Consider the following 112,928-nt stretch of genomic DNA (forward strand, 5'->3'; position numbering starts at 1 on the left):
GGCGTTGAGCCGGTCGGGCCGGTCCAGGGTGAGCAGCCGCACGCCGGGCGCGGGCTCCGCCGACCGGACGGTCCGGCCTTCGGCGGGGGTGTCACGCAGGTAAGCGTCGCCATTGATGAGCATGGTGTTCCTTCCTCTTTCAGCGCGCCACGAGGCCGCCGTCGACGTGCAGCACCTGCCCGGTCATGAAACTCGCCGCGTCCGAGGCCAGGAAGAGCGCGGGGCCGACCATCTCGTCGGGGTCGGCCATCCGCTTCTGGAGCGCTGCCTGCTCCATCGCCTTCTGGAACTCGGGCGGGTTGTTGCGGACCATGTCGGTGTCCACGGTGCCGGGCGCGAGGGCGTTCACGCGGATGCCGCGCGGAGCGAACTCCGCGGCCATCGCCCGCGTGTAGGACACCATCGCGGCCTTGGCGGCGGCGTACATCGAGACGTAAGGGGAGAAAAGGAAGGCGCCCGCGGAGACCACGTTCACGACCGAGGCGTGCGGGCTCTCGGTGAGCGCCTCCAGCGCGCGCTGGACGAGGAACACGGGGCCGCGCACGTTGACGTCCTGGGACTTGGCGAACGCCTCGGGGGTGAGGGCACCGAGCGGCAGGGCCAGCGGGTTCGCGGCGTTGTTCACCAGGATGTCAAGGCCGCCGAAGGCGTCGACGGTGCGAGTGACGAGCGTGTCCAGCTCGTCGAGGTCGCCGAGGTGCGCGGGGACGCCCAGCGCCTCCGCTCCCTGGGCCTTCAGGCGGGCCTCCGCGGCGGCGCAGGCCTCGGGCTTGCGGCTGGCGACGACGACGCGCGCACCGGCGGCGGCGAATCCCTCGGCGATGGCGAGGCCGATGCCCCGGGTGCCCCCGGTGACGAGCGCGGTCCGCCCGTTGAGGTCGAAGAGCGACCGCAGCTTCTCGGCGTCCATGGTGGGCCTCCTCCGCGCGGTCCGGCGACGGGGGGTGGGCCCGGTGCCGCGCCTGGGAAACTCTTCCGGAAATGGCATCTTCTGTCAATATATATAATATTCAACTTTGCCCGCGTCGTCAGCGCAGGACGCCGCCCTCGGCGAGCCGGGCGATCTCGGCGTCGTCGTAACCGAGGCCGCGCAGCACCTCCGCGGTGTCGGCGCCGCGCGGGCGGGGCGCACGCGGCGCCCGGGTGCGGGACCTGCCGAACGACACCGGCACGCCCACCCCCCGGTAGTCCTCGTTCTCGACGTAGAGCCCGCGGTGGCGCACCTGCGGATCGGTGAGGGCGGTCCCGACGTCGTTCACCGGCCCTGCCGGGACTCCCGCCGCGATGAGGCGCCGGGTCAGCTCCGCGCCGTCCCAGGCGTCGATGAGCCCGCCGAGCAACTCGGCGAGCTCCTCGATGTGGGTGATGCGGCCCGGGTTGTCGGCGAACCTCGGATCGTCGGCGAGCTCAGGCCTGCCGAGCACGCCGACGAGCGCGGCGAACTGGCGGTCGTTGGCGGCGCTGACGAAGAAGTCGCCCGAACGGGTCGAGAAGACCTGGTAGGGCGCGAGAACGGGGTGCGCTCCCCCCGTGCGGCGCGGGATGCGGCCGTCGGCGGTCCAGCTCGCCGCGTGCGGGTGCAGCAGCGACACGACGGCGTCGAGAAGCGCCGCGTCCACGAGTTGGCCCCGGCCGCTCGCCACCCGCTCGTGCAGGGCGAGGAGGATGCCGCTGAACGCCAGGTGCGCGGTCATCACGTCGACGACGGGGACGCCGACCCGCAGCGGCTCCCGGTCGGGATAGCCGTTGACGCTCATGAGGCCGCCGTAGGCCTGCAGGACGGCGTCGTAGCCGGGCAGGCCGCCCATCGGGCCGTCGGAGCCGAAGCCGCTGATCCGGCAGTAGACGAGCCGGGGATGCCGGTCGGCCAGGACGTCCTCGTAGCCGAGTCCCCACCTCGCCATCGTGCCGGACTTGAAGTTCTCCACGACCACGTCGGCCTCCCCGACGAGCCGGGTGAGGACCTCCCTCCCGGCGGGAGAGGCGAGGTCGAGGGCGATGTTGCGCTTGTTGCGGTTGAGTCCGTAGAAGTAGGCGCTGGTGCCGTCGTCGTGGAAGGGCGGGCCCCAGGTGCGGGTCTCGTCTCCGGCCGGTCCCTCGACCTTCAGGACCGACGCGCCGTGGTCGCTCAGCATCTGGGCGCAGTACGGGCCGGCCAGGACCCGGCTCAGGTCGAGCACCCGAAGCCCGGACAGGATGCCGCCCGGCTCTTCGGCGGCGCCCCAGATGTCGCCTGCGGCCTCGGCCATCGCCCGCCTCCCTACCGCGTCTGCGCGGAACGTGCCAAACGGCAGGAACCTATCAGGGCGGTCCTCGGCTCCTCCCCTGCAGGCCGTGTCTAGGCGAGGGCCTTACCTGGTCGCACCCGGAGCCCGTACGCCGCGGGGTAGCTCTCCCTCCAAGGGGTGCGGCTCGGGGCCGGCCGGAGGTGAGGGGCAGACATGGAGTACACCCGCCTGGGGGCGTCGGGGCTGCGCGTGAGCAGGATCGCGCTCGGCTGCATGAGCTTCGGCACCCCGTCGGAGCGGACGCCGTGGACGCTCGACGACGCGGCGGCCGGCGACCTGTTCAGGCAGGCGCTCGACCTCGGCATCACCTTCTGGGACACCGCCAACATCTACGGCGCGGGCACCTCGGAGGAGATCGTCGGACGCGCACTGCGGCGCTACACGCGACGCGAGGACATCGTGCTGGCCACCAAGGTGTTCTTCCCGATGGGCGAAGGACCGGGCGGGGCCGGGCTCTCCCGGCGGGCGATCATGGAGCAGGTCGACGCGTCCCTGCGGCGGCTCGACACCGACTACATCGACCTGTACCAGATCCACCGGTTCGACCCCGGTGTCCCGGTCGAGGAGACGATGGAGGCGCTGCACGACGTCGTCAAGGCGGGCAAGGCGCGCTACCTCGGGGCGTCCTCGATGTGGGCGTGGCGGTTCGCCAAGATGCAGGAGGCGGCCGACGCGCACGGCTGGACGCGCTTCGTCTCGATGCAGGACCAGTACAGCCTGATCATGCGCGAGGAGGAGCGGGAGATGTTCGGGCTGCTCGCCGACCAGGGCGTCGGAAGCCTGCCGTGGAGTCCGCTCGCGGCCGGGCTCGTCGCACGGCCGTGGGGCGAGCGGTCGACCAGTCGGGGGGCGAGCAACCCGACGCACGACCCGGCGGGACGGCCGCTGTTCCTGGAGTCCGACAGGGCGACCGTGGACGCCGTCGAGCGGATCGCCGCCGCGCACGGGGTCTCGATGGCGCAGGTGGCGATGGCCTGGGTGCTGCGCAATCCTGTGGTCACGGCCCCGATCGTCGGCGCGACCAAGCCGCACCACCTCACGGACGCCGTCTCGGCGCTCGAACTGCGCCTCACCCGGGAGGAGATCGCGGCGTTGGAGGAGCCGTACACGCCGCGGGAGCCGACCTACTTCTGAGCCCTTCGAGCTGCTGAGCCCTTCGAGCTGCTGAGCCCTTCGAGCTGCTGAGCCCTTCGAGCTGCTGAGCGCTTCGAGCTGCTGAGCGCTTCGAGCGCGCTTGTCTCCGGCCGCTTTCCGTGCCCGTCCGGGTGCGGAGGGCGGCCGTTCCGCTCACTGTCCTGGACCGGTCCCAGGAGGGCGGGGAACGGGTGCCGCGGTGCGCGGTTTGGGACCGGTCCCAGCCGGACGAGGCGTCGGCTGGGAGTCGTCACCGTGTGCGACCCCACGCTTTGTCCGTACCGTCCGACGTGCGAAGATCTCCGCGAGCCCAGCCGGGGCCAAGGGACGCCCACCCGGGGCGCCGCCCCTGCCGGGCCTCCCGGCGCGGCACGGCGCCGCCGCGACGCGCGTCCGGCGGCGGCGGACGCCCGGGGGTCGGCCGGAGCACGGACGGTCGACGCCGATCATCTTCGAGGGGAAGTGCTCTCATGCGGGCAACCTTGCTTTACGGTGCTGGCGACATCCGCGTGGAGGAGGTGCCCGACGCCGCGATCCGGCAGCCGACCGACGCGGTCGTGCGGGTGCTGCGCTCGTGCATCTGCGGCAGCGACCTGTGGCCTTACGGCTCGCAGCCCGCGGGAGAGCGGGGCCGGCGGATCGGGCACGAGTTCCTCGGCGTCATCGAGGACCTCGGCGCCGACGTCGGCGGCCTGGCCCGCGGCGACCTCGTGGTGGCGCCGTTCATGTTCTCCGACAACTCGTGCGAGTTCTGCCGCGAAGGACTCCAGACGTCCTGCCGACACGGCGGCATGTGGGGCGTCGGTGACGTCGACGGCGGCCAGGGCGAGGCGGTCCGGGTCCCGCAGGCGCAGGGCACGCTGGTGAAGCTGCCTGTCGCCGCGGACTCGGCCCTGCTGCCCTCGCTGCTCACGCTCTCCGACGTCTTCCCCACCGGCCACCACTGCGCGGTGAAGGCCGGGGTCGGGCCCCGCACGACCGTCACCGTCATCGGCGACGGCGCGGTGGGCCTGTCGGCGGTGCTGGCCGCCCAGCGGCTCGGCGCGGAGCGGATCATCCTCATGGGCCGCCACAAGGACCGCACCGACCTGGGCGTCGAGTTCGGCGCGACGGACGTCGTCGCCGAGCGCGGCGAGGAGGGCGTGGCGAAGGTCCGCGAGCTGACGGCGGGCCGCGGCACGCACGCCGTCCTGGAATGCGTGGGGCTGGAAGAGGCGGTGAACACGGCACTGCGCGTGGTCCGCGCGGGCGGCGTCGTGAGCCGGGTGGGCGCCCCCCAGTACGGCCGCGTCGCGCTGGGCACCGCGTCCTTCCTCAAGAACATCACCTTCACCGGCGGCGTGGCCCCCGCCCGCGCCTACATCGAGGAGCTCCTGCCCGACGTCCTCGAAGGCCGCGTCCAGCCAGGTCGCGTCTTCGACCGCACCGTGTCCCTCGCCGACACCGCCGCGGGCTACGCCGCCATGGCCGACCGCACCGCCCTGAAGGTCCTCATCGAGCCCTGACGCCTCGGGGGCGCCGGTCCGGCTCAGGACGGGCGCTCCGGGCCGTCGCAGCCCATGACGACGCGCGGGGCCTCGGCGCCGGCCGGAACACCGCGGCGGTCGACGACCTCGACCCGGCCGGGCCCGACCGCCTCTGTGCACTCGGGAGGCTCCGCCTTGAGCCCGCCGAGGTCGGCGGGCAGCGCGGCGTCGGGCGCGTGGCGCCGCCCGTCGAGCGAGAAGACGACACGGGTGCCGCTGACCGCCTACGCCGTGCGGCGCTCGATCCCGGTGCCGGCGGGGGCGGGCCGAGTGGGGCCGGGTCAGGTTCTGGCGGGGTGGGCGGCGTGGTGGAGGCGGGTGGCGGCGGCGCGGCGGGCGCGGATGAGGGGGGTCGCCGAACCGTGGAGGGCCGCGTCGCCCACGGCCTGCCAGATGAAGGCGCTGAGTTCGAAGGCGAGCTGGTCGGGGTCGGACTCGTCGGGGAGTTCGCCGTTGCGGATCGCGGCGCGGAGCGTGTCGGCGAGGTGGGCACGCCAGTCGGACATGTCCTTGGCGATGGCGTCATGGACGCGGCCGGGGCGCGAGTCGAACTCGGCGGCGACGGAGTAGACGATGCATCCGCCGGGGAACACGCCTTCGGCGACGTAGTCGAGCCAGTTGTCGATCAGGGCCTCGGTGCGGGCGAGACCGTCGGGCGCCTGCTGGGCGGGCAGGATGACCCGTGCGGTGAAGACCCGGCGGGCCGCGCGCACCGTGGCGAGCTGCAGCTCCTCCTTGGATCCGAAGTGCGCGAACAGCCCGCTCTTCGACAGCGAGAGATCCGCCGCGAGCCGCCCGATCGAGAGCCCCTCCAGCCCCTCGCTCGACGCGATCGCCATGGCCCGTTCCAGAATCAGCCCCCGCGTGTGCTCCCCCCGCACCACCCTCCCATCGCCCCGCCTGCCCCCGCGCCCCACGCCGCCGTGCGTGCCGTCCGCCGATTCGTTCATAGGAAAACAATACGACCATTCGTTCTACTAGTCGCTTGACAGCGCGGCCGGTTCAGGAAATCGTACGATCGTTCGGTCTTCATAGCACGACCGTTCGTTCTTTTTCGCACACTCGGCGGGTTCGCCGGGCCCTTACGGCACGACCGTTCGGCCTCTCGGCACGGACGTTCGTTCTTCCTCAGGAGACGCGTTTGTCCTCACGCAGCCTCGCTCTCGCGGCGGGCGCCGCCTTTCTGGCAATGCTCGACACGAGCATCGCCAACCTCGCGTTCCCCGATCTCGGGCGCGACTTCGGCACCTCAGTCAACGGGCTCACCTGGATCGTCACCCTCTACACCGTCCTGTTCGCGGCGGCGCTCGCGCCGTCGGGCAGGCTCGCCGACATCGCCGGGCCGCGCCGCGTGTACCTGGCGGGCACCGGGCTCTTCGCGGTCGCGTCGCTCGCCTGCGCGTCGGCTCCGGACCTGCCTTCGCTGCTCGCCGCCCGGGCCGTCCAGGGGGCGGGCGCGGGCGCGATGATCCCCGCCTCCCTCGCGGTGCTGCTGCACGGCACCCCCGCGGAGGGCCGGGCGCGCGCGATCGGGCTGTGGAGCGCGGCGGGCGCGCTCGCCGCCGCCGTCGGACCGTCGGTCGGCGGGCTGCTCGTCGACGCGCTCGGCTGGCGCTCCCTGTTCCTCATCAACGTCCCCGTGGCGCTCGCGCTGGTGCTGGGCGCGCGGCGGCTCGCGTCCGGCGGCAGCCGCGGCAGCCTGCCCGACCTCCTCGGCACGGTCCTGCTCGCGGTCGGCCTCGGCCTGCTGGCGCTGGGCATCGCCCAGGGCTCGGCGTGGGGCTGGACCGACCCGCGCACGCTCGGCGTCCTCGCCTCCGGAGCGCTCGCGACCGCCGGGACACTGGTCCGCTCGGCCCGGCACCCGGTGCCCGCGCTCGACGTGTCGCTGTGGCGGGTCCCCGCGTTCGGCACCGCGAGCGCCGTGTCGTTCCTCTACGGCGCCGCCTTCTACCCGTGGATGCTCGTCGGCGTGCTCGTCCTGACCCGGCTGTGGGGCTACGACGCGCTCACCGCGGGCCTCGCCATGACACCCGGTGCGATCACCGCGGCGGCCGGCGCGATCGTGCTCAGCAGGCTGGCGACCCCGCGCACCGCGATCGTGCTCGGCGCGGCGCTGATGACGGCTTGCGCGGCGTGGCTCCGGCTCGGGCTCACCTCCGCACCCGACTTCGCGATGTTCTGGCTGCCGTGCGGCCTGCTGGTCGGTCTCGGCATGGGTGCCCTCGCGACGGGCATCGCGGGCGCCTCGACCCTGTCGGCCGGTCCCGCGCGCTTCGCCGCCGCGACCGGACTCACCACGACCGCGCGCCAGTTCGGCGGGGCGCTGGGCGTCGCCGTGCTCGCCGCGCTGCTGGCGGACGCCGATCCCGGCCTTGAGGCGTTCCTGTCGGTCTACCTGTTCTGCGGCGTCACCGCGGTCCTCGCGGGCGCCGTGGGCCTGGCGCTGCCCGCCCGGCCCCAGCCCGTCCTCCCCACCAGTGAAGGAGCCCCCGCATGAGCACCCCCCGCACGAGCCCCTGGCAGCGCATGGCCGTCATCGGCGACAGCATCGCCTCCGGCGTCCGCGAGCCGGCCGACGGCTTCGACGACCTCTCCTGGATCGACCGGATGACCCGCGCCCTCGGCGCCGAGACGCTCAACCTCGGCGAGCGGGATCTGAAGGCGCGGGAGGTGCGCGACCGTCAGCTCGCGCCCGCGCTGGCGTTCCGGCCCGACCTCGCGGTCGTCGTCTGCGGCGGCAACGACGCGCTCGGCCGCGCGTTCGACCCCACGGCCCTGGAGGCCGACCTCGCGCACCTGGTCGGCGCGTTCCGCGCGACCGGAGCGGACGTCCTCACTCTGGGCCTGTTCGACATCGTCTCCTCCGGCCTGATCACCGACCCCCGCTTCCTCGCCGAGTTCCAGCCCCGCCTGGCCCGCCTGCACGACATCACCGCCGACGTGTCCCGCGCCCACGGCGCCCTGTTCGCCGACTTCCGCGCCCACCCGGCGGGCACCGACCCCTCCATCTACAGCACCGACCTCATCCACCTCAACGCCCGAGGCCACGCCATCGTCGCCGACGAGGTCCTCACCCTCCTGGCCCGCCGAGCCGCCGCCGTGTGACCCGGCCGGGGAGGGGCGCGTCGCCCCTCCCCGCCATCGCCTCGATCGCCCGTTTACATTATGGACACCCGAAAGGAGTAGTTTCTGGAGGTCTCGGGTCCGTGTGCCCGGGGAAGGGTGAGGTCTTGCGGCACATGCTGGTGAAGTTCCTGATCAACGGACGGGCGGTCGAACTCGACCTCGACCCGCGCGAGTCCCTGCTCGACGTCCTGCGCGAACGGCTGGGGCTGACAGGAACGAAGAAGGGGTGCGACCACGGGCAGTGCGGAGCGTGCACCGTCCATCTCGACGGGCGACGGGTCGTCTCGTGCCTCACGCCCGCGGTCCAGACGGACGGCCGCGAGGTCGTGACGATCGAGGGGATCGCCGCCGAGGACGGCACACTCCACCCGATGCAGCGCGCCTTCATCGACCACGACGCGCTCCAGTGCGGTTACTGCACCCCCGGCCAGATCATGTCGGCGATCGCGTGCGTCGCCGAAGGCCACGCCGACGGAGACGCGAGCATCCGCGAGTACATGAGCGGGAACCTGTGCCGCTGCGGGGCCTACCCGGGCATCGTCGCCGCGGTCCGCGAGGTCGCCCGCGACCGGGGGCGGCGCGCGTGAGGCCCTTCGACTACACCCCCGCCCGGTCCGTGGCCGAGGCCGTCGCCGCGGCCTCCCGGCCGGGCGCCCGCTACCTCGCGGGCGGTACCACCCTCTACGACCTCATGAAGCTCGACGTCGAGGCGCCCGCCTCGGTCGTGGACGTCAGCCGCGTCCCGGAACTCGCGCGGATCGACACCTCGGACCCCGCCCAACTGGTGTTCGGCTCGGCCGCGCGGATGGCCGACGCGGCCGAGGACGCGGTCGTGCTGCGCGACTACCCGGCGCTCTCCCAGTCGCTGGCCAAGGCCGCGTCCCAGCAGCTGCGCACGATGGCGACGCTCGGCGGCAACCTGCTCCAGCGCACGCGCTGCCCGGGCTTCCGCTCCACCGCGCTCCCCTGCGACAAGCGGGTGCCCGGCTCGGGCTGCGCGATCCGGGGCGGGCTCGACCGGGGCCAGGCCGTCCTGGGCCTCGGCGACACCTGCGGGGCGGTCTACCCCGGCGACTGGGCGATCGCGCTGCTGGCGTTCGACGCCGTCGTCGACGTGCTCGGCCCGCAAGGCGCGCGGAGCATCGCGGTCGCCGACCTGCACCGCTCCCCCGGGGCCACGCCCCACCTGGAACACACCCTCGCACCCGGCGAGCTGATCACCGCGATCCGGGTGCCCGCAACGCGCGCCGGCCGCGCGTCGGCGTACCTGAAGATCCGCGACCGCGAGTCGTACGCGTTCGCGCTCAGCTCCGCCGCCGCCGCGCTCGCGTTCGACGGAACGGACGTCGCCGAGGCGCGGCTTGCCGTCGGCGGGGTGGCGACCAGACCGTGGCGCTCCCGCGAGGCCGAGGCGCTGCTGGTCGGCCGACCCCTCACCGCCGAGACCGCACGGGCGGCGGGCGAGGCGCTCTTCGCCGGGGCCGTCCCGGGCCTGCACAACGGATTCAAGATCGAGCTCGGGGTGCGGACCGTCGTCGACGCGCTGCTCCTCGCCGCCCGGACGGGGGAGGCCCGATGAGCACGCCGCTGCACCGCGTCGACGCGTGGGAGAAGGTCACCGGAAAGGTGCGCTTCGGAGCCGACCGGGTGCCCGCGAACCTCGCGCACGGCGTCCTCGTGCCCGCCGCGATCGGCCGCGGAAGGGTCATATCGGTGGAGACCGCCGAGGCCGAGGCGGTTCCGGGCGTCCTGCTCGTCCTCACCCGGCTCGCCGAAGGCGAACTCGCCCCGCCGACGTTCCTCATGGCCGGCGGCGACGCGTTCGAGAGCATCCAGCCGCTGGCCACCGACCGGATCGCGCACCGCGGCCAGCCCGTCGCCCTCGTCGTCGCCGAGACGCCGCACGCCGCCGCCGAAGCTGCCGCGCTCATCCGGACGGCGTATGCCGAGGAGCCCTTCAGCGTCGACCTGGACGACGCGGGCGCCGAAGTCCAGGACCAGGCCGACGTGCTCGGCTACTACACCGACCGCGTCATCGGCGACGCCGACGCCGTGTACGCCGCCTCCGCCCACCAGGTGGACGCCGTCTTCGACCTGCCGACGCAGCATCCGCTCCCGATGGAACTCACCTCGACCGTCGCGTCCTGGGACGGAGACCTTCTCACCGTCCACGAGGGCACCCAGAACGCGTCGTCGGTCCGCCGCGGGCTCGCCCGGCAGCTCGGGCTCGCACCGGAGCAGGTGCGGATCGTCTCGCCCTACTTGGGAGGCGGCTTCGGCAACCGGAACGCGCTGCAGATGCAGACGGGGCTCGCCGCCGTGGCCGCGCGCCGCCTCGGCCGCCCGGTGAAGCTCGTGGTGCCGCGCGAGCTGATGTTCCACAACTCGGGCTTCCGCCCGGCCGGCCGCCACCGCGTCAGGCTCGGCGCGCAGGCCGACGGCAGGCTCACCGCCCTGCTGCACGCGGTGGACCAGCAGACCTCACGGCATGACGTCTTCCCGGCCGCCTACACCGACACCAGCGCGCGCATGTACGGGATCTCCGCCTTCCGGGCCCATCAGCGGATCGTGCGCACCGACTCGCAGACGCCCGGCTACATGCGCGCGCCCTACGAGCACCCCGCGGTGTTCGCCCTGGAGTCGGCGATGGACGAACTGGCCGTCCGGACCCGCCTCGATCCCGTGGAACTGCGGCTGCGCAACGACACCGCGGTCGATCCCGTGAGCGGTCTGCCCTTCTCCTCGCGGCATCTCGCGGAGTGCCTGCGTCGCGGCGCCCTGCGGTTCGGCTGGTCCGCCCGGTCGGCCGAGCCCCGCTCCATGCGTGCCTCCGACGGGTCTTATCTCGGCTGGGGCGTCGCTTCGGCCGCCTACAAGGCCTCCGCGGCGGCGACGGTGACGCGGGCGCGCCTCGACGCCGCGGGCCGCCTCACCGTGTGGGCGGGCGCGCACGAGATGGGGCAGGGCATCCGGACCGCCATCGTGGGAACCGTCGTGCGGCTCACCGGTCTGCCCGCCGACCGCGTCACCGTCGAGGCCGGCGACACCGCCGGAGTCCCGCACCAGCTCACCGCGGGCTCGTGGGGCACCGCGACGGTCCTGCCCGGTGTGCAGGCCGCGCTGTCCGCGCTCCGCGAGCGCCTCGGCGCTCCCTCGTCCGGGCCGCTGCCCGACGTCTCCGAAGCCGTGGAGGTCGAGGTGGGCACGCTCGCCCCGGGCCAGCCGCCCGAGGCGCTGGACCGGGTGCGGGACGGGGGCATGGCCCCGGCGGGCCCGGTCTACCCGGGCTTCGCCGCCTACAGCTTCGGCGCCCACTTCGTCGAGGTGCGGGTGGAGCCGACGACGCGGCGGGTCAGGGTCGCCCGGACGGTCAGCGTCATCGACTGCGGCACCGTCGCCAGCCCGGTGACGGCCGCGAGCCAGGTGCGCGGCGGGGTCGTGTGGGGCATCGGCGCCGCGCTGCGCGAGCACGCCGAACCGGACCCGCGCTTCGGCGGCTTCGCCAACGCCGACCTGGAGGGCTACGCGATCGCCGTCAACGCCGACATCCCCGACCTGCACGTCGAGTTCGTCGACCGCCCCGACCCGCTCCTCAACGACCTCGGCGTGAAGGGCCTCGGCGAGGTCTCCATGGTCGGTGTGGCCGCCGCCGTCGCCAACGCCGTCCACCACGCCACAGGCCACCGCGCCACCCGCCTGCCCATCCGCCTGGAGCACCTCCTGTGACCCGCCCCCGCCATCGACGCCGAAGGCGCAAGGATCACGGGGTTCGCTACCCTGCGGAGGACCCGGCCCCCCGTCCGACCGAAGCGAGCCGATGCACGTCCACTGCTGCGAGATGATGACCTATAACGCGAACCACCGCTGCGACGCGCATCCCGACCCCTACGACTGCCCGGACACCCTGGTCGCCTTCACCGCCGAGCACGAGTACGGGCTGATCATCCACGACGGCGGCTCGTCGTACATCGAGATCGCCTTCTGCCCCTGGTGCGGTCGGCGGCTGCGAGAGTCGTGAGCGGGCACGGCCGGCTCTCGGTGCCGCGGATCCGCTTCGGGACCCGGGAGCTGCGGGCGTGGGAGCACACCAGGATGCCGAGGTGCTGCGGGAGGCCGCCGCGGCCGTCGAGGCGCTGACGGCGTGGGCCTGGGAGCGCCTGGGCGCCGCCCGCGTCGAGCTGTACATCGAGCCGTGGAACTCCGCGTCAGTGCGGACCGCGGAGAAGGCGGGCTTCACCCGCGAGGGGCTGCTGCGGTCGTGGGGCGAGGTCGGGGCCGAGCGCCGGGACATGCTGATGTTCGCCCGGATCGCGCCGTCCTGACCCCGCCCCCGAGTCGCGTCAGTGCAGGGCGACGCCCTCGGCCGGCGCGTTGGCGGCGCGCTTGACGAGGAAGGACAGGCCCACCGCGAGCAGGCCCAGGAGCGCGCCGCACAGGAAGGCGTCCTGGATGCCCGTGGACTGGGCGTCGAGCGGTGCCGCGCCCGCCTCGGCGGACGAAGTGGACCGCAGCGTCATGATGGTGACGAAAAGCGCGGTCCCGGCGGCTCCGGCGAACTGCTGGAGCGTGTTCATGATGGCGCTGCCGTGCGAGTACAGGGCGGTGTCGAGCGAGCCGAGCGCGGACGCCATCAGCGGAGCCATCGAGGAGCCCAGGGCGAGGCTCGTCAGGACGTGGGCGGCGATCACGAAGCCGACCGGGGTGCCGGCGTCGAGGAAGCTCATCATCGCCAGGGACGCCGCCAGGGCGACGGTGCCGGGAATGACGAGCGGGCGCGGGCCGAAGCGGTCGGCGAGGCGCCCCACGAACGGCGAGACGAGGCCCATCGCGAGGCCGCCCGGCAGGAGCAGCAGGCCGGTCTCCAGGGTGGTGAGGCCGCGAATCGTCTGGAGGTAGATCGGCAGCAGGATCAGCGCGCCGAACAGTCCGGCCATCGAGACCAGGAGCAGCAGGACGCCGACGACGAACGAGCGGTCGCGCAGCGGGCGCAGGTCGAGCAGCGCCGCGTCGCCCCGCTGGAGGGTCAGCTGCCGCCGGACGAAGACGGCGAGCGCGACCGCCCCGACGGCGAGCGGGATCGCCGGGGACACCGCGGCGTGGCCGCCCGCGGACTCGCCGATGGCGCTGAGCCCGTAGATCAGGCCGCCGAACGCGACCGCCGACAGCAGCGCGGACGGCAGGTCGAACCGGACGGACCGGGTCGTCCCGGTGTTCTCCACGAGGACGACGCCGACGACCACCACCGCGACCGCGATGGGCACGACCGCGAGGAACAGCCAGCGCCAGCTGAGCGAGGCGAGGATCAGCCCGGAGAACGTCGGCCCGACGGCCGGCGCGACCGCGATGACGACCGACACCAGCCCCATCGTGCGGCCGCGGCGCGAGGCGGGCACCAGCGTCATGATGCTGGTCATGAGCAGCGGCAGGACCAGGGCGGTTCCGCTCGCCTGCACGACGCGGGCGGCGAGCAGCACGCCGAAGTGCGGCGCGAGTCCGGCGAGCAGCGTGCCGAACGCGAACAGGGACGTCGCGGCGAGGAACACCGCGCGGGTCGGGAACCGCTGCAGGATCAGCCCGGTGGTGGGGATGACGACGGCCATCGTCAGCAGGTAGCCGGTGGTGAGCCACTGCGCGGCCGTCGCGCTGACGGCGAACTCCGTCATCAGCTTCGGGATGGCCACGCCCATGACGGTCTCGTTGAGGATCATCACGAAGGCGGCGAGGATCGGCACCCCGATCGCGATCTTGACGTGCCTGGGCAGGCCCTCCGCGTCGGCGTCGGGTGCTTTCTCTCCGGGGTCGGCGAGGGTCTCGGATCGTCGCTGCACAGTCGTACGTGGCCTTTCTCGTCGCGCGCGGCTGTCGGGAGGCGGGAGCCCGCCGGGGGCGGGCCAGAGCACGGCCCGCGGGGAAGGACGACCAGAACCGTCCTGCAGAGGCGAACGCCCAGGTCACCGGAAAACTTCCGGGCAGGCTCGGATCCCCCGTCGAACCTGCGGCCCATGACCCTACGCAGCCCGCGCCAGGCCGCTCAACAGGTTTTCCGCGACCTGTCTCCGGGGCCCGATCGCCTGCGCTCAAGCGCCCGGCACCGGGCCCGCCGTCCTGCGGGGCCGATCAGGGCTGAGGGAGGTAGACGACCAGGTGGAGGTCGGGGTGGTCCGCGGGGGCGAGGCGGTGGTGCTCGAAGCGCAGGAGGCCGCGCTCGGGGTGGCGGAACAGCCTTTCGCGGGACGCGAAGCCCGCGATCCTGTGGTCCCGCCAGGCCCGCCGGAACGGCTCGCTGACGGCGAGGAGGCGTTCGATCGCCGGGGAGCGGGCGAGGTCGCCGAGGCGGGGCCCGGCCTCGGCGCGGAACTCGGCGAGGAAGCGCCGGCTCGTGGTCTCCCAGTCGGGCAGGAGGTCGCGGACGTACTGGTCGGTGAAGACGAGCCACAGGAGGTTCCGCTCGGAGGCGGGGACTTTGGCGACGTTCGGATAGAGGTCGAGGTACGCGGCGTTCCAGCCGCAGATCGTCCAGTCGGGCGCGACGGCGTAGGCGGGGTCCGTGAGCGCGTCGAGAAGGCGCTGGACGTGCTCGGGCGCCTCCTCGACCGGCACGTCTGCCGGCTCGCTCTGGGGCGTGTACCCGGCGAGGCCGAGGATGTAGCCGGCCTCGGTCGGGGTGAGCCGCAGGGCGCGGGCGAGCGCGTCGAGGACCTGGCGGGACGGCTGGATGTCGCGGCCCTGCTCCAGCCAGGTGTACCAGGTGACGCTGACGCCGGAGAGCGTCGCGACCTCCTCGCGGCGGAGGCCGCCGCGGCGGCGCGGGCCGCCCGGCGGCAGCCCGACTTCCGTCGGATCCAGGCCGGACCGCCGGGTCCGCAGGAATCCGCCCAGCTCAGCGCGCCGATCCTCGCCCGTCCCCATGGCCGCCACCCTAATACTGGTAGTGGGAGTACTGGTATTCGAGCCGTCTTCCCGTCACGCGAGGCCCCCGCCAGCATGGGCGCATGCCACAGCTGCGATCACACACCGTCACCCATGGCCGCAACCAGGCGGGCGCCCGCGCGCTCATGCGGGCCTCCGGGGTGCCCGCCGCCGACATCGGGCGCAAACCCGTCATCGCGGTGGCCAACAGCTTCACCGAGTTCGTCCCCGGCCACACGCACCTCCAGCCCGTCGGCCGGGCCGTCGGCGCGGCGATCCGCGAGGCCGGCGGCATCCCCCGCGAGTTCCACACGATCGCGATCGACGACGGCATCGCGATGGGCCACGACGGGATGCTGTACTCGCTGCCGTCGCGCGAGCTGATCGCCGACTCCGTCGAGTACATGGTGCAGGGGCACCGGGCCGACGCGCTCGTGTGCGTCTCCAACTGCGACAAGATCACGCCCGGGATGCTCATGGCCGCGCTGCGCCTGAACATCCCGACGGTGTTCGTCTCCGGCGGGCCGATGGAAGGCGGACGCGCGGTCCTCGCGAACGGCACGGTGCGGACCCGGCTCGAGCTGATCACCACCATGGCCGACGCCGCAGACACGTCAGTCTCCGACGCCGACCTCGCCGCGATCGAAGAGGCGGCCTGCCCGACCTGCGGCTCGTGCGCGGGCATGTTCACCGCGAACTCGATGAACTGCCTCGTGGAGGCGCTCGGCCTTGCCATGGGCGGATCGACCAACACGGTGCTGCACCTGCTGGCCGCCGCGCGCGAGGCCGAACTCGACTACACCCTGGCCGACATCGAGGCGCTCTCCCCCGTCGTCCCGTTCCTGTGCAGGGTCGCGCCGAACGGGTCGTACCTCATGGAGGACGTGCACAGGGCGGGCGGCGTCCCCGCGCTGCTGGGCGAGCTGCACCGGGCGGGACTGCTGCACGAGGACGTCCGGGCGGTGCACTCGGGGTCGTTGAAGGAGTGGCTCGGGAAGTGGGACGTGCGGGGGCCGTCGCCTTCGGCGGAGGCCGTGGAGCTGTTCCATGCCGCGCCCGGGAGCGTCCGCTCCTCGGAGGCGTCCTCGCAGTCGGCCCGGTGGGAGTCCCTCGACGTGGACGCCTCCGGCGGCTGCATCCGGGACGCCGCCCACGCCTACTCCGCCTCGGGCGGCCTGGCCGTCCTGCGCGGCGGGCTGGCCCCTGACGGCGCCGTCGTCAAGTCCGCGGGGGTGCCCGCCGGCATGGAGGTCTTCACCGGGACGGCGATCGTCACCGAGTCCCAGGAGCAGGCCGTCGAGGCGATCCTCTCCGGCCGCGTCGTCCCCGGGACCGTTCTCGTCATCCGCTACGAGGGACCGCGCGGCGGACCTGGCATGCAGGAGATGCTCCACCCGACCGCCTACCTGAAGGGCCGGGGACTCGCCTCCTCCTGCGCCGTCCTCACCGACGGCCGCTTCTCCGGCGGCAGCTCCGGCCTCTCCGTCGGCCACGTCTCCCCCGAAGCCGCCGCCGGAGGCCCGCTTTCCCTCGTCGCCGACGGAGACCGGATCACCATCGACGTCCCCGGCCGAACCCTCACCCTCCACGTCCCCGACCTGGCCGCCCGCCGCAGAACCCTCGAATCCACCACCGGCTACCGCCCGGCCGCACGCCACCGCCCCGTCCCGAAGTCCCTCCGCGCCTACGCCGCCTTCGCCCAGTCCGCCTCCGCAGGCGCCGTCCGCGAACTGCCCGACGACTAGCCGGCCGTCTTGGTGCGCGCCTCTCTGCGGCCGACCGCAGGGAGGCGCCGGCTGTTCAGGAAAGGGGCGTGGTCAGGGTGGTGGTGATGGTGGTGCGGGTGGCGGCGGTGAGGCCGGGGGCGTCGGCGGGCGTGAGGTGCTTGGTGGGGAGGGGGGTCCCTATGGTGACGTGGACGCGGGCGGGGCGGATGCGGAGGCGGCGGGCGGGCCAGACGGTGTCCACGCCGCGCAGGGTGACGGGCACAACGGGGACGCCGTGGGTGATGGCGATCATGAACGCGCCTGGCTTGAAGGGGCGCAGGCCCGTCTCGTAGGAGAAGGTGCCCTCGGGGTAGACGAGCAGCGAGCTGCCCGCGGCGAAGGCCGCGGCGACGCCTCGGTTGATCGAGCCCCGGTCGGCGTTGCGGCGGTCGACCTCGACGAGGCCCGCCGCGCGCATGCCCTGGCCGAGCAGCGGGACCCGGAAGAGCTCGCGCTTGGCGAGGATGCGCAGGCGGCCGCCGAAGATGGCGAGGTGGATCATCGGGTCGAGGTTCGAGGTGTGGTTGGACACGACGACGTAGGTCGCGCCGGGCTCCAGCTTCTCCAGGCCGTCGACGGTGATCCGCGCGCCCGCGGCCAGGCACCAGGCGCGCGCCCACGTCCGCAGGATCGCGTCCACCGCCACCCGGCGGCGCGGTCCGCGCAGGGGCAGGAGCAGGACGGCGAACGCCCCGACGATGGTGGCGAGCACCCCTGCGGTGAGGGCGGGGACGGTGCGCCACGCGGGGCTCGGGTCGCCGCCCGTCATACCGCGCCCGCCACGGAGTCGGAGGCCACCGCCCCGGCGGTCCGCCGAAGCGAGGGCACGTCGAGGCTCTTCACCGAGCGCGCCGCATCTTTCACGCATCCGAGTAAACCAGAAACTTACCGATACTTATCCCACGAAACCGGAACTTTCGGGCTGTGGAAACCGTCCCGGGGCGAGGTCGCGCGCGGTGAGATCATCGGACCATGAGCGAGCGATGGGTGACGGCCGAGCAGGTCCACGCCAAGCGGGCCGAGTTCGAGGCGGCGCTGGAAGGCTACCGGCGTCCCGCCGCGCACGGGATCGTGCACGAGACCGACGGCCGCCTGGAGGTCGTCAAGGTGAATCTCGAAGGCCAGGGCCCGCTGCCTGCCGCCGTCCTGGCGACCGTCACGGGCTACCGGTCCGGCAGTGCGGCCCTGCCGCTGAGCGCCGCCGAGCTGGACCGCGCGATCGAGCTGGCGGCCCCCGCCGAGGCCTGCACCGCCCTCCCCCACCCGAACCTGTGGGCGTGGCGGCTGCTCCGCGAGACCCAGGGCACCGGCGGCCGCGCGGTCGCGGTCTTCACCGACCGCATCGACGACCCGGCCCCCGTCGACCCGTACGTGCGCGCGTTCCTCAACGAGGTCCACCGGGGCCGCCAGGAGGACCCGGACGGCGGCACCACCTTGTGGCGTCCCGTCGGCCCCGCCGAACTCGAGCTGCTGCGCGCGTCCGGCATGCGGGAGTGGCCGCCGCGCCTGCCCGACCAGCCGATCTTCTACCCGGTGCTCCGCGAGGAGTACGCGGCCGAGATCGCCCGCGACTGGAACGTGGACGCCGCCGGCTCGGGCCACGTCACCCGGTTCCGCGTGGCCACGGCCTTCGCCCGCCGCTACCCGACCCGCCAGGCGGGCGGATCGGCCCACCTGGAGCTGTGGATCCCCGCCGAGGACGTCCCCGCCCTCAACGCACACCTTCTGGCCCCGATCGAGATCACCGCGTCCTTCGGCCCATGACCCCCCACGACGGGGATCGCCCGGGCCGCGCCTCGCGAAGAGGCCGCGCGCCCCGGGCGCACCGCTGAGCGGTCGGGTCGCCCGGCCTCGGGGCGGTGGTCAGGGCAGGAGGTGGGAGAGACCGGCCGTGGTGAAGGCGCGGGTGAGGATGGTGTGGTCTTCGGTGAAGTGGGACCAGCCGGTCAGGTGGACGGGGACCACGCGGCGGGCGGCGAGGATGCGGGCGGCCTCGGCGGCGGAGGCGCTGTCGAGGGTGACGGGGCGGCCGTCGAAGAAGGGGGTGCGGGCGGCTCCGGCGAAGAGGACCGCGGTGTCCACGGGGCCGACCCGCCGGGCGATCTGCCGGACCAGGTCGAGGGAGGCGTTGTCGCCGCTGACGTAGACGACGGGCAGGCCCTCACCGGTGAGGACGAAGCCGGTGACCTCGCCGGAGATCTCCAGCGCGCCGGCGCCTTCGGGGCCGTGCAGGGCCGGCACCGCCGTGACGGTGACGCTGCCGCCTTCCGGCCGGTCCAGCACGACCTCCTCCCACGGCACGAGGCCGCGGACGTCGCCGCCGAGCCGGGCCGCGCCCGTCGGCGTGGTCAGCACGAGCGGGACGCGGTCGAGGAACCTGCGTCCGGCGTGGTCGAGGTTGTCGGGGTGCTGGTCGTGGGAGAGCAGCACGGCGTCGACGCGGCCGAGGGCGTCGGGCCCCGCCGTGGGCGGCTCCAGCTTGGTCAGGACGAGTCCCGGGCCGAGCGGGTAGTCGCCGGGCTCGTCGAACGTCGGGTCGGTGACGAGACGCAGCCCGCCGTACTCGATCAGTGCCGTCGGCCCGCCGAAGACCTGCACGGGTACTGTCTCTGCGCTCATCGCCCCACCTCGCGGTCGCCGTTGATCTTCCGCACGGTAGCCGCCCGGTCCGCCCGCCGCGGGGCCCGGCGCGCCGGAACCGGGGCCTGACCTCGACCGGCCACGAACGGCTGCGGAGCGCCGCGAGTTGTGGCCGTTGTCACGCCGTTCGCATTTGTCCGGCTCCGTCGCCCGATGAGACCTCTGCCGCTACGCCCCCACCAGGACTTCGACCGAACAATCCCGGCGAAGATGACAGAACGTGATAAACACCATGGAGTCATCACCCAAACCACGAAAACTGCATTTCACACGTTAATTGTGTGCATCACTACAACTCAGGTATCCGAGGATTAACGCGAGATCACATCTTTCGATGGGATTCTCGTGGCGGGTGGTCCACGGGATTCGTCTGGCGTAGTTTGGGGTCTCGGTTCCCGCGCAGCGGGGTGGCGGATGACGATTTCGGCCGACACCGCCATTGACCATGCCTGACCGATGTGCCCGATCAGGCGCAGCGCCCGGGGTCCCGGCGGCCGAGGCCCGGACGCGGCGCCCCCGGACCAGAAGCGGATCATGGAAGAAGCTGCGCGTCCCTCCCTCCTCTGGCCCGTCATGGGCGCCGCGGCGATCGCGGCATCCGTCGCGGGCGCGGTCCTCACGACCGCCGACCGCCCCCAGACCGCCGCGCTCATCGCGGGCGCCCTGTGCGCCGCGGCGGTCCTGGTGCTCGGCGAGGCGCTGCGCCGTGCCCGCATCAGCGCGCGCGGCCTGGCACGCGACCTGCGCGACGCCCGCGGCGCGGCCGAGCGGCAGCACACGGAGTTCGGGGAGCTGCTGCGCACGCTCGCCTGGGACGTCTCGGTGGCCGCCCGGCGCCCCGACGTCCCGGCGTCGACGCCCTGGGCGGAGCAGGCCGCCGCGGTCTACGACGCGGCGTTCTCCCGCACCGAGACGGCCCGGGCCGAGGCCGCGCGGGCCCTGGAGGGCATGGTCGTGTCGGTGGCCCAGCGCACCCAGGCCGGGGCGCTGCGCGTCCGCGAGTCGGTCGACCGCCTGGCCGGGCGGGTCGGCGACCGGCCCGACCTCCTGGAGGAGTGCACCCGGATCGCCGGGCAGGCCGCCCAGCTGACCCGGCTCGCGCAGAGCCTCGTGGTGCTGAGCGGCGGACGCGCCGGACGGAACTGGCCGCGGCCGCTCCCCCTGGCCGACGTGCTCGCGGCCGCCGCCGGACGGGTCGTGGCCGGCGGCCGTCTGGAGCTGGTCGGCGGCCAGGAGGTGGCGGCCCGCCCCCGCGTCGTCGAACCGCTGGTCCACACGTTCGCCGAGCTGCTCGCCAACGCCGCCGAGGCCTCGCCGGGCACCGTGCGGGCGACGGTCGGGCGCGCGGGCGGCGGCTTCGTCGTCCGGATCGAGGACTCCGGAACCGGGGTGGACGACGCGGCGCTGGCCGGGCTCGCCGAGATCGCCTCCGGCGCGCGGACCGCGTCCCTCACGGCCCTCGGCCCCCTGCCCCGGCTCGGCCTCGCCGTCGTCGGCACCTACGCCCGCCGCTTCGGCCTCGGCGTGCGCCTGGAGCGCGCCCCGGGCGGCGGCCTGCTCGCCGTCGTCGAGATCCCGGACGGCCTGGTGACGCGGCCGCTCGATCCGCTGCGCCCCGAACCCCGCGCGCTCCGCGCCCCGAGCGGCCCCGAGCGTCCCCAGGTGGTCGGCCAGGCCGCGAGCGGGCTCCCGCAGCGCCGCCGCCTCGCCTCGGCCGCCCCGGCCGCCCCCGCGCCCGACTCCGTCCGCAGCCGCCTGGCGTCCTTCCTCGAGCCGGAGGCCGCCGACGCGCCGCGCCCGCGGTCCTAACGGCCCCAGCCGGCGGGCCGGGTCACCTGGGCCCCAGGCGAGAGCGGTCCTCTCCCCGCTGATCACCCGACCCACCGTCTGCGGGCCTGACGGCCCCGGCCGACCGCAGACGGTCGGCCGGGTGGCCCGGGCGGCCCGGGCAAGGCGGCCCGCCGAAGCCGCTACTCGGCGCGGTGGCGGAGGACGGGGGTGATGGCGTCCAGGACGGACGGGTCCTCGATCGTCGCGGGGACCGGTTCGTCGCGGCCTCCGGCGATGCCGCGCATGGTCTTGCGGAGGATCTTGCCGGAGCGGGTCTTGGGCAGGGCGGGAACGACGGAGACGTCGCGGAACGCGGCGACCGGGCCGATGTCGCGGCGGACCGCGGCGATCAGCTCGGCGGTCAGGGACTCCTCGTCCTGCTCGACCCCCGCCTTGAGAACGACGAGCCCGTACGGGAGCTGGCCCTTGAGCGGGTCGGGCACGCCGATCACGGCGCACTCGGCGACGGCGGGGTGGGTGGCCAGGGCGGCCTCGATCGCGCCCGTGGACAGGCGGTGGCCCGCGACGTTGATGACGTCGTCGATCCGGCCCATGACGAACAGGTACCCGTCCTCGTCGAAGTAGCCGGAGTCGCCCGTGTGGTAGTAGCCCTCGTGGCGGGCGAGATAGGAGGCGATGAAGCGCTCGTCGTCGCCCCAGAGGGTGTGCAGCGCGCCGGGCGGCAGCGGGAGCCTGATGACGATCTCGCCTTCCCGGCCCGGGCCGGCCTCCGCGCCGTACTCGTCGAGGATCCTGACGTCCCAGCCGGGGACGGGCACGGTCGCCGAGCCCGGCTGGGTCGGCATCGGCTCCAGCCCGCGCGGGTTCGCCGCGATCGGCCAGCCCGTCTCGGTCTGCCACCAGTGGTCGACGACGGGCACGCCCAGCGTGTCCGACGCCCAGTGGTAGGTCTCCGGGTCGAGCCTCTCCCCCGCCAGGAACAGCGTCCGCAAGGTGGAGATGTCGTACTTCGCGAGTTCGGCGGCCTTCGGGTCGACCTTCTTGATGGCGCGGAACGCGGTAGGCGCGGTGAAGATGGCCTTGACCCGGTACTCCTGCACGATCCGCCAGAAGGCGCCCGCGTCCGGCGTCCCGATCGGTTTGCCCTCGTAGACGACGGTCGTCGCGCCGACGAGCAGCGGCGCGTAGACGATGTAGCTGTGCCCGACGACCCAGCCGACGTCGGAGACCGCCCAGAAGACGTCGCCCGGACCGATGTCGTAGATCGCGCCCATCGTCCAGGCGAGGGCGACCGCGTGGCCGCCCGCCGTGCGCAGGACGCCCTTCGGCTTCCCGGTGGTGCCCGAGGTGTAGAGGATGTACAGCGGGTCGGTCGAGGCGACGGGAACGGGCGCGGCGGGCTCGGCGGAGGCCACGGCCTCCGCCCAGTCGACGTAGCCGGGCAGCGCGAGGTCGGCCGGGGCGCTCTCCCGCTGGAGCATGAGGACGCGGTCGGGACGGTGGGCGCTCATCTCCAGCGCCTTCTCCAGGATCGGCTGGTAGGCGATGACCCTTCCGGGTTCCAGCCCGCAGGACGCCGCCACGACGGCCTTCGGCCGGGCGTCCTCGATCCGCGCGGCGAGCTCCTTGGCGGCGAACCCGCCGAACACCACCGAGTGCACGGCGCCGAGCCGCGCGCAGGCGAGCATCGCCATGAGCGCCTCGGGCACCATCGGCATGTAGACGACGACCCGGTCGCCCTTGCCGACGCCGAGCGCGGCCAGCGCCCCGGCGACGCGGGCCACCTCGTCGCGCAGCTCGCGGAAGGTGTAGGTGCGCTTGGCGGGGACCATCGCGGAGTCCCAGATGAGCGCGGGACGGTCTCCGGCGCCCGCCTCGACATGCCGGTCGAGGGCGTTGGCGCTGGTGTTCATCTCCCCGTCGGGGAACCAGCGGTAGAAGGGCGGTGCGGAGGCGTCGAGGGTCCGGGAGGGCTCGTGCGTCCAGTCGATCAGCCGTGCGGCCTCTCCCCAGAAGCCTTCCGGGTCGGCAAGGCTCCGCCGGTAGGCATCGGCATACGCTCCCACTGCTGTCCTCCTCTTCCGCGGCGCCGGCGGGCTCAGGTGCCCGGACCGCGCTCCGGGCTCATTCCCCGGACGGGCCCTCACTATCGACGATTTCCCCACCGAAGCGGCACAGAACGGCCTCGGACGCGCGCCGGACGGCCTCGTTCAGGCGGCGCCGACCTGGACGGCGAGCGCGTCGCCGGGATCGGGAACCGGCCGCGCGGACGCCCGGGCGAGATCCACCAGGAGGAGTTCGCCCGGATCGAGGTCGGTCTCGGCGGCTGCCCCGTCGGCGGCGGCGAGGGCGAAGCTCCGGGGGCGGGCGCCGGGCGGGCACAGCCAGACGGTGAAGGCGGGTTCCCTCGGCGCGTCGTCCTGCGGGAGCGGAGTGCCGAGCCTCGCGGCGATGACGTGCAGGACGTCGGGGCCGGTCTCGGTGATCCCTCCGGACCGGGTGCCGGTCTCGCCGAGGCCCCGGACCACGAGGACGCCGTCGGAGCGGCCCGCGGCGAACCCGTCGAGCCTGTCGCGGAAGGGGCACCGGCCGAGGCCGGGCGGCTCGCCGGGCGCGACGATCCAGCCCTTCTCCCGCAGGGCGGCGCGGCGTCTCAGCACGACGGCCTCCTCGAGTTCGATCAGGTCGACCGGGCCGAGCCGGTACCGCTCCAGCGCCCAGTACTCCGTGAGACCGCCCATTTCTCCCCAGAACTCATCGAACAGATAAGACCCGGCCTTTGCCGCGATCCGGATGCGCGTGCCCGCACGGATCGTTGTACACGGCATGACTGCCGAACCTGTGGACGCGGTCCAGATCCTTCCCGACGAGCAAGTCCTGCGCGCGGCGGTCAGGCTGTTCGCGGAAATAGGGTACGACGCGACGACCCTCGACATGATCATGCAGACCGCCGGACCCGAAGCGGGCCGGTCGATGCTGCTCCGCGAGGGCAAACCGGGCCTTTACCGGGCGGTGATCGAGCACTTCCTCGCCGTGGAGCGGCGCTTTTTCGAAGACGCGGTCCGAGAACTCCCGCGGGACGTCCGCGGCCTGCACCGGCTCATCGACTCGGCGCTGGACTTCGCCCTCTCCCACCCGGAGATCAACGCGGTGTGGGAGCACCGCGGCCTCAAGGACGCCAGCGACCTTGACTTCCCCGACACGGTGACGCCCCCGCTGGAGACGGTGATGACCCGCGCGCCGTGGGCGGGCGTCCGCCCGGACGTCGACATGGTCTTCGTCGCGTGGGCGGTGATCTGGCTGATCCAGGGCTTCATGCGCTCCGGCCTCCCGGACCCGCACGGCCCCGGCCACCGCCGCGCCGACGACATCGAGGCGCTGCGCACCTTCCACACCGAACTGCACACCTGGGTCGATCTCCGGGTCCACGCGCTGGAGTTCTGGCCGGAGGACGTTCCGCACCTCCATTGAAACTGGAACGTGTTCTAGTAAGCTGCGCCGCATGCGGTTCACCTACGCCGAGGCGATGACCGACCCGTCGTACTACCTCCCGCTCGCCAAGGCGGCAGAGAACGCGGGCTACCACAGCATCACCGTCCCGGACTCCGTGATGTATCCGGAGGAGTCCGATTCGACCTATCCCTACACCGAGGACGGCGACCGGGCGTTCCTCGAGGACAAGGCGTTCATCGAGACGTTCGTCCTCACCGCGGCGATGGGAGCGGTGACGTCGCGGCTGCGGTTCACGCCCTTCGTCCTCAAGCTCCCGATCCGCCCGCCCGTGCTCGTCGCCAAGCAGGCGAGCTCGATCGCGGCGCTCACCGGCAACAGGCTGTCGCTCGGGGTGGGCCTCTCCCCCTGGCCGGAGGACTTCGCCGCGCTGGGCGTGCCGTGGGCGCGGCGCGGCAAGCGCATGGACGAGTGCATCGACATCGTCCGCGGCCTCACCAGCGGCGAGTACTTCTCCTACAAGGGCGAGTTCTACGACATCGAGTCGATGAAGATGTGCCCGGCGCCGACCGAGCCGATCCCGATCCTCGTCGGCGGGCACAGCGACGCGGCCCTGCGCCGGGCCGTGCTGCGCGGCGACGGCTGGATGCACGCGGGCGGCGACGGCGAGGAGCTCGACGCCCTGCTCACGCGGCTCCAGGCGATCCGCGAGGCCGAGGGAAAGGCCGGCGACCCGTTCGAGATCCACGTGATCTCCTACGACGCCTACACCGTGGACGGGGTGCGGCGGCTGGAGGACAAGGGGATCACCGACGTGATCGTCGGGTTCCGCCTCCCGTACATCAAGGGCCCGGACACCGAGCCCCTGGAGACCAAGATCCGCCATCTGGAGTCGTTCGCCGAGACCGTCATCGCACGGTGTGACTAGAACAGGTTCTCGCATGTCCGCCACCCCCGGATACACCTGGGAAGCCCCCGACGCCCCTCACCCCGCCCGGACCGCCGCCAAGAACTCCCAAAGCCGGGTCGCCGCCCAGGACAAGGAGGGCTGGCTCGCCCTCTTCGCCGACGACGCCCACATCGAGGACCCGGTGGGCCCCTCGTTCCTCGACCCCGAAGGCAAGGGCCACAAGGGCAGGGAGGCCATCGCCGGCTTCTGGGACGGCTACGTCGGACTCATGAAGGGCTTCCACGCCCTGACCACGGAGTCCTTCGCGAACGGCCCGTCCTGCGCCAACGTCACCAGGCTGACGACCACCCTCGCGGACGGCTCCCGCATGACCGTCGACTGCGTGATCGTCTACACGGTGGACGACGCAGGGCTCCTCACCTCCATCCGCGCCCACTGGGAGCCCGACCGCGCGCTGGCGACTCTCGAAACCCCCTGAGATCAGCTGTCGGCGGCTCGGCGAAGACCTGCCAGGAGGCCGGAGGCGCGTAGGGCCGCCTCCCACTCGGCGGTCGAGCCCGCGTCGTACTCCTGCGCCTCCGGGGAGTCCTGGAAGACCGCCGGGTCTGTGGTCTCGAAGCCGCTGAGGTAGAGGGCGAGGCCGAGGAGGGCGCCGTCCCAGCCGGGGCCGAGATACCGGGCGGCGCCCCCGTCGGGCGCGAGCGCGGCGGGGACCCCGTGCTCCAGCACGAGCTCGGTCGATCCGCCGTCGGCCGGAGAGAGCCCGATCGTCACGACGCTCTCGGGGGCGCCCCAGCTGAGCGTGAGGCGTGCGAGGGGCGCGCAGGTGAGGATCGTGCCCTCGGCGTTGCCCTCGGCCGCGAAGCCGCCACCCTCGCGCAGGTCGCCGCCGACCGGCCCGAACCAGGCGGCCAGCCGCGCCGGCTCGGTGAGCGCGGCCCAGACGGCGGCCGGGGCGGCCGGGCAGGTGCGCTCCAACCGGACGACGAGACGGTCGCCTTCCCCGTCCGTGTAGACCTTGCGGCGGACGGCGTCGAGCAGCATGCGGAGGTCTGGTGTCACGGGGCTCCTTAAGTTCCGGCACGTGGTCGCCGCGCTCGACGGAGTTCGCGGCGGTGGCCCCGCGCGACGCCGCGCCGGAGGCCGGGGCGCCGAACGCACGCACGCCCCTTCCAGGAAAAGCACACCCTATCGGTCCGGAACCGGCGATGGCCTCGCTTCGTCCGGACGCGTGCGGGGCCCGCGTCACCGCGCGGCCCCGCACGGCGCGCCGCTACTCGATGGAGACGCTGCCGCCGCGACCCGGCGCGTCCCTCCGTCGTAGCCCGCCTGCTCGCCTGCGGGCTCCCGCGCCACCCGCCCGCCGTCAGGCGCGGTGGTCCGGCGTCCGCCCGCCGCGCCCGGCACGCAGCCGCCGCATGTCGGCCCTCAGGCCGCTCGCCCGCCGTCGGGCGAAAGACAAGGGCCACCCCGGTCGACGCCCGAGATCGGGCGGGACCGGGGTGGCCATGACGGGTCAGCTCCGTGTGGTTCGCTTCACTCGTGAATCACGCGGAGAATCACTTTTTTTCTTGTGGTCACGGGATTGGCGCAGAAGTTCGTCCCGATCCTCGTGGTCGTGGGAATCACGCAGAGTCTCGTCGCGGTCTTCGTGATCGCGGAAATTCTCGCGCCAGGGCCCATCCCCGTCGTGGTCACGGCATTTCTCGCCGTGGCACGACCCGTGGCCGCCATGACCCGGCTTGCCGTAGTGCCCAGGCTTGCCGTTGCCGTAGTGCCCAGGCTTGCCGTAGTGCCCAGGCTTGCCGTGGTGCCCCGGCTTGCCCGGGTATCCAGGACCTCCGGGGTACCCGGGCCCGCCGGGACCACCGGGGTAACCGGGACCAGCCGGGCCTGCCGGGCCTGCCGGACCTGCCGGACCTGCGGGGCCTGCCGGACCTGCGGGGCCTGCGGGACCGCCCTCGCCTGCGGGGCCTGCCGGGCCTGCCGGACCACCCTCACCTGCCGGACCTGCCGGACCTGCCGGACCTGCGGGGCCTGCCGGACCACCCTCACCTGCCGGACCTGCCGGACCTGCCGGACCTGCGGGGCCTGCCGGGCCTGCGGGGCCTGCCGGGCCTTCCTCACCCTCAGGGCCGGCCGGGCCTGTAGGGCCTGTGGGGCCTGTGGGGCCTGTAGGGCCTGTGGGGCCTGTGGGGCCTGTGGGGCCTGTGGGGCCTGTGGGGCCGGTCGGGCCCGTCGTGCCGCAGACCGGCCTGGTGATGACGTTGTCATCCAGGGTGACCGCGGCGGTGCGGGCCAGCGCCCGGCCTTCGATGGTGGCGCCGGTCTGCACCGTGATCGAGGCGAGGGCGAGGATGTTGCCGACGAAGACGGAGTTCGTCCCCAGCGTCGCGGAGCTGCCGACCTTCCAGAAGACGTTGCACGCCTGAGCGCCGTTGATGAGGTTGACGCTGCTGTTCGACGCCGTGACGAGTGTCGAGCCGGCCTGGAAGACCCAGACGGCGTTGGGATCCCCCTTGGCGTCGAGGGTGAGCGGGCCGGTGATCTCCAGCGTCGGCTCTCCGTAGACACCGGGGACGAGCGTCTGGCCCCCGAGCTCGACACCGGTGGAGGTGGTCGGGCCGCGCCCGGCGGCGTCGTTGTAAGCGGTGGTCAGGTCGATCTGTGCTTGGGCGGCGACCGGAGTGCCCGGATGCTTCACCCCGAGCACGATGCCCGGCGGGAACCCGACGATCGCGGTGCCCGGGCTCACGCCCAGGTTGCCGTAGACGATGGTGTTGCCGGTGTTGGTGACCGTGGACCCGGCGAGGACCGCGAAGCTGCCCGCGGTTCCCAGACCCACCGGCGCCGTCGCGGCGTGCGCACCGGGTGGTGCTGCGAAGGCCAGTGCCAACGCGGGGATGAGCGCGAGTCCCACTATGCGCCGGGCTGACCCCGGCGATCTCCGTGAGAGGCGACTGAGGATTGCTTTCATCGAGCGAATCTCTCTCCTTAGGACGTTACAAGAAGCCCTGTCCGATCCGTGCCAGGGATCCATGACGAGGCCGGGAGAAATCGTCTGGCCGATCGCCGACGCTTCCTGGAGTGCGAAGCGATGATGAAACTCCAGGTGAACGACCCCGAAGATCCACTAATCGAGGATTTCTCCAGAAGCCTTGGAATGAAGCATCGAAGAACGCAAATAGAGAGTGTTCGCGCTTTGTGTGAAAGATCTCGAAATGGCGAAATGGGCGAGTTGGAGTGTTTTGTCAACTGCTTGAGGACGTGACGCGATCTGCCGGCGTCGCCCCGAACGCGAGGGGTTGCCGCGTCCGGGCCGGATCAGGGGTGGTTCCGCATCCCGGCGAGGGCGGGGGTCAAGTCGGCCCGACCGGGGACGCCGAGTTTGCGGTGGACGCGGGTGAGGTGCTGTTCGGCGGCGCTGAGCGCTTCGGCGGCCGTGCCGATGATGAGGCTGACAGCGGTAGTGGTGCTGCCGCCGATGTTCGGCGTGGCGACACGGCAGGCCCCGTCGAACTGGGTGTCACCGGCGGCCCCGGTGACCTGGGCGGCGGCCAGGAGGGGATCGAGGACGTCGCCGACGGTTCGTCCTTGGGCGTCCAGGAGGCCGGGGCTGATCTCTTGATCATGCGGGCGCTGGTCAGCTCAGTGTCGATGAGGAGGTCGGGGAGCGGGCGGGCGTCGGCCTCGAATGCCGAATGCGCCGGTGCGGGGGAGCGACCATGCTCGTGGTTCCGACGTTCTCGGGGTCGGCCAGGTGGAAGGTGAGGCGGCCGGGCTCGTCGGAGACCGCGCAGAGCACCGCGCGGACGTTGTCGAAACCGTTCGCTCGCACGGTTTCGGTGGGGCTGTGTGGAAGTGGGGTGCGGCCTCAATGGCGACGACGTGCCCGGTCGGGCCGGTGAGGTGTGCGGCCGGCAGGGTGAAGTAGCCGACGTCGACTAACGTGTCGCCCGGCTGGATGCGGCGGGTCAGGTTCGGCTCGGGTTTCGGGGAGTCGGCGAGCGCCGCTGAGGTGAGGCCCCGTGAGATCCAGGGCCGGCGCGTGTCCGCGCGAGCGACTCCGTCAGCGAGGGGACGAGCGAGCCACCCGCCGCACGCGCGCCGGGACCGGCGGGGTTCCCGTGTCGTCGGTCGGCAGGCCCATGCCCTGATCCTCCCAGACCGGGCGGACGTCAGGCGGCGCGGTCCGCTGCCGCGGGGAGGGCGCGGATGAACGCGCCCATCTCGGCCAGGGAGACGAGGCCTTCGCGGCAGAAGTCGGCGAAGATCTGGAAGACGTGCGGCTGGCGCTCCCAGACGACGAGGGTGACGGGCACCCCTGCGGCGGCGAGGCGGTCGGCCATGAGCTCGGCGTCGATGCGCAGGATCTCGGTCGAGCCGCAGTGGATGAGGGTCGGGGGCAGCGCGGCGAGCGCGCCGTTGACGGGCGAGTCCAGCGGAGCGGGCGCGGCGCCGCCGAGCAGGAGCGAGGTCATCTCCGGCAGCCGCGGGCCGGGGATGAAGGGGTCGATGCCCAGGTTCGGATGGTCGAGCTTGGCCGCGTGGTCGAGGTCGGTGAGCGGGGAGATCGCGACGAGCGCGCCGGGCGAGGGCAGGCCCTCCCGGATCGCCTGGAGCGGGGCCGCGAACGTGAGGAACCCGCCCGCGGAGTCGCCCGCGACGATGACGTCCTCGGCCGCGAACCCCTCGGCGAGCAGATACCGGTAGGCGGCGACGCAGTCTTCTATGGTCCCGGGCAGGGTCGTCGAGGGGAGCTGGCGGTAGGCCACCGAGAGGGCGGGCACCCCCGCGGCGGCCGACAGCCGGGCGATCATCCTGCGGTGCGAGCGCAGCCCGCCGACCATGAAGCCGCCGCCGTGGAAGTAGAGGATCACCTTGCCCCGCCCGTCGGCCCGGCGCGCGACGCCCGGCCCGTAGACCCATTCGGCGGGGAACCCGTCGAACGGCACGGGCACCTTCACCGTCCCGCGCGGCGCCAGCATCACCGCGGTGAGGGTGTCCATCCGGCTCGCGAGGGCGAGCACCTTCGGCGTGAACGGCGTGCGCCACATCAGCGGCCGCAGCCAGAACCGCAGCAGGAACAGGAACACCCGGGCGGGCAGCCCGATCCCGGACCGACTCTCCTTGACGACGTCCACCACGACCTCCGACCAAGCGCTCGTTAGAGGAACGCGAGTGTAACCCCCGGTCCACCGCGGGGTGCGACCGAGGCCCGATATCCGACTCGTCAGGCATCTGGGAGGATGGGCGCCGACCGATCGAGGGCGGGAAGCCGAAGTGACGCAGAAGATCACCCGGAGCGTGTCGGCCCTACTGCGCCGGACTCCGAGCCGGCCCCGCCGCGCGGAGGGCGCCGCCTGACCTCGGGCGGTCAGGGGCGGGCGCCGACGATGCGCAGCGCCAGGTCGACGTAGCCGGTGGCGATGTCCTCGGGGGTCCAGTCGCCCGAGGCGCGGTACCAGCGGGCGATGTCGATGCCGAGGGAGAGCAGGGCCGTCGCGGCGATCTTGGGACTCGGGGTGTCGAAGACGCCGGCGGCGACGCCGCGCTCGACGAGGGCGCGGATCTCGGCGTCGATGGTGCGGCGGATCTGGCGGATCTCGGCCATGTGCTCGGGGCTGAGCGCCGTCAGCTCGTAGTTGACGATGCGGGCGCCGGTGTTGTCGCGGGCGTGGTGGACGGCGAAGTCGTGGACGACCCGGCACAGTGACGCCACGGGGTCGTCGGCGGTGCCGATGGCCTCCCGGACTATGCGCAGGGTGCGCTCGTGCCCCGACTTGGAGATCAGGAAGAGGAGTTCCTCCTTCGACCTGTGGTGCACGTAGAGGGCGGCCGGACTCATGCCCGCGGCGGTGGCGATGTCGCGGGTCGTGGTGCCGTGGAAGCCCTTCTCGGCGAACGCGGCGACGGCCGCCTTCAGCAGCCTGGCGCGGGTGGCGTCGGCGCGCGGAAGGTCGGAGGTGTCGGGCATCGCGCGGGCTCTCCTGTCCTGATGGGTGCGGGTACGGGTTCCAGCAATACCACGGTTGTGGCTTCGCCCAGTCCTGTTGGGCCCGGTCACGGGGGACTTGACCTGGGATGTCTCCGTGCTGCACCCTGAGTCCCCACCCCATTCTAAGCAAGCGCTTAGTAACCTCGCCGCACGGAAGTGACATGACCCCGAGATCCGCACCGGCCCCGAGATTCACCGGAAGCACCGCGATCGTCACCGGCGCCAGCCGGGGCATCGGCCTCGCCATCGCGACGAGGATCGTCGCCGAGGGCGGGAAGGTCGTGATCACCGCCCGCAAGAAGGACGCGCTCGACGAGGCCGTCGCCGCACTCGGCGGCCCGGAGCACGCCCTGGGCGTCCCCGGCCACGCCGACGACCCCGCGCACCAGGCCGAGACCGTCCGGCTCGCGATCGACACCTTCGGCAGCGCCGACCTCCTGGTCAACAACACGGGCATCAACCCCGCGTACGGCCCCCTGCTCGACCTCGACCTCGGCGCGGCCCGCAAGACCTTCGAGGTCAACTGCCTCGCGACGCTCTCGTGGGTCCAGCACGCCCACCGGGGCTGGATGGCCGAGCACGGCGGCTCGATCGTCAACGTCACCTCGGTGGCGGGGCTCAAGCCGTCGCCCGGCATCGGGTTCTACGGCGCGACCAAGGCGATGCTCGGCCGCCTCACCCAGGAGCTCGCCGTCGAACTCGGCCCGGACGTGCGCGTCAACGCCGTCGCCCCCGCCGTGGTGAAGACGAAGTTCGCGACCGCGCTGTACGAGGGCCGCGAGGACGAGGTGGCCGCGCCCTACCCGCTGAAGCGCCTCGGGGTGCCCGACGACATCGGCGGCGCCGTCGCCTTCCTGCTGTCGCCCGACGCGGCCTGGCTGACCGGCCAGACCCTCGTCGTGGACGGCGGCCTGACCCTGACCGGCGGCCTGTGACCGCCGCTCGCCCTGAAGGAGGAGCAATGAGCACTGAGCGGACCGCGATCGTCACCGGGGCCGCGCGCGGCATCGGCGCGGGCGTCGCACGGAGGCTGGCCGCCGACGGGTTCGCCGTCGCCGTCGTCGACCTCGACGAGGCGGCCTGCAAGCCCGTCGTCGAGGCGATCGAGGCGGCCGGAGGCCGGGCCCTGGCCGTCGGGATCGACGTCGCCGACGAGCAGGCCGTCGCAGCCGGGGTCGCGCGGATCGCCGCCGAACTCGGCGCGCCGACCGTGCTGGTGAACAACGCGGGCATCATCCGCGACAACCTGCTGTTCAAGATGAGCGCCGGAGACTGGGACGCCGTCATGAACGTCCACCTGCGCGGCGCGTTCCTCATGACGCGGGCCGTCCAGGCGCACATGACGCAGGCGGGCTGGGGCCGGATCGTCAACCTGTCCAGCACCTCGGCGCTCGGCAACCGCGGCCAGGCCAACTACTCCGCGGCCAAGGCGGGCGTCCAGGGCCTCACCAAGACCCTCGCGCTGGAACTCGGCAGGTTCGGGGTGACGGCCAACGCGATCGCCCCCGGCTTCATCGCCACCGAGATGACCGAGGAGACCGCGCGGCGCATCGGCGTCCCCTTCGAGGACTTCAAGGCGGGCGCGGCCAAGCAGATCCCGGTCGGGCGCACCGGCGTCCCGGACGACATCGCGCACGCCGTCTCGTTCTTCGCGAGCGAGGGCGCCGGATTCGTCTCCGGCCAGGTCCTGTACGTCGCCGGCGGACCGAAGGACTGAGCGGATGAAGACCTTCCACGGCATCGAGGAACTGCGCGCCGCCGTCGGCACCCACCTCGGGTACTCCGACTGGCAGACCATCACCCAGAAGCAGATCGACACGTTCGCCGAGGCGACCGGCGACCACCAGTGGATCCACACCGACCCGGCGCGGGCCGCGGCCGGGCCGTTCGGCACGACCATCGCGCACGGCTACCTGACGCTGTCGCTGCTGCCGATGCTCGCCGGGAGCGTCTACCGCGTCGAGGGGATCTCCATGGGCGTCAACTACGGCGCCGACAAGCTGCGGTTCCCCGCGCCCGTTCCGGTGGACTCCCGGGTGCGGGCGGGCGTGGAACTGCTCTCCCTGGAGCCCGGCGGCGGCGGATTCCGGCTGACCGCCCGGGTGACCGTCGAGCGCGAAGGCGGCGGCAAGCCCGTCTGCGTCGTCGACTCCGTCAGCGTCCTGGTGCCCTGATCCCCCACCCGTAGAGGAAGTAGAAGGATGTCCGACGAGACAGCGCGCGAGGACCTGCGGCGGAGGGTCGCCGAGTTCCTCGCCGAGCACGACCCGGCGACGAGCGAGCCGCTGGAGTTCCTGCGCGCCCGCTTCGACGCGGGCCTGGCCTGGGTGCACTACCCGGTCGGCGCCGGCGGCCTCGGCCTGCCGCAGAGCCTGCACGCCGACGTGGAGCGGCAGTTCGCCCGCGCGGGAGCGCCCGGGAACAACGCCCGCGGCAACGGCATCGGCCTCGGCATGGCCGCGCCCACGATCCTCGCCTACGGCACGCCCGAGCAGCGCGAGCGGTTCCTGCGCCCGCTGTGGACGGGCGAGGAGATCTGGTGCCAGCTGTTCAGCGAGCCCGGCGCGGGCTCCGACCTCGCCGCGATCGCGACGCGCGCCGTCCGCGACGGCGACGGCTGGGTCGTCAACGGCCAGAAGGTCTGGACGTCGAACGCGCACAACGCCAGGTTCGGCATCCTGGTCGCCCGGACGAACCCGGACATCCCCAAGCACCGGGGCCTGACCTACTTCCTGTGCGACATGACCGACCCCGGCATCGAGGTCCGCCCGCTCCGGCAGATCACCGGCGAGGCCGAGTTCAACGAGGTCTTCCTCAGCGACGTCCGCATCCCCGACGCCCAGCGGCTCGGCGAGGAGGGCGAAGGCTGGAAGGTCGCCAACGCCACCCTCAACAACGAGCGGGTCGCCATCGGCAGCGGCGGCGCGCCCCGCGGCGGCGGCATGATCGGCGTCGTCGCGCAGACCTGGCGCGACCACCCCGAGCGGCGCACCCACGAGCTGCACGACCGGCTCCTGAAGCTGTGGGTGGAGGCCGAGGTCGCCCGGATCACCGGGTCGCGGCTGCGGCAGAAGCTCAAGCAGGGGCAGCCCGGCCCCGAGGGCTCGGCGATGAAGCTGACTTTCGCGCGCCTCAACCAGCAGCTGTCCGGCCTGGAGATCGAGCTGCTCGGCGAGGACGGCCTGCGCTACTCCGACTGGACGCTGGTGCGCCCCGACGGCGTCGACTTCACCGGCCGCGACGCCGGCTACCGGTACCTGCGCGCCAAGGGCAACTCCATCGAGGGCGGCACCTCGGAGATCCTGCGCAACATCGTCGCCGAACGCGTCCTCGGGCTGCCCGGCGAGCACCGCGTCGACAAGGACATCCCCTGGAAGGACACCGCGAAGTGAGCGACCTCGAACTGCTCTACACCGACGTCGAGGACGATCTGCGCGCCTCCGTCCAGGCCCTCCTCGCCGACCGGTGCGACCCCGCGTCCGTCGCGGCGCTCTACGACGGGGACCGGACGGTCGTCGCCGGGCTGTGGAAGGCCCTCGCGGTCGACCTCGGGCTGGCCGGGCTGCTCGTGCCCGAGGAGCACGGCGGCGCGGGCGCGTCGGCCCGTGAGGCGGGGGTGGTGCTGGAGGAACTCGGCAGGTACGCCGCGCCGGTGCCGTTCCTGACCAGCGCCGTCGTCGCGACGGTCCTGCTCGCCGAGACCGGTGGACCGCTCCTCGCGGCGCTGGCGTCGGGTGAGAAGACCGCGGCCCTGGCCGTCCCGCTCTCGACGGCCCCGCACGCGCCGGTGCCCGCGACGGCGTGGCTGGAGCCTGACGCGCATCTGCACGGGACCGTCAGCAGCGTCGCCGGAGCGCTGGAAGCCGACGTGCTCCTCACGCCGGTCCGCAACGGCGACGCGATCGCCGTCTACGCCGTCCCGGCCGCCGACGTCACCCGCGTTCCCGTGGTCTCCCTCGACATGACCCGGCAGCTCGCCGACGTCCGCCTCGACGGGGCCGCCGGCGAACTCGTCCTCGCCGACGGGGAGGCCGCGATCCGGCGGGCGCTGCTCGCCGGGGCCGCGCTGCTGGCCTCGGAGCAGGCGGGCCTGGCCCAGTGGTGCCTGCGCTCGACGATCGCCTACCTGAAGGAGCGCCGCCAGTTCGGCCGCGTCGTCGGCGGCTTCCAGGCGCTCAAGCACCGCCTCGCCGACCTGTTCACCGACGTGGAGTCGGCGAGCGCCGCCGCCCGCTACGCCGCCGCCTCCCTGGCGGCCGACGCCCCCGACACGGGCCTCGCGACCGCCGTCGCCCAGTCCTACACCTCCGACCTCGCCGTCCGCGCCGCGGAAGAGGCCGTCCAGCTGCACGGCGGCATCGGTATGACCTGGGAGCATCCCGCCCACCTCTACCTCAAGCGGGCCAAGTCCTCCCAGATCGCCTTCGGCACCCCCGGCGCCCATCGCGCCCACCTCGCCGAACTGGCCGACCTCCCGGCTCCGGGCACCCCCTGAGCCGGGCCCCCGCACACCCCCGCCGCGCCAAGGCGCGAGGCCGGCGGGGGTGTGCTCACTCCTCCCGGAGAACCGCTCCCACGCCCTCTGCCGCGTGGTCCCGAGCGCTTCGCCGACCCGCCGCCTTGCGGCGCTCTCGGACGCGGGAGCGGGCGCAGAGCCAGATGACGGGGATGTGGGCGAGGAGGGCCGCGTAGGCGACGGCATCCGAGGTGACGAAGGACTCGCCCTGCTCGCCGCCGAGTCGGGCCAGCAGGTTCGGCGCCGCGACGAGGACGGTGCCGGAGAGGGCGAGGGTCGCGAGGACGCCGATCGTGCCGGGGAGGAAGGTCTCGCCCGCGAAGATGAAGATCACGATCGGGTGCACCAGAAGCAGGACCAGGAAGGCAGTGACGCTCAGCGGCTCGCCGGGGTCGCCCATCCGCTCCCCGACGCCGATGAGGAGGAAGGCGACCGAAGGGATCGCCGCGATCAGCACGCCGTAGAGCGTGATCCTCGCCGTGGTCCACTCCTTCGCCGGCCGCACCCGCACCGGCTGCACCGGTGCCTTGGCCGGCCGCCCCCGCCTGCCGCTTTTCATGGTCGCCCCCGTTTCGTCCCGTGCCGATGGTCGGGACACTACGGACGCGTGTCCTTTCCCCACCAGGGAGCGCGGTCCCCTTTCACGCCGGACGTTCTCGGCCGGGCGCCCGTGGAGAGCGGGGCCCGGCCGGGAAAGAAAGGGTGCGGGAATTTCGGGGCGTCGGCTTCTCCTTTCTCTCGCGGTCTCCCCTCGACGTGCGGTGTCGTCCGCGCCGTCAGGGACCGCCGGGCCACCCGAGGGTCGTTACTCCGCTCGGACGCGGTCCGGTTCGAGCCGCACCGGGGACTCGAACCCCGTCCTTCTGCTTGGAAGGCAGATACCTCAACCCGTCGGCTTGTGCGGCGATGCGTTGGCGCACCTTGAGAATGCACCGGCGCCGGGCGGAAAGTCATCCGAATTTCGCGGCACCGGGCCCGGCGCCATTGTCCCGCGGAGAATGCGGGCGGGTCAGGCGGGCGGGGGGACGAAGGCGGCGAGGTCGAGGCGGGGTTCGCCTTCCAGGTCGAGGAGGATCGACTCGATGAGGGTGATGGTCTCGTCGTGGCCGGTGTGGAAACCCAGGGCGCTCTCCAGGGAGAGCATGCGCGACAGGCTGGAGATGAGGACGGTCAGGACGACCGGGGAGACGGACTCGGCGAGGCCGTACCGCGGGAGGACCTCCTCCAAAGCGGCGATCTGGGCCTGCCGGAAGAGCTCTGAGTAACGGGCCATCTCCGCGCGGACGGGCTCGCTCTGCGCGGCGAGACCGGTGAACTCCATCGTGATGGCGACGGCCGCGGGGTCGGTGCTGTAGCGCCACAGGGCCCACAGCGGCTGCTCGGACGCCAGCGCGGCGGCCTGGAAGGCGAGCCCCTCTTCGGCGCGGCGGCGGAAGACCTCCAGGAGGAGGTCGTCCATCGTGCGGAAGTAGTAGTGCACGAGCTGCGGTTTCAGGCCGGCGCGGGCGGCGACCCTGCGGGAGCTGACGGCCGTGTGCCCCTCTTCGAGGAGGAGGCGTTCGGCGGCGTCGAGGAGGACTCCGCGGTTCTTCGCGTCGGGCGCGCCTATGCGGCGCGGCGATGCCATCTCGTCGACCTCCTGGGTGCGCGGTCTTCACGCCGGGTTGTGCGGTCCCACATCGTATCGTCACCCTCCGCTGTGACCTTGACCACAGGATGAGGCCGTGCTAAGCATATGCTCAGCAAGTTTGGGCACATGCCCAGCATCACTATACGGAAATTACATTCTCGTAAGACCGAAGGGCCGTTACCGGCCGTTCACCTGCACGGTCAGCCCGCACCACGCCTTCTCCCACCCCCCTGGTGAAGGAGCGACATGGCCTCACCCCCGTCCTCCCTGCCTCGTCTCCTCGGCGACAGGTTCTCCCCGCGCCGCGCGCACCGCGGCCTCACCTCGCTCGGCGAACTGTTCTCGATCGGGCTGGAAGGCCTCCGCCGCAGCTGGGACGTGCGCCGCTGGTTCTGGGAGTTCATCGAGCAGTTCGCGTTCCTCGCCCGCGTCACCACCCTGCCCGTCATCCTCGTCGCCCTGCCGCTCGGCGCGACCGTCGCGCTGCAGGTCGGGGACCTCGCCGGGCAGCTCGGCGCGCAGTCGGCGACGGGCGGCGCCGTCATCGTCGGTCTGGTCCGCGAGGTCGCGCCGATCGCCTCGGCGCTGATCATCGCCGGCGCGGGCGGCTCGGCGATGACCTCCGACATGGGCGCCCGCAACATCCGCGACGAACTCGCCGCGATGGAGGTGATGGGCATCAACCCGATCCACCGGCTGGTCACCCCGCGCATGTGGGCCTCCAGCATCGTCGCGACGATGCTGGCGTCCCTGGTCATCATGTCCGGCGCCATCGGCGGGTTCGTGTTCAACGTCCTGCTCCAGGGCGTGACGCCCGGCGCCTACTTCGACGGCGCGCTCGGCATGCTCCGCGTCTCCGACCTGTTCGTCACGCTCGCCAAAGCCTGGCTGTTCGGCATGATCGCCGCCCTGGTGGCCTGCCACAAGGGCATGAACTGCGAGAAGAGCCCCGTCGGGGTGGGCCGCGCGGTGAACCAGGCGACCGTCGTCGCGTTCATGCTCGTCTTCGCCTTCAACTACATCATCACCACCATCTACTTCCTCGCGTTCCCGCCGGAGACCTGATGCTCATCGACGCACAGCGCACCGCGGCGGTCCGGGCGATCCGGGTCTCGGCCTCCCTCGCGCACCGCACGGCCTCCCTCGCGGAATGGCCCCTCTTCTTCCTCAAGGTCGTCTTCTACTCGCTGCGCGACGTCGTCCTGCGGCTGCGGTACGGCAAGACGGTCCTGCTCCAGATCAGCGACATCGTCATCGGCGTCGGCGCGACGGTCGTCGGCGGCGGCATGATCTTCGTGATCTTCATCATGTCGCTGTTCCTCGGCACCGAGGTGGGGCTCCAGGTCTACACCGGGCTCCAGGTCATCGGCGCCGAGTCGTTCATGGGCCTCGTCGGCGCGTTCGTCAACGTGCGCGAGACGACGCCGATCATCGCCGCGATCGCGCTCGCCGCCCAGTGCGGGTCGTCGTTCACCGCGGAGCTCGGCGCGATGCGCATCTCCGAGGAGATCGACGCTCTGGAGGTGATGGGCATCAACTCGTTCGTCTACCTCATCTGCACCCGGGTCGTCGCGGCGCTCGTCGCGCTCGTGCCGCTGTACCTCATCGCGCTGTTCGCCAGCATCTACGCGACGCGGACGATCAGCACCCAGTTCTTCGGGCTGGCACCCGGCGTCTTCGACTACTACTTCTACCTCTACCTGCCGCCGCGCGACCTCTTCTACAGCGCCGCCAAGGTGGCGGTCTTCGCCTTCGCCGTGGTCACCATCCACTGCTACTACGGCTACCACGCGAGCGGCGGCCCGGTGGGCGTCGGACGGGCGGCGGGCCGGGCCATCCGCCTGTCCATCGTCTCCATCGTGACCCTCAACCTTCTGCTCTCGTACGTGTTCTGGGGGCAGGGCGGCACAGTGAGGCTCGCCGGATGAGCGGGGCACTGTCGGAGGCCCGCCGGATCGCGGTCACCCTGGCGACGGCGCTCGTGCTGGCCGTCCTCGGCTACCTCGTCGTGGAGAAGCCCTTCGCGGCCGAAGGCAGGCTGCTCACCGCCGACTTCGGCTCGGCCGGGCAGGGGCTCACCACGTCGTCGCCGGTGAAGATGCGCGGCGTGACCGTCGGCCGCATCAGCACGATCGAGCTGTCCCCCGACGGCGGCGCCCGGCTGACGCTGCGGATCGACGAGCACGTCACGGTGCCCGACACCGCGGTGGCGTCGCTGGAGCCCGAGTCGATGTTCGGCCCGAAGTTCGTGAACCTCATCCCCGGCGAGCACGAGGCCGCGGGCCCGTTCCTCGGCGACGGGGCGGTGATCACCCGGACGTCCGACAGCCTCGACCTCACCTCGCTGCTCGGCGAGGCCGACGCCGCCGTCGGCGCGCTGGACCCCGAGCAGGTGACGATCATCGTGGACGCGCTCGCGCAGGGCCTCGGCGGCGCCGGCCCGAACCTCGCGGGCCTGCTGGACAGCACCGAGATCCTCCTCGGCGTCGCCTACGACCAGCGCGGCAGGACCGAGACGCTCCTCGCCGACCTGGCCCGGCTCGCCCGCCTGCGCGGCATCGGCGAGGACACCGCCACGGTCGTCACGAACGCGACGGCGCTCATGGAGACCCTGACCTCGGGCGAGGACCGGGGTCTGAAGACCGCCGCGGGCTTCTCGCAGCTCGCCGGACTCCTCGGCCCCGGCCTGGAGAACCATGAGGCGGACCTGAGGGCGGCGTTCCGCTCCGGCGAGCACGCCACCGCCTTCCTCGACCACGTGCTGCCCATCGCGGGCGGCGGGGTGCGCACCGTCATCGACCTGCTGTGGGTGTTCAGGGCGATCAGCTGGGCGCCCGGCCCCCAGGGCAGGCACCTGCTCTCGGCGGAGATCCTGCTGCCCACCGACCCGTGCGAGCTCATCGTCGGCATCTGCCCCGGAGGCGACTGACATGCGAAGCGCCCTCCCCTCCGACGCCCGGACCCGGCTGCGGGCCGGCTCGCTCGTCCAGGTCGTCGTGTTCCTCCTGGTCACCGGGGCGCTCACGTTCTTCATCTCGGTGCAGATCGTGCGCCTCGGCTTCGGCGAGACCTACACGCTGACCGCGGTGTTCGACGACGCGAGCGGCCTGCGCGGCGGCGACAAGGTGAAGATCGCGGGCACGCCCGTCGGCCAGGTCGGCGAGATCAAGGTCGTCGCCGGCAAGGCCGAGGTGCAACTGAAGGTCGAGACCGCGCACAAGGTGCCGCGCGACAGCGAGGCGGCCATCCGGTGGCGCGACGCGGTCGGCCAGCGCGTGGTCTACCTCGTCCCCGGCTCCGACGGCGCGATGCTCGAAGACGGCGACGAGATCGCCAGGACCCGCTCGGTCGTCGACGTCGGCGACCTCATCAACCGGCTCGAACCGCTCGCCCGCGGTCTGCAGCCCGACGAGGTCAACGCGATCCTCGCCGCGGTCTACACCGCCATGGACGGCACCGAGGAGGACGCCGTAGCGCTCCTGGCCAACGTCGAGCGGCTCTCCGACACCCTCGACGGCCGCAAGCAGACGCTGGAGAACCTCCTCGCCGACTTCTCCACGGTCAGCGGGGTCCTCGGCCGCCGCGACGAGCAGATCGCCCAGGCCGTCGACGACCTCGCGACGCTCACCGAGGCGTTCGCCGACAACCGCGCCCTCGTCGACGACGCGATCGAGGAACTCGCCAAGACCCTGCGCACCACCGACCGCGTGGCCGGGGACAACGCCGACGACCTCGCCGACATGCTGAGCCGGCTCAGCGCCGTCATGGACGGGACCCGGCGCAACCTCGGTCCGCTCCAGGGCCTGATGAAGACGACCGGACCGAAGTTGGAGGACATGTTCGACATGGTCAACGAGGGCAGGTTCCTGATCGGCGCGGTCCCCTGCCTGACGCTCGCGCCGGGCCCGTGCCCGTACGACGTCAAGATCACCGAGGTGCCCGAGCGCCAGAAGGGCGGCAAAACCGGCGGCAAGACGGGCGAGGAGCCTTCCGCGGTGCTGCCCGACCTCGTCACGGGAGGCTCGTGATGGCGCTCAAGTCGTTCCGCGACCGGAACCAGGCGGTCGTGGGGATCGCCTCGATGCTGGTCATCGGGCTGGCGCTCGTCGCGGTGTTCCTCACCGGCTCCACGGGCCTGCTCCACAGCCGCTACACCCTCACCGGCGTGTTCGCCGGGACGGGCGGGCTGCACGAGGGCAACGAGGTGCGGGTCGCCGGGATCAAGGTCGGCGAGGTCACCGGGGTCGAACCGGACTTCACCCAGGGGATCGTGCGGATCACCTGGAAGGTCGACAGCGCGGTGGACCTCGGCCCGCAGACGCGCGCGGAGATCAGCACCTCCAACATCCTCGGCGGCAGGTACCTGCGGCTCAGCGGCCCGGTCGCCGAGCCCTACCTGGCCGACCTCCCCGAGGACGAGCGGGCGATCCCGCAGGACCGGACGCGCCTCCCGATCACCACCGGCGACGTGATCTCCACCGGCACCAAGACGCTCGGCCAGCTCGACGCCGAACTCATCGGCGACGTCATCGACAAGCTCGGCGGGATCTCGCCGAAGACCCGCGAGCGCCTCGCCGACGCGCTGCACGGCCTCACGCAGCTCGCCGACGCGCTGGAGAACTCCGGCCCCGAGCTGAAGGAGCTCGTCAGCAGCGCCGACCGGCTCCTCGACGTCGTCACCGCCAAGGACACCCAGCTCTCCCGCCTCGCCACCGGCATCCAGGACCTGCTCGACCAGCTCCGCGACCGGGAGGCCGAACTCGCCGTGCTGTTCGGCAGCGGCAGCGGCGCCGTCACCCGGATCGCCAAGCTCATCGACACCCAGCAGCAGGCGCTCATCGACCTGATGGACGACCTCGGCGGCACCGTCGACACCCTGAAGCCGGGCCTCGACGACATGAACACCACCCTCGCCTGGCTCGGCCCCGCGATGGGCGCGTTCGCCACGATCGGCTCCTACGGGCCCTACCTGGACGCGGTCGGCACCCAGATCGGCCCGGTCGCGCCCGAGGACCTCGCCAAGCTGCTCAAGGGGCAGAAATGACCGCCCGCCGCGCGCTCACCGCCGGAGCCCTGGCGGTCGTGCTGCCCCTCGGCCTGACCTCCGGCTGCGCCCTGCCCGGCATCTCCGACGGATACCGGATGACCGTCTACTTCACGAAGTCGCCGTCACTGTACGAGCACTCCCGCGTCAAGGTGATGGGGGCGAACGTCGGCATCGTGGAGAAGATGCGGATCGACGGGCACCGGGTCCGGGTCGACCTCCTCGTCGACGGGCACGTCCCCGTCCCCGCCGACGCGTGGGCCACGATCAGCGCCGAGACCGTCATCGGCGAGCGCAGCGTCGTGCTGTACCCGCCGTGGAAGCCGGGAATGGACAAGGCCGCGCCCGGCGCGGTGATCCCGGTCGAGCGGACCGAGGCGCCCGTCGAGATCGACGAGGCGCTGCACTCCTTCACCGGCCTGACCGAGGCGCTCGACCCCGACAAGGTGCGCGGCCTCCTGCACACCGGCGCGGAACTCGTCGACGGGCGCGGCCAGGGCATCAACGACGCCCTCGCCACCACCGCGGACGTCGCCGAGGACCTCGCCGCGCAGGACGAGAAGATCGTCTCCGTCGCGACCCGGATGAAGGACCTCGCCGAGCGGCTGAACAAGCGCGACGCGAAGCTGCGCGCCCTCATCGACGCGTTCAGCGACACGAGCGGGCAGCTCGCCTCCGAGCGGACCCGGCTGAAGAACCTCCTGGTCGGGCTGGAGGCCCTCATCCGCAAGGGCGAGGTCATCGTCAAGGCCTACCGGGAGGACCTGCCGGAGACGATGGCCGAGACGTCGTCGCTGGTGATGACGCTCAAGGCCAACAGCGCGTCGCTGGCGCAGGGGATCGTCGGCCTGGCCGGGGTCACCGACGCGATCAGCGGCGCGTGGCGGCCGGACCTCGACGCGATCAAGATCCGGGTCCATCTGAACGCCACCCTGCGGATCTGGCTCCAGCCGATCTTCGACGCGATGAACTGGGGCGAGGTGCCGTGCCTGGACCAGCCGATCGGGAACTGCCCGGACGCCGTCGAGCGGAAGGCCGGATCGTGAGGCGCGCGACCGCCGCGGTGCTCGTCGTGGTCTCGGTCTCGGGCTGCTCGCTCCAGACCCTCGGCGCGCCCAGGGGCGACCTGACCCTGTACGCGGTGTTCGACGACGTGCAGAACCTGGTTCCCGGGCACGGCGTGCAGATGTTCGACGTGCGGGTCGGCTCCGTCACCGCGGTCGTCCTGCAGGGCTACCGGTCGAAGGTGACGCTGTCGCTCGTGGACGGCACCCGCGTCCCCGTCGGGACCGCGGCGACGATCGCCAAGACGAGCCTGCTGGGCGAGAACTACGTCAAGCTCACCCCGCCCGAGGGATCGGTGCCCAGGACGGCGCAGCCGGTCGCGTCCGGGGCGGAGCTGACGCGGACGTCGGTGGAACCCGACCTGGAACGGGTCACCGCGCGGGTCGGACCCGTGCTCGCGGCGCTCGGCGGCGAGGACCTGGAGGACATCGTCGCGAGCCTCGCGACCGGCCTCGACGGGGCGGGACCCCGGCTCCAGAAGATCATCCGGGAGGCGTCGGCGGTGTCGGAGAGCTACGCCGACGCCGGCGAGGACCTGCGCGACCTCGTCGACGGGCTGAACCGGCTGGGCGCGGCCCTCGCCGGCGGCGCGCCTGAACTGGCGAAACTCCCGGACGACCTTGTGGAGATGACCGCGCGGGTCAAGAAGGACCGCAAGGAGCTCAAGCAGACGCTCGCCGACCTGACCTCGCTCGCCCAGACCGCGAACGGGATCATCCGCGAGGAGCACGGCGCCCGGCTGCACACCCTGCTGAAGCGGCTCGACCGCGTCCTGCGGGCCGTGCTGCGCGGCAAGGAGGACCTCAAGACCGTGACCGGTGACCTGCTGGAGAAGTTGATGAAGGCCCCGCGCGTCACCCACGAAGGGCAGGCCCTGGCCTACGCCTACCTCGCCGGGTTCCTGCCTTCGCAGAAGAAGGCGCCGGAACGCGACTTCACCGCCCAGCTCAAGCAGCTCCTCGGACCGCAGTGAGGCCGCGATGAGACCCCGCATCCTTGTGAACCTCGCCGTCTTCGCGGCGCTGGCGGCCGTCATGATCGCTTGGGCGGTGCTGACGCTGCTGCCGCTCCGGTTCGGCGCGCCCGCGCTGCGGGTGGAGGCCGAGTTCGCCTCCTCCCCCGGGCTGCGCGACGGGCTGGAGGTCGACTACCTGGGCGTGCGCGTCGGCAGCATCGAGAAGGTGCGGCTGGAGCCCGGCAAGGTCGGCGTCACGCTCCTGCTGGACACCGGGCCGGAGCTGCCCGCCGGGGTGACGGCCTCGGTGCTGCGCAAGTCGGCGGTCGGCGAACCCTACGTGGAGCTGGCGCCGCCCGCGACCGAGGCCGGGCCGAGGCTCCGCGACGGCGACGTCATCCCGCTCGCGCGCACCGAGGTGACCGTCGAGTACCAGGAGCTGTTCGACAGCGCGGGCAAGATGCTGCGCTCCGTCGACCCGGACGACCTGCGCGTCATCACCCGGGAGCTGTCGACCGGCCTGTCCGGGCGCGGCCAGGACCTGCACGACGCGCTCGCCGACCTCGACCGGCTCGCCGGGACCGTCGCCGACCACGCCGGGGTGCTCGACGCCCTCGCCGTCCAGCTGACGGCCCTGGCCGGCACGCTCTCCGACGAGGGGCCGCAGCTCGCCTCCGGCATGAACGACCTGGCCGCCTTCACCGAGACGCTCGGCACCTCGCTCAAGGAGGTCGACGGGATCCTCACCCGCGCGCCCGGATTCCTGGAACAGGTCAACGGGCTGCTGGCCGACTCCCGGCCGGGCCTCCGCTGCCTGCTCATCGCGGCGGGCACACCCGGCCCCCGGGTATTCACCGCGCAGAACGCCGAGGTGCTGGAACACGGCCTGCTCAATCTGCGCGACGTGTTCCCCAAGATGGTGAACGACGTGCTCGACAACCGGCCGGAAGGCTCCTACATCAGGGCGGTCCCGCTGATCAGCGTCGCCGGACCCGTGCCGAACGCCGAGGAGTACGCCGAGTCGTTGCCGGACGCCAAGGTCCCGCCCGTCTACACCTGCCGCACCGACCAGGCCTCGGGCGCGAAGACCCCTGGGGCCTCGCCGACCGTGTCGCCCGGGTCCGGCGACGAGGTGGCCGATCCCGCTGGAACCGACCCGCACCAGGTCTTCGAGACGAACCGTCCCGAAGCCGCAGACTCCGCCCACGACCCGTCCGGATTCAAGGCCCGCTGGCTGCTCATCGCCGCGGCAGGCCTGATCCTGCTCGGCACCGCCGCCCACACCGCCCGCCAGCTCTACTCGACGAGGAGAAGATGATGAAGACGAGGACCTCCGCGGACCCCGACCTCTCCCCCGCAGGACCGGCCCCGGCGGACAGCGCCGAACCGGACGCGGCCGAGGAGACCGCCGCCGCGCCCGACGCGGCCGAGGACATCGCGGAGGAGAGCGCTCAGGCCGCGCCGGCGGAGCCGGAGTCCGCCGCGGACGTCGCCGCCGCGCCGGAGAAGGCGGCGGCCGAGAAGCGGGCCCGGGCCGCCGAGAAGGCGGCTCCGGCCAAGCCGCGCAGGGAGATCCGCCTCCGCGCGCCCGGACCGCCGTCCCGGCGGCTGACCGTCGCGCTCCTCGTCCTGGTGTTCCTCGCCGCCGTGGCGACGGCCGGGATCCAGTGGCGTTCGGCGAGCGACCTCGCCGCCCAGGACCGGGTCGAGCAGCAGGTGCGGACCCGCTCCGCCGAGTTCGCCCAGGCCCTCATGGCCTACAAGCACACCGAGATGTCGTCCGCCCAGGACCGCATCCTCGCCCTGTCGTCCGCCGACTTCGGCAGCACCTACGACACCGCCTTCGCCCCCCTGTCGGAGATCATCACCAAGTACCAGGCCGACGCCACGGTCACCATCCGCGACATCTACCTCTCCGAACTCGACGGCCAGCTCGCCAAGACCCTCGTCGTCCTCGACACCGAGGTCACCAGCACCCTGGGCGTCCGCCGCGTCCGGGGCTCCAAACTCCTCCTGGAACTCGTCAAGGAGAAGGGCACCTGGCGCGTCGACTCCATGATCACCCTCCCCGCCGACGAGGACACCCTCACCGACCCCGAGGGCAACGTGACCAGCACCTCCGACAGCGACACCGCCCTCACCGACACCACCAAGACCGACGACGAGAAGGAAACGCCCTGACCGTCCGCGGCCTGCGGTCCGCGAGCGCCCCGCACCGCAGGCCGCGGACGCCCCGGAAGTGGAAAGCCCGAAACCCCCGGGCCACCTTGGGGTTCGAGAGCCCCCCACAAGCACATCCCCGTACGGAACACCTTCAGGCCGTCGGCTGGTGGAGGGGGCCTGTCGTGGTGTGGAGGGGGGCGGCGGTCGCGTGGTGGCGGACCGCGGTGATCTCGGCGGCGATGGCGAGGGCCGTCTCCTCGGGGGTGCGGCCGCCGAGGTCGAGGCCGATCGGTGAGTGGAGGCGGGAGAGTTCGGCGGGGGTCAGGCCCGCTTCGCGGAGCCGGTTCAGGCGGTCGGCGTGCGTGCGGCGGGAGCCCATGGCGCCGACGTAGGCGACGGGGAGGCGGAGGGCCACTTCCAGGAGGGGGAGGTCGAACTTGGGGTCGTGGGTGAGGACGACGATCGCCGTGCGGGGGTCGACGGGGGCGGCGGCCAGGTAGCGGTGCGGCCAGTCGACGACGACCTCGTGGGCGTCGGGGAACCTGGCCTCGGTCGCGAAGACGGGGCGGGCGTCGCAGACCGTCACGCGGTAGCCGAGGAAGCCGCCGAGGGTCGCCATGGCCGCGGCGTGGTCGATCGCGCCGAAGACCAGGAGGCGGGGGCGGGCGGCGGAGGAGGCGACGAAGACCTCCAGGCCCGGACGGCACAGCACGCCGCGGACTCCCGTGGCGCCCAGCTCCAGCATCGCCCGCGCCTCGGCGGCGATGGCGGCGTCCGCCTCCGCGTCGCCAGTCGTGCCGAGGTGGTCGTCGGCCAAGACGGCGAGGGTCGCCCCGGAGGCGTCGAGGACGTGCGCCAGGGCGACCGGTGCGGAACCGGAGGCCGCTTCGACGATCTCGGGCCGCGGTGAAGGCTGCACGAGCACCTCGACCGTGCCCCCGCACGTCAGCCCGACGGCGAAGGCGGTCTCGTCGGCGTAGCCGAACCGTTCGCGGACCGCGGTCCCCGTCCGCAGCACTTCCCGGCACAGCTCGTACACCGCGCCCTCCACGCACCCGCCCGATACCCCGCCGACCGCTTCGCCGTCCTCGGCGACGGCCATCGCCGCGCCGGCCGGCCGCGGTGCGCTCCCGCCGGTGCCGATGACCGTGGCCAGCGCGTAACGGGTGCCGTCCCGGTGCCAGGCGAGAAGCCGTTCGGCGATCTCCCGCACCTTGCCCTCCTTCCGACCGTGCCCCCTCCCGGAAGCCGGAAGGGGGCACCGAACAAGACGTCAGCGGGTCACTTGAGCATGGCGCCCGCGTCGATCGGGAGGGTGACGCCGGTGATGTACCGGCCTTCGTCGGAGGTGAGGAAGACGATGGCGTTGCTGATGTCGACGGCCTCGACCCACGGGACGGGCAGCGCGTTCATCATCTGGGAGATCGGCGCCATGTCCTCGGCGGTCGGGTTCTCCAGGTCGGGGCGGAACATGCGGAACGTCATGTCGTTGATGAGCATCGGGGTGTTCACCTGGGTCGGGTGCACCGAGTTGACGCGGATGCTGTGCGGGGCGAGCTCGACGGCCATGGTGCGCATGAGCCCGACGACGGCGTGCTTGGTGGACACGTAGTTGGCGATGAACGGGTGGGCCTTGAGGCCGCCGACGGAACTGGTCAGCACGACCGAGCCGCCGCGCCCGCCGTCGATGATGTGCTGGACGGTGGCCCGCGCGGTGTGCCAGACGCCCGTCAGGTTGACGTCGACGGAGTCCTGCCAGTGCTTCGGCTCCATCTTCTCGACCGCGTCGCCGGAGGCGGCGAGGCCCGCGTTGGCGATGACGATGTCGAGCCTGCCGAACTGGCGGACGCCCTCGCTCGCGGCGTCGGTGAGCGCGTCGAGGTCGCGCACGTCGGCCTCGACGGCGTGGATGCGCCGGCCGAGCCCTTCGACGAGCTTGACGGTCTCCTGGAGGTCCTCCGGCGTCGACATCGCGATGGGGACGCTGTCGATCTGCTTGCAGATGTCGACGGCGATGATGTCGGCGCCCTCCTCGGCCAGCCGCACGGCGTGGCTGCGGCCCTGGCCGCGTGCCGCGCCGGTGATGAACGCGACCTTTCCTTCGTGTCGTCCGGGCATCGCTTCCTCTTTCTCTGGGGCACTTCTCGGGGGGTGGGTTCGTGCTCGGGGTGCCGTCCGGGGCTTGGGCGGGCGCGTCGCGCAGGCCCCGGACGGCGTTCGTGGCCCGCGATCTCGGTCAGGCGGAGCCGCGGGTGCGGCGGCGGCGCAGGAGGGCGATCAGCACGACGAGGACTGCCGCGGCGGCGCCGGGCGCGGCGAGGTGGCGCAGCAGCCCCGCGGAGGGCTGGAGCAGGTCGATAGGGGCGGCCACCGGGGCGGGTGGCGGCGGCAGGTCCTCCGGCGCGGCCTCGGCGGTCTCGCGCTCGGCCTCGGGTGCGGCGCTCCGCGCCTCGGCGAGGTGGGCCGCGAGGTTCGCGGCGAACTGGCCGATGAGGGAGGTCGCGACGTCGGCGAGGGTGCTGCGGCCGAACTGGGCGGGTTTGCCGGTGATGGCGAGTTCGGTGTCGATGAGCACGTCGGTGTCGTCGCCGTCGCCGGTGAGGGCGCACGTGACGGTCGCCTTGGCGGTGCCGCCGCCGCGCGTCTCCCGCCCGCTCGCCTCCAGGACGGCGACACGCGCGGCGGGATCGAGCGAGACGAACGCGACGGTGCCGCTGTAGGTGAGCCCGATCGGTCCGAGTTTGACCTTCACCTTCCCGCCGAAGGTGTCGCCCTCGTGCGAGGTGAGCTGCGCGCCGGGCACGCATGGCGCGATCCGCTCGATGTCGAGGAGCACTTTCCAGGCCTCGTCGGCGGAGACGGGGATGCGGAGGCTGTTCTGCAGTTTCATCGGGTCTCCTCGGCCGCCAGCTCGTCGGCCGCCGCCCGGACGGCCTTGAGGATGCCCTGGTAGCCCGTGCAGCGGCACAGGTTCCCGGAGAGGGCTTCGCGGATCTCGTCGTCGGAGGGGTCGGGGGTCTCTTTGAGGAACGCGGTGGCCGAGACGACGAAGCCCGGCGTGCAGAAGCCGCACTGGAGGCCGTGGTGATCGCGGAACGCGCACTGGACGGGTGAGAGGGTGCCGTCGGGGGCGGCGATCCCCTCGATGGTGGTGAGTTCGGCCCCGTCGGCCTGCGCGGCGAACATCAGGCAGGCGCGGACCGCCGCGCCGTCCATCATGACCGTGCACGAGCCGCAGACTCCGTGCTCGCAGCCCAGGTGGGTGCCGGTGAGGCCGCAGTGCTCGCGCAGGAAGTCGGCGAGGGTGAGCCGGGCGGGGACGCGCCCGCGCCGCTCCCTGCCGTTGACCCTGAGCCGGATCTCCACGACGTCAGACATCGCCCGCCTCCGCTGTGTTCGCTGCTTCCGCGGTCGCGCGCGCCCAGGCGCGCGCAACCATGACCCTGCCGATGTGCCTGCGGTAGTCGGCCGACGCGTGCAGGTCTGCGGGCACGGACTCCAGTTCCGCCAGAGCTGCCTCGGCCACCTCCTGCGCGGTGAGCGCCGCGGCGTCCTTCCCGGTGGCCTCCGCCTCGGCCGCACTCGCGCGCCGGGCGGTCGCGCCGAGCCCGAACAGCCCGATGCCGCACCGCGCGATCCGGCCGGCCGCGTCGAGTTCGACGGCGACTGCCGCGCCCGCGACGGCGAAGTCGCCGCTGCGGCGGGCGAACTCCTCGACGGCGAAGCCGCTGCGCGGGCCGCGCACGGGGAAGGTGACGCCGGTGAGCAGCTCGTCCTCTTCCAGGAGAGTGCTCCACATGCCCTGGAAGAAGTCCGCCGCGCGCAGGATGCGGGTGCCGCGCGGCGACAGGGTCTCCAGTTCGGCGTCGAGGGCGAGCGCGACGGCCGGATACTCGGCGGCCGCGTCGGCGTGCGCGAGCGAGCCGCCCAGGGTGCCCCGGTTGCGGATCTGGAAGTGCCCGATGAGCGGGGTGGCGCGGGCCAGCAGCGGCACGTCCGCGGCGACGGTCTTCGACCTGCCGACCTCGGCCTGGGTGGTGGCCGCGCCGATCCAGACGCGGTCCGCGCGCTTGTCGACGCCGCGCACGCCCGCGACGCGGCGCAGGTCGACGAGGTGGCCGAAGACCGCGAGGCGCAGCGCCAGCATCGGCACGAGGCTCTGCCCGCCCGCGATCACCTTGGCCTCGTCGCCGAGTTCGGCGAGCAGCGCGACGGCCTCCGCGCCGCTCTCGGGCGCGTGGTAGGACAGCGGCGGCGGCTTCATCCGGCCACCGCCGCGCGGCCCCGGTAGGGGTGTTTCATCTCTCTCCTGGGGTGGACGCGTCGCGGATCGCGGTGACCAGCGATTCGGGGGTGAGCGGAAGGCGGGTGAGCTTGACACCGAGCGGGGCGAGGGCGTCGGCCACGGCGTTGGCGACGGCCGGCGGCGCGCCGATCGCGCCGCCTTCGCCGACGCCCTTGTAGCCGCCGGGGCCGGGGCCCGGCGTCTCGACGTGGCCGTACTCGATGACGGGCACGTCGGTGCTGGTGGGCAGCAGGTAGTCCATGAACGTGGTGGTGACGGGGTTGCCGTCCTCGTCGTAGGCGAGGTGCTCCAGCAGCGCGCCGCCGATGCCCTGTACGGTGCCGCCGGCGATCTGGCCCTCGACGATCGTCGGGTTGATCATCGGCCCGCAGTCCTCGCTGACGATGTGGCGCAGCAGCTTGACCGCGCCGGTCTCGATGTCGACCTCGCAGGTGCACAGGTGCGTGGCGTTGGCCCAGATGACGGGGGCCTCGGCCCGGTACCGTCCGCTGGCCTCAAGGCCGGGCGTCACTCCGGGCGGCAGGGTGTCGGACTGGAAGTAGGCGATCTCGGCGATCTCGGCGAGGCTGATCTCCTTGTCGCGCTTGCCGCGCACGCCGGCCCTGCCGCGCACCATCTCGATGTCGCCGGGCGAGGCATCCAGCCTGTGCGCGGCGATCCGCGCGATCTTCTCGCGGAGGATCGCCGCGGTGACCTCGACGGCCCCCGCCGTCATCGAGCCCGACCGGCTGCCGCCCGTCCCGCCGCCGAAGGGCGTGATCGCGGTGTCGCCCTGGATCGAGCCCACGTCCTCGATGTCGACGCCGAGCGCGTCGGCGGTGAGCTGGACCGCCGCGGTCTCCAGGCTGTTGCCGGTCGATCCGCCGCTCATGTAGACGTTGACCTTGCCGGACGGCTCGATCCTGATCGTCGCGCCCTCGGTGGAGTGCAGGCCGAGATTGTCGGTGGTCGGCTCGACGTAGGTGCAGGTGCCGACGCCCAGGTAGCGGCCCTCCTCGCGGGCCTTGGCCTGCTCGGCGCGGAAGGCGTCGTAGTCGAGGATCTCCAGGGCCTGCTCGAACGTCTCCAGCGGGGTGACGTCGCTGTAGGGCATGCCGTTGTGGTTGGTGTAGGGCAGGTCCTCGCGGCGCAGCAGGTTCTTGCGGCGCAGGTCTGCGGGATCCAGGCCCATGCCCCGCGCGGCGATGTCCAGGAGCATCTCGCGGGCGACGGACTCGAACTGCCACGGCCCCCGGTAGGCGGTCCGCCCGACGGTGTTGGAGAACATCGCCCGGGTCGCGAACGTGCCCTGCGGGACGCGGTAGGGGCCGGGGAAGAGGATGCCGACGACCGCGCACGTGTTCATCGGGTACGGGATCGGATAGGCGCCGACGTCCTGCACGAAGTCGATCGCGGTCGCCAGCATGGTGCCGTCGGCGTCGAAGGCGATCCGCACGTCGGCGTGGTCGTGCCGCGCCTGCCCGGCCGACAGCAGGTTCTCGCGGCGGTCCTCGATCCACTTGAGCGGGCCCGGCGTGCGCATCGCGGCGAGCAGCACGGCCATGTCCTCGCGCTGCGGGAGCACCTTCTGGCCGAACCCGCCGCCGGTGTCGCGCATGACGACCCGGACGCGGTGCTCGTCGAGGCCGAGGAGGCGGGCGCAGAACAGGCGCAGCTCGTGCGGCGACTGGGTGGCGGCCCAGACCGTCAGCTCGCCCGTCGCGGGCTCCCACTCGGCGAGCAGGCCGCGCGTCTCGATGGGGACGGCCGCGTACGCCTGCTGGTAGATGGTCTCTCGGGCCGTGTAGGCGGCCTCCTCGAACACCGGGAAGGACTCCACGGGCAGGCCCGCCAGCTCCACCGCGACGTTGCCGGGGTAGGCGGCGTGGACGAGCTCACCCGATTCCCGCGCGGTCTTGTAGTCCACGACGGGCGGCAGCGGATCGTACTCGACGATGACGAGGTCGACGGCGTCCTCCGCGATGTACCGGTCCTCGGCGACGACGAGGGCGACGGGGTCGCCGACGAAGCGGACCTCGTCCTCGGCGAGCGGCGGCCTCGGCACGTCCTCGACCTGGCCGATGAGGGTGTACCAGGCTTCGCGGGCCGCCGGATTGAGGTCGGCCGCGGTGTAGACGGCGTGGACGCCGTCGAGGGCGAGCGCCTCCGAGGCGTCGATCGCGCCGATCCTGGCGCGGGCGAGGGGGCTGCGCACGAAGCACGCGTGGAGCTGGCCGGGCCGGGTCACGTCGTCCACGAAGGAGCCGTGGCCGGTGAGCAGCCTCCGGTCCTCCACGCGGCGGACCCGCGTGCCCGCGTACCGGCTCCCGGAGAGGGGGGCGGTGTCGGGGGCCGGGGGGCTCGGGCGTTCTTCGGTGAGCTGGTCGGCCGGACCGCTGTCGCTCACTCTTGCCTCCTTCGCTGTGCTCGTCCGGGCCAGCGGCCCGAGGGGTGCGCGAGGTGATTGCTGAGCACGCGCACAACATCGCTGAGCACATGCTTAGCATTCGCCAAAAAGGGCGTCAAGGGAGCTGCGGCGGGCAGCTGGCGAAACGCGTAAAGCCTGGTGGGAGCGGGCTTTGCGACGCTCGGCGCGGCCTGGAACGCGGCAGCGCCGCCGCGCCTTCAAGGCGTGCGCGCGGCGGTGCGAGGGCGGGTCCCGGGACTGCCGAGACGGGCGCCGGCTACCTCAGAAGACCTCCCCGAGGTCCGTGCGGACGAGCGCCGCCATGCTGTGCTCGGCGAGCGCGGCGATCGTCATGGCAGGTCCGCACGCGCCCGTGGAGCCGGGGATGCGGGAGCCGTCCAGCACGTAGAGGCCCCGGTGGCCGTGCACCCGCCCGTACCTGTCGACGGCCCCGCCGAAGGGCACGCCGCCGAGCGGGTGCCAGGTGGCGGGCTCGGCCGGGGAGGTGTCGGCGACGAAGCCGCCGCCCGCCTCGGCGAACGCGTCCATCCGCTCGCCGATGAGCTTCGCGACCTCGGTCTCGGCCGATCTCGGCCACGTCAGGACCGCGTCGTCGGCCTCCAAGTCGTAGGTCCAGACGCCTTCGGGTCGGACGATGCCGCATCCGGCGAGCGCCATCATCCGGGCCGGGCTCGGCGGCAGGATCGGCGAGCCCGCGTGCACGACCGTGTACGGGATCGGGGCGCGCGGATCGCGTCCGCCGACGCAGGAGGGGCCGCCCTGGGGGCGGCCCGGGTCGTCGTCCATCTGGACCCAGGCGCAGGCGCGGTTGCCGTTGGTGCCCCAGCCGGTGCCGACGGCGTCCGGCAGGTCGGGCACGAGGCCCTTGGCGCGGGCCTTCACCAGGAGCCGGGTGGTGCCGGGCGATCCGGCGGCGAGGAGCACCGCGTCGGCGGTGATCCGCTTGCGCTCGCGGACCGTGCCGTCGGTGCCGAGCAGGTCGACGTGCAGCAGCCAGCGGCCCCGGGCGTCGAGTTCGAGGTCGCGCACGAGGTGCAGGCTCTCGACGGTGACGCGGCCGGTGGCCTCGGCGGCGGCCAGGTAGGTGGCGTCCACCGAGTGCTTGCCGCCGTTGTTCACGCCGTAGGCGAGGTCGCCGGTGGTGTAGGTGGGCGCGTACCTGCCTTCGAGTTCGCCCCGCACGTAGTCCCAGTCGACGGGGACGGGCAGCCGGAACGTCTCCAGGCCTGCCTTCTCGGCGGCCTGGAGGAAGAGCCGGGACGAGCGGTAGGCGTCGGCGGCGAGGACGTCGTCGGGGATCTCGGCAAGGCGGAGCATCCGCGCGACGGCAGGGTAGGCCCACCGGTCGAGTTCGCCGTAGGCGTCGGCGAGGTCCGGCAGGGACTGGGCGAAGTGCTCTTCTTCGGGCTGGAGGGTCATGCCGTGGGAGAGCAGCGAGCCGCCGCCGACCCCTGCCGCGCAGTTGACGGCGGTGCCGCGTCCGCGCAGCGTCTCGACGAGGCCCGTATAGGGCTTCCAGCGGGTGAAGACGCCGGGGGTGGTGCTGCGGTCGGTGAGCCAGCCCGCCCGCGCGTCGAGGCCTTCGGCGCGTGGGAAGGTGCGCGCGTTCGGGCCGGTCGGCCAGCGCCCGCCGCGCTCCAGCACGAGGGTGCGAACGCCCGCCTCGGCGAGCCGGAGCGCCGCGACCCCGCCGCCGAAGCCCGTGCCGACGACGACGGCCCGCGCGTGGTGCTCGGTGGTCTGCGGCGCGCGGCCGGACGGGAGGTGCGGGGGATGCGGCATGGCGGCTCCAAGGCTCGGGGTGGGACCCGCGGCGGGCCGGGCCGCGGGCGGGGAGCACCGGGCCCAACATAAGGCCGTATCCGCCTTGCGACAAGCCTCTTATGCGAAAGAGAGAACCTCATTTCCACACGCTGCGGGCCGAGCGCGAAGCGCCCGGCCCGCAGGTGGTGCGAGACTGCTACCGCGTTTCGAGGTCGGCCATGGACCTGCCCACGTCGGCGAGCGTCATCGGCTTCACGTACGACCGGGTCAGCTTGTACTCGGGCGCGTCGCAGCGGAAGGCGCCCTGGTTCGGCTTGAAGTCGGCGGGCTTCCAGCCGTCGGGGGTGGCCTGCTCGACGTTGAAGCACTTGAGCGGGGCGTCTATCTGGCTCAGGTCGATCGGCGCGAGCAGCCCGCCGGCCGTCCACGCGGACTCCTTCAACGCCGCCTCGTAAGCGCACTTGCGGGTGAGGTCGTCACCGCAGGAGCCCGCCGCCTTGGCGAACAGGACGAACGCCGCGAACGCGCGCACCGCGCCGAGCGTGACCGGCTGGCCCGGCGCGTACTTGCCGAACAGGTCGACCAGCTGCTGGGTGGCCGGGCTGCTGGAGGCGCTCTCGATCGGGTGGACGCCGCCGATGTCGGCGAGGTTGTTCTGGAACCCGACCGCCTTGCCCGCGAGCTTCAGGAACGACGGGCCGTAGGAGTAGGCGTTGGCGTCGATCCAGTCGAGCTTGTAGTCGAGGTTCGTCAGCGCCAGCTCCAGCTTCACCAGGTCGGTGAAGTTGCCGTAGAACACCAGGCCCTTGACCTTCTTGCTCTTGATCGCCTGCGCGTAGGGCGTCCAGTCGGCGATGCCCGCGGTCGGGTAGGTGTCGCTGTAGGAGAACGTGCCGCCGGCGAACTCGACGGTCTCCTTGACCTGCTCGTTCAGCACCTTCGTCACGGGTGAGTCGCCGACGATGCTGCCGACCGCGCCCGCGGAGCCCGGATAGGCCTCCTTGAGCAGCCAGGTGAAGTAGCCGGCGTACCTGCTGTAGGACGCGCCGCCCCACGGGGAGACCTGCAGGTCCGAGCCCGTGTTCTCGACCATGGTGGTCGTGGCGGGGAACGCCGGGAGCATGCAGCTCAGCCGGTCCTTGACGCCGAGCGCGTCGAGCGCGGAGCCGCCGCCGACGAGGAAGAAGTCCTCCCGGCAGGCCTCCAGCATGCGCTGGCGGACCTCCATCAGCTTGGCGTCGCGGACCGTCGCGGTGAGCTTGCGCCCCTTGATGCCGCCGGCCTCGTTGCACCAGGCGGTGAAGACCTTGGCCGCGTCGGCGTAGTCGCCCCGCTTGTCGTAGCCCTGGTCGGTCAGCGTGCCGACCTTGATCTCGTCGGCCGTGACGCCCTGGACCGGCGCCAGCTTCTGCTCGCCCGGACCGCACAGGCCCTTGAGCGTGCCGAAGTCGACGGCCGAGGCGGAGGCGTTTCCGCCGCCGCCCTCCTCGGCGCCGCCGGAGCCGTCGCGGCCGCAGCCGCTCACGACCAGGACGAGGGCGGCCAAGGCCGCCGCTGCTTTTCGATTTCTCACGGGGTCGCTCCTCAAGATGTGGCCCCCGATGGCAGGTGGTCCCGGCTCGCCTGAGAGCCGGGATGGGCGGGCGCCCGGGGGCGCGCACGGAACCGCGACACGCTCGCGGGTGCCCGCCGACCGGGCATAAGTTCGCGAACGCTCACTCATTTCACGATGGCGGAACCGCGTCACCGCCGTCAAGACGGAAGCGATGCCATCCTGCGGGTATTTCCGCAGGTCAGAGCCCACTCGGGCATGCGGCGGACAGGGCGGGCGCCGCTCCTCGCGCCCAGCCCCGCCCACCGCCCGACGCCCGCCGACCGGCTGCCCGCGGTCCGCACGAACGCGGACGCCGACCCGGCGGGCCGTCCTCACTTGATCTTCGTCTTCATCTCCTCGAGACGGACGAGGATCGGGTAGCCGCCGACGCTGAGCGCGTTGCCGTGGCCGGTCTGGTGCACGTCGAAGACGGACTGGATGGCCGCGTAGAAGCCCTGGACGTCGAGGGTCTGGTTGACCGCCCGCTTGGCCTGGCGGAGGCCGAACGCGGGCATCTCGGCGATCTGGGCGGCCAGCGCGCGGGTCTCGGCGTCGAGGTCGGCGCGGGCGACGACCTTGTTCACCATGCCGACCTTCTCGGCCTCCTCGGCGGTGAGGGGGCGGCCGGTGAACAGGATCTCCTTGGCCTTGCGCGCGCCCAGCTCCCACGTGTGCCCGTGGTACTCCACTCCCCCGATGCCCATCGTGACGACGGGATCGGAGAACAGGGCGTCGTCGGCGGCCACGATGAGGTCGCACGGCCAGCACAGCAGCAGCGCGCCCGCGATGCAGCGGCCCTGCACCGCCGCGATCGTCGGCTTCGGGATGTTGCGCCAGCGCAGCGAGTACTCCAGATACCGGCGGGCCTCGGCCGCGTAGATGTGATCGAGGGTGATCTTCTCCGGGGCGGGAGTGCCGCTGCGCAGGTCGTGGCCCGCGGAGAAGTGCTTGCCGTTCGCGCGCAGGATGACGACGGCGACGTCCTCGTCCGACGCGCCCTGGGCGAAGGCCGCGTCGAGCTCGTCCAGAAGCTGCATGTTCTGGGCGTTGGCGGCCTCGGGGCGGTTCAGGGTGATGGTCGCGATCCTGTCGGCGACCTCGTACTCGATGTATCCCATGGGAAGTCTCCTCAGGCTCTCGGGAGGCCGAGCACGCGCTCGGCGATGATCGTGCGCTGGATCTCCGAGGTGCCGCCCGCGATGGTGCCGCCGAAGCTGCGCGCGTAGCGCTCGAACCAGGACGTGGTGAACACGTCGAGGTGCAGCGGGGCGAGCGGCGCGGTCTGCGTCGGGTAGAGTCCCTCGACGCCCTGGGCGTCCAGGATGCGTTCCAGCGCCTTCTGCGCGGCCTCGGAGCCGAACACCTTCAGGACCGAGAGGGCGGCGACGTCCTGCTCTCCGCGCGCGGTCTTGGCGAGGGCCGCGGAGCCCATGAGGCGCAGCGCGTGCGCGTCCATGATGAGCGTGGCGTACCAGTCGCGGTCGAGGGGGGTCTCGGGCTTGAAGTCGCGGATCTCCTCTTCGAGCCGGGCCGCGAAGCTCAGCCACAGAAGGGTGCGTTCGTGCCCGAGTGAGCCGTTCGCGACGCGCCAGCCGTCGTTCAGCGGGCCGAGGAGGTTCTCCTTCGGTACCCGGACGTCCTCGAAGAAGACCTCGTTGAAGTCGAGGTCGTCCCTGCCCGCGATCGAGCCGAACGGGCGGCGGGTCACGCCGGGCAGGTCCGTCGGGATGATGAGGACGCTGATGCCCTTGTGCTTGGGCACGTCGGGATCGGTGCGCACGAACGTCAGCAGGACGTCGGCGTCGTGCGCGCCGGACGTCCAGACCTTCTGGCCGTTCACCACGAACTCCTCGCCGTCCAGGACGGCCCTGGTGCGCAGCCCGGCCAGGTCGGAGCCCGCGCCGGGCTCGCTCATGCCGAGCGAGGCGGTGATCTGCGCGCGCAGGATCGGCACCGCCCAGCGCCGCTTCTGCTCCTCGGTGCCGAACGACAGCAGCGAGGCCGCCACGATGCCGAGGCCCTGCGGGTTGAAGCTGTGGTAGATCCGGCGCTTGGCCAGCTCCTCAAGGTGGACGTACTGCTGGATGATGCTCGCGTTCCGGCCGCCGAACTCGGGGGTGTTGCCGGGCAGCAGCCAGCCCTCGTCGAACAGCCTGCGCTGCCAGACGCGCGCCCACCCGGGCACGTGCGAGCTGGACCGCGACCGCTCGGCGGCCTCCTCGGCGGTCGGGGTGTGCGCGTCGAGGAACGCCGCGAACTCGGCCCGGAAGGCCTCCACCTCGGAATCGAAAGTCAGCCGCACAGGTGCTCCTCGACTATGCGCGCCCGGTGCTCCGCCGATCCGCCGAGCAGCAGCTCGCCGGCTTTGGCGCGCTTGAGCGCGAACTGCAGGTCGTTCTCCCACGTGTAGCCCATGGCCCCGAACAGCTGGAAGCCGTGCCGGAACACCAGCCCCTGGCACTCCCCCGCCGCGGCCTTGGCCATCGAAGCGGCGAACGCGGGACGGTCGCCGTCGGCGGCGATGACGAGGGCCGCGTAATAGGCCAGGGCCCGCGCGCGCTCGATCGCCACGTGCATGTCGGCGGCCTTGTGCTTGACGGCCTGGAACGACCCGACGGGCACGCCGAACTGGTGCCGGGTCTTCACGTGCTCCAGCACGAGGTCGAGGACGCGCTGGCAGGCGCCGACCATGGTGAGCGCGACGCCCGTGACGGCCAGCGGGCGCGCCTTCTCCACGGAGACCGCGCTCCGGTCGCCTTCGCCGACGCGGACGCCGTCGAAGGTGACTTCGGCGACGTGCAGGAGCGGGTCGAAGACCTCGCCGCGCACGGCCGCCGCGCGGGCCGCCGGGACGGCGAAGACGCCCGCGTCGGTGGCGACCGCGAACCAGTCGGCGCGATCGCCGTCCAGGACGTGCCGAGCCGTGCCGTCGAGCCGCCAGCCGTCGCCGTCGGCGGTCGCGGTGACGCCCTCGAACACGGCGGTTCCGGCCTGGCCGGGCGCCGCGGTCTCCGGGAAGAACGGGACGAACTGCGTCATCGTCGCGAGGTAGGGCGTCGGGTCGACCGCGCGGCCCAGCTCCTCCAGGAGGATCGCCAGCTCGACGGTCTCGCCGCGCTCGGTCAGCTCGGTCCAGCCGTGCCGGGCGTAGGCGGCCCAGACGGGCGCGGGGTCCACGCCCGCGTCCACGACGCTCCGGACCAGCGCGGGCGGGCACTCCTTGGCGACGGCCTCGCGGACCGTCGCCTGCCAGAACCGCTGGTCCTCGTCGAACTCGAAGATCACGGCTTCCTCCGCCGCGTCCTGCCCAGCGGGCTCCTCATGGTCTCTCCTTCTGTCGTGTGTGCTGGGGCGGGAAGGCCGGCGGCGCCGCGCAGGGCGTCCTTCATGACCTTGCCCGCGGCGTTGCGCGGCAGCTCGGTGCGGAACTCCACGGCGCGCGGCACCTTGTAGCCGGCCATCCGGCGCCTGCACCAGGCGAGCAGGCCTGCGGCGGTGACGGGGGCGCGGGACACGACGAACGCCATGCCGACCTCGCCGAGCCGCGCGTCGGGAACGCCGATGACGGCGGCCTCGGCGACCGCGGGGTGCTCCATCAGGAACCCCTCGATCTCGGCCGGGTAGGCGTTGAGCCCGCCGACGAGGAACATGTCCTTCTTGCGGCCCTTGATGCGCAGGCGTCCCGAAGCGTCGAACGCGCCGAGGTCGCCGGTGCGCAGCCAGCCGTCCGGGCCGATCGCCTCGGCGGTCGCCGTAGGGTCGTCGAGGTAGCCGCGCATGACCGAGTAGCCGCGCACGAGCACCTCGCCGTCGTCGGCCAGGCGCACCTCCATGCCGTCGCAGGGCGTGCCGACGGTGCCCGCCACGTCGGCGAAGGCGTCGCCGGGGCGGGAGGCGGTGACGGTTCCCGCCTCGGTGAGCCCGTAGGCCGTGGTGATCTCGGTGAACGGCAGTTCGGCCAGGATCCTGCGGACGAGGTCGGCGGGGATGTCGGCGGCGCCGGTCGCGGCGACCCGCAGCGAGGACACGTCGCGCCCGCCCCGGACCGCGCGGTCGCCGGGCGCCGCCAGCAGCCCGTGGTAGACCGCCGGAGGTCCGGGCAGCACGGTCACCTTCTCGCGCTCGACGAGTTCGAGCACCCGGTCCACGTCGAAGACGGGCACCGGGAGGATCGCGCAGCCCTTCAGCAGGGACGCCACGCATCCCGCCTTGTAGCCGAACGTGTGGAAGAACGGGCTGGCGACCAGGTAGCGGTCGCCCTCGCGCAGTCCCGCGTTGTCGCCCCACGAACGGTACTTGCGCAGGGTCTGGCCGTGGTCCATCAGGACGCCCTTGGGCCGGCCGGTCGTGCCCGAGGTGAAGACGATGTCGCAGAGGTCGCGGGCCTCGACGGGGCGCGTGAGCTCCGCGCCGCCGTCGAGGAACCCGGACTTGAGGTCCACCACCCGCACGCCGGGCGGTCCCGGGTAGTCCCGGCCGAGGAAGCCGTCCTGGACGAGCAGCAGGCGGGCCCCGCCGCGCGTCACGACGTCGGCGGCCTCCTCGGCCCGGAACCTGGTGTTGACCGGGACCAGCACCCCGCCCGCCGTCACCGCCCCGAAGGCGGCGACGATCCACTCGACGGAGTTGGGCGCCCAGATCGCGACCCGGTCGCCCTTGTTCACCCCTGCGGACGCGAACGCGCCCGCGGCCACGCGGACCCGGGTCGCGAGATCGCCGAAGCCGAGCCGCACGGGGCCGTCCACGACCGCTTCGGCGTCGCCGAAGCGGTCCGCGGCGGCGAGCACCATCTCGGGAATGGTGGCCGGGGTCACGCGGAGATCAACCTGGCGAGGTTGCCGCCCATGATGAGCGCCTTGTGCTCCTCGGACAGGCCGGCCAGCTCGTCCACGTAGGTGATCGGGTCGGCCAGGCCCTCGGGGTGGGGGTAGTCCGAGCCGAACAGGACGCGCTCGACGCCGATGGTGTCGGCGAGCCTGCCCATGTCGTCCTCCCAGAAGGGCGAGACGTGGATGCAGCGCTTCACCGCGACGACCGGATCCTCGATGAACGCCTCGGGCATCTTCTTGTAGATGCTGGCGAGCTGGTCGAGCAGCGGGCCGACCCACACCGAGCCGTTCTCGATGACGGCGATCTTCAGTTCGGGGAACCGGGAGATGGCGCCGTGGCAGGCGAGGGCGGCGACCGCGTCCTGGATCGGCCGCCACTCGAACACGCCGCGGAACGCGTTCGGGACGAACGGCAGCATCTCCTGGTCGACGCCCTGCCAGTCGGCGAGGTAGCGGCTGTAGCCGGAGTCGGAGGAGTGCAGGGCCACGAGGACGTTGTGGTGGACCACGCGCTCCCAGAAGGGGTCGAACTCGGGCAGGCCGAAGGAGCGCGAGTGGCGGACGCCGGGCACCGGAGCCGGGCGGATGAGGACCGCGCGGGCGCCGTTCGCGACGACCCAGTCGAGCTCCTCGATGGCCTTCTCGACGATCGGGAGGCTGATGACGGGCGTGGTGAAGATGCGGTCCTCGTAGTTGAAGGACCAGGTCTCCAGCAGCCACTGGTTGAGCGCGTGGATGACCGCGTGGATCATCTCGGGGTCGTCGCGCATGCGCTCCTCGATGAGGCTCGCCAGCGTCGGGAACATGAGGGTCTGCGCGATGCCCAGCTCGTCCATCAGCTCCAGGCGCGGGGCGGGCTCGCGGAACGCCGGGATGGACCTCATCGGCTTGCCGAAGAGCTCGCGGCGGCTCTTGCCCTCGGGGTTGCCGACGCGGAAGTAGTCCTCCATCGCGCCGGGCCGGGCGACGACCTCGAAGGTCGGGTTCGGGATGTACTCGCTGATGTGGCCGCGGACGGCGATCTTCGTCCGGCCATCGACCTGCACGTACTTGATGGCGCCCTTGTACTTCTCCGGCAGGTACTTCGTCAGGGCCTCCTCGGTCTCGTACAGGTGGTTGTCGGCGTCGAACAGCGGATACGGGAGTTCGCGCGAAGGCATGGAGATCTCCTTTGGGGGACCAGATCAGGTGTAGATATGATGTTCTCCATGTACGAGAACATCATATCCATATTTGGAGAATGAACTATGGCCAGTGAGTCCTCGGTGTCGGCGCACGGGCTCGGGCTGGCGGTCGTGCCCCACGAGCGTTTCGGCGGAACCGTCCTCTACCTGCACGGCGACCGCAGCCTGGCGGGCGAGCCGGAACCCGGGCTCGCCTTCGCCGAGGACCTCGCGGCGCGCACCGGGGCCGAGGTCTTCTGCGCCCGGTACCGGCCCGTGTTCCCGGCCGCGCTGCACGACGTCCGCGCCGCCTACGGGCACTGCCGGACGCGCGGCGGCCCCGTCGCACTCGCGGGACGGCTGGAGGGGGCCGGGCTCGCCGCCGCGCTGCTGCTCAGCCTGCGGGACGACGGCGCGCCCCTGCCGCACTGCGCGGTGCTGCTGTCGGCGCTGCTCGACCTGCGCCTCGACGCGCAGAGCCTGCTCCTCAACGGCGCGACCGACCCGGCCTTCGACCTCCGGGACCTGCGGGCCCGCACCCTCGCCTACGCAGGGCGCGTGCCGCCGACCGACCCGCTGCTCAGCCCGCTGCTCGGCAACCTCCACGGGCTGCCGCCGGTGCAGCTCCAGACCGCGGGCACCGACCCGCTCCTGGACGACTCGATCTCGTTCGCGGCACGGGCCGCCCGATCGGGCGTCGACGTCCACCTGCGGGTCCGCTCCGGCACCGCCGAGCTGCGGGAGAACCTCACCCGCTCGGCCGCCGCGTTCCTCGCCGCCCGGGCGTCGGCGACCTGAGCCCGGGGCGGGGCGCGGACCGGCGCCGGAGCACCGGCCGCGCCGCCGCGGCGTCATGTGATCGCGCCCTTCGTCTTCAGCTCGATGACGCGCTCCCAGGTGAGCCCCAGTTCGAGGAGCACCTCCTCGGTCTGCGCCGCGAACTCCGGGGCCGGGCCGGCCTTGGGGCTCGCGACGTCGAACTGCACGGGGCTCGCGGCGACCGTCAGCTCACCGGTGTCGACGAGGTAGTCGTTGGCCCGCACCTGGCCGTCGGAGACGACCTGGAAGGAGTCCTGAACGGGCGCCCACGGTCCGGACAGCGTCGTGAAGCGCTCGCTCCACTCCGCGAGGGTGCGGGTGGCGACGACCTCCCGCAGGATCTCGACGGCCTGGCCGGTGTTGGCCGCGATGTCGGCCCCCGTGGCGAAGCGCGGGTCGTCGATGAGGTCGGGACGGTCGAGGTGCCGGCACACGTCGGCCCAGAACTTCTCCGCCTGGAGCATGACCAGCGACAGGTAACGGCCATCGGCGGTGCGGTACAGGCCCGTCAGCGGGTTCGCCGGGGAGCCGTGCACGCCTGTCTTGGCGGCGACCATCGGCTCGCCGAGATGCGCGGACAGGGCGATGCCGTGGCCGAGCGCCCACACGCCGCTGCCGAGCAGGGACACGTCGACGACGGACGGCTCCCCCGTCCTGCCGAGCTTCACCAGCGCGGCGGCGATGCCCCCGGCGAGGTTGGTGCCGGAGATCGTGTCGCCGTAGGCCGGGCCGGGAGGGCTGATCATCCCCTCCACGTCGGGCGGGGTGAGGCTGGCGGCGGTCCCGGCGCGCGACCAGAAGGCCGTCATGTCGTAGCCGCCGCGCGCGGCCTCCGGCCCGCGCGGGCCGAGGGCGCTGCCCCGGGCGTAGATGATCTTCGGGTTGACGGCCCGGATGTCCTCGACGTCGATGCCGAACCTGGTCCGGTGGCCCGGCAGGAAGCTGGTGAGGAACACGTCGGAGGTGCGCGCGATCTCGTAGACGACCCCGCGGCCGTCCGGGTGCGACATGTCGATGCCGATGCTGCGCTTGCCCCGGTTGGCGTGCGCGAAGTTCGGGTTCGGATCGCCCTCGACGCGCATCGTGCCGGTCTGGCGCAGCCCGCGCTGCGGGTCGCCGTGCACGGCGTGCTCGACCTTGACGACGTCGGCGCCCCAGTCGGCGAGCACTCCGCCGGCCGAGGGGACGAACCCGTACATCGCCACTTCCAGGACGCGGATCCCCGCGAGCGGCCCGCTCATCCGACGACCGCCGCGAAGACCTTGCTCTCCAGGAACTCCTCGAAGCCCGGCACACCGCCTTCACGGCCCAGCCCGGACTGCTTGTAGCCGCCGAAGGACGCGTCGCCGCCGAAGTAGTAGCCGCCGTTCACGCTCAGCGTCCCGGTGCGGATGCGCCGGGCGACGGCGATGGCGCGCTCGCCGTCGGCGCCGAAGACCGCGCCGGACAGGCCGTAGATCGAGTCGTTGGCGATGCGGACGGCTTCGTCCACGTCGTCGTAGGCGATGACGACGAGGACGGGGCCGAACACCTCCTCCTGGGCGATCTCGCTGTCGGGCGCGACGTTCGTCAGCAGGGTCGGCTTGTAGTACCAGCCGGGGTCGACCTTCTCGCCGCCCGTGACGAGCTTCGCGCCCGCCGCGACCGCCCGCTCGACCAGGCCGTGCACCTTGTCGCGCTGCCGCTCGCTGATGAGCGGGCCCATGTAGGTGGCGGCGTCGTTCGGGTCGCCGTAGTTGATGCCCTGGAGGAATCCGGCGGCCTGCTCGACGAAGGCGTCGTGCATCGCGCGCGGCACGAGCACCCTTGAGGTGATCGCGCAGCCCTGGCCCGCGTGGCTGCAGATCATGAAGGCCGAGGCCATCGCGCACAGGCCCGCGTCGGCGTCGTCGAGCACGATCATCGCGGACTTGCCGCCCAGCTCCAGGAACGTCTTCTTGACGGTCTTGGCGGCGGCCTCCATGATGCGCCGCCCCGTCGGGGTGGAGCCGGTGAACGTCACCATGTCCACGTCGGGGTGCGTGGTGAGCGCCTCGCCCGCCTCCGCGCCGGAGGACGACAGGACGTTGATGACCCCCGCGGGGATGTCGGTGTGGTCGTGGATCAGCTCGCCGAGCGCCTGGGTGACCAGCGGCGTGTCGGGGGCGCCCTTGAGCACGACGGTGCAGCCCGCGGCGAGCGCCGGGGCGATCTTGGCCAGCGCGATCTGGACCGGGTAGTTGTAGGGGACGATCGCGGCGACGACGCCCGCGGCCTCCTTCTCCACCCAGCGCCGGTGCTTGCGGCCGCGCGTCTCGACGACGCCCAGCTCCTCGCTCAGCGGGTACGTGCCGAGCAGGTCGGCGTAGTAGGCGACGATGCCGATGGGCTCGTCGAGCTGGGTGGCGTGCGTGGTCATCCGGGGCGCGCCGGCCTCGGCGATGAGCACCTCGCGCAGTTCGTCGGCGTGGTCGAGCAGCGCCTGGTGGAGCTGCCTCAGGCACCGGACGCGCAGGTCGGCGTCGGTGGACCAGTTCGTCGTGTCGAAGGCTCGGCGGGCCGCCGCGACGGCAGCCTCGGCTTCTGCGGCCGTGGCGTCGGGGGCGTGTCCGACGACCTCTCCGGTCGCCGGGTTCAAAGACGAGAACGTCGTTTCCGTCTCGACGAGCCTCCCGTCGATGAGCAGCTTTGCCCGTCTTGGCGTGGGTGGCACCGGTCCTCCTCGGGGTGAGTGGCAACCATTTAAGGGAGTGAGCGGACGCTCATCAAGCCTGGTTTTCCGTCCTAGTTGAGAGTATGGTTCTCGCAATCGGAATCGGGCTTCTTTCGAGACGAAAATTTCTTGTCTCGCTCGGAAACCCGCCCGACGCCCCCTGCCGCCCCGAACAAGGAGCCACCCCATGGGACGCGTTGACGGAAAGGTCGCCTTCATCACCGGAGCCGCCCGCGGCCAGGGCCGCAGCCACGCGGTCCGGCTCGCGCAGGAAGGCGCCGACATCATCGCGGTCGACCTGTGCCAGGACTTCGGGACCGTCGACTACCCGATGTCCACCCCCGACGACCTCAAGGAGACCGCGCGCCTCGTCGAGGAGCAGGGCCGCCGGATCGTCACCGTCCAGGCCGACGTCCGCGAGGCCGCCCAGATCCGCGAGGCGCTGGAGCAGGGCATCGCCGAACTCGGCAAGGTCGACGTGGTCGTCGCCCAGGCCGGCATCGCGCCCCTGCACGGCAACCCGCCCCTCCAGGCGTGGAGCGACGTCGTCAACGTCAACCTGCTCGGCTCCATCAACGCCGTCCAGTCCGCGCTCCCCCACCTCGCCGAGGGCGCGTCGGTCATCACCGTCGCGTCCGCCGCCGCGCTCATGTCGATGGGCATGGTGCAGAACCCCGGCTCCAACCCCGGCGGCAGCGGCTACGCGTGGGCCAAGCGGATCCTCGCCGACTACACGCACGAACTGGCCCGCCAGCTCGCGCCGCGCTCCATCCGCGCCAACGTGGTGCACCCGACGAACGTCAACACCCAGATGCTGCAGAGCAAGCCGATGTACAAGTCGTTCCGGCCCGACCTGGAGGACCCGCAGCGCGAGGACGCCGAGCGCGCGTTCTACGTGCAGCAGGCGATGCCCGTCCCGTACATCGAGCCGGTCGACATCAGCAACGCGATCCTGTTCCTCGCCTCCGACGAGGCCCGCTACGTCACCGGTATGCAGCTGCGCGTCGACGCCGGCGGCTACCTCAAGTGGCACGACTTCCACGTCTGATCGCGAAGGAGAACCACACCGTGAAGGTCACCGTCGATCAGGCACGCTGCCAGGGGCACACCCTCTGCGCCATGAAGGCCCCCGACGTCTTCGAACTCGACGACGTCGACGGCCACTCCACCCCGGTCAGCCCCGAGGTCCCGGCCGGCCAGGAAACCAAAGTGATCGCCGCCGTCCGGTCCTGCCCCGAGCAGGCCATCTCCGTGGAGGACGCCCCATGAGCGCCGAGGAGATCTCCGGCGACGAGGCGCGCAGGTGCCCCGTCTACTCCTTCGACCGCCACGCGCCCGGCTACCGGGAGCGGTTCGAGGAGATCACCCACGAGATGCACGCGAAGTGCCCGGTCGCCTGGAGCGACACGCACGGCGGCCACTGGGTCGCCGCCGGGAGCCGCGAGGTGTTCGAGCTGGCGGCGCGCAACGCCGAGAACCTGTCGAACGACCACGACGTGAAGAACGAGCGGCGCGGCTACCAGGGCATCTCCATCCCCGCCCCGCAGCGCGCCCGCGGCAGCCGCGGCGGCTTCCTGGAGATGGATCCGCCCGAGCAGCGGCACTACCGGCAGGCGCTCAACCCGTACCTGTCGCCCGCCGCGATCAACCGCTGGATCCCCTGGCTGGACGAGCTGGTCCGGGCCTGCCTCGACGAGAAGATCGAGTCGGGCTCCATCGACTTCGTCGAGGACCTCGCCAACATCGTCCCCGCGGTCTTCACGCTCGGCATGCTCGGCATCCCGATCAAGGACTGGGAGATCTACTGCGAGCCGGCCCACGCCGTCATCTACACGCCGATGACGTCGCCCGACATCATGCGGGTCGGCGGGCTGCACATGGAGATGCAGGCGGAGATCGCGCGGCAGCTCGCCGCGATCCGCGAGAACCCGCGGCCCGGCCTGATCGACGCGCTGGTCAACGCCGAGATCCTCGGCGGCCCCCCGGCCGACGACGAGATCCGCGGTGTGCTCGGCCTGCTCATCGGCGGCGGCTTCGACACCACCACGGCGCTCACCGCGCACGCCATCGAGTGGCTGTCGGAGCACCCCGCGGAGCGCGAGAGGCTCAGCCGCGAACGCGACGACCTCCTCGACTCGGCCACCGAGGAGTTCCTGCGCTTCTACACCCCGGCCGTCGGCGACGGCCGCACGATCTCGGCCGACTGCACGGTCGGCGGGATCGAGTACAAGGAGGGTGAGCGCCTCTGGCTGTCGTGGGCGATGGCCAACCGCGACCCCGCGGTGTTCGAGAACCCCGACGCGATCGACCTCGGCCGCGAGGGCAACCGGCACGCCAGCTTCGGCCTCGGCCTGCACCGGTGCATCGGCTCGAACGTCGCCCGGACGGTCTTCAAGCGGATGCTGCTCGCCGTCCTCGACCGGATGCCCGACTTCGTGTGCGACCCCGAGGGCGCCGTGCACTACGAGACCATCTCGGTCATCAACGGCATGCGGTTCCTGCCCGCCACGTTCACCCCCGGCAAGCGCCTGGGACCCGGGCTGGCGGAGACCCTGGAGATCCTCCAGAAGGCCTGCGACGAGCAGCGGCTCGCCGAGCCCGTCACCGTGCGCAAGGCCGCGGCGAAGCTCACCGCCCAGTGAGCCGGTCTCCGGACGGCATGTCCCGTGGGGTGGCATGCCGTCCGGCCGACCGCGCCGCCCGCCCGCGCGGCGTCCCTGGTGCCCCGGAGACCGTCGAGGTCACCGGCATCCCCATGTCGGCCCTGGTCAGCCGCACCCGCGCGCCCCGCGCCGTCCTCCTGGCCCTGCACGGCGGCATGACCACCAGCCGCTACTTCGACCTCCCCGAGCTCCCCCGCCAGTCCCTGCTCCGCACCGCCTCGGCCCTCGGCTTCACCGTGGTCGCCCCCGACCGCCCCGGCGTAGGCGCCTCCGCGCCCAGCACGCACCTGTTCGCCGGCTCGCCCCAGCGCCGCGTCGACCTCGTCCGCGGCCTCCTCGACGCGCTGGTGCCGCCCGCCGCGCGCGGCGCGGGCGTCTTCGTGATGGGCCACTCGCGCGGCGCCGAACTCGCCCTGCAGCTCGCCTCGCGCGCCGCCCCACCCGACCTGCTGGGCGTGGAGATCGCGGCGACCGGCCGCCACCTGCACCCGAGCGCGGAGCGGGCGATGGACCGCCACCGCCGCGGCGAGCGCCCCACCGGCCTCGACGACATCCTCTGGGGGCCGGACGTGCTCTACCCGGACCCGATCGCCCGCGGCCTCCGCGTCCTCGCCCCGAACCCGTCCTACGAGGCGGCCGAAGGCGCGGCCTGGCGCGACTCCCTGCCCGGTTACGCCGCCGCCGTCCGAGTCCCCGTCCACCTCACCCTCGGCGACCACGAACGCTGGTGGCGCAGCGGCCCCGAAGCCCTCGCCGACCTCACCTCCCTCTTCACCGCCTCTCCCCGCGTCGTCGCCGAGGAGCAGGCGTCCGCGGGCCACAACCTCAGCCTCGGCACCGCCGCCTTCGCCTACCACCTTCGCGTCCTCGCCTTCGCCGAGGAATGCGCCGCGCGGGGCTGAACGCGCACCCCTTTCTCCCTCTCCCTCTCCGCGCCGGACGGTCCGTCCGGCGCGGTTTCGCGCTGCGCGCGCCCGCGGGAGTAACCTGGTGATCATCGGCGGGTCGAGTCGGCAGGGCGTCACGCGTACTACTATGTAAGTATGTGCCCACTCACCTCTGGAGCCCGCGTCACCGGCGCGCGCGGCGGAGCAGTCCCCGGGAGACTCGCATGAGCACCAAGCCGGCCGAGCCCGCGACGGCGGTCGAACCCGCCGAAGAGGCCGCTCCCGCCGAGAAGAGGCCTCGGCGGCGGCTCACGGCGGCGGCGCGCAAGAGTTCCATTCTCGCGGCGGCGCGGCGCGCGTTCATCGAGACCGGGGATATGAACGGGACGACCATCAAGCTGATCGCCGAGCACAGCGGGATCAGCGAAGGGGTCATCTACCGGCACTTCGAGAGCAAGGACCAGCTGTTCTTCGAGGCGGTCGTGGAGCCGCTGCAGCAGGCCGTCGACGATCTCGTGGCGGCCACGCAGACCGTGGACAGCGAGCAGTCGCTCACGCCGGAACGGCAGCTCCGCACGATGACGGGGCTGTACCGGCAGTTGATCTCGACGCTGGAGGAGATCCTTCCGCTGCTCGGACTCGTGCTGTTCGGGGACCCGGTGGTGGCCCGGCGGTTCTACCAGGAGAACCTCACCGTCGCGATGGACCGGCTGGCCGAGGCCTGGCGCGAGGTCGAGGACCGCTACGGGTACCCGTTCGAGTCGCCCGACATCTCCGCCCGCGCCGTCATGGGCATCGCGCTGGTCCTCGCGCTGGAGAGCCACCACGGCAAGGGCTTCGACCGGCACCGCGCCGTCTCCCTCATCAGCGAGGGCACCGTGAAGGGCTTCTTCCCACCTCTGGAGCCGGCCCGCCGCCGCCAGTGACGCGGTCCGGCGTCACGCCCGCCGGTAGGCGAGGTGGTGGTGGAGGTCCAGGTCGTACCCGACGGCCTCGAATCCGGACCGCCGCTCCCGGCCGGTGAACGTCAACGCACCCTCGGCGCAGGTGTAGGCGAGGCCGAAGGGGAGCGCGTCGTCGCGCCCCGACGAGCGCACGCTCTCGGTGACCGAATAGGCGTCGGCCTGACGGGACGGCTTCACCCGTTCGCTTCTCGCGCGGACCTCGCCCTCCGCGGTCTTGCGGCGGGCGACGAGCCTGCCCCGCGCGTCACCGGAAAGGCGCACCCGCACCCTGAGGACACCGCTGTGGGCGGTCCGGACCGTGCCGTCCGAGGTCTCGGCGACGACGGGGGCGGCTTCGGCGAAGTCGACGGTGGCCAGACCGTCCCGGATCGTCAGGTGCTGGCCCTCTCCCCCGCCCAGCCGGGTGACGGCGTACTCCCCGTCGAACGTGCCGACGATGACGGTGGACGTCGCCGAGAGCCGCCACGAGCCTTCCGCGCACTTCGCCGCCGACGTCGGAGCGGTGGCCCCCATCGGCACCGCGACCACGACACCGACCGCCACGGCGAGAGCCGCGGCCGCGGTGACCCGCCTGAATCCTCGAACGCGCATGCTCCTACCCGCTCCCGCACCGGACGACTCCGGGAAAGGTATCGGAAAGATCATCGACAGGTGCGCCGATGCGTCGGGGTCGATCGCTAGCGCGGGGCGGGGACGTCCAGGAGGAGGGCGGTGCCCATGCCGCCGCCGGCGCACATGGCGGCGACCGCGGTGCCGCCGCCGCGGCGGCGGAGTTCATGGATCAGGGTAAGGACCATGCGGGTGCCGGTCATCGCGACCGGGTGGCCGAGGCTGCAACCGCTGCCGAGGACATTGACGGTGTCCTCGGGCAGGCCGAGTGACCGGGTGGCGGCCACCGCGACCGAGGCGAACGCCTCGTTGACCTCCCACAGGTCGACGTCGGCGACGCTGCGGCCGGCGCGGTCGAGCGCCTTCGGGATCGCCAGGATCGGCGCGAGGCCGGTCTCGGCGGGCGGCACCCCGACCGACGCCCACGACCGCACGATCGCGAGAGGCTCCAGGCCCGCGCCGTCCGCGAACTCCCGGTCGGTGACGACGAGGGCGGCGGCCCCGTCGTTGACGCCCGCGGCGTTGCCCGCGGTGATGGAGAACCCCTCGATCTCGGGGTGCAGCGGCTTCAGCGAGGCGAGCTTCTCCAGGGTCGAGGTCCGCCTCGGGTGCTCGTCGACCTCGAACGTGAAGGTCGTGCCGTCGCGGCGGCCGACCTCGATCGGCACGATCTCCTCGGCGAACGCGCCCGCGTCGATGCCGGCGACGGCCCGCTCGTGGGAGCGGACCGCCCACGCGTCCATTTCCTCGCGGCCGATCCCCGCCTTGACCGCGGTGTTCCAGCCGACGGTGATCGTCATGTCCCGGATGGGCGCGTCGGCGGTCTCGCGGTGGCTGGGCGCCAGCCAGTCCTCGGTCCAGACCTCGGTGCCGGGCACGCGCCGGTTCACCTTCGGCATGGTGGAGCTCGACTGGACGCCGCCCGCGACGACGACCCTGTCCATGCCCGCGATGATGGACGCGGCGGCCGTCTGGAGGGTGGCCAGGCCGGACGCGCAGTGCCGGTTGTGCGCGAGGCCCGGCACGTTGACCAGGCCCGCCTCGATCGCCGCGTACCGTCCGATCGCGCCGCCGCCGTACAGCGACTCGCCCAGCACCACGTCGTCGAACAGGTACGGCTCGATCCCGGACCGCCGGACCGCCTCGGCGACGGCGCTCGTCGCGAGGTCCATCGCGTCGACGTCGGCCAGGGAGCCCCGGAAGGCAGTGCCGATCGCCGTCCGGGCACCCGCGACGATCACCGCTTCACGGCTCATCCCGCGCTCCTCGTCCCGCCGCCACGACGGCGAAATTAAGTAAGTGAGCATTCTCTTATGTCTGCTGGGATAGTAGCTTCGGGGTATGGCGACAGCAAGGGTGCACGGACTGGCGGTCGGGTACGAAGTGGTCGGCGACACCGGACGCCCCTGGGTGCTCACCCCCGGGGGCCGCGACTCGAAGGACACCCCCGGACTTCGCGAGACGGCCCGCGCGCTGGCCGAGCACGGGAACCGGGTCCTCATCTGGGACCGCCCCAACACCGGTGAGTCCGACGTCTGCTTCACCGGCGAGTCCGAGTCGGCGATGCAGGCCGACACCCTCGCGGCGCTCCTGCGCCATCTCGGCCTGGCACCGGCCGTCGTCGCGGGCGGCTCCGGCGGCTCGCGCGTCTCGCTGCTGACCGCGGCCCGGCACCCGGACGTCGCCTCCGCCCTGGCCGTGTGGTGGATCAGCGGCGGCGTCTACGGGCTGCTGTCGGTCGGGACGCACTACTGCGGCGAGTCGATCCGCGCCGCCTGGGAGGGCGGGATGGAGGCGGTCGCGGCGCTCCCGTCGTGGGCCGAGGTGATCGAGCGCAACCCGGGCAACCGGGACCGCTTCCTCGCGCAGGACCCCGCCGCGTTCATCGCCGCGATGGAGCGCTGGCTCGCCGTCTACTGCCCGTCGGACACCGAGCCCGTCCCGGGACTGAACGCCGAGCGGGCGCGGGCGCTCGACCTGCCCGCGCTCGTCCTGCGCAGCGGCGCCGCCGACATCCACCACCGCCGCGAGACGTCCGAGGAGCTCGCCCGGCTGCTGCCCGCCGCCCGGCTCGCCGAGCCGCCGTGGGGCGACGCCGAGTGGCCCGAGCGGCAGGCCGCCCGCACCTCCGGCGCGGCCGCGGGCCTCTTCGTGCGCTGGCCGCTGCTCGCGTCCGTCCTGCACGACTGGGCCGAGTCCGTGCTCCCCGCGCACAAGGAGGCCTGATGGAACCCGAGAGCAACGCCCGGCGGATCCGCGCGCTGGCCGAGTCCTGCGACGGCACGCCCGTGCTGCGGTGCCTCGGGGCGGACGGCTCCGAGCGCGCCCTCACTTGGCGGGATCTCGACGACGGCGCGTCCCGGCTCGCCGGAGCGCTCGCCGCGCGCGGCCTCGGCGCGGGCGACAGACTCGGGATCGGCCTGCGCAACTCCCCCGAGTTCGTGCTCGCGGCCTTCGCGGCGTGGAAGCTCGGCGCGGTGCCCGTGCCCGTCCGCTGGGACCTGCCGGAGTGGGAGCTGACGCGGCTGCGGGAGGTCGTCGCGGGACGCGTCCACCTGTGCCCGGACGACCTGCCCTGGATCGCCGAGTCCGCGCACGAGCCCGTGCCGGATCTGCCGGACGTCCTCTCGCCGCACGCGCACGGCATCTGCAGCAGCGGCTCCACGGGGCTGCCGAAGGTCATCCTGCACGACCGGCCCGCCTTCCACGATCCGGTGTTCAGCACACCCCTGATGCAGATGTGGCGGCCGGTCGCCCGCCCGCAGACGATCCTCGTGCTCGCCCCGATGTACCACGCGAACGGCTTCGCGACCCTGTTCGGGCTGCTCGCCGGAGACCGGCTCGTCCTGCTGGAGAGGTTCGACGCGGCCCGCGCCGTCGACGCGATCGAGCGCCACCGCGTCACGACGTTCACGGCCACCCCGACCATGCTCCAGCGGGTCGCCGACCTCCCCGGCGTCGATGGGCGCGACCTGTCGAGCCTCGACTGGATCCTCCAGGGCGCCGCCCCCATGCCCCCGTCGCTCGCCCGCCGCTGGTGCGCCCTGATCGGTCCCGAGCGGCTCGCCATGGCCTACGGCATGACCGAGGCGCTCGGCATCACCGCGCTGCGCGGCGACGAGTGGCTCGCCCGCCCCGGGAGCGTCGGGCGGGGCCTGCGCGGCACCGAGATCCGCGTCCTCGACGACAAAGGCCGCGACCTGCCTCCCGGCGAGCCCGGCGACATCTACCTCCGCTCCCCCGCCTACCACGGCTACCGCTACCTGGGCGACGCCCCGCGCCTGCCCACCACCCCCGACGGCTTCCAGACGGCCGGGGACGTCGGCCACCTCGACGAGGACGGGTACCTCTTCCTCCTCGACCGCCGCGCCGACATCGTCATCACCGGCGGCGCCAACGTCTACCCCGCCGAAGTGGAGGCCGCCCTCATCGACCATCCGGCGGTCGCCGACGTCGTGGTGCTGGGCCTGCGCGACGACACGTGGGGCCGCCGCGTGCACGCCGTCGTCCAACCGGCCGACCCCGCCGACCCTCCCGACCCGGACGCGCTCATCGCCTACGCCAGGTCCCGGCTCGCGCCCTACAAGGCGCCCAAGACCGTCGAGTTCGCGGAGATCCCTCGCAGCGCGGCGACGAAGGTGAACCGCGGCGCGATGCGCGCCGCCCGCGGCGGCTGAACGCGGGCGCGCCCCCGTGAGGGACGCGCCCGCGCGCATCTTCGTCAGCCCCGCGCACGGGGCCGTGCCCCGCCTACAGGGGCCGCTTCTCGAAGAGCCGGATCCCGACCTTCTTCTGGCCGTGGCGCTTGTGCTTCACGCGGCCGTGCTTGACGTGCTTCGCGTACTTGGAGTGCTTGAAGTGCTTGAAGTGCGGGCGCTCGTAGCGCACGTGGTGCCGGGACTTGTGGTGCCCGAACACGAAGTGCTTGAAGGCGACCCTGTCGAACCAGTCGTCCCGGTCGCGGTGGTGGCCGCGCCGCACGAACCGGTTCTCGACGGTGATCCGGTTGATGCCCTTGCGGATCTGCAGGGCGCGCGGCCGGATCAGCGGCGGCCCGAGCGGCTCGACGGAGCCGTTCCCGCCGGACGCGAGCTCCCGGACCCGGCAGCGGGTCAGCGCCGGGATGCCGGTGACCGCGCTCTGCGGGTACGTCCCGGCCACGGTGCCCGCCGCGATCGTGAACCTGCGGTCGAAGGTCGTGCCCTCGCAGTCCAGGTCGAGCACGATCTGGCCCTGCCGACCCGCACCCGGCCCGGCGATCTTCTTGACGACCTCCAGATCCCCCGTGGCCCGCCGGTAGGTGTCCCTGACGGTGACCTCTTCGGTCTCGCCCTCCGCGATGGTCACTTCCTCGTCACTGATCTGGACGACGGCGGTCACCACCGGGTTGGCGCCGTTCGTGGTCTCGGAGATCGTGCAGACGCTTCCCGCGGGGATGCCGCGGAACGTCCGGGTGTAGGAGCCGGCGTCCAGGCCCCTGCGGAAGCGCGCCTCGAACGTCCGGTCGCGGTCGTCGACCTGGTCGACACAGGCGACCTGCACGACGACCCGGCCCTGGCGGCCCGCGCCCTCGCCCGCGATCGTCTTGGTGATCCGCAGCGCCCCCGCGTCGAACCGGGTGAGCTGCGCGCCGCCGCGGACCACGAACTCCTGATCCCGGGCGAGGATGAGCTTCTGCGCCTGGGTCAGAGGCGGGTTCGTCCCGTCGTAGAGGAAGACGGCGCCGGTGCGGATCTCCGTCGTGCGTTCGATGACGAATCCCTGCGAACTCACCGCCGACACGCTCCGCGCCCACAGCGTGGTGCGCGGCTCGACCTCGTCGCCGTTCTCGAGCCGGTTGCGGCCCTCCCGGTCGGTGAACACCTCGACGCCCGTGGCCTTCAGGGTGCCCGAGACGTTGCCCGTCACGCGGAACGGCCCGACGATCTCACCGGTCGAGGGCACGTCCATCGTGTCCGGCGTCACCTCGATCCGGGGTTCCTCCGGCTCGGGGCGCGGTCCCGCGGCGAGCGCGTCGTTGACGATCTGCTCGGTCAGCGCGCGGTAGGTGCTGTCGGTGTTCAGCACGAACTTGTCGGTGAAGTACCAGATCGCCGCCTGGACCGCCGCGGCCCGCAGGTTGTTGTTCGCCGCCTGAGGCTGGTCGGCGACCGCCGGGTAGTAGTTGAGCAGGATGTGCTCGACGTAGCCGAGGTTCGGCACGTTCGACTCGTCCCACTCGCCGAGTTCGTAGTTCACGCCGATCTGGGTGTCGGTCTCCAGGTCGATGCAGTAGGTGAGGGCCGTGTTCCCTGCCGAGTCCTCGACCCTGATGAGTCCGGCCCAGCCTGAGTGGGCCGTGTCGTCCGCGGGTCTGGTCGCCGGGTAGCGCTGGTCCAGCGGGTCGAAGCCCGACGGCGCGATGCCCCCGGCCGTGGTCAGGCCGTCCCCCGTCCCCGTGATCCGCGCCTCGGTGAGGAAGCCCCTCGTGCCGCCGACTCCGCCTCCTTTGGGGTCGATCCCCGCCATCGCGGTGCCCGGTGCGAGCAGGACCGCCGCCGTCGCGGCCGCGCACATCGTCAGCAGCCTGGGCGCGCGCCCCTTCCGCGTGCGGGCCGCCGTCGCTCTTCCTACCTCCGCGCGGCGCTCGCCTCGGCGGACGGCGGCGCGTGCCGCCATCCGCCCGAGGCGGCGCGCGGACACCGCAATGCCCATGAATCCCCCTGTTCACCGACGCCGTCCCCGAATGCTCCGCGCGGGAGCGCGATCCGTCCGCCGGGGAACTACAGCGTTGTCATTCCGACACCCCTTGTGCTTTCTTCGAAGGCCGCCTCTCAACCCCGCCGCAGAGTAAACGATCTTCATAGCGCACGGTTTGTCAGTGCCTCTCTCTAAAGTCGGCGGGGTCTCAGAGGCCAGGAAAGGCGGGCGGCTCGGTGGAGTTCTCCTGGAATGACGTGTGCGCTCGGCGGCTGGAGCGGCACGGGCTCGCGGCGCCGCGGGAGGACTGGACGCCCGCCGATGCCGCCGAGGCCGTGGCCGGGGTGCACGCGCAGGTGATGTCGGCCGCCGAGGCGGGCATCGCGATGCGGATGGCCGACGCCACGCGCCAGGACGTGCGGGACGCGCTCTGGAAGGAGGGCTCCCTCGTCAAGACCTATGGGCCGCGCGGGACGGTGCATCTGCTTCCCGCGCGGGACCTCGAAGCGTGGGTGGGCGCGCTGGCGGCGCTCCCGCTCGTGGAGCCCGCCCAGCGACCTGAGGTCGGGCTCACGCCGGGGCAGCGTGAGGAGGTCATCGCGGCGATCGGGGCGGCGCTGGCGGAGGCCGACCTCACCGTGGACGAGCTCACCGAGGAGGTCGTCGCGCGGACGGGCCCCTGGGCGGGGGATCCGGTGATGGAGGCGTTCCAGGGCAAGTGGCCGCGCTGGCGGCGGGCCATGCACCTCGCCGGGATGCGCGGCGCGCTCTGCTTCGCGCCGAACCGGGGGCGCAAGGCGGCGTTCACCCATCCCCGGCGCCGGCTGCCCGGCTTCGCGCCCGCCGACGCGTCGGTCTCCCTGCCGTGGCTGGTGCGGAGCTACCTGCACGCCTACGGTCCGGCCACGCCGGAGCGGTTCGCGCACTGGGCGAATGTGCCGCGCGCCTGGGCGGGCGAGCTGTTCGCCTCGCTCGGCGACGCGCTCCAGGAGGTGCGCGTGGAGGGCGAACCCGCGTGGGTCTCGGCCGGGGACCTCGCCGTCCCGGAGACACCTCCCCGGGGAGTCCGTCTCCTCCCCTACTTCGACCCGTACGCCTACCGCGTGGGCAACCAGCCGCCCGCCCTTCTCTCTCCGGGTCCGGCCGGCGACCGTGCCCGGCGCGGCAACTTCCAGCTCCTCCTCGTCGACGGAACCGTCGCGGGGCTCTGGCACCAGCGCCGCTCCGGGCGCCGGCTCGCCGTCACCGTGGAGGCGTTCGCGCCGCTCGCGCCCGACCGGCTCGCCGACCTGCACGGCCAGGTCGCCCGGCTCGGCCGCGTCCTGGAGGCCTCACCCACCCTGACGCTCGGCGAGGTGACCACCGGCGGGCACGCTTAGGCGGGCGTGACGAGGCGGCCCGGGAGGGCGTCGGTGAGTTCGTCGTGGTCGATGAGGACCTCGCCGTTGACGAGGGTGTGGCGGTAGCCGGCGGCGCGCTGGGTGAAGCGGGCCGCGCCGAGGGGGAAGTCGGTGAGCATCTCGGGGGTCTTCAGGTCGAGGGCGGCGAGGTCGATGACGTTGACGTCGGCGTGCATGCCGGGGGCCAGGACACCCCGGCCGGGGATGTTCCACAGGTCGGCGGCGTCGGCGGTGAGGCGCTTGACGGCCTGGCCCAGGTCGAGGTGGCCCCGGTCGCGGATCCAGTGGGTGAGGAAGAACGTGGTGTTGCCGGCGTCCATCGTGAGGGCGACGTGCGCGCCCGCGTCGGCGACGCCGAGGACGACGTCCGGGTTGGCGATCATCGCGGCGACCGCGTCGAGGTCCTGGTTGAGGACCGGGTAGTAGAGGAGTCCGACGCCCCCCGTCTCGCGCAGGAAGGCGAGGAACGCCGCGGGCGGGGTGACGCCCCTGCGCGCGGCCTCGGCGGCGAGGCTGTTTCCGGGGGTGACGTCGTAGCGGGCGGTCCCGGGCGGCATGAGGTAGATCTTCGAGGGGTCCTTCGGGGCCAGGGGGCCCTTCAGCTCGGCCGGGCGGTCGGCCTCCGCGACGAGGCGGGCGCGCAGGGACTCGTCGTCGAGTGCGGCCAGGCGTTCGGGGATCGGCCGCGCCATCAGCTCCGCCCACGAAGGCAGCGTGTCGTAGGGAGTGCGGCTGACGAGGCCGTAGACGATCGCGCTGCCCCGCACGGAGGTCATCGGGCGCAGGTCCGCGCCTCGGGAGCGGGCCTCTGCGGTGGCGTCCATGACCCAGGACCACAGGCCCGGCCGGCGGTCGCTCTGCATGATGGAGAACGCGAACGGGCGGCCGGACGCCCGGCTCACCTCCTCCATCCAGGCCATCTCGGCGCGGGAGTTGGCGCGGTCGGCGCCGTCGCGCTCGCCGATGCGCGGGACGACCTGGAAGGTGCCCCGGCCGCGGGCGGCCATGGCTCCGGCGATGGCGGCGAGTTCGTCGGGGAGCGCGTAGGTGCCGGGCACAGGGCGGCCGTCGGGAACGGTGTGCATGAAGGTGCGCGAGGTGGAGAACCCGAGGGCGCCCCCTTCTACGGCCTCGCCCACGAGTGCGGCCATCGCGGCGATGTCGTCGGCGGTCGCGGGCTCCTCGCCCAGGGCGCGCTCGCCCATGACGTAGGTGCGCAGCGCGCAGTGTCCGATCAGGCCGCCCGCGTTGACGCCCAGGGGACGCCGCCCGAGGGCCTTCAGGTAGTCGCCGTGGCTCTCCCAGCCCCAGTCGAGCCCGGCCATGATGGTGTCGGCGGGGATGTCCTCGACGGACTCCATCATCGCGGCGAGATAGCCCTCCTGCCCGGGCCGGACGGGCGCGAAGGTGACGCCGCAGTTGCCCATGACGACGGTCGTGACGCCGTGGTAGCAGGACGGGGTCGCGGCGGCGTCCCAGAAGAGCTGGGCGTCGAGGTGGGTGTGCACGTCGATGAAGCCCGGGGTGACGAGGGCGCCTCTTGCGTCGATCTCGCGCCTGCCCCGGCCGAGGCCCTCTCCGACCGCGGCGACGCGGTCGCCGTCGATCGCGAGGTCGGCGCGGCGCGGCGGCGCGCCGGTCCCGTCGGCCACGTCTCCGCCGCGGATGACGATGTCGTGCATGGGGTCCCCTCTCGGCCTGCGCCATAAAAAAGCGGGTACTCACTTACCCTAGCCTGCCACCCTCTGCGAGAGTAAAAAAGTATGTGCTCACTTTGCTAGCCTGGATCTCCGGGGGCCGGGCACGGCCCTCCGGCCTCACCTCGGGAGTTCGTCCAGTGGGAACGTCTGCGGGATCGGGACAGACAGGATCGATGGAGGGCCGCGTCGCGGTCGTCACCGGCGCGAGCCGGGGCATCGGGCGGTCCATCGCCGAAGGCCTCGCCGCGCACGGGGCCGCGGTCGCGCTGGTCGCGCGCACCGCCGCGCCCGGCGAGTCGGTGCTGCCCGGATCGCTGGAGGAGGTCATGGAAGGCATCCGGGCCAAAGGCGGCCGGGTCGCCGCGATCCGCGCCGACCTCACCCTGCCCGAGGAGGTCGAGACCGTCGTCGCGCGCGCGGAGGCGGCGCTCGGACCCGTCGACACGCTGGTGAACAACGCCGGCGTGAACTTCTACGGGCCCGCCCTCGACGTCCGGACCCGGCGGTACGGGCTGATGTTCCAGATGATGGTGCACACCCCGTTCCGGCTCTGCCAGCTCGCCGTGCCCGGGATGATCGGGCGCGGCCGGGGCTGGATCCTGAACATCACCTCCAAGCAGGCGCGGCACCCGATCGGCCCGCCCTACCCCGCATGGGCCGCCGACGGCTGCACCCCCTACGGCATGTGCAAGGCCGCGCTCGACCGCCTCACCACGGGCCTGGCCGCCGAGGTGCACGGCACCGGCGTCAGCGTGAACTCGCTCGGCACGTCCGGCCTCGTCATGACCCCCGGCGTCGCCGTGGTGTCCCCGCACACCCCCGACAACGCCCCCGTCGAGGACGACGACGCGATGGCCGCCGCCGCGCTGGTCCTGTGCGCCGCGGACCCCGGCACCGTCACCGGCCGGATCGCCTACAGCATGGACGTCCTCGGCCGCCCCTTCACCGAGGGGCCATGGTCCCTCGCCGCGACTTTCTGACCCCACCCCACCCGCAAGGAGGACGCATGAAGGCCGTCGTCAACCCTGACCTGTGCCAGGGCCACGCCCGCTGCTGGGAGATCTCGCCCGAGGTCTTCGGCCTCGACGCGGAGGGCCACGGCGAGGTCCTCGCCGCCGAGGTCCCCGCCGAACACGCCGACCGGGCCCGCCGCGCCCAGCGCAACTGCCCGGAGCGCGCCATCACCGTGTCCTAGCGCCGCGCCCGCCGGGCGAGCTGGCCGGAGCCCGCCGAGGGGTCGGCGGGCTCCGCGCTTCGGTCAGGAGACGGCGATGGTGTCCGGGTCCGCGGGCGTGAAGTCGTAGACGCGGGCCGCGTTGCCGACGGTGAGCTTGTGCTGGACGTCCTCGGGGAGGTGGCCCAGCCACTTGTTGGCCTGGGCGATGGTGTCGGGCCAGGTGGAGTCGGAGTGCGGGTAGTCGCACTCCAGCATGACGTTGTCCTCGCCGATGATGTCGAGGAGGCGCAGGCCCGCCTGGTCCTCGATGAAGGTGCCGAAGACGTGGTCCTTGAACAGGCGGCGGATGTCGGTGTCGAGGTCGAAGCTCGCGGCGCCCTTGGACTCGCCGCGGTCGTGCGCGGCGTTCATGTCGATGTCGAAGCGCGACGCCCAGTGCTTCTGCTTGTCGACGACCTGCTCGGCCCGCTCCAGGAAGTAGGGGATCCAGCCGATCGAGCCCTCGGACAGGGCGATCTTGAGGTTGCCGAAGCGCTGGAAGTTCCCGCTGAACAGCCAGTCGAGCAGGGTGCCCGCCTGGTTGACGGCAGCGGAGTAGGCGAAGAACGCGAGCGTCGGCATGTCGTCGGAGGTGCGCAGCAGGTTCGAGGACGACCCTACGTGCATCGAGACGACCAGGCCCGTCTCGTCGCAGGCCCGCCAGACCGGGTCCCAGTGGCCGGTGTGGATCGACGGCAGGCCGAGCTTGGTCGGGTTCTCCGAGAAGGCGATGGACTTCGCGCCGAGGCCTGCCGTCCGTTCGATCTCCGCCGCGGCGGCGGCCGGGTCCCACAGCGGGATGATCATCATCGGGATGAAGCGGCCGGGGTAGGCGGCGGCGAACTCCTCAAGGATGAAGTCGTTCCAGGCGCGCACGCAGTGCAGGGCGAGGTCCTTGTCCTTGGCCTCGTGGAAGACCTGGCCGCAGTAGCGCGGGAACGACGGGAACAACATCGAGGACAGGACGCGACCCTGGTCCATGTCGGCGACGCGGGCGGCGGGGTCGTAGCAGCCGGGCCGCATCTCGTCGTAGGTGATGGGCTCGGGAGAGAACTCCTCGCGCTTCTTGCCGGCGACCGCGTTGAGTCCTGTGGTGACGATCTGGCGGTCCTCGTAGACCCAGAACTCCGAATCGCCCTCCCGCACGATCCGCGGACCGGCGTCGCGCAGCCGCTCCGGCAGGCGTTCCTGCCAGAGCCGCGCGGGCTCGATGAGGTGGTCGTCGACGGAGACGAACCAGCTGAACGCCATGGTGGGGGCTCCCTACCGCCCGCGCCGCGCGACGGGCGCGGGCGGGCACGAGACTCACGCGGGTGAGCGGCCCGCGTACGTAAGAAAGCGAACGCTCACCTACTAGCTTAGGCGTCGGCTCCGCCGCGCGCCAGGGCCGGATACCGCTCGGCCAGCCTGGAGCGGTGCGCGGCGGGCGAGCCGCACAGCTCGCGGTTCAGCGTCGCGCGCTTGAAGTGGACGTGGATGCCGCTCTCCCACGTGTAGCCCATGCCGCCGTGCAGCTGCATGGCCGCGCCCGCCACCTCGACGGCAGCCGCGCAGGCGAACGACTTCGCCATGGCCGCCGCGACGGGATCGCCCGCCGCCGCTTCCCCGCGCACCGCCGCCGCGACGAGCCGGCCCGCCACCTCGACCTTGACGAGCATGTCCGCACAGGCGTGCTTCACCGCCTGGAAGGAGCCGATGGGGCGGTCGAACTGCTCGCGGGCGCAGGCGTAGGCGACGGTGGCTTCGAGCAGGGCCTCGGCGGAGCCGAGGCTGTCGCAGGCGAGCGCGACGGCGGCGCGGTCGTGCAGGCGCCGGACGGCAGAGCCCGGGTCGGCGAAGCGCAGCACCGCGTCCCCGGGCACGGTGAGGTCGGCCGCGACCTCACCGAACGACCTCGTCTCGTCAAGGACGGGAAGCGGGCCGACCGTCAGCCCTGGGGCGCCCGCCGGGAGGCCGACGAGCACGGGCGTGCCGTCGGGGGCGAGCGCGGGCAGCAGCAGGCGGTCGGCGGCGCGCGCGTCCGCGACGAACCGGGCGGTGCCCTGGAGTGTTCCGGAGGGCGTGAGCCGGAAGGGGACGCCGCCGCCCGCCTCCCCGTCCAGCGCGAGGACGGGCACGGTGCTCCCCGCGACGAGCCCTTCGATCAGCCGGTCCCGCGCCGCGGAGGACTCCAGGAGGCCGAGCGCGCCGAGCGCGAGGGCTGCGACGGCAGGGTAGGGGCCGCGCCCGGCGGCCCGCCCGTACTCTCGGAGCACGACGGCGGTCTCGGCGAACGACGCGCCCGCGCCGTCGCGCTCCTCGGCGGCCTCCAGCCCGAGCAGCCCGGAGCGGGCGAGCGTGCGCCAGTCGGGCGCGGCGTCCGGGCCGGTCTTGGCGAGCAGGTCGCGGACCACCGCGCGCAGCTCCGCGTGTGCTTCGGTGTGCGGCATCAGACCGCCTTGGGTTCGCGGGGCAGGCCGAGGCCGCGTTCCCCGATGATGGACCGCTGGATCTCGCTGGTGCCGCCCGGGATCGTCCACTCCCAGGAGCCGAGGAAGTCCAGCACCCACGCGCCGGACTCCCAGCCGCTGGACAGCGGTTTGCGCAGGACGGTGTGCGCGGCGGGCCCGGCGATCTGCGCGCCGAAGTCCGTCATCCGCTGGAGCAGTTCGCTGTAGTAGAGCTTCACGATCGAGGCGTCGGCCGGGCGCGGGGCATCGTTCGCGACGAGGTCGGCGCAGAGCGCGCGCAGCCCCGTCAGCTCGGTCTCCAGCGCGGCCAGCCGGTCGCGGACGCGGGTGTCGTCGAGCGGCACGGCACCGCCCGGACCGGGCCGGGCGCACAGGTCGACCAGGCCCCGGAACCCGACGTTCCCGAGCCGCTCGGCCAGCTCCAGCATGGTCATGCCGCGCTCCGCGCCGAGCGTCTCCTGGGCGACGCGCCAGCCGTCGTGCTCGGGTCCGACGAGGTTCTCGGCCGGGATGACGACATCGTCCAGGAAGATCTCGCAGAAGTGCGACTCGCCCGTGGCCTGCCGGATCGGCCGCACCTCCACGCCCTGGGAGCGCATGTCCATCAGGAGGTAGGAGATGCCCCGGCGCTTGGGCGCCGCGGGGGCGGTGCGGGCCAGGAGCAGGCACTGGTCGGCGTGCGCCGCGCCGCTCGCCCACAGCTTCTGCCCGTTGACGACGTAGGCGTCGCCCTGCCTGCGCGCGGTCGTGCGCAGGGCGGCGAGGTCGGAGCCCGCGTCAGGCTCGGAGAAGCCCTGGACCCAGATCTCGCCGTCGAGGATGGCCGGGAGGTGCCTTGCGCGCTGGGCGTCGGTGCCGGCCGCGAGCAGGGTCGCCGCCGCGTGGTGGATCGCGACGAACGCCAGGACGAGCCGGGGCGCGTCGTGCGCCGCGAGTTCCCGGTACAGCACGGCCTGCTGGGCGACGGACATGCCGCCGCCCCACTCCGCGGGCCAGTGCGGCACCGCGTAGCCCGCGCGGCGCAGCTCCTGGAACCAGGCCTGCTGGAAGGCGACGAACTCGGCGTCGCCCGCGCCCGTCTGCGTCGCCCGCCAGTCGGCCGGGATGTGCGCGCGGCACCAGGCGCGGACCTCGTCGCGGAAGGCCGCGAGGTCCGCGCTCACGCCCCGGCCCTCTTGGCGAGCGCGAGCAGCCGCTCCCGGTGCTCGGGCGAGCGCATCGTCTCGGCCTCGGCCGCGAAGCCCGCCTGGACGGCCCCGGCGAGCGCCTGCGCGAGGTGGGAGTTCACCACCCGCTTGGTGCCGCGCAGCGCCGAGGCGGGCTGGGCGGCGAGCCGCAGCGCGAGGTCCTTGGCCGCGCCGGGCAGGTCGGCGGCCGGGACGGTCCGGCTGGCCAGGCCCAGCTCGACGGCGGTCGCGGCCCGGATGCGGGCGCCGGTGAACAGGTACTCGCGCGAGCGCAGGATCGGGGTGAGCAGCGGCCAGAACGCCGCGCCCCCGTCCCCGGCGACGAGCCCGACGCTGACGTGCGGGTCGGCCAGATGCGCGTCCTCGCTGATGAGGACGATGTCGGACAGGACGGCGAGGCTGCATCCGAGCCCGACGGCCGGGCCGTTGACCGCGGCGATGACCGGCAGCGGGAAGCGGAGCATCTCCTCGATGATCTTCGCGCCCTCGCGCAGGCTCGCGTCGCGCGCGCCCGGATCGTCCAGGAAAGAGGTGATCCAGCCGAGGTCGCCGCCCGCGCTGAACGCCTTGCCCGCGCCCGTCACCACCACGACCTTCGCCTCGGTGTCGGCCGCGAGCATCTCCCACACCTCGGCCAGCGCCCGGTGCAGGGCCCGGTTCACCGCGTTCAGCTCGGCGGGCCGGTTGAGCACGACGGTGCGGATCGGCCCGTCCCGCTCCACGACGAGTTCCGGTGGCAGGCCGCCGTATCCGCTCACGCGCTCACCTCGCTGAACAGCCCGGTGAGGCCGCGGCGGCCGACCGCGCGGGTGAGCCGCGCGCGGGTGCCGGAGACGCCGTAGGGCAGCCGCCGCAACGGCTGGCTGTACCGGGACGTCCACGACAGCGCGGTCTCGTCGCAGAAGCCGATCGCGCCGTGCAGCAGGTGCGCGGTCCGCAGCACGGTCTCGGCGGCCTCCAGCGCGGCGAGCCGCAGCGCCAGCGCGTCCGCGACGGCCTCGGCCCGACCGTCCTGCACGCTCCACAGCGCGTACCGGGCGAGCATCGCGACGCCGGCCCGCTCCACCTCGGCGTCGGTGAGCTGGAACTGGACGCCCTGCTGTTCGGCCAGCGGCCTGCCGAACTGGCGGCGGACGAGCACGTGCTCGCGCGTCGCGTCCATCGCGCGGTCCAGCATGCCGAGCAGGGTCCAGCACGGCAGGACGAGGCCGAGGGCGAGGTCGCCGGGCGCGGCGGCGCCGTCCGGGGCGACGTCGAGGCCGGTGACGAACGCGGAGGCGCGGGCCGACTCGTCCGCGGGCAGGGCGCGTGCCGTACCGCGCGCTCCGTCCAGCGTCACGGTCGTCCAGTGCAGGTCCAGCCCTGCGACGGCCGCCTCGGGGTGCCGGTCGGCGACGACGAGGAGGCCGTCGGATCCGGCGGGGCGGGCGAGCCGTTCGGCGATCGGGTAAGGCACCGCCCAGTAGCCGAACGCCCGGCTGAGGGCGGCGGCGGCTTCGAGGTCGTCGGCGTCGCCGCGCGGGTCGAGGTCCCACGCGCCGAGCTCGGCAAGGACGGGCTCCACGAGGGCCGCCCGGCAGGACGGGTCGGCTTCGGCGCGCTGGACGAGCTGGTCGCCTCCCGCCGCGCCCAGCGCGCGCTGGGCCTCGCGTCCGTAGGCGAAGGCCTCTTCGCTCAGGTCGATGTTCACGCTTTCCCCAGGATGTGCCGGGCCAGCAGGATGCGCTGGACGTCGATGCTGCCGGAGGCGACGGTCGAGGCGTGCGCGTACTTGAAGTGGTCGGCGACCGCCGCGCGGAACCTGCGCACCTCCGCGCCCTCGCGGGGGGCGAAGCCGATGATGTCCATGAGCACCTCGGCGCTGTCCTGGTCGAGGCGGGTCACCGCGATCCGGTAGCCGGCGGCGTCGCCGGGCCTGACCTGGCCCTGGCTCTGGCGGTTCAGGACGCTGTAGGCGAGCAGGCGTGCGCGCCGGCAGTGGGTGAGCATCCGGGCCCACCTGCCGTGCAGTTCCTCGGGCAGGTCGTCCCAGGCATCGCCCAGCGCGTTGGGCGCCTCCAGCAGGAGCCGCTCGCAGCGCGCGTAGCGGGCGATGCCGACGCGTTCGAAGGCGAGGACCTCCTGGACGACCTTCCAGCCTTCGCCGACCTCGCCGAGCACGTCGGCCTCGGTGACCCTCAGATCGGTGAAGAACACCTCGTTGAGGTGGTGCGGGCCCATCAGGCAGTCGATCGGGCGGACCTCGACGGCCGGGTCGTCCATCCGGACCAGGAAGATCGTCAGGCCCTGCTGCCTGCGCTCCTCGGTCGAGGTGCGGGCGAGCAGGAAGCACCACTGGGCCATGCCCGCGTAGGACGTCCAGACCTTCTGGCCGGTGACGCGCCAGCCGTCGCCGTCGCGGCGGGCGGTGGTGCGCAGGGAGGCGAGGTCGGAGCCCGCGTCGGGCTCGCTGAAGCCCTGGCACCAGATGACCTCGCCGTGCGCGATCGGCGGCAGGTGCAGGCGCTTCTGCGCGTCGGTGCCGTGCCGCATGATGGTCGGCCCGACCCAGTTGACGCCCATGTACTGGGCGCCGCGCGGCTCGTGGTGCGCCCACATCTCCTCGCGCACGACGGTCTGCTCCCACACCGAGGCGTCCTCGCCGCCGTACTCCTTGGGCCAGGCGATGCAGAGCAGGCCGCGGTCGGCGAGCGTCCGGCAGAACCGCTGCGCGGTCTCCAGGTCGGCCGGATCGTCGGTGAACGCGCCGAGGAAGTCCGGCGGCACATGCTCGGCCACGAGCTTGCGCAGTTCGCCGCGGAGCGCTCCGGCGGCCGCGCCCATTGAGAAGTCCATGCTCCGAAGGTAGGCAATCCTTATAAGGATTGCAATACTTACAACTCTATTGATCCGTACGCACCGGACCGCGCACCCTCCCCCGGGCGTGCGCGGACCCGTCCCGCAGCGGGGGACGGGCCGGTCACCTCAGCGGGCGGTCCAGCCGCCGTCGATGACGATGCTCTGGCCTGTGGTGTAGCGGCCCGCGTCGGAGGCGAGCCAGAGGACGGCGCCCACGTAGTCGGCGGGGCCGCCGTCGATCGGCAGCGGGGTGTTGCGGCGCAGCCAGGCGCGGCTCCGCTCGTCCTCGTACAGGTCGGTGGTGATCTCGCTGCGGAAGAAGCCGGGGGCGACGGTGTTCACCCGGATGCCGTGGCGGGCCCACTGGACGGCGAGTTCGGAGGTCAGCCCCGAGAGGCCGAGCTTGCTCGCGGCGTAGGACGCCTGCGGGATGCCGGGGATTCCGACCCGCCCGCTGATCGACGAGATGTGCACGATCGAGCCGCCGCCCGCGTCCCGCATGTGCGGGAAGACGTCCTGGGCGAGCCGGAACGGGGCGACGAGGTTGAGGTCGAGGGTGCGCCGGATGCCGTCGAGCGACTCGTCCTCGGCCCTGTCCGGGCTGAGGAGGGCGCCCGCCGCGTTCACCAGCACCACGGGCGGGCCGAGCGCGGCGGCGACGGCCGGGACGACCTCGGCGAGCTGTCCGGCGTCGCCCAGGTCGCAGCCGACGGCGAGGCCGCCGATCTGCTCGGCGAGCTTGGCGAGCCGGTCGCGGCGGCGCGCGACGACCGCGACGCGGGCCCCGGCGGAGGCGAGCCCGCGCGCGAGCGCCTCCCCCAGCCCCGACGACGCCCCGGTGACGATCGCGACGCGCCCGTCGAGCCGGAAGGCGGCCAGCGCGTCCGGCAAGGGTACGGATTCCGACATGGCACTCCCTAGACGATGACGGTGCGAACGCCCTCGGCCCGGGCGACGAGTTCGATGCCGTGGGCGAGGTCGGCCAGGCCGATCCGGGTGGAGACCATCGACCCGAGGTCGAGCCGTCCGGACTCGGCGAGGGCGATGAAGCGGGGGAAGTCGCGCAGGATCTGCGCGCCGCCGAGGACGGATCCGGCCAGCCGCTTGCCGGAGAACACCGCCTGGACCGCCGGAAGGGTGAGCGCCGATCCGACGGGCGGCATCCCGACGAGCGTCACCGTGCCGTGCCCGCGCGCCATGTCGAACGCCTGGACCATCAGCTCCGGCCTGCCGACCGCCTCGAACGCGAAGTCCGCGCCGCGTCCCGCCGTCAGCTCCCGCACCTGCGCGACGGGATCGCCCGCGCCCGGGTCCACCGCGTGGGTCGCGCCCGCCGCCAGCGCCGCCGTGCGGCGGCCCGCCACCGGATCGACCGCGATGATCACCGCGGCCCCGGCGATCCGCGCGCCCTGCACCACGGACTGGCCGACGCCGCCGCAGCCGAGCACCGCGACGCTCGAACCCGGCGTCACGCCCGCGGTGTTGAGGGCCGCGCCGAGCCCGGTGGTGACGCCGCAGCCGAGCAGGGCGAGCTCCGCGTCGGCCAGATCGGTGCGCACGGGCACGACGGACGCCTCGTGCACGACCATCGCCTCGGCGAACGTGCCGCAGCCGCAGACCGCGGCGGCCCGCCGCCCGTCCGGCAGCGTGAACCGCTCGGCGGCCTTCACCAGCGGGTTCAGCGCGCACTGGTTGGAGATGCCGTTGACGCAGTTCCAGCAGGCGCCGCAGGCGGGCGCGACCGAGGCGAGCACCCGGTCGCCGGGCCGCACCCGGCGGACCTCCGCGCCGACCTCCTCGACGGTCCCGCAGCCCTCGTGGCCGAGCGCGATCGGCAGCGGCAGCGCCGACAGGCCGTCCAGCACGTTGAGGTCGGTGTGGCAGATGCCGCTGGCGGCGATCCGCACGAGCACGTCCCGCGGGCCGACGGCCGGGACGGGCAGGTCCTCAAGGACGGGCGGTTTTCCCGCCTCGTAGGCGATGGCCACTCTCACGGCAGCCTCACCCCGCCGCCGGGGCGCGGTCGCGCAGGCCGAGCAGCCCCGCGGTGTTGCCGCGCAGCACCCGCCGCGCGACCTCCGGGGCGCAGCCGTCGAGCCGCGGCACGTAGTCGCGCGGCTCGCGCAGTCCCTCGGGATGGGGGTAGTCGGAGCCGAACAGGACGTGCTCGGGGCCGAGGGCGGCGAGGAGGTCGTGCACGTCGTCCTCGGGGAACGGGCAGATCCACAGGTGCTCGGCGAGGTCCCGGCTGGGCCGGGCGGGCAGCGGCCCGCCGATCATCGGGCCGCGCCGGCCGAGCGCGGCCGCCTTGTCGACGGTCTTGAGCAGCGCGCGCAGCCAGCTCGACCCGTTCTCGATCGACAGGACCCGCAGCTTCGGGTGCCTGCCGAAGAGGTTGTGCAGGGTGAGCGCGGTGAGCGTGTCGACCAGCGGCCGCTCGGTGTTGCACAGCGCCCACTGCAGCGGCGACTGCCGGTGCGACGGGTTGTCGGGGTCCTCGCCCCAGTGGATGCCGTAGAAGTGCTGGTAGCCGCTGTTGGAGACGTGGAACACGACGGGCACGCCGGCTTCGGCGACGGTGTCCCAGAACGCGTCGAACACCGGGTCGGCGGGTGAGCGGCCGCCGGTGGGCCCCGGGCAGAGGTGGACCAGCCGGGCGCCGGCCGCGAGGACCCGGTGCAGCTCGCGCACCGCCTCCCCCGGATCGAGGAGGGAGAGCATCGGCACCGCGAAGAGCCTTCCGTCGTCGCCGTAGCCCCAGTCCTCCTCCAGCCAGCGGTTGAAGGCGCGGAGGCTCGCGTAGGTGAGGGCCACGTCGTCGCGCATGTCGTTCTCGACGGCGACGCCCATCGTGGGCAGCAGGATCGTGGCCTCGACGCCCTGGTCGTCCATGAGGGCGAGGCGGGCCCCGCGCTCGGTGAACTCCGGGTGGTCCTTGGCGTTGATGACCTCGCGGTGCGTGAAGCCGTCGGCGACCTCGCCCGCGAAAAGGCCCGCGAGCGCGCCCGGCGCCGAGGCGTGGTCGCCCGGCATGACGCTCATGAACGTGCGCCCGCCGCGCAGGAAGATCCGGCCGAGCCCGTCCGCGCCGCGCGTGACGCGCACCGTCTCCTCGCGGTACCGCGCCTCGATGTGGCGGGTGAAGCAGTCGTCGGGCTCGTAGTAGTGGCCGTCTGCGTCGATCAGCTGGTAGTCCATCGCCGCGCATCCTCCGGACGGGTCGGGGTGAGCCCTGACGGGGCCCACCCTGGTCGGGCGAACTCGCGAAGGCTAAGTAAGTGAACGCCCAGTTATTTATCCTACGTGGGCCGGGAGGGTGTCAAGCCGGTGATCAGCCCAGCGTGCGCAGCAGGGCGTGCGTGTCCTGCTGGAACACCCGGATCTCCTGGACGAGCCCGCCGTCGACCGCGAACAGCTCGACGACGTCGACGGTCTCGGCGCGGCCGGTCTCCTTGGCCGTCCAGGTCTGGGTCGTCACCTGGACGGCCTGCTCGGGGCCGCAGCCGAGCACCCTCGGATCGGTGATGACGCGGTCCCAGTGCCGGGCGAACAGCGCGCCCATCGCGGCCATGCCCTCCCGGCCGCGGTGCACGCCGCCGTGCGGCAGGGACGCGGGCTGCTCGATCCGGAACTCCGGATGCAGCAGCGCGAGCGCCCCGTCGACGTCCCCCGCCGTGAACCGCCGCCCCATCTCGGCCACCACCGCGGCCGCCGTGTCCTGATCGCGCACGCTTCCTCCTCGTCCGTTGTCTCCGACCCTCCCGCCGCCTACAGGCGCCTCGCACTCGGTGCTCATGGGTCGGCGCGGGGAGACCGGGCCGTTCCGGCGGCGAGCAGCGCGGCGATCTTGGCTTCGCCCAGGCCGATCTCGGCGAGGACCTCGGTGGTGTGCTCGCCGATGCCCGGAAGGCTCAGCCGGACGGCCGCCGCCGGCGGGGCGTCGGCGGGCCCGTAGCGCAGGAGCGGGCCGATCTGCTCGAAGCGGCCCCAGTCGGCGGTGCGGTAGGTGACGGCGCGGCCGGTCTGGCGGTTCACGGGGTCGTCGAGGATGGCGCTGCGGAACCCGTCGCGGTCGAGGGGTTCCACGGGCTCGGCGGGCACGCCCAGCGCGCTCAGCCGGTCCGCCCACGAGGAGGCGGACGCGCCCGCGAACGCCGCTTCGAGGATCGCCTCGGCCTTGCGGGCCGCCTCGTCCGACGCGCCCGCGCGCAGCGGCGCGTAGGTGGGCAGTCCGCCCACGGCCTCACCGAGCCGCGCCCAGGCCTCGGGATCGGGGACGACGACGGCGATCCATCTCCCGTCGGCGCACTCGTACAGGCGGTAGCCGGGGCCGTAGCCCGTCTGGGCCGCGTCCAGGGACGGCCCGAGGACGAGGTCGCCGTCGCGCAGGTGGACGCCGCTGTGCGCGAGCATCCCCGCGCCGAGCAGGCTCGTGACGACCCGGCGGCCCCTGCCGTCGGCGGCGCGGCCGACGAGCCCCGCCAGGATGCCGCTCGCGGCGACCCAGCCGCCGGCCATGTCCAGGGGGATCCAGGTCGCGGCGATCGGCTCGTTGCCCACCCCGCCGATCGCCGTCTCGAACCCGGTGACGGCCTGCATCAGCGCGTCGTTGCCCGGGAACTTCGCGCGCGGCCCGGTGTCGCCGAAGGCGCTGGCGTGGCAGTACACCGCGCCGGGGTTGAGCCGGGCGACGTCGGCGGCGCCGATCCCGAGCCGCTCGGCGACCCCGACCCGGAAGTTGTGCACCACCACGTCGGCCCAGGCCAGCAGCCGCTCGACCACGGGCCGCGCCTCGGGCGCGCCGATGTCGAGGGCGACGCTGCGCTTGCCCCGCTGGCAGGCCGCGACGGCGTACGCCGCGGCCCGCATGGCCTCGCCTCCGGGCGGCTCGACCTTGACGACGTCGGCCCCCAGGTCGGCCAGTACCTCGGCGGCGAGCGGCCCCGCCACGAACGCCGAGAAGTCCGCGACCTTCAGCCCGGAAAGCAGCCCGGGACCCTCTGCCGGTCTCGGCGGCGCAGAAGGCTCGTCGGCGAGGGGCGAGATGGAGATGGGCGAGCCCGGCAGGACATAGCGGTGGCCGTCCTCCTCGCGGGTGACGGCCAGGCCCGTCTCCGTGAGGTGCGGGTCGGCCAGCACCTCGCCGGGGGCGAGCACGGGTTCGCAGGCGACGCCCGCGCGGCGCAGGGCGGCGATCCACTCGGCACGGGGGCGGCGGGCGAACAGGGAGACCCAGCGCCGCGCGCGGACGCCCAGGCGGCCGGTCATCTGGTCGGTGTAGTAGCCCTCCTCGCTGGGCTCGTCGCCCAGCACCCCGAGGAGAGAGCCGTACATGCCCTTGCCGCCGAACCAGACCTGGATCAGCTCGCCGTCGGCGCAGCGGTAGAGGAAATTCGGGAAGGTGGAGCCCTTCGCCCAGTACGACTCGACCTCTTCGGGCGCGTGCTCGGACCTGCCGATCATGCAGCCGAGGGTCGCGAGCATCCCGTCGTACAGGGAGGTCTCGGCCCAGCCGCCCTCCCCCGTCAACGCGCGGCGGCGCAGCAGGCCGAGGACCGAGACGGCGAGCAGCGAGGCGGCGCCGACGCCGGAGGCTCGGGCGTCCACGAAGACGGGGCCGGGGCGGTGCCCTTCGAGCTGGGTGCACAGGCCCGCCGACGCCTCCACGAGCAGCCCGTGGTCGGCGGTCTCGCCCTTGGCCGTGCGGCTCGGACGGCACCGGACATAGACGAGGGAAGGGTTGGCCTCCGCGAGGTCGCGGTAGCCGAGTCCGCGTTTCTCCACGAGTTCTTCCGGCCCGTAGACGAGCGCGGCGTCCGCATCGCGGAGCAGGGCGAAGGCCGTGTCCCGGTCGTCGGAGGCGACGATCCGCTTGTCGCGGTGCCAGGCGCGGCCCCACGGCACGTCGGCGTCGAGCGGAACCGGCGCCGCGCCGGTGATCCGGGTGACCACGGCCCCCAGGTCGGCGAGGAGCAGGCCGGGCACTCCCCCGGCGAGCCCGAGGCCGAGGTCGCCCACCCCGACGGCGAGCTCCACCACGCGCAGGCCCGCGCAGGGACCGTCCGCCGCGCTCACGCCGTCACCCCGGACGGGACGGACAGCCGGGGCAGGACTTCCTCGGCCGCCAACCGCACGATGCCCAGGGTGTCCTCGCGGGCGGCGGGCGAGATCACGATGTGCCGCGCCCCGGCGTCGACATAGGCCTGGACGCGGGCGGCCACCTCCTCGGGGGTGCCGGCGGGGGCGATCCTGTCGAGCATCTCGGGTGGTTTGTCGCCGTAGGCCGAGCCGAGGAACCCTGCGACGTCCGCGCGGGCCCGCTCCCGGTCCGCGCGCACCGAGCAGTACAGGTAGACCATCCACTCGAATCCGGCGAGGTCGCGGCCGATGGAGGCCGCCTCGTCCCGGATGGTGCGGACCGAGCGGGCGTAGGCCGCGGGCGAGACGAGGTAGGGCAGCCACCCGTCCCCGCGCCGCGCGGCCCGGCGCATCGCCGGCTCCTTGCGGCCGGACACCACCAGCGGCGGACCGCCCGGCCGCATCCCCGGGCCGTCGCCGTGCCGGACCGGGCGCAGCTCCACGTCGTCGAAAGAGAAGAACCTGCCTTGGTGGCTCGCCGGAGCGCCCTGCCACAGCTTGCGCAGCACGTCCATCGCCTCGTCCGTGCGGGCTCCGCGCTCGCGGACGGGGACGCCCATCGCGGCGAACTCCTGCGGGAACTCGCCGCCGACGCCCACGCCCGCGATGAGGCGCCCGCCGGACCTGCTGTCGAGGTCGGCGAGCTGCTTGGCCGCCAGGACCGGGTGGTAGAGCGGCAGCATCAGGACCGCGCTGCCCACGCGCACCCGCTCGGTCCACGCGGTCATCAGCGCGAGCCGCGTGACCGCCTCGCCGGTCCCGCTCGGCGGGAGCACGTGCCCGCCCTGCCAGACGGACGCGACGGGCAGCCGCTCCACGGCGGCCAGCCAGTCGCGGTCGGGTTCGGGAATCGCCGCCGCCCCGAGGACGACGCGGTCTTCGGCCACTGCTGCTCCCCTCAGAACACCGCCGGAGGGGACGGCGTTCGATCGGAAGATAGCAAATGCTCACTTTTTTATGTAGACAGTTGGGGCGGGCGAAAACGCCCCAGGACGCGCCCCCGAGGAGGCAGCGGAGTGGACGCCACGGTCGGGATCCCCCCGGCGGTCAGCGAGGAGACCGAGCCGTTCTGGGCGGCGGCGAAGGAGGGCCGACTGCTCGTCGAGCAGTGCTCGGCGTGCGGCGCGCAGTCGTTCCCGCCGCGCGGGATCTGCCGGTCGTGCCACGCCCGGCCGACCGGGTTCGCCGAGCTCACCGGGCACGGCGTCGTGTACAGCCTCACCGTCAACCACCAGCGGTGGCTGCCGGATCTTGAGGTGCCGTACGCGGTCGTCCTCGTGGAGTTCCCCGGGCATCCCGGGGTGCGGGTGACGGGCCGGCTGCGCGGCTGCCCGCCCGAGGACGCCGCCATCGGCATGGAGGTCGAGATCGGCTTCGAGCCCGGCCCGGGCGGCTTCGCCATCCCCAGCTTCACGGCACGCTAGGAGAAGCCCGTGGGCACCGAGTTCTTCGAGCGCCGCGCCGTCATCTCCGGCGTCGGCCAGTCCTCCATCGGCCGCCGCCTCGACCGGTCGGGATTCCAGCTCACGCTGGACGCGGTGCTCGCCGCGGTCGAGGACGCGGGCCTGACCGTCGCCGACGTCGACGGGCTCGCCATGTTCCCGGGCGGCGGCGCGGCCAACCTGCCGGGGTACGCCAACGGCAACCTGTACGAGGTCCAGGACGCGCTCGGCATCACCACGTCGTGGCGGCAGGGCGTCAACGAGGGGATGGCGCTGCCGTTCTACGGGCCCGCCATGGCCGTCGCGACCGGGCAGGCCCGTCATGTCGTCGTCTGGCGGACCGTCAAGGAGGGCAGCGCGGCGCGGGCCGCAGGCGGACGCCCCGCTTACGGCTCCACCAAGCCCGTCGCGGAAGGGCCCCTGGCCTGGCTGCTCCCGGTCGGGATGCTCTCGCCCGTGTGCCAGGTCGCCCCCTACGCCGCGCGTTACCTGCACGAGTACAAGGCGACCCGCGAGCAGTTGGCCTGGATCCCCGTGACGCAGCGCGCCCATGCCGCGCTCAACCCCGACGCCGTCTACCGCACGCCGTTGAGCGTCGACGACTACCTCGGCTCTCGGATGATCTCCACGCCGATGTGCCTCTACGACTGCGACGTGCCCGCCGACGGCGCCACCGCGATCGTCGTCTCGGCCGCCGAGACCGCGCCCGACCTGCGGTCCCCCGTCCGGATCGAGGCGGCGGCCGGGGTCGTCGAGGGCAGGCCGTCGTGGGAGCAGTGGGAGGACATGGGCCGGGTCGGGCACGGGGCGGCGCGCGCGATGTGGGCGCGCACCGACCTCGGCCCCCGCGACGTGGACGTCGCGCAGCTCTACGACGGCTTCACGATCGAGGTCGTCTGGTGGCTGGAGGCCCTCGGGTTCTGCGGGGTCGGCGAGGCCGCCGCGTTCGTCGAGGGCGGCGCGCGGATCGCGCTGGACGGGGAGCTGCCGCTCAACACCTGGGGCGGCCAGCTCTCGGGCGGCAGGCTGCACGCCGCGTTCGGCCACACCGCCGAGGCGGTGCGGCAGCTGCGCGGCGAGGCCGGCGAGCGCCAGGTGCGCGGCGCGGAGGTCGCCGCGATCGGCAACGTCGGAGGGTTCGAGGCGGGCGCGGCGCTGCTCACCCGCTGGTAACAGGCCCTGTGCAGGACATACACGCGAGAGGCAAGGAGAACGGCAGTGGTGGAGCGCCCGGGAAGAGTCGAAGGCAAGGTCGCGATCGTGACGGGAGCGGGCTCGACGCCCGGACCCGGCATAGGGACGGGGAAGGCCACGGCCGTCGTCCTCGCCCGTGAGGGGGCGAAGGTGCTGCTCGTGGACCTGTTCCCCGAGCGGGCCGAGGAGACGCTGCGGCTCATCGAGAAGGAGGGCGGCGAGGCGTCGGTGTTCGCCGCCGACGCCACCAAGGCCGCCGACTGCGAGGAGATGGTCGCGACCGCCGTCGAGCGGTACGGGACGCTGGACGTGCTGGTGAACAACATCGGCAGGGCCGCGCTCGGCACCGTCGTCGACACCTCCGAGGAGGACTGGGACCGCGCGCTGGACATCAACCTGCGCACCGCGTTCCTCGCCTCGAAGTACGCGGTGCCGGTGATGGCCGCGCAGGGCGCGGGCTCGATCGTGAACGTCTCGTCGATCTCGGCGCTGCGCGGGGACGGCACCGCCGCCTACTCCGCGGCGAAGGGCGGCATGATCGCGCTGACGGTCGACATGGCGTACGCGCACGGGCGGGACGGCATCCGGGTCAACGCGGTCGCGCCCGGCCACATCACGACGCCGATGGTGATGTCGGTGTCGGCGCCGGGGCCGCGCGCGGAGTTCATGAACGCGATGCGCAGCGAGGCGGGGCTGCTCGGCACGCCCGGCGATGGCTGGGACGTGGCGTACGCGGCGGCTTTCCTGGCGAGCGACGAAGCACGCTGGATCACCGGCGCGACCCTGCCCGTCGAGTCGGGCGTGCTCAGCGTGACCCCGCTGATGATGGCCCCGCGCCTGCGCGGCGTCCCCGAGCCGACGGACTGAGCGGCCCATTGCGTGCGGCGGGCCCGCCCGCCTAATGTAAGTAAGTACCCACTCTCAAAGCGGAGGAGTTCACGCGCATGGCCGACCAGGACGCGGCGGCGGCCGCTCTCGCCACGCCCGCATCGCCCCAGACCCCGCTGTGTGAGCGCTACGCGGTGGCCGACGTCGACTCCCACATCATCGAACCCGCCGACCTGTGGACGTCGCGGATCTCCACCGCCAAGTGGGGCGACCTCGTGCCGCATGTTCGCTTCCACGAGCGCCGCCAGGAGGACGTCTGGTACATCGGCGACCGCAAGCTCTACGGGGTCGGCGCGTTCGCGCAGGCCGGCTGGGCGGAGTTCCCGCCCTCGCACCCCAAGCGCCTGGCCGACGCGCTGCCCGCCGCGATCGACGCCAAGGAGCGGCTCGCCTACAACGACCGGGTGGGCGTGCACTACCAGGTGCTCTACCCCAACATCGTGGGCTTCCACAGCCACCGGTTCCTCAACCAGATGCCGCGCGAGCTGGCCACCCAGTGCGTCCAGGCCTACAACGACTGGGTCGCGGAGTGGGCGTCGGCCGACTCCAGCCGGCTCATCCCGATGATGATGCTGCCGTTCTGGGACATCGGCGAGTCCGTCGCCGAGATGCGCCGGGCGTACGAGATGGGCCACAAGGGCGTCCTGTTCGCCGCGCGCTATGACAAAGTCGGCCTCCCCCGCCTCATCGACGACTACTGGGAGCCCGTCCTCGGCCAGGCCCAGGAGATGGGGCTGTCGATGAACTTCCACGTCGGCTTCCTCGCCTCCGACGAGGACCTCAAGGGGGCCGTCGACCAGTCCAAGAAGATCGACTTCACCCGGGAGAGCTCCCTGGTGCTGCTCGGCAACGCGCAGAACATCGCCGAGGTCGTCCTGTCCGGCGTGTGCCACCGCTATCCCCGCCTCAGGTTCGTCTCCGTCGAGAACGGCGCCGGCTGGCTTCCGTTCTTCGCCGAGACGATGGACTGGCAGTGGCTCAACGTCGGCGCGCACAAGGAGTACCCCGAAAGGCTCCTGCCGAGCGAGTACATGAAGCGCCAGATCTTCGGCATGTTCTGGTTCGAGCGCCGGTCCGTCCGCTCCGTCATCGACCAGCTCGGCGACAACCTCATGTTCGAGACCGACTTCCCGCACGCCACGAGCCTCTCCCCCGGCCCCGCCTCCGCGTCCCCCAGCCCCCGCGACGTCATGGAACTCGCCCTCTCCGGCCTCCCCGAGGAGACCATCGGCAAGGTCCTCCAGCACACCGCGACCGACCTGTACGACCTGGCCCCGCCGCTCCGCTGAGCCGCGCACCGCACGCCCGCAAGCGAAATGCCGGTCCTGGAAACCAGGACCGGCATTTTCCTTTTCGCATTGCGGCCGATGATTCCGAAGTGCAGATATCTGCAATTCTCAGGGCCGTGAATGGCCCGGTGCGGAGAAAAGTTCCGCGCGTTTTCCGGCCCCACCCTGATAGCGCGAACAGGTACGCGTTCCGCTCCCTTCACAAGACGGCGGAGGGCCGCACGGCCGGGAAAGGCTGTGCGGCCCTCGCTTTTTACCGGGCGACCTTGAAGGGTCAGAGCGCGGTGACCGTCGGGACAGGGGTGCTCGTGACGTTGAAGGTGCCGGTCAGGGTGGCGACGTCACCCTTCTTGATGGCGCCGAAGCAGCCGATGCTGGCGCTCGCGATCGTGATGTTGCTCGAGCCGGTGGCGGTGAGGGTGCCGTTGTTGTTGTAGGTGCCGCTGATCACACCGGTCTGCGAGTTGGCGCCGCCGGGGCCGTCGACCTGGACGACGCACACGCCGCCCAGAGCGGTGCCCTTGACCGAGACGCCCCTGATCTGGCCCGGGGTGACACCGGGGCTGCCGACGGTCGGGCCGGTGGCGTAGAGCTCCCAGGCGCCGAGAGCGGTGTTCGGCGTCAGGGTGAAGCTGAGGGCGGGCGAGGTGCTGGCGCAGCCGCTCGTGGAGATGGCGAGACCGCTGACGATCGGGTCGGTCGGGCCGCCGGCGGAGTTCCGCGTGCCGGTGGCCGTGCCGGAGGTGCAGTTGGCCGTGATGCCCGCCGTGACGTCTTGGAAGCTGATGTTGCTGGAGGTGGCCGAGAGCGCGGTGGCACCCGAGGCGGTCCAGGAGGTGATGCCGTAGGGGGCCGGCGGCGGGAAGGTCCCGGCCGCGAAGGCGGGGGTGCCGAGGGCGAGGGCTATGGCGCCCGCACCGGCGGCGGACACGGCGATCTTGCGCAGCATGAGCATGGCCTTTCATCGGGGTGGGATGGTGAGCGGCCCATTACAGACTGAGTAAAGGGCAGCTCAACGGGGGTCAGTAATCGATCACTCGGCTGAGTTTAAGTTGGGCATTCAGCCGCGACAAGAGTTCTGAAGGGTGCGGTGAGCTTCCCGATGTAAGTCTGTCAACGGATGAGCAACACGGCTTGTCTCTTCATATCGCCGGTGATGATCCGGTCTCCGATTCTTTTCTTCGACGCGAGTGCTGAATACGATCACCAACGCGGTTATCCTCCTTTCGAGGGGGTTCGGAGCGTCCCGGTACCGACCGGGGGAGAAAGGACCATCGTGCGGCGAGAGCAGGGAAGATCGCCGTTTCCGCAGGTCGCGGAGGCATTGCAGGCCGGGATTCCCGGGCTGGCGGAGGAGATCTACGCGGAGATCGACGCGTCCGTCCCCGACTACGCGTTCGCCGACGCGAGCCCGCCGGCGATAGCCGTCGTGGTGAACGAGGCACTCGCGTTCTTCGTCGCCCGCGTGGCGGATCCGGCGGTCCCGATGGACAGGCTCACCGGCCTGCTCCAGGCGCTCGGACGCAGGGAACTCGACAGCGGAAGGAGCCTTGACGCCCTGCACACCGCGTTCCGCATCGCCTTCCGCACGTCCTGGCACCGCATCGCCGAGGTGTGCACCCGGCACCGGTTCTCCGGCGACGTGCTGGCCGAGCTCGCCGAGTACCACATGGCCTACATGGACGAGCTCATCGGCCCGGTCGTCCACGGGTACCTGGAGGCCGATCCCCGGCCGCAGGAGGAGCGCGCGCAGCTGCGGCGGCGCCTGCTGCACCGGCTCGCCGAAGGGGGCGGGGCCTCCGGCGGCGTCGCCGAGCTCGCCGAACGCGCCGACTGGCCGCTGCCCGCCGTGGCCACGCCCGTCGCCGTGGCGCCCGGTGCCCGGTGGCCGCACGCCGCGGGGACCGGGGACGTGCTCCTCGACCTCGACGGCAGTGACCCGTGGCTGCTGCTCCCCGGCCCCTTCGACGCCGACCGGCGGGCCATGCTGGAGTCGGCCCTGGCCGGGTTCCCGCTGTCGGTGGGACTGACCGTGCCGCTCGCGCAGATCCCCGACTCGCTGCGGTGGGCCCGCCGCGTGTCGGCGCTCGCGGACGGCGGCGTGATCGGCGGCTCGCCGGTGCTGCTCAGCGAGGACCACCTGCTGGACCTCTGGCTGACCGCCGACCCCGCCCTGCTCGACGAGATCGTCGGGAGGTCGCTCGGCGGCCTCATGAACCTGCCCGCGGCCAAGCGGACCGCGCTGACCGAGACGCTGCGCGTGTGGCTGGAGAGCTGGAGCACCGCGGCGGACGTGGGGCGGAGACTGCACGTCCATCCGCAGACGGTGCGGTACCGCCTGCACCAGATCCGGGAGCGGATCGGCGACCAGATGGACGACCCCGAGGCGCGGTTCAGGCTGGAGGCGGCCTTGCGTGCCCTGCGGCTGCGCGACCGCGGGCGGTCCGCGCCCGGCGGCGGCCGGATGGTCTCCTGAGAGTCGCAACTTCGGGCATTGCCGGGGCCGGATCCTTGCTTTAACGTCAACGTGGCGCGAATCACAGTGAAGTAGAGGGCTTTTCTGGACGATTGGCGCTAGTGAGCATGTTCTCCGACCTTCTCCCCGACCTGGCCGAGCTCGCGCCCGGCCTCTCCGACGAGATCATCGACGGCGTCCGCGCCGCCATCCCCGACTACGACAGGCCGCAGGGCAGTCCGTACAACGAGGTGATCAAGTCCGGTGTGGAGCGCAATGTCCTCGGTTTCGTCACGTGGCTCGCCGACCCCGACAAGCAGGACGACAGACGCAACGAGCTCTGCCGCAAGCTCGGCGCGTTCGAGGCGATGGAGGGCCGGCCGCTCGCGGTGCTGCAGTCCGCGTACCGGATCGGGGCGCAGCTCTGCTGGTCCCGCATCCGGGACCTCCTGAACGGGCGCGAGCTGTCGGCCGCCGCGGTGTCGACGCTCGCCGCCGCCCTGTTCCGCTACATGGACGAGGCGGCCGAGCTGTCCCGGGAGGGCTACGAGCAGGTCAAGGGCGAGCGCCGCGGCAAACGCGACGCGGCGCGGCTGCTCCTGCTGCGCGACCTCGTGGCGTGCCCCGGCGGCGACGCCGACTGCGCCGCGCTGGTCGCGCTGCACCCGGCCGCCGACTGGACCCTCCCGGACCAGGTGACCGTCGTGGCGCTCGCCGCGGGCGCGCCCGTCGTCCGCCCCCTGCTCGATCCCGACCTGCTGCTCGACCTGCACGTCCCCGAGCCGTACCTTCTGCTGCCCGGCCCGCTGACGGAGGCGCGCAGGAAGATGCTGGAGGCGGCGCTCGCCGACGGCAGGGCCGCGGTCGGCCTGCCCGTGCCGCCCTCCCGCGCCGCGGACTCGCTGCGCTGGGCCCGGCACGCGCTCGCCCTCGCCGCCGACGGAGCCCTCGACGACGGCGCGCTCACCCTGTGCGAGGACCACCTGGTGAGCATGTGGCTGCTGGCGGACGGCCCGCTGATGGACCAGATCGCCGGAAGGCGGCTGGCCTTCCTGGCGCGGGCCGAGGAGCGGCGCCGCCTGTGGCTCGCCGACACCCTCCGCTCCTGGCTGCGCACCCGCGGCCCCGCCGGCCGGATGAGCGACGACCTCGGCGTGCACGTCCAGACCGTCCGGTACCGCATGCGCGTCCTGGAAGGCATCCTCCAGGAGGAGCTCACCGACCCCGACACCCGCTTCGCCACCGAGACCGCGCTGCGCGCCCTGTGGCTGCGCACCCGCGCCGAACGCCGGGAGGGACCGGCGCCCGCCGACCCGTGACGCCCGCAGTGCCGCCCTGCGGGCCGGTGCCGCCCTGCGGGGCCGGACGCGTGATGCCGGGGCGGCGCGAGCACGCCCGCCCCGGCGACGGGTCAGCAGGCGGTCGTCGCGGTGCCTTCGGCGCAGGCGGCCCGGACGAGGTTCGCGGTGAGCGCCGCCAGCTTGGGCGGGACCGTCGTCGTCGGCGTGGTCTCGGTTCCTCCGGCGGGCATGCTGGTCGCGGTGTCGGTCGGCTTGCCGGTCGGCACGACGCAGGGCAGGTCGATCTCGTCGCAGGCCGAGGTCGGCGACGGCGACGCGACGACCTCGTCCTCCGGGGTGTAGGAGTAGCCGAGGAGTTCGGCGGCCCGGTCGGGGTCCATGAGCGGCGCGACGACCGGCGAGGACGCCGAGTCCGCGACGAACAGGCCCTCACCGATCGGGATGTGCACCGTCCGGGCGTAGGCGAGCAGCGCGGGATCGGTGATCGGCCTGCCGAGCGCCTGCTGTCGCGCGGCGAGATCGTCCACGAACATCACGCCGGAACCGGCGGTGTCGAGGGAGTCCTGGAGCTCTTCGCGGGTGGCGCCCGCCGGGTGCTCGATCTGGAGCCGGATCTCACCGCCGGTGTAGCCCTGGCCGAGCGAACCGGCGAGAACCTGGTCCACCCGGACGACGAGGTTCGCGTACCGCATGGCGGCCGCCTCGTCGTCGTAGGGCACGACGGCGGTCGGGGTCTCGGCGTCGTCGGAGGCGAAGGCGATGCCCGGCTCGATGCCCACGAAGGCGCCGCGGATCAGCGTCGAGGCCGCCTTGAAGGCGCCGGAGTCGGCCGCGCCGGGCGTGAGGTCGGCGACCGAGTCGAACAGGTACAGATCGCCGGGCCCGCCCACCCCAAGATCACCGGTCTTGCGGTGACCGGATGTTCGCCTCCCCGTCACCCGCCCCGCCCCGGCGCCGCCGGGGCCGCCCGCGCGGATCGGTCGCGTTCTCCCCGCGGTCCCGGTCCGGACGGCGGGGAGACGCGGCGATCGGCTGCTACACGCGGGCGGGCAGGGACTCGAAGCCGCGGACCGTGGAGGTCGGGGCGAGTTTCGCGCCCAACTCGATCTCCCATTCGGGGTAGCGCTTGAGGATCTCCTCTAGGGCGATTCTGCCTTCCAGGCGGGCGAGCGCCGCGCCCAGGCAGAAGTGGGCGCCGCGGCCGAAGGTGAGCTGGGGGCCCACCGCGCGGTGGATGTCGAAGGAGTCGCCGGCGGTGTGGCGGCGCTCGTCGCGGTTGGCGGCGGCGACGAGGAACATGATGGCGCTGCCCTCGGGGACGGTGCCGCCGTGGAACTCGACGTCGCGGGTCACGTAGCGGGCCATGTGGTGGGCGGGCGGCTCGAAGCGCAGGAGCTCCTCGATCGCGTTCGGGATGAGGGAGTGGTCGGCGACGAGTTGGGCGCGCTGCTCCGGGTGGTCGGCGAGGACCTTGCCGGACCAGCCGATGAGCCGGTTCGTGGTCTCGTTGCCCGCGCCGGCGACGATCGTCACGTAGGTGAGGATCTCCTCGCGGGTGAGGGTGCGGCGGGTGCCCGACTCGTCCTCGAACTCGGTGCGCAGGAGGTCGGTCATGATGTCGTCGGACGGGTGCTCGGCACGCCAGTCGATGTAGGCGCCGAACGCCTCTCCCGCGAGGAAGTCGAGGTCGAGCTCCATCGGCTTGCCCTCTTCGGTGCGCAGCGAGTCGTCGACCTGGTCTCGGATCGCCTCCTGGTCGGCCTCGGGGATGCCGAGCAGCATGCCGATGACCCGCATCGGCATCTGCTTGCCGAGGTCGGCCACGAAGTCGAACCGGCCCGTCCCCGCCGTCCGGTCGAGGCTGCGGGCGCAGAAGTCGCGGATCTTCGGCTCCAGCGCGAGGACCTTGCGCGGCGTGAAGATGCCCGACAGCAGCCGCCGGTGGACGGTGTGCAGCGGCGGGTCCTCGAAGATGATCACGCCGGGCGGGAACTCCATGTTCGCCTTGATCAGCTCGAGGATCGCGCCCCGTCCGGAGATGAAGGCGGCCGGGTCGCCCAGGCCCGCCTCGACGTCCTCGTACCTGCTGACTGCGTAGAAGTCGTGCTTGTCGTTGTAGTAGAGCGGCGCCTCTTCCCGGAGCCTCCGGTAGACCGGATAGGGATCGGCGTCGATCTCCACGTCGTACGGGTCGTAGTAGACGTCGGACATAGGGCTCTCCTCACGGGGTGGCGGTAAGGCTAGGAGCGCAGGAGCCGGCCCGGGGCGACGCCGGGGAGGTCGACTCCCCCGGCGCGGACCGCCGTGCCGTTGACCCACAGGTGCTCGACGCCGGTGCTGCGGACGACGAGGCGGTCGGTGCCGCCGGGCTGGTCGTGCACCCGCTCCACAGGCGTGGTGCCGATGGTCGCGGGATCGAACGCGACGAGGTCGGCGTGGAAGCCCTCGGCGACCAGGCCTCGCTCGCGGATGCGGAACGCCTTGTGGGGGTGGCCGGTGAGCCGCCAGACGGCGGTCTCCAGCGGGAGCGCGCCGCGCTCGCGCACCCAGTGGCCGAGCAGGTGGGTGCAGTAGCAGGCGTCGCAGAGCTGGGTGGCGTGCGCGCCGGCGTCGGACAGGCCGAGGAGGGTGCGTTCGTCGGCCAGCAGGCGGCCGACCTCCTCGTCGCCGTCGTTGTCGAGCACGATCCGGAAGCGGGTGGACATGCCGTCGCTGAGGGCGAGGTCGAGCATCAGGTCGAAGGGGGTCGTGCCGCGCCGCTCGGCGAGGAGGTCGAGGGGAACGCCCACGGCGTCGGCGTGCGCGACGGTCTCCTCGACGCTGGTCTTCGGCCAGCGGTGCGCCCACGCCTTGAGGGTGTTCTCGCGGGCGCGGTCGCGCCAGGCCTCGTCGCGGTAGAGGCCGGCCCGCTCGGCGCGGGGAAGGGCGAGGACGTCCTTCCATTCGTCGATCTCGGCGAGCGGCACCGGGTCGGCCATGCCGATCTGCATGACGATCGGGCGGCAGGCGATCTGCGGGTAGACCTCGCCGGGCAGCGCCGCGCCGCGCTCGACCGTGCGCAGGGCCGCGCCGGGCTTGTCGGCGCGGGCCATGAGCGCGGTCCAGGTGACGGGGATGCCGTAGCGGGAGGCCATGTCGGAGAACTGGTCGACGAACAGGCCGGGCCCGATCGAGACCTGCAGGACGCCCCTGCCGAGTTCGCCGAGCACCGCGGCGAGCGCGTGGACCTCGTCGGTCTCGGCGAAGCGGCTGGGCACGGGGCGGCCGAAGGCGCCCTGGTGGGCGGGCTGGCGGGAGGTGGAGAAGCCGAGCGCGCCCGCCTCCAGCGCCTCGCGGACGACCTCGCGCATGGCGGTGAGCTCGGCGGGCGTCGCGGCCCGCTCCTCCCCGCCGGTGACGAACAGGCGCAGCGGCGTGTGGCCGAGGAACGCCCCGACGTTGAGCCGCTTGCGCCGGGCGTCGATCGCGGCGAGGTACTCGGGGAAGGTCTCGAAGCACCAGTCGATCCCGGCGTCGAGCGCCTCCATCGACATGCCCTCGACGTTCTCCAGGGTCCGCACGATGATCTCGCGGTGCTCCGGGCGGGTCGGCGCGACGCCGAAGCCGCAGTTGCCCATGACGACGCTGGTGACGCCGTGCCAGCTCGACGGGGTGAGGTCTGGGTCCCAGAGGATCTGCGCGTCATAGTGGGTGTGCACGTCGATGAAGCCGGGGGCGAGCACCAGGCCGTCGAGGTCGGTGGTCGCGGCGGCGTCGTCCGGGGAGAGCTCGCCGGGGTCGCGCACGGCGACGACGCGGCCTCCGGCGACGCCGACGTCGGCGCGGCGTGCGGGAGCGCCCGTGCCGTCGATGAGTGAGGCCCCGCGCAGCAGCAGATCCATGAACACCTCGCGATGTCGGCACCGGCGGTCCGGCGCGCCGCGCGGCCGGACCGTGACGAGCGGTCGAGGCGAGCATCCGAGGCCGGAGGTTCTCGACGTTCCCACCGACCGGTGTCCTCGCCGACCGACGTTTTCCGGCTAGCAAGTGAATGCTCACATACTTAGGTTAGGATAGCGGGCGTTCACTCCGGAGACTAGGCTCCGGTATTCGATTGCGGGAGGCCCGCGTGGACGACCGGCTGATGTACCGCAGAGAGTTCTTCATCGGCGGCGCGTGGACCAGGCCGGTGAGCGGCGGCGTGCTGCGCGTCGTGTCGCCGTCCACCGAGCGTGCCGTCGGCGAGTTCCCGTACGCGAGCGGAGCCGACGTGGAGCACGCGGTCGCCGCCGCGCGCAGGGCGTTCGACACCGGGCCCTGGCCGCGCATGGCGCCCGAGGAGCGGGCGGACGTCCTGGCGAAGGCCGCGGTGCTGCTCCGCGAACGCGAGGCGGACATCGCGGGCGTCACCGTCGACGAGACGGGCTGCGCGGTGAGCCAGGCCAGGCGGGCGCAGACGGGGCTGGTCGCCCCGCTCTTCGACTACTACGCCGACCTCGTCCGCACCCACCCCTTCGACCGGGAGGTGCGGGCGGGCGACCGCGCGGGGCTCGTCACGCACGAGCCGGTCGGCGTCGCCGCGCTCATCGTCCCGTGGAACGCGCCCGTCACGCTCGCCGCCTGGAAGGCCGCCCCCGCGCTGGCCGCAGGGTGCAGCATCGTGCTCAAGCCGCCGCCTGAGGCGCCGCTCAGCGGCTACCTCCTGGCCGAGGCGCTGGCCGAGGCCGGCGTGCCGGACGGCGTCGTCAACCTCGTGCCGGGCGGACGGGACATCGGCGAACTGCTCGTGCGGCATCCCGGAACGGACAAGGTCGCCTTCACCGGGTCGACCGCGGCGGGCAAGCGGATCATGAGCCTGTGCGGCGAGCAGGTGAAGCGGGTCTCGCTCGAACTCGGCGGCAAGTCCGCGGCGGTCGTCCTGGACGACGCCGACCTCGCCGCGGTCGTGCCCGCGATCGTCTCCGGCGCGATGCACCTGTCGGGCCAGGTCTGCGGAGCGCACACCCGGATCCTGCTCCCCCGCGCCCGCTACGCCGAGGCGGTCGAGGCCGCCGCGGCGGCGGCCTCGGCGGTGCCCGTCGGCGATCCGCACGACCCCGCGACGGTCGTCGGGCCGCTCGTCGCCGAGCGCCAGCGGGTCCGGGTCGAGCGGTACATCGCGATCGCCGTCGAGGCGGGCGCCCGGATCGCGGCGGGCGGCGGTCGCCCCGCGGACCTGCCGCGCGGCTGGTACGTCGAGCCGACGGTGCTGGCCGACGTCTCCAACGCCATGCGCGTCGCCCGCGAGGAGATCTTCGGCCCCGTCGTCTGCCTCATCCCCTACGACACCGAGGAGGAGGCGGTCGCCATAGCCAACGACTCGCCTTACGGCCTGTCCGGAGCGGTCTGGTCGGCCGACCCCCACCGCGCCCTGCGCGTCGCCCGCCGCCTCCAGACCGGCGGCGTCGCCGTCAACGGCGTCTACCCGCCCTACCCCCACGTCCCCTTCGGCGGCTTCAAGGAGTCGGGACTCGGCCGGGAACTCGGGCCCGAAGGCCTCGCCGCCTTCCTGGAGACCCGGTCCATCGGCCTGCCCCCGGAACTGCTCACCTGACCGTCCGGGGGAGCCGCGCCCGCTCACAGCGTCATGCCGAAGACGAGCCTCGGCTCTCCCTGCCCGAAGTGGTGCTTCCCTTCGCTGATCAGGAAGCCGAGCGACGCCACGTTGTCAGGACGCGTCGTCCCGCGTACGCGGGCGCACCCCCTCCGCCAGAGGCGTATGGCAGCCTCGGCCACGAAGCCGTCGCGGGCGACGCGACGGACCCGGCCCTCCCCGACGTTCACCGCGACGACCCGGCAGGGATCAGCGCGCGAGGAGTTCGCGGAGGTGGCGGACGACCTCGGCGGGGGCCTCCTCGGCCATGAAGTGGCCCGCGGTGGTGGTGCGGTGGGCGAGGTCGTCGGCCCAGGCCCGCCAGAGGGCGGCGGCGTCGTAGCCGAGGGTCGCGCCCCAGTCCTGCTGGACGACCGTGGTGGGCATGCGCAGCCGCTCGCCCCGGGCCAGGGCCGCGGTGTCGTCGGCGACGTCGACGCTTGCGGAGGCGCGGTAGTCGGCGACGATCGACGGGACCGCGTCCCGGCAGGCGGCGAGGTAGGCCGCCCGGACGTCGGCGGGGATCGCGGCCGGGTCCTTCACCCACTGGTCGAGGAAGTGACCGAAGAAGGCGTCGGGGGCCGCGCCGATCATCTGCTCGGGGAGACCGGGCGGCTGGGCCATGAGGTACAGGTGCCAGCCGACCGAGGCCGAGACGCCCCGCATGACGTCCCACATGTCCAGGGTCGGGACCACGTCCAGACAGGCGAGGTGGCTGATCGCCCCGGGGTGGTCCAGGCCGGCCCGGAACGCGACGAGGGCGCCGCGATCGTGCCCGGCCAGCGCGAACCGCTCGTGGCCGAGCGCGCGGGCCAGCGCGACGACGTCCGCGGCCATCGTCCGCTTGGAGTAGGTGTCCCGGCTCGTCTCGGCGGGCTTGTCGCTCGCCCCGTAGCCCCGCAGGTCCGGGCAGATCACGGTGAAGTCGGCGGCGAGATCGGCCGCGACGTGCCGCCACATGAGGTGGGTCTGCGGAAAGCCGTGCAGCAGCACGACCGCCGGGCCGCGACCGCCGACCGCGGCGGTCAGCGCGACCCCGTCGGCGACGGGGACGCGGTGGTAGGTGAAGTCCTGAATGACCGGTGACATGGTCCTTCTCTCCCGATGAGGCTCGTTGACGACCTGATGCCGCAAGCCTCGCCCGCGCCGATCAGCATCGGATCAGCGCTAGCGTGGAAGCCAGGGGAACAGGGGGACGGGTTGGGCGTGGTGCTGGGAGTGCTCGGTCCGGTGCAGGCCCGGGACGCGGCGGGCGGGATGATCGCGCTCAAGGGGCCGCGGTACCGGGAGGTGCTGGCCCGGCTCATCGCCGCGCGGGGGCGCGTGGTGCCGGTGGATCTCCTGGCGGCCGATCTCTGGGAGGACCCGCCCGCAGGGGCGGTCGGCGCGATCAGGACGTTCGTGGGGGCGCTGCGCCGGGCCCTGGAGCCCGACCGGCCGCCCCGGACCCCGCCCGGCCTGATCGTCACCGTGGGGCCCGGATACGCGCTGCGGGCCGAGGCCGGCGCCGTCGACGCGTGGCGGTTCGCCCGGGCCGTCGAGGCCGTGGAGCCGCCTGCGCGCCTTCTCCCGGTGCTGGACGCCGCACTGGAGCTGTGGCGGGGACCCGCCTACGCGGAGTTCCCCGAGGCGCCGTGGGCGCTGCCCGAGCGGACCCGGCTGACGGAGCTGCGGCTGCGCGCGGTAGAGCGCCGAGCCGAGGCGCTGCTGGATCTCGGCCGCGCCGCCGAGGCCGTCCCCGATCTCGACGCCCATGCGCACGCTCACCCGTGGCGGGAGGAGGCGTGGCGGCTGCTCGCGCTCGCGCTCTACCGGGCTGGACGCCAGGCCGACGCGCTGTCGGTGCTGCGCGGAGCCCGCGCCGCGCTCGCCGAGAGCCTCGGGCTCGATCCCGGGCCCGGGCTGCGCGCGCTCGAAACCGAGATCCTCCGCCAGGACGTCCGGGCGGCCCGCCCCGACGCGGCGGCCAGGGTGTGGGCGAGCGCGACGGCCGCCGCCGACCGCGTCGCGCCCGACGCGCGGCTGCGGCTTGAGGCGACCGTCGGTCTGATGCGCGGGCTCGCGGTGACCGGGGGAGGCGGCCTCCTGGCGGCGCGCGAGCACCGGGCCGCGGCGATCGAGGCGGCCGAGGAGCTGGGCGACGCCGATCTCACCGCGCGGGTCATCGGCGCCTACGACGTCCCGGCGAACTGGACCCGCGGCGACGACCCCGCGCAGGACGCGCGGTTGGTGGCGGCGGCCGAGCGGACCCTGGACCGCCTTCCGGCAGGGGCGCCGCCGGGCGTCCGCGCGCGGCTCCTCGCGACGGTCGCGCTGGAGTCGCGCGGCGGGGCCGCGCCACGGGCCCGCCGCGCGGCCGAGGAGGCCGAGCGGATCGCCCGGGACCTCGACGACCCCGCCCTGCTGGCGTTCGCGCTGAACGGCGTCTACATGCAGACGTTCGCGCGCACCGGCCTGTCCGGGGAGCGGGACGCCATCGGGGCCGAGATCGTCGCGCTGTCCGAGCAGCACGCGATGCCCACCTACGAGGTGCTCGGCCATCTGATCCGGCTCCAGTCTGCGTGCTCCGTCGCCGACTTCGCGCGCGCCGACGCCCACGCCGCGCGCCTCGACCTCCTGGCCGACCGCCATGACCGGCCGCTCACCGCCGTCTTCACCGGCTGGTACCGCGCGCTGCGCCTCGCCGAAGACGAAGCGGCGCCCTTCGCCGCCAAGGAGGACGCCTACCGCGCCAACGCGTCAGTCCTGGGCTCGGCGGGCATGCCCGGCCTCACCGAGGGCCTGCTCCCCCTGGCCCTCCTGAGCCTGGACCTGCGGCACGGCCGCCCGCCCCGCGAGCAGGCCCCCGACGCCTACGGCCCCTACACCCCGTGGACCCGTCCGCTCGTCCTGCTGGCTGCCGGTCAGAACGCGGACGCCGCCGAAGCCGTCCGCACGGCCCCCGAGCCCCCGCACGACCTCCTCGCCGAAGCCCTCTGGACCCTGGTGTCCCGCGCCGCCATCGCCGTCGGCGACCGCGACGCACTGCACCGGGCGCACACGGCCCTCCTGCCCGCCTCGGCCGAGCTGGCGGGCGCCGCGAGCGGCCTCCTCTCCCTCGGCCCGATCTCGGAAGTCCTCAAGGACACCGAGACCGCCCTGCGGCGCTGACGGCGCCGCCCCCCTCGCGGGGAACCGCTGTCCGTCCGACGACGCAGGGTCCAGAACGCTGCGGCGCCGATCGAGGACGGGTCCGGACGAGCCGGGGTCTGGAGCGGGTGTCAGGGCGGGGGGACCAGGGTTTCTCTGGCGGGGAGGAGGACGGAGGTGGCGAAGAGGTCGGGGGCGGGCGGTGGGGCGGTGGCGAACCAGGCGATGCGGGCGGACAGTGCCTCGGGGGTGGTGAAGTAGACCTCGGTGAGGGCGTCGTAGGGGGCGTCTTCGGCCGGGTGGGTCTGGACGTAGGCGAGGCCTCGGGCTTCGGGAGGGATGGGGACCCCGGAGCGAAGGGTGCCCGCGTGGGCCTTCCAGCGGGCCGAGAACGCGGCGCGGGTGAGGCCGGCGGCGCGGGTCGCGAGGGCCAGGTGCTTGAGCCGGGGGGCCGGGTCCGTCCAGCGTTCCGTGAGCCAGTCTTCGCCGCGCAGGACCGTCGCCTGCCCGAGGAAGGGCCTCTCCGGCCCGGCGAGGATCTCCAGGTCGCGGCGCGCGGCCCGCGCGGCCTGCCAGGCGGTGTGCAGCGCGGCGTGGGCGGGGTCGGTGAACCAGACGACCTCGACGCCGTCGGGGGCGGAGGCGGCGGCCTCGGGCAGGACGGTGTTCGCGGCGAGCCGCAGGGGGCGGATTCCGGCGGGGGCCTCGAACGCGGCGGCGAGCGCGTCCGGCCAGGCGGCGGCGAACTCCGCCCGGGTGGCGCCCGGGGCGCGGGTCGCGCAGCGGATCCGCCGGATCACGCCTCGGCCTTCGCCCGCCAGGCGGCGGCGGCCGCTTCCTTCAGCGCGGCGTAGCCCTTGATGTCCTGGGCGGAGGCCGCGGCCTCGACCCGGTCGGCGTAGGACAGGTCGGAGGTGAGGAGGGCGTCCACGAAGTCGGCGTATTCGGTGATCAGGGCGCGCTCCAGGCGGCGGTCCGGGTCGAGGCCGAAGGGGTCGAAGGGCGTGCCGCGCAAGCGGCGCAGGCGGCGCAGGACGTGGAAGCCGAGCTCGTAGGGGCGGCCCATCGGGAGTTTGCGCCGGAGGCCGAGACGGCGCAGGACGGGAGGGTGGAGGTGGAACACGAGCTTGTAGGGGCCCTCGATGCCGAGGTCGGCGGCGAGCGCGTCGTGGTCGGCCTTCAGGTGCAGACGGGCCACCTCGTACTCGTCCTTGTAGGTGAGCAGCCGGAACCAGGACTCCGCGACGGCGCGGGTGAGCGCCCAGTCCCGCTCCGGGCCGTCGGCCTGCGCCGCGCGGGCGACGAGGGCGAGGTAGCGACGGGCCCTCCCGGCGTCCTGGTAGTCGACGGCCTGGGCCGCCCGCCTCAGCAGCGGGCCTTCCAGCTCCGCTGGCGTGCC

104 protein-coding genes and 1 tRNA gene (2 of these 105 running past the window's edge) are annotated in these 112,928 nt (G+C 73.0%); 48 read left to right on the plus strand and 57 right to left on the minus strand.

Features of this window, described 5'->3' with window-relative positions; all coding sequences use genetic code 11:
• From ACYVOM_RS16200 to ACYVOM_RS16210, 3 genes are all read right to left on the minus strand, one after another.
• Positions 1-123 carry the beginning of an enoyl-CoA hydratase/isomerase family protein gene (locus ACYVOM_RS16200; RefSeq protein WP_460304189.1) on the minus strand. The gene continues 747 nt to the left of window position 1, outside the view, so 123 of the gene's 870 nt are visible here — the first part of the coding sequence; its start codon is at positions 121-123; the stop codon falls past the left edge of the window.
• 16 nt (positions 124-139) lie between these two features.
• Positions 140-910, minus strand: coding sequence for an SDR family NAD(P)-dependent oxidoreductase (locus tag ACYVOM_RS16205; protein ID WP_460304190.1), 771 nt, complete (start codon positions 908-910; stop codon positions 140-142).
• A 118-nt stretch (positions 911-1,028) separates the two neighbouring features.
• A complete protein-coding gene (locus ACYVOM_RS16210; protein ID WP_460304191.1) occupies positions 1,029-2,249 on the minus strand; it encodes a CaiB/BaiF CoA transferase family protein in 1,221 nt (406 codons plus the stop codon).
• 192 nt (positions 2,250-2,441) lie between these two features.
• Between ACYVOM_RS16210 and ACYVOM_RS16215 the strand changes: the two genes are divergently transcribed.
• The gene (locus tag ACYVOM_RS16215) at positions 2,442-3,422 is read left to right on the plus strand and encodes an aldo/keto reductase (RefSeq protein ID WP_460304192.1); all 981 of its coding nucleotides are present in this window, start codon (positions 2,442-2,444) and stop codon (positions 3,420-3,422) included.
• A 470-nt stretch (positions 3,423-3,892) separates the two neighbouring features.
• The gene (locus ACYVOM_RS16220) at positions 3,893-4,927 is read left to right on the plus strand and encodes a zinc-binding dehydrogenase (RefSeq protein WP_460304193.1); all 1,035 of its coding nucleotides are present in this window, start codon (positions 3,893-3,895) and stop codon (positions 4,925-4,927) included.
• A 302-nt stretch (positions 4,928-5,229) separates the two neighbouring features.
• On the opposite strand, the gene ACYVOM_RS16225 is transcribed toward ACYVOM_RS16220, so the two are convergent.
• On the minus strand, positions 5,230-5,898 hold the full coding sequence (locus ACYVOM_RS16225; protein ID WP_460304194.1) for a TetR/AcrR family transcriptional regulator: 669 nt from the start codon (positions 5,896-5,898) through the stop codon (positions 5,230-5,232).
• Between the two features lie 191 nt (positions 5,899-6,089).
• Between ACYVOM_RS16225 and ACYVOM_RS16230 the strand changes: the two genes are divergently transcribed.
• The 7 genes from ACYVOM_RS16230 (at position 6,090) to ACYVOM_RS16260 (ending at position 12,399) form a co-directional block, all read left to right on the plus strand.
• The gene (locus ACYVOM_RS16230; protein ID WP_460304195.1) at positions 6,090-7,448 is read left to right on the plus strand and encodes an MFS transporter; all 1,359 of its coding nucleotides are present in this window, start codon (positions 6,090-6,092) and stop codon (positions 7,446-7,448) included.
• Positions 7,445-8,056: an SGNH/GDSL hydrolase family protein gene (locus tag ACYVOM_RS16235; RefSeq protein WP_460304196.1), complete on the plus strand. Its 612-nt coding sequence runs from the start codon at positions 7,445-7,447 to the stop codon at positions 8,054-8,056. Before ACYVOM_RS16230 ends, ACYVOM_RS16235 begins: the two co-directional genes overlap by 4 nt.
• Before the next feature lie 134 nt (positions 8,057-8,190).
• Complete coding sequence (locus ACYVOM_RS16240; RefSeq protein WP_460304370.1) at positions 8,191-8,664, plus strand: (2Fe-2S)-binding protein; 474 nt, start codon at positions 8,191-8,193, stop codon at positions 8,662-8,664.
• Positions 8,661-9,656: an FAD binding domain-containing protein gene (locus ACYVOM_RS16245; RefSeq protein ID WP_460304197.1), complete on the plus strand. Its 996-nt coding sequence runs from the start codon at positions 8,661-8,663 to the stop codon at positions 9,654-9,656. The genes ACYVOM_RS16240 and ACYVOM_RS16245 overlap by 4 nt, the downstream gene beginning before the upstream one ends.
• Positions 9,653-11,803, plus strand: coding sequence for a xanthine dehydrogenase family protein molybdopterin-binding subunit (locus ACYVOM_RS16250; protein WP_460304198.1), 2,151 nt, complete (start codon positions 9,653-9,655; stop codon positions 11,801-11,803). Before ACYVOM_RS16245 ends, ACYVOM_RS16250 begins: the two co-directional genes overlap by 4 nt.
• 112 nt (positions 11,804-11,915) lie before the next feature.
• The gene (locus ACYVOM_RS16255; RefSeq protein ID WP_460304199.1) at positions 11,916-12,095 is read left to right on the plus strand and encodes a DUF6980 family protein; all 180 of its coding nucleotides are present in this window, start codon (positions 11,916-11,918) and stop codon (positions 12,093-12,095) included.
• Between the two features lie 58 nt (positions 12,096-12,153).
• Complete coding sequence (locus tag ACYVOM_RS16260; RefSeq protein WP_460304200.1) at positions 12,154-12,399, plus strand: GNAT family N-acetyltransferase; 246 nt, start codon at positions 12,154-12,156, stop codon at positions 12,397-12,399.
• Between the two features lie 18 nt (positions 12,400-12,417).
• Here ACYVOM_RS16260 and ACYVOM_RS16265 read toward each other — a convergent pair whose 3' ends face one another.
• A complete protein-coding gene (locus ACYVOM_RS16265) occupies positions 12,418-13,905 on the minus strand; it encodes an MDR family MFS transporter (RefSeq protein WP_460304201.1) in 1,488 nt (495 codons plus the stop codon).
• A 289-nt stretch (positions 13,906-14,194) separates the two neighbouring features.
• The gene (locus ACYVOM_RS16270; RefSeq protein ID WP_460304202.1) at positions 14,195-14,986 is read right to left on the minus strand and encodes a helix-turn-helix transcriptional regulator; all 792 of its coding nucleotides are present in this window, start codon (positions 14,984-14,986) and stop codon (positions 14,195-14,197) included.
• 83 nt (positions 14,987-15,069) lie between these two features.
• Between ACYVOM_RS16270 and ACYVOM_RS16275 the strand changes: the two genes are divergently transcribed.
• Positions 15,070-16,731: a dihydroxy-acid dehydratase domain-containing protein gene (locus ACYVOM_RS16275; protein WP_460304203.1), complete on the plus strand. Its 1,662-nt coding sequence runs from the start codon at positions 15,070-15,072 to the stop codon at positions 16,729-16,731.
• Positions 16,732-16,786: 55 nt separating this feature from the next.
• Here ACYVOM_RS16275 and ACYVOM_RS16280 read toward each other — a convergent pair whose 3' ends face one another.
• Positions 16,787-17,521, minus strand: coding sequence for a lysophospholipid acyltransferase family protein (locus ACYVOM_RS16280; RefSeq protein ID WP_460304204.1), 735 nt, complete (start codon positions 17,519-17,521; stop codon positions 16,787-16,789).
• Positions 17,522-17,724: 203 nt separating this feature from the next.
• Between ACYVOM_RS16280 and ACYVOM_RS16285 the strand changes: the two genes are divergently transcribed.
• Complete coding sequence (locus tag ACYVOM_RS16285; RefSeq protein ID WP_460304205.1) at positions 17,725-18,516, plus strand: hypothetical protein; 792 nt, start codon at positions 17,725-17,727, stop codon at positions 18,514-18,516.
• Positions 18,517-18,615: 99 nt separating this feature from the next.
• Here the strand turns inward: ACYVOM_RS16285 and ACYVOM_RS16290 are convergent, their stop codons facing one another.
• On the minus strand, positions 18,616-19,371 hold the full coding sequence (locus tag ACYVOM_RS16290) for an MBL fold metallo-hydrolase (RefSeq protein ID WP_460304206.1): 756 nt from the start codon (positions 19,369-19,371) through the stop codon (positions 18,616-18,618).
• A 555-nt stretch (positions 19,372-19,926) separates the two neighbouring features.
• Here ACYVOM_RS16290 and ACYVOM_RS16295 point away from each other — a divergent pair.
• A complete protein-coding gene (locus ACYVOM_RS16295; RefSeq protein WP_460304207.1) occupies positions 19,927-21,201 on the plus strand; it encodes an ATP-binding protein in 1,275 nt (424 codons plus the stop codon).
• Positions 21,202-21,362: 161 nt separating this feature from the next.
• Here ACYVOM_RS16295 and ACYVOM_RS16300 read toward each other — a convergent pair whose 3' ends face one another.
• Both ACYVOM_RS16300 and ACYVOM_RS16305 read right to left on the minus strand, forming a co-directional pair.
• A complete protein-coding gene (locus tag ACYVOM_RS16300) occupies positions 21,363-23,249 on the minus strand; it encodes a propionyl-CoA synthetase (protein ID WP_460304208.1) in 1,887 nt (628 codons plus the stop codon).
• Between the two features lie 144 nt (positions 23,250-23,393).
• Positions 23,394-23,924, minus strand: coding sequence for a hypothetical protein (locus tag ACYVOM_RS16305; RefSeq protein WP_460304209.1), 531 nt, complete (start codon positions 23,922-23,924; stop codon positions 23,394-23,396).
• An 85-nt stretch (positions 23,925-24,009) separates the two neighbouring features.
• Here ACYVOM_RS16305 and ACYVOM_RS16310 point away from each other — a divergent pair, with 85 nt between their 5' ends.
• From ACYVOM_RS16310 to ACYVOM_RS16320, 3 genes are read left to right on the plus strand one after another with little or no spacing between them, the layout of a single operon-like run.
• Entirely contained in the window at positions 24,010-24,654 is a 645-nt protein-coding gene (locus tag ACYVOM_RS16310; protein WP_460304210.1) for a TetR/AcrR family transcriptional regulator, read from the plus strand.
• Between the two features lie 31 nt (positions 24,655-24,685).
• Positions 24,686-25,561, plus strand: a complete 876-nt coding sequence (locus tag ACYVOM_RS16315; protein WP_460304211.1) for a TIGR03619 family F420-dependent LLM class oxidoreductase — start codon at positions 24,686-24,688, stop codon at positions 25,559-25,561.
• Between the two features lie 13 nt (positions 25,562-25,574).
• Entirely contained in the window at positions 25,575-26,021 is a 447-nt protein-coding gene (locus ACYVOM_RS16320) for a nuclear transport factor 2 family protein (protein WP_460304212.1), read from the plus strand.
• Positions 26,022-26,023: 2 nt separating this feature from the next.
• Here ACYVOM_RS16320 and ACYVOM_RS16325 read toward each other — a convergent pair whose 3' ends face one another.
• The 5 genes from ACYVOM_RS16325 to ACYVOM_RS16345 form a co-directional block, all read right to left on the minus strand.
• The gene (locus tag ACYVOM_RS16325; protein WP_460304213.1) at positions 26,024-26,605 is read right to left on the minus strand and encodes an SRPBCC domain-containing protein; all 582 of its coding nucleotides are present in this window, start codon (positions 26,603-26,605) and stop codon (positions 26,024-26,026) included.
• A 454-nt stretch (positions 26,606-27,059) separates the two neighbouring features.
• On the minus strand, positions 27,060-28,388 hold the full coding sequence (locus ACYVOM_RS16330) for an ice-binding family protein (protein ID WP_460304214.1): 1,329 nt from the start codon (positions 28,386-28,388) through the stop codon (positions 27,060-27,062).
• A gap of 798 nt (positions 28,389-29,186) precedes the next feature.
• The gene (locus ACYVOM_RS16335; protein WP_460304215.1) at positions 29,187-29,381 is read right to left on the minus strand and encodes a hypothetical protein; all 195 of its coding nucleotides are present in this window, start codon (positions 29,379-29,381) and stop codon (positions 29,187-29,189) included.
• A 340-nt stretch (positions 29,382-29,721) separates the two neighbouring features.
• Positions 29,722-30,687: an alpha/beta hydrolase gene (locus ACYVOM_RS16340; RefSeq protein WP_460304216.1), complete on the minus strand. Its 966-nt coding sequence runs from the start codon at positions 30,685-30,687 to the stop codon at positions 29,722-29,724.
• Between the two features lie 233 nt (positions 30,688-30,920).
• Entirely contained in the window at positions 30,921-31,520 is a 600-nt protein-coding gene (locus ACYVOM_RS16345; RefSeq protein ID WP_460304217.1) for a TetR/AcrR family transcriptional regulator, read from the minus strand.
• 182 nt (positions 31,521-31,702) lie between these two features.
• Here ACYVOM_RS16345 and ACYVOM_RS16350 point away from each other — a divergent pair, with 182 nt between their 5' ends.
• The 5 genes from ACYVOM_RS16350 to ACYVOM_RS16370 are packed head-to-tail and all read left to right on the plus strand — an operon-like array spanning position 31,703 to position 36,036.
• Positions 31,703-32,476 carry an SDR family oxidoreductase gene (locus tag ACYVOM_RS16350; RefSeq protein WP_460304218.1) on the plus strand — a complete coding sequence of 258 codons (774 nt, stop codon included), beginning with the start codon at positions 31,703-31,705 and terminating at the stop codon, positions 32,474-32,476.
• 26 nt (positions 32,477-32,502) lie between these two features.
• Positions 32,503-33,258: a 3-oxoacyl-ACP reductase FabG gene (gene fabG / locus ACYVOM_RS16355; RefSeq protein ID WP_460304219.1), complete on the plus strand. Its 756-nt coding sequence runs from the start codon at positions 32,503-32,505 to the stop codon at positions 33,256-33,258.
• Positions 33,259-33,262: 4 nt separating this feature from the next.
• Entirely contained in the window at positions 33,263-33,715 is a 453-nt protein-coding gene (locus ACYVOM_RS16360; RefSeq protein ID WP_460304220.1) for a MaoC family dehydratase, read from the plus strand.
• Between the two features lie 27 nt (positions 33,716-33,742).
• Positions 33,743-34,933: an acyl-CoA dehydrogenase family protein gene (locus ACYVOM_RS16365; protein ID WP_460304221.1), complete on the plus strand. Its 1,191-nt coding sequence runs from the start codon at positions 33,743-33,745 to the stop codon at positions 34,931-34,933.
• The gene (locus ACYVOM_RS16370) at positions 34,930-36,036 is read left to right on the plus strand and encodes an acyl-CoA dehydrogenase family protein (RefSeq protein ID WP_460304222.1); all 1,107 of its coding nucleotides are present in this window, start codon (positions 34,930-34,932) and stop codon (positions 36,034-36,036) included. Before ACYVOM_RS16365 ends, ACYVOM_RS16370 begins: the two co-directional genes overlap by 4 nt.
• Positions 36,037-36,091: 55 nt before the next feature.
• On the opposite strand, the gene ACYVOM_RS16375 is transcribed toward ACYVOM_RS16370, so the two are convergent.
• The 3 genes from ACYVOM_RS16375 to ACYVOM_RS16385 form a co-directional block, all read right to left on the minus strand.
• A complete protein-coding gene (locus ACYVOM_RS16375; protein WP_460304223.1) occupies positions 36,092-36,616 on the minus strand; it encodes a hypothetical protein in 525 nt (174 codons plus the stop codon).
• A 274-nt stretch (positions 36,617-36,890) separates the two neighbouring features.
• Positions 36,891-36,962: transfer RNA gene (locus ACYVOM_RS16380), tRNA-Gly, on the minus strand.
• A gap of 104 nt (positions 36,963-37,066) precedes the next feature.
• Complete coding sequence (locus ACYVOM_RS16385) at positions 37,067-37,684, minus strand: TetR/AcrR family transcriptional regulator (protein ID WP_460304224.1); 618 nt, start codon at positions 37,682-37,684, stop codon at positions 37,067-37,069.
• 249 nt (positions 37,685-37,933) lie between these two features.
• Between ACYVOM_RS16385 and ACYVOM_RS16390 the strand changes: the two genes are divergently transcribed.
• From ACYVOM_RS16390 to ACYVOM_RS16430, 9 genes are read left to right on the plus strand one after another with little or no spacing between them, the layout of a single operon-like run.
• Positions 37,934-38,752, plus strand: a complete 819-nt coding sequence (locus ACYVOM_RS16390) for an MlaE family ABC transporter permease (RefSeq protein WP_460304225.1) — start codon at positions 37,934-37,936, stop codon at positions 38,750-38,752.
• Positions 38,752-39,615, plus strand: a complete 864-nt coding sequence (locus ACYVOM_RS16395) for an ABC transporter permease (RefSeq protein WP_460304226.1) — start codon at positions 38,752-38,754, stop codon at positions 39,613-39,615. The genes ACYVOM_RS16390 and ACYVOM_RS16395 overlap by 1 nt, the downstream gene beginning before the upstream one ends.
• Complete coding sequence (locus tag ACYVOM_RS16400) at positions 39,612-40,616, plus strand: MlaD family protein (RefSeq protein ID WP_460304227.1); 1,005 nt, start codon at positions 39,612-39,614, stop codon at positions 40,614-40,616. Before ACYVOM_RS16395 ends, ACYVOM_RS16400 begins: the two co-directional genes overlap by 4 nt.
• A 1-nt stretch (position 40,617) precedes the next feature.
• Complete coding sequence (locus ACYVOM_RS16405) at positions 40,618-41,715, plus strand: MCE family protein (protein WP_460304228.1); 1,098 nt, start codon at positions 40,618-40,620, stop codon at positions 41,713-41,715.
• Positions 41,715-42,731: an MlaD family protein gene (locus tag ACYVOM_RS16410; protein ID WP_460304229.1), complete on the plus strand. Its 1,017-nt coding sequence runs from the start codon at positions 41,715-41,717 to the stop codon at positions 42,729-42,731. The genes ACYVOM_RS16405 and ACYVOM_RS16410 overlap by 1 nt, the downstream gene beginning before the upstream one ends.
• Positions 42,728-43,777: an MCE family protein gene (locus ACYVOM_RS16415; RefSeq protein WP_460304230.1), complete on the plus strand. Its 1,050-nt coding sequence runs from the start codon at positions 42,728-42,730 to the stop codon at positions 43,775-43,777. The genes ACYVOM_RS16410 and ACYVOM_RS16415 overlap by 4 nt, the downstream gene beginning before the upstream one ends.
• Positions 43,774-44,769, plus strand: a complete 996-nt coding sequence (locus tag ACYVOM_RS16420) for an MCE family protein (RefSeq protein WP_460304231.1) — start codon at positions 43,774-43,776, stop codon at positions 44,767-44,769. Before ACYVOM_RS16415 ends, ACYVOM_RS16420 begins: the two co-directional genes overlap by 4 nt.
• 7 nt (positions 44,770-44,776) lie before the next feature.
• Positions 44,777-46,069: an MCE family protein gene (locus ACYVOM_RS16425; protein ID WP_460304232.1), complete on the plus strand. Its 1,293-nt coding sequence runs from the start codon at positions 44,777-44,779 to the stop codon at positions 46,067-46,069.
• Positions 46,069-46,932, plus strand: coding sequence for a hypothetical protein (locus ACYVOM_RS16430; protein ID WP_460304233.1), 864 nt, complete (start codon positions 46,069-46,071; stop codon positions 46,930-46,932). Before ACYVOM_RS16425 ends, ACYVOM_RS16430 begins: the two co-directional genes overlap by 1 nt.
• Positions 46,933-47,065: 133 nt before the next feature.
• Here ACYVOM_RS16430 and ACYVOM_RS16435 read toward each other — a convergent pair whose 3' ends face one another.
• The 13 genes from ACYVOM_RS16435 to ACYVOM_RS16495 all read right to left on the minus strand — a co-directional run bounded on the left by ACYVOM_RS16435 (position 47,066) and on the right by ACYVOM_RS16495 (position 62,974).
• Positions 47,066-48,127, minus strand: coding sequence for an XdhC family protein (locus ACYVOM_RS16435; protein ID WP_460304234.1), 1,062 nt, complete (start codon positions 48,125-48,127; stop codon positions 47,066-47,068).
• Between the two features lie 68 nt (positions 48,128-48,195).
• Positions 48,196-49,032, minus strand: coding sequence for a mycofactocin-coupled SDR family oxidoreductase (locus ACYVOM_RS16440; protein ID WP_460304235.1), 837 nt, complete (start codon positions 49,030-49,032; stop codon positions 48,196-48,198).
• 118 nt (positions 49,033-49,150) lie between these two features.
• Entirely contained in the window at positions 49,151-49,804 is a 654-nt protein-coding gene (locus ACYVOM_RS16445; RefSeq protein WP_460304236.1) for an SRPBCC family protein, read from the minus strand.
• Positions 49,801-50,292, minus strand: coding sequence for a (2Fe-2S)-binding protein (locus ACYVOM_RS16450; RefSeq protein ID WP_460304237.1), 492 nt, complete (start codon positions 50,290-50,292; stop codon positions 49,801-49,803). The genes ACYVOM_RS16445 and ACYVOM_RS16450 overlap by 4 nt, the downstream gene beginning before the upstream one ends.
• Complete coding sequence (locus tag ACYVOM_RS16455; protein ID WP_460304238.1) at positions 50,285-51,178, minus strand: FAD binding domain-containing protein; 894 nt, start codon at positions 51,176-51,178, stop codon at positions 50,285-50,287. Before ACYVOM_RS16455 ends, ACYVOM_RS16450 begins: the two co-directional genes overlap by 8 nt.
• Before the next feature lie 34 nt (positions 51,179-51,212).
• A complete protein-coding gene (locus ACYVOM_RS16460) occupies positions 51,213-53,606 on the minus strand; it encodes a xanthine dehydrogenase family protein molybdopterin-binding subunit (protein WP_460304239.1) in 2,394 nt (797 codons plus the stop codon).
• A gap of 282 nt (positions 53,607-53,888) precedes the next feature.
• Positions 53,889-55,409 (minus strand): GMC oxidoreductase, encoded by a 1,521-nt coding sequence (locus ACYVOM_RS16465; protein WP_460304240.1) that lies wholly within the window; start codon positions 55,407-55,409, stop codon positions 53,889-53,891.
• Positions 55,410-55,587: 178 nt separating this feature from the next.
• Positions 55,588-56,964, minus strand: coding sequence for an ABC transporter substrate-binding protein (locus tag ACYVOM_RS16470; protein ID WP_460304241.1), 1,377 nt, complete (start codon positions 56,962-56,964; stop codon positions 55,588-55,590).
• Between the two features lie 353 nt (positions 56,965-57,317).
• Positions 57,318-58,103, minus strand: coding sequence for an enoyl-CoA hydratase (locus ACYVOM_RS16475; RefSeq protein WP_460304242.1), 786 nt, complete (start codon positions 58,101-58,103; stop codon positions 57,318-57,320).
• Between the two features lie 11 nt (positions 58,104-58,114).
• Positions 58,115-59,287: an acyl-CoA dehydrogenase family protein gene (locus tag ACYVOM_RS16480; RefSeq protein ID WP_460304243.1), complete on the minus strand. Its 1,173-nt coding sequence runs from the start codon at positions 59,285-59,287 to the stop codon at positions 58,115-58,117.
• Entirely contained in the window at positions 59,278-60,270 is a 993-nt protein-coding gene (locus tag ACYVOM_RS16485; protein ID WP_460304244.1) for an acyl-CoA dehydrogenase family protein, read from the minus strand. Before ACYVOM_RS16485 ends, ACYVOM_RS16480 begins: the two co-directional genes overlap by 10 nt.
• Entirely contained in the window at positions 60,267-61,799 is a 1,533-nt protein-coding gene (locus ACYVOM_RS16490) for a FadD3 family acyl-CoA ligase (protein ID WP_460304245.1), read from the minus strand. The genes ACYVOM_RS16485 and ACYVOM_RS16490 overlap by 4 nt, the downstream gene beginning before the upstream one ends.
• On the minus strand, positions 61,796-62,974 hold the full coding sequence (locus tag ACYVOM_RS16495; protein WP_460304246.1) for an amidohydrolase family protein: 1,179 nt from the start codon (positions 62,972-62,974) through the stop codon (positions 61,796-61,798). The genes ACYVOM_RS16490 and ACYVOM_RS16495 overlap by 4 nt, the downstream gene beginning before the upstream one ends.
• Before the next feature lie 87 nt (positions 62,975-63,061).
• Here ACYVOM_RS16495 and ACYVOM_RS16500 point away from each other — a divergent pair, with 87 nt between their 5' ends.
• Entirely contained in the window at positions 63,062-63,775 is a 714-nt protein-coding gene (locus ACYVOM_RS16500) for an alpha/beta hydrolase (RefSeq protein WP_460304247.1), read from the plus strand.
• A gap of 53 nt (positions 63,776-63,828) precedes the next feature.
• Here ACYVOM_RS16500 and ACYVOM_RS16505 read toward each other — a convergent pair whose 3' ends face one another.
• Positions 63,829-65,037, minus strand: coding sequence for a CaiB/BaiF CoA transferase family protein (locus tag ACYVOM_RS16505; protein ID WP_460304248.1), 1,209 nt, complete (start codon positions 65,035-65,037; stop codon positions 63,829-63,831).
• Complete coding sequence (locus tag ACYVOM_RS16510) at positions 65,034-66,488, minus strand: aldehyde dehydrogenase family protein (RefSeq protein WP_460304249.1); 1,455 nt, start codon at positions 66,486-66,488, stop codon at positions 65,034-65,036. Before ACYVOM_RS16510 ends, ACYVOM_RS16505 begins: the two co-directional genes overlap by 4 nt.
• Positions 66,489-66,675: 187 nt before the next feature.
• Here ACYVOM_RS16510 and ACYVOM_RS16515 point away from each other — a divergent pair, with 187 nt between their 5' ends.
• The 5 genes from ACYVOM_RS16515 (at position 66,676) to ACYVOM_RS16535 (ending at position 70,964) form a co-directional block, all read left to right on the plus strand.
• Positions 66,676-67,536, plus strand: a complete 861-nt coding sequence (locus ACYVOM_RS16515; protein WP_460304250.1) for a mycofactocin-coupled SDR family oxidoreductase — start codon at positions 66,676-66,678, stop codon at positions 67,534-67,536.
• A 20-nt stretch (positions 67,537-67,556) separates the two neighbouring features.
• Positions 67,557-67,757, plus strand: coding sequence for a ferredoxin (locus ACYVOM_RS16520; protein ID WP_460304251.1), 201 nt, complete (start codon positions 67,557-67,559; stop codon positions 67,755-67,757).
• Positions 67,754-69,130, plus strand: coding sequence for a cytochrome P450 (locus tag ACYVOM_RS16525; RefSeq protein ID WP_460304252.1), 1,377 nt, complete (start codon positions 67,754-67,756; stop codon positions 69,128-69,130). The genes ACYVOM_RS16520 and ACYVOM_RS16525 overlap by 4 nt, the downstream gene beginning before the upstream one ends.
• Positions 69,131-69,147: 17 nt before the next feature.
• Entirely contained in the window at positions 69,148-70,053 is a 906-nt protein-coding gene (locus tag ACYVOM_RS16530) for an alpha/beta fold hydrolase (protein WP_460304253.1), read from the plus strand.
• A gap of 209 nt (positions 70,054-70,262) precedes the next feature.
• Complete coding sequence (locus ACYVOM_RS16535; RefSeq protein ID WP_460304254.1) at positions 70,263-70,964, plus strand: TetR/AcrR family transcriptional regulator; 702 nt, start codon at positions 70,263-70,265, stop codon at positions 70,962-70,964.
• Between the two features lie 12 nt (positions 70,965-70,976).
• Here ACYVOM_RS16535 and ACYVOM_RS16540 read toward each other — a convergent pair whose 3' ends face one another.
• Positions 70,977-71,594: a hypothetical protein gene (locus ACYVOM_RS16540; protein WP_460304255.1), complete on the minus strand. Its 618-nt coding sequence runs from the start codon at positions 71,592-71,594 to the stop codon at positions 70,977-70,979.
• Between the two features lie 86 nt (positions 71,595-71,680).
• Positions 71,681-72,868, minus strand: coding sequence for a thiolase family protein (locus ACYVOM_RS16545; RefSeq protein ID WP_460304256.1), 1,188 nt, complete (start codon positions 72,866-72,868; stop codon positions 71,681-71,683).
• An 85-nt stretch (positions 72,869-72,953) separates the two neighbouring features.
• On the opposite strand from ACYVOM_RS16545, the gene ACYVOM_RS16550 reads away from it, so the two are divergent.
• On the plus strand, positions 72,954-73,838 hold the full coding sequence (locus ACYVOM_RS16550) for an alpha/beta fold hydrolase (RefSeq protein ID WP_460304257.1): 885 nt from the start codon (positions 72,954-72,956) through the stop codon (positions 73,836-73,838).
• Positions 73,838-75,289, plus strand: coding sequence for a class I adenylate-forming enzyme family protein (locus tag ACYVOM_RS16555; protein WP_460304258.1), 1,452 nt, complete (start codon positions 73,838-73,840; stop codon positions 75,287-75,289). The genes ACYVOM_RS16550 and ACYVOM_RS16555 overlap by 1 nt, the downstream gene beginning before the upstream one ends.
• Positions 75,290-75,362: 73 nt before the next feature.
• On the opposite strand, the gene ACYVOM_RS16560 is transcribed toward ACYVOM_RS16555, so the two are convergent.
• On the minus strand, positions 75,363-77,306 hold the full coding sequence (locus ACYVOM_RS16560; RefSeq protein ID WP_460304259.1) for a DUF5979 domain-containing protein: 1,944 nt from the start codon (positions 77,304-77,306) through the stop codon (positions 75,363-75,365).
• A gap of 221 nt (positions 77,307-77,527) precedes the next feature.
• Between ACYVOM_RS16560 and ACYVOM_RS16565 the strand changes: the two genes are divergently transcribed.
• Positions 77,528-78,670: a winged helix DNA-binding domain-containing protein gene (locus ACYVOM_RS16565; RefSeq protein ID WP_460304260.1), complete on the plus strand. Its 1,143-nt coding sequence runs from the start codon at positions 77,528-77,530 to the stop codon at positions 78,668-78,670.
• Here the strand turns inward: ACYVOM_RS16565 and ACYVOM_RS16570 are convergent.
• Positions 78,667-80,373, minus strand: coding sequence for an N-acyl-D-amino-acid deacylase family protein (locus tag ACYVOM_RS16570; protein ID WP_460304261.1), 1,707 nt, complete (start codon positions 80,371-80,373; stop codon positions 78,667-78,669). The two genes, ACYVOM_RS16565 and ACYVOM_RS16570, sit on opposite strands and share 4 nt — an antisense overlap.
• 191 nt (positions 80,374-80,564) lie before the next feature.
• Between ACYVOM_RS16570 and ACYVOM_RS16575 the strand changes: the two genes are divergently transcribed.
• The gene (locus ACYVOM_RS16575) at positions 80,565-81,371 is read left to right on the plus strand and encodes an SDR family NAD(P)-dependent oxidoreductase (RefSeq protein WP_460304262.1); all 807 of its coding nucleotides are present in this window, start codon (positions 80,565-80,567) and stop codon (positions 81,369-81,371) included.
• Positions 81,372-81,397: 26 nt separating this feature from the next.
• Entirely contained in the window at positions 81,398-81,586 is a 189-nt protein-coding gene (locus ACYVOM_RS16580; protein WP_460304263.1) for a ferredoxin, read from the plus strand.
• A 63-nt stretch (positions 81,587-81,649) separates the two neighbouring features.
• Here ACYVOM_RS16580 and ACYVOM_RS16585 read toward each other — a convergent pair whose 3' ends face one another.
• From ACYVOM_RS16585 to ACYVOM_RS16640, 12 genes are all read right to left on the minus strand, one after another.
• Positions 81,650-82,858, minus strand: coding sequence for an amidohydrolase family protein (locus ACYVOM_RS16585; protein WP_460304264.1), 1,209 nt, complete (start codon positions 82,856-82,858; stop codon positions 81,650-81,652).
• 107 nt (positions 82,859-82,965) lie between these two features.
• A complete protein-coding gene (locus ACYVOM_RS16590) occupies positions 82,966-84,036 on the minus strand; it encodes an acyl-CoA dehydrogenase family protein (protein ID WP_460304265.1) in 1,071 nt (356 codons plus the stop codon).
• The gene (locus tag ACYVOM_RS16595) at positions 84,036-85,220 is read right to left on the minus strand and encodes an acyl-CoA dehydrogenase family protein (protein WP_460304266.1); all 1,185 of its coding nucleotides are present in this window, start codon (positions 85,218-85,220) and stop codon (positions 84,036-84,038) included. Before ACYVOM_RS16595 ends, ACYVOM_RS16590 begins: the two co-directional genes overlap by 1 nt.
• Positions 85,217-86,002, minus strand: a complete 786-nt coding sequence (locus ACYVOM_RS16600; RefSeq protein ID WP_460304267.1) for an enoyl-CoA hydratase/isomerase family protein — start codon at positions 86,000-86,002, stop codon at positions 85,217-85,219. The genes ACYVOM_RS16595 and ACYVOM_RS16600 overlap by 4 nt, the downstream gene beginning before the upstream one ends.
• On the minus strand, positions 85,999-86,934 hold the full coding sequence (locus ACYVOM_RS16605) for an acyl-CoA dehydrogenase family protein (protein WP_460304268.1): 936 nt from the start codon (positions 86,932-86,934) through the stop codon (positions 85,999-86,001). The genes ACYVOM_RS16600 and ACYVOM_RS16605 overlap by 4 nt, the downstream gene beginning before the upstream one ends.
• A complete protein-coding gene (locus ACYVOM_RS16610) occupies positions 86,931-88,079 on the minus strand; it encodes an acyl-CoA dehydrogenase family protein (protein ID WP_460304269.1) in 1,149 nt (382 codons plus the stop codon). Before ACYVOM_RS16610 ends, ACYVOM_RS16605 begins: the two co-directional genes overlap by 4 nt.
• A 129-nt stretch (positions 88,080-88,208) precedes the next feature.
• Positions 88,209-88,991 (minus strand): SDR family NAD(P)-dependent oxidoreductase, encoded by a 783-nt coding sequence (locus ACYVOM_RS16615; RefSeq protein ID WP_460304270.1) that lies wholly within the window; start codon positions 88,989-88,991, stop codon positions 88,209-88,211.
• 8 nt (positions 88,992-88,999) lie between these two features.
• Positions 89,000-90,076 (minus strand): Zn-dependent alcohol dehydrogenase, encoded by a 1,077-nt coding sequence (locus ACYVOM_RS16620; protein ID WP_460304271.1) that lies wholly within the window; start codon positions 90,074-90,076, stop codon positions 89,000-89,002.
• A gap of 7 nt (positions 90,077-90,083) precedes the next feature.
• The gene (locus tag ACYVOM_RS16625; RefSeq protein ID WP_460304272.1) at positions 90,084-91,280 is read right to left on the minus strand and encodes an amidohydrolase family protein; all 1,197 of its coding nucleotides are present in this window, start codon (positions 91,278-91,280) and stop codon (positions 90,084-90,086) included.
• Positions 91,281-91,413: 133 nt separating this feature from the next.
• A complete protein-coding gene (locus ACYVOM_RS16630) occupies positions 91,414-91,812 on the minus strand; it encodes a nuclear transport factor 2 family protein (protein WP_460304273.1) in 399 nt (132 codons plus the stop codon).
• 62 nt (positions 91,813-91,874) lie between these two features.
• Positions 91,875-94,157: a CaiB/BaiF CoA-transferase family protein gene (locus ACYVOM_RS16635; protein ID WP_460304274.1), complete on the minus strand. Its 2,283-nt coding sequence runs from the start codon at positions 94,155-94,157 to the stop codon at positions 91,875-91,877.
• Entirely contained in the window at positions 94,154-95,107 is a 954-nt protein-coding gene (locus ACYVOM_RS16640) for an LLM class flavin-dependent oxidoreductase (RefSeq protein WP_460304275.1), read from the minus strand. Before ACYVOM_RS16640 ends, ACYVOM_RS16635 begins: the two co-directional genes overlap by 4 nt.
• 129 nt (positions 95,108-95,236) lie before the next feature.
• Between ACYVOM_RS16640 and ACYVOM_RS16645 the strand changes: the two genes are divergently transcribed.
• From ACYVOM_RS16645 to ACYVOM_RS16660, 4 genes are all read left to right on the plus strand, one after another.
• Positions 95,237-95,644 carry a Zn-ribbon domain-containing OB-fold protein gene (locus ACYVOM_RS16645; protein WP_460304276.1) on the plus strand — a complete coding sequence of 136 codons (408 nt, stop codon included), beginning with the start codon at positions 95,237-95,239 and terminating at the stop codon, positions 95,642-95,644.
• 9 nt (positions 95,645-95,653) lie between these two features.
• A complete protein-coding gene (locus ACYVOM_RS16650; protein WP_460304277.1) occupies positions 95,654-96,835 on the plus strand; it encodes a thiolase family protein in 1,182 nt (393 codons plus the stop codon).
• A 45-nt stretch (positions 96,836-96,880) separates the two neighbouring features.
• Positions 96,881-97,723 (plus strand): SDR family NAD(P)-dependent oxidoreductase, encoded by an 843-nt coding sequence (locus ACYVOM_RS16655; RefSeq protein ID WP_460304278.1) that lies wholly within the window; start codon positions 96,881-96,883, stop codon positions 97,721-97,723.
• A 77-nt stretch (positions 97,724-97,800) separates the two neighbouring features.
• Positions 97,801-99,033: an amidohydrolase family protein gene (locus tag ACYVOM_RS16660; protein WP_460304279.1), complete on the plus strand. Its 1,233-nt coding sequence runs from the start codon at positions 97,801-97,803 to the stop codon at positions 99,031-99,033.
• A gap of 274 nt (positions 99,034-99,307) precedes the next feature.
• Here the strand turns inward: ACYVOM_RS16660 and ACYVOM_RS16665 are convergent, their stop codons facing one another.
• The gene (locus tag ACYVOM_RS16665; RefSeq protein ID WP_460304280.1) at positions 99,308-99,982 is read right to left on the minus strand and encodes a hypothetical protein; all 675 of its coding nucleotides are present in this window, start codon (positions 99,980-99,982) and stop codon (positions 99,308-99,310) included.
• 327 nt (positions 99,983-100,309) lie between these two features.
• Between ACYVOM_RS16665 and ACYVOM_RS16670 the strand changes: the two genes are divergently transcribed.
• Both ACYVOM_RS16670 and ACYVOM_RS16675 read left to right on the plus strand, forming a co-directional pair.
• Positions 100,310-101,509: a helix-turn-helix domain-containing protein gene (locus tag ACYVOM_RS16670; RefSeq protein WP_460304281.1), complete on the plus strand. Its 1,200-nt coding sequence runs from the start codon at positions 100,310-100,312 to the stop codon at positions 101,507-101,509.
• Positions 101,510-101,616: 107 nt separating this feature from the next.
• Positions 101,617-102,807 (plus strand): helix-turn-helix domain-containing protein, encoded by a 1,191-nt coding sequence (locus ACYVOM_RS16675; RefSeq protein WP_460304371.1) that lies wholly within the window; start codon positions 101,617-101,619, stop codon positions 102,805-102,807.
• A gap of 92 nt (positions 102,808-102,899) precedes the next feature.
• Here ACYVOM_RS16675 and ACYVOM_RS16680 read toward each other — a convergent pair whose 3' ends face one another.
• The 3 genes from ACYVOM_RS16680 to ACYVOM_RS16690 all read right to left on the minus strand — a co-directional run bounded on the left by ACYVOM_RS16680 (position 102,900) and on the right by ACYVOM_RS16690 (position 106,670).
• A complete protein-coding gene (locus ACYVOM_RS16680; RefSeq protein WP_460304282.1) occupies positions 102,900-103,679 on the minus strand; it encodes a hypothetical protein in 780 nt (259 codons plus the stop codon).
• A 145-nt stretch (positions 103,680-103,824) separates the two neighbouring features.
• On the minus strand, positions 103,825-105,000 hold the full coding sequence (locus ACYVOM_RS16685; RefSeq protein ID WP_460304283.1) for a cytochrome P450: 1,176 nt from the start codon (positions 104,998-105,000) through the stop codon (positions 103,825-103,827).
• Between the two features lie 29 nt (positions 105,001-105,029).
• On the minus strand, positions 105,030-106,670 hold the full coding sequence (locus ACYVOM_RS16690; RefSeq protein ID WP_460304284.1) for an N-acyl-D-amino-acid deacylase family protein: 1,641 nt from the start codon (positions 106,668-106,670) through the stop codon (positions 105,030-105,032).
• A 227-nt stretch (positions 106,671-106,897) separates the two neighbouring features.
• Here ACYVOM_RS16690 and ACYVOM_RS16695 point away from each other — a divergent pair, with 227 nt between their 5' ends.
• Positions 106,898-108,361, plus strand: coding sequence for an aldehyde dehydrogenase (locus ACYVOM_RS16695; RefSeq protein WP_460304285.1), 1,464 nt, complete (start codon positions 106,898-106,900; stop codon positions 108,359-108,361).
• Between the two features lie 23 nt (positions 108,362-108,384).
• On the opposite strand, the gene ACYVOM_RS16700 is transcribed toward ACYVOM_RS16695, so the two are convergent.
• Both ACYVOM_RS16700 and ACYVOM_RS16705 read right to left on the minus strand, forming a co-directional pair.
• Positions 108,385-108,591, minus strand: a complete 207-nt coding sequence (locus tag ACYVOM_RS16700) for a hypothetical protein (protein ID WP_460304286.1) — start codon at positions 108,589-108,591, stop codon at positions 108,385-108,387.
• Between the two features lie 19 nt (positions 108,592-108,610).
• On the minus strand, positions 108,611-109,489 hold the full coding sequence (locus ACYVOM_RS16705; protein WP_460304287.1) for an alpha/beta fold hydrolase: 879 nt from the start codon (positions 109,487-109,489) through the stop codon (positions 108,611-108,613).
• A 111-nt stretch (positions 109,490-109,600) separates the two neighbouring features.
• Between ACYVOM_RS16705 and ACYVOM_RS16710 the strand changes: the two genes are divergently transcribed.
• Positions 109,601-111,550 (plus strand): AfsR/SARP family transcriptional regulator, encoded by a 1,950-nt coding sequence (locus ACYVOM_RS16710; protein ID WP_460304288.1) that lies wholly within the window; start codon positions 109,601-109,603, stop codon positions 111,548-111,550.
• A 110-nt stretch (positions 111,551-111,660) separates the two neighbouring features.
• Here ACYVOM_RS16710 and ACYVOM_RS16715 read toward each other — a convergent pair whose 3' ends face one another.
• Both ACYVOM_RS16715 and ACYVOM_RS16720 read right to left on the minus strand, forming a co-directional pair.
• Positions 111,661-112,329: a hypothetical protein gene (locus ACYVOM_RS16715; RefSeq protein WP_460304289.1), complete on the minus strand. Its 669-nt coding sequence runs from the start codon at positions 112,327-112,329 to the stop codon at positions 111,661-111,663.
• A protein-coding gene (locus ACYVOM_RS16720) for an indolepyruvate ferredoxin oxidoreductase family protein (RefSeq protein ID WP_460304290.1) crosses the window boundary here: on the minus strand, positions 112,326-112,928 show its 3' portion. 2,787 nt of this gene lie beyond the right edge of the window; the window shows 603 of its 3,390 coding nt (coding positions 2,788-3,390); the start codon falls outside the window, past its right edge; it ends in the stop codon at positions 112,326-112,328. The genes ACYVOM_RS16715 and ACYVOM_RS16720 overlap by 4 nt, the downstream gene beginning before the upstream one ends.

The sequence above is a fragment of the Actinocorallia aurea genome (assembly GCF_054783995.1).

Bases quoted from the DNA above. Each gene is read 5' to 3' on its own strand.
- ACYVOM_RS16280 (WP_460304204.1), bottom strand. From the start codon at position 17,521: ATGACGGGCGGCGACCCGAGCCCCGCGTGGCGCACCGTCCCCGCCCTC.
- ACYVOM_RS16290 (WP_460304206.1), bottom strand. From the start codon at position 19,371: ATGAGCGCAGAGACAGTACCCGTGCAGGTCTTCGGCGGGCCGACGGCA.
- ACYVOM_RS16515 (WP_460304250.1), top strand. From the start codon at position 66,676: ATGGGACGCGTTGACGGAAAGGTCGCCTTCATCACCGGAGCCGCCCGC.
- ACYVOM_RS16320 (WP_460304212.1), top strand. From the start codon at position 25,575: ATGTCCGCCACCCCCGGATACACCTGGGAAGCCCCCGACGCCCCTCAC.
- ACYVOM_RS16275 (WP_460304203.1), top strand. From the start codon at position 15,070: ATGCCACAGCTGCGATCACACACCGTCACCCATGGCCGCAACCAGGCG.
- ACYVOM_RS16590 (WP_460304265.1), bottom strand. From the start codon at position 84,036: ATGCCGCACACCGAAGCACACGCGGAGCTGCGCGCGGTGGTCCGCGAC.
- ACYVOM_RS16310 (WP_460304210.1), top strand. From the start codon at position 24,010: ATGACTGCCGAACCTGTGGACGCGGTCCAGATCCTTCCCGACGAGCAA.
- ACYVOM_RS16570 (WP_460304261.1), bottom strand. From the start codon at position 80,373: ATGCACGACATCGTCATCCGCGGCGGAGACGTGGCCGACGGGACCGGC.
- ACYVOM_RS16375 (WP_460304223.1), bottom strand. From the start codon at position 36,616: ATGAAAAGCGGCAGGCGGGGGCGGCCGGCCAAGGCACCGGTGCAGCCG.
- ACYVOM_RS16610 (WP_460304269.1), bottom strand. From the start codon at position 88,079: ATGGACTTCTCAATGGGCGCGGCCGCCGGAGCGCTCCGCGGCGAACTG.
- ACYVOM_RS16225 (WP_460304194.1), bottom strand. From the start codon at position 5,898: ATGAACGAATCGGCGGACGGCACGCACGGCGGCGTGGGGCGCGGGGGC.
- ACYVOM_RS16210 (WP_460304191.1), bottom strand. From the start codon at position 2,249: ATGGCCGAGGCCGCAGGCGACATCTGGGGCGCCGCCGAAGAGCCGGGC.
- ACYVOM_RS16400 (WP_460304227.1), top strand. From the start codon at position 39,612: ATGAGCGGGGCACTGTCGGAGGCCCGCCGGATCGCGGTCACCCTGGCG.
- ACYVOM_RS16500 (WP_460304247.1), top strand. From the start codon at position 63,062: ATGGCCAGTGAGTCCTCGGTGTCGGCGCACGGGCTCGGGCTGGCGGTC.
- ACYVOM_RS16205 (WP_460304190.1), bottom strand. From the start codon at position 910: ATGGACGCCGAGAAGCTGCGGTCGCTCTTCGACCTCAACGGGCGGACC.
- ACYVOM_RS16455 (WP_460304238.1), bottom strand. From the start codon at position 51,178: ATGAAGCCGCCGCCGCTGTCCTACCACGCGCCCGAGAGCGGCGCGGAG.
- ACYVOM_RS16250 (WP_460304198.1), top strand. From the start codon at position 9,653: ATGAGCACGCCGCTGCACCGCGTCGACGCGTGGGAGAAGGTCACCGGA.
- ACYVOM_RS16465 (WP_460304240.1), bottom strand. From the start codon at position 55,409: ATGCCGCATCCCCCGCACCTCCCGTCCGGCCGCGCGCCGCAGACCACC.
- ACYVOM_RS16580 (WP_460304263.1), top strand. From the start codon at position 81,398: ATGAAGGCCGTCGTCAACCCTGACCTGTGCCAGGGCCACGCCCGCTGC.
- ACYVOM_RS16385 (WP_460304224.1), bottom strand. From the start codon at position 37,684: ATGGCATCGCCGCGCCGCATAGGCGCGCCCGACGCGAAGAACCGCGGA.
- ACYVOM_RS16215 (WP_460304192.1), top strand. From the start codon at position 2,442: ATGGAGTACACCCGCCTGGGGGCGTCGGGGCTGCGCGTGAGCAGGATC.
- ACYVOM_RS16365 (WP_460304221.1), top strand. From the start codon at position 33,743: ATGTCCGACGAGACAGCGCGCGAGGACCTGCGGCGGAGGGTCGCCGAG.
- ACYVOM_RS16220 (WP_460304193.1), top strand. From the start codon at position 3,893: ATGCGGGCAACCTTGCTTTACGGTGCTGGCGACATCCGCGTGGAGGAG.
- ACYVOM_RS16530 (WP_460304253.1), top strand. From the start codon at position 69,148: ATGTCCCGTGGGGTGGCATGCCGTCCGGCCGACCGCGCCGCCCGCCCG.
- ACYVOM_RS16560 (WP_460304259.1), bottom strand. From the start codon at position 77,306: ATGGGCATTGCGGTGTCCGCGCGCCGCCTCGGGCGGATGGCGGCACGC.
- ACYVOM_RS16550 (WP_460304257.1), top strand. From the start codon at position 72,954: ATGGCGACAGCAAGGGTGCACGGACTGGCGGTCGGGTACGAAGTGGTC.
- ACYVOM_RS16255 (WP_460304199.1), top strand. From the start codon at position 11,916: ATGATGACCTATAACGCGAACCACCGCTGCGACGCGCATCCCGACCCC.
- ACYVOM_RS16705 (WP_460304287.1), bottom strand. From the start codon at position 109,489: ATGTCACCGGTCATTCAGGACTTCACCTACCACCGCGTCCCCGTCGCC.
- ACYVOM_RS16665 (WP_460304280.1), bottom strand. From the start codon at position 99,982: ATGCTGCGCAAGATCGCCGTGTCCGCCGCCGGTGCGGGCGCCATAGCC.
- ACYVOM_RS16285 (WP_460304205.1), top strand. From the start codon at position 17,725: ATGAGCGAGCGATGGGTGACGGCCGAGCAGGTCCACGCCAAGCGGGCC.
- ACYVOM_RS16555 (WP_460304258.1), top strand. From the start codon at position 73,838: ATGGAACCCGAGAGCAACGCCCGGCGGATCCGCGCGCTGGCCGAGTCC.
- ACYVOM_RS16235 (WP_460304196.1), top strand. From the start codon at position 7,445: ATGAGCACCCCCCGCACGAGCCCCTGGCAGCGCATGGCCGTCATCGGC.
- ACYVOM_RS16545 (WP_460304256.1), bottom strand. From the start codon at position 72,868: ATGAGCCGTGAAGCGGTGATCGTCGCGGGTGCCCGGACGGCGATCGGC.
- ACYVOM_RS16675 (WP_460304371.1), top strand. From the start codon at position 101,617: ATGTTCTCCGACCTTCTCCCCGACCTGGCCGAGCTCGCGCCCGGCCTC.
- ACYVOM_RS16395 (WP_460304226.1), top strand. From the start codon at position 38,752: ATGCTCATCGACGCACAGCGCACCGCGGCGGTCCGGGCGATCCGGGTC.
- ACYVOM_RS16495 (WP_460304246.1), bottom strand. From the start codon at position 62,974: ATGCCTTCGCGCGAACTCCCGTATCCGCTGTTCGACGCCGACAACCAC.
- ACYVOM_RS16270 (WP_460304202.1), bottom strand. From the start codon at position 14,986: ATGGGGACGGGCGAGGATCGGCGCGCTGAGCTGGGCGGATTCCTGCGG.
- ACYVOM_RS16410 (WP_460304229.1), top strand. From the start codon at position 41,715: ATGGCGCTCAAGTCGTTCCGCGACCGGAACCAGGCGGTCGTGGGGATC.
- ACYVOM_RS16405 (WP_460304228.1), top strand. From the start codon at position 40,618: ATGCGAAGCGCCCTCCCCTCCGACGCCCGGACCCGGCTGCGGGCCGGC.
- ACYVOM_RS16525 (WP_460304252.1), top strand. From the start codon at position 67,754: ATGAGCGCCGAGGAGATCTCCGGCGACGAGGCGCGCAGGTGCCCCGTC.
- ACYVOM_RS16315 (WP_460304211.1), top strand. From the start codon at position 24,686: ATGCGGTTCACCTACGCCGAGGCGATGACCGACCCGTCGTACTACCTC.
- ACYVOM_RS16625 (WP_460304272.1), bottom strand. From the start codon at position 91,280: ATGGACTACCAGCTGATCGACGCAGACGGCCACTACTACGAGCCCGAC.
- ACYVOM_RS16540 (WP_460304255.1), bottom strand. From the start codon at position 71,594: ATGCGCGTTCGAGGATTCAGGCGGGTCACCGCGGCCGCGGCTCTCGCC.
- ACYVOM_RS16440 (WP_460304235.1), bottom strand. From the start codon at position 49,032: ATGCCCGGACGACACGAAGGAAAGGTCGCGTTCATCACCGGCGCGGCA.
- ACYVOM_RS16660 (WP_460304279.1), top strand. From the start codon at position 97,801: ATGGCCGACCAGGACGCGGCGGCGGCCGCTCTCGCCACGCCCGCATCG.
- ACYVOM_RS16575 (WP_460304262.1), top strand. From the start codon at position 80,565: ATGGAGGGCCGCGTCGCGGTCGTCACCGGCGCGAGCCGGGGCATCGGG.
- ACYVOM_RS16305 (WP_460304209.1), bottom strand. From the start codon at position 23,924: ATGGGCGGTCTCACGGAGTACTGGGCGCTGGAGCGGTACCGGCTCGGC.
- ACYVOM_RS16615 (WP_460304270.1), bottom strand. From the start codon at position 88,991: ATGTCGGAATCCGTACCCTTGCCGGACGCGCTGGCCGCCTTCCGGCTC.
- ACYVOM_RS16450 (WP_460304237.1), bottom strand. From the start codon at position 50,292: ATGTCTGACGTCGTGGAGATCCGGCTCAGGGTCAACGGCAGGGAGCGG.
- fabG (WP_460304219.1), top strand. From the start codon at position 32,503: ATGAGCACTGAGCGGACCGCGATCGTCACCGGGGCCGCGCGCGGCATC.
- ACYVOM_RS16240 (WP_460304370.1), top strand. From the start codon at position 8,191: ATGCTGGTGAAGTTCCTGATCAACGGACGGGCGGTCGAACTCGACCTC.
- ACYVOM_RS16690 (WP_460304284.1), bottom strand. From the start codon at position 106,670: ATGGATCTGCTGCTGCGCGGGGCCTCACTCATCGACGGCACGGGCGCT.
- ACYVOM_RS16430 (WP_460304233.1), top strand. From the start codon at position 46,069: ATGAAGACGAGGACCTCCGCGGACCCCGACCTCTCCCCCGCAGGACCG.
- ACYVOM_RS16535 (WP_460304254.1), top strand. From the start codon at position 70,263: ATGAGCACCAAGCCGGCCGAGCCCGCGACGGCGGTCGAACCCGCCGAA.
- ACYVOM_RS16685 (WP_460304283.1), bottom strand. From the start codon at position 105,000: ATGTCCGACGTCTACTACGACCCGTACGACGTGGAGATCGACGCCGAT.
- ACYVOM_RS16445 (WP_460304236.1), bottom strand. From the start codon at position 49,804: ATGAAACTGCAGAACAGCCTCCGCATCCCCGTCTCCGCCGACGAGGCC.
- ACYVOM_RS16345 (WP_460304217.1), bottom strand. From the start codon at position 31,520: ATGCCCGACACCTCCGACCTTCCGCGCGCCGACGCCACCCGCGCCAGG.
- ACYVOM_RS16350 (WP_460304218.1), top strand. From the start codon at position 31,703: ATGACCCCGAGATCCGCACCGGCCCCGAGATTCACCGGAAGCACCGCG.
- ACYVOM_RS16415 (WP_460304230.1), top strand. From the start codon at position 42,728: ATGACCGCCCGCCGCGCGCTCACCGCCGGAGCCCTGGCGGTCGTGCTG.
- ACYVOM_RS16390 (WP_460304225.1), top strand. From the start codon at position 37,934: ATGGCCTCACCCCCGTCCTCCCTGCCTCGTCTCCTCGGCGACAGGTTC.
- ACYVOM_RS16585 (WP_460304264.1), bottom strand. From the start codon at position 82,858: ATGGCGTTCAGCTGGTTCGTCTCCGTCGACGACCACCTCATCGAGCCC.
- ACYVOM_RS16360 (WP_460304220.1), top strand. From the start codon at position 33,263: ATGAAGACCTTCCACGGCATCGAGGAACTGCGCGCCGCCGTCGGCACC.
- ACYVOM_RS16425 (WP_460304232.1), top strand. From the start codon at position 44,777: ATGAGACCCCGCATCCTTGTGAACCTCGCCGTCTTCGCGGCGCTGGCG.
- ACYVOM_RS16505 (WP_460304248.1), bottom strand. From the start codon at position 65,037: ATGAGCGGGCCGCTCGCGGGGATCCGCGTCCTGGAAGTGGCGATGTAC.
- ACYVOM_RS16295 (WP_460304207.1), top strand. From the start codon at position 19,927: ATGGAAGAAGCTGCGCGTCCCTCCCTCCTCTGGCCCGTCATGGGCGCC.
- ACYVOM_RS16475 (WP_460304242.1), bottom strand. From the start codon at position 58,103: ATGGGATACATCGAGTACGAGGTCGCCGACAGGATCGCGACCATCACC.